General features: G+C 35.8%; 92 protein-coding genes and 3 tRNA genes (1 of these 95 running past the window's edge). 39 read left to right on the forward strand and 56 right to left on the reverse strand.

What is annotated here, in order from left to right; all coding sequences use genetic code 11:
• The 4 genes from QWY86_RS12165 to QWY86_RS12180 all read right to left on the reverse strand — a co-directional run.
• A protein-coding gene (locus tag QWY86_RS12165) for an ABC transporter ATP-binding protein (protein ID WP_290242499.1) crosses the window boundary here: on the reverse strand, positions 1–120 show its 5' portion. It extends 1,632 nt beyond the left edge of the window; the window shows 120 of its 1,752 coding nt (coding positions 1–120); it begins with the start codon at positions 118–120; its stop codon lies beyond the left edge, outside the window.
• A 105-nt stretch (positions 121–225) separates the two neighbouring features.
• Positions 226–3,411 carry a TonB-dependent receptor gene (locus QWY86_RS12170; protein WP_290242501.1) on the reverse strand — a complete coding sequence of 1,062 codons (3,186 nt, stop codon included), beginning with the start codon at positions 3,409–3,411 and terminating at the stop codon, positions 226–228.
• A 411-nt stretch (positions 3,412–3,822) separates the two neighbouring features.
• Positions 3,823–5,142, reverse strand: coding sequence for an amidohydrolase family protein (locus QWY86_RS12175; protein ID WP_290242502.1), 1,320 nt, complete (start codon positions 5,140–5,142; stop codon positions 3,823–3,825).
• The gene (locus QWY86_RS12180; RefSeq protein ID WP_290242504.1) at positions 5,132–8,155 is read right to left on the reverse strand and encodes an amidohydrolase family protein; all 3,024 of its coding nucleotides are present in this window, start codon (positions 8,153–8,155) and stop codon (positions 5,132–5,134) included. Before QWY86_RS12180 ends, QWY86_RS12175 begins: the two co-directional genes overlap by 11 nt.
• A 114-nt stretch (positions 8,156–8,269) precedes the next feature.
• Between QWY86_RS12180 and QWY86_RS12185 the strand changes: the two genes are divergently transcribed.
• From QWY86_RS12185 to QWY86_RS12225, 9 genes are all read left to right on the forward strand, one after another.
• Positions 8,270–8,743, forward strand: coding sequence for a cytochrome B (locus QWY86_RS12185; RefSeq protein ID WP_290242506.1), 474 nt, complete (start codon positions 8,270–8,272; stop codon positions 8,741–8,743).
• Positions 8,744–9,052: 309 nt separating this feature from the next.
• Complete coding sequence (locus tag QWY86_RS12190) at positions 9,053–10,450, forward strand: anthranilate synthase component I family protein (RefSeq protein WP_290242508.1); 1,398 nt, start codon at positions 9,053–9,055, stop codon at positions 10,448–10,450.
• A 111-nt stretch (positions 10,451–10,561) separates the two neighbouring features.
• Positions 10,562–11,164, forward strand: a complete 603-nt coding sequence (locus tag QWY86_RS12195) for an anthranilate synthase component II (protein WP_290242510.1) — start codon at positions 10,562–10,564, stop codon at positions 11,162–11,164.
• 78 nt (positions 11,165–11,242) lie between these two features.
• Positions 11,243–12,025, forward strand: coding sequence for an indole-3-glycerol phosphate synthase TrpC (gene trpC, locus QWY86_RS12200; RefSeq protein ID WP_290242512.1), 783 nt, complete (start codon positions 11,243–11,245; stop codon positions 12,023–12,025).
• A gap of 248 nt (positions 12,026–12,273) precedes the next feature.
• The gene (hflX, locus tag QWY86_RS12205; RefSeq protein ID WP_290242515.1) at positions 12,274–13,464 is read left to right on the forward strand and encodes a GTPase HflX; all 1,191 of its coding nucleotides are present in this window, start codon (positions 12,274–12,276) and stop codon (positions 13,462–13,464) included.
• Positions 13,465–13,553: 89 nt separating this feature from the next.
• Entirely contained in the window at positions 13,554–13,931 is a 378-nt protein-coding gene (gene rbfA / locus QWY86_RS12210; RefSeq protein WP_290242517.1) for a 30S ribosome-binding factor RbfA, read from the forward strand.
• Between the two features lie 7 nt (positions 13,932–13,938).
• Positions 13,939–14,631, forward strand: a complete 693-nt coding sequence (locus tag QWY86_RS12215; protein WP_290242520.1) for a peptidoglycan DD-metalloendopeptidase family protein — start codon at positions 13,939–13,941, stop codon at positions 14,629–14,631.
• Positions 14,632–14,911: 280 nt separating this feature from the next.
• On the forward strand, positions 14,912–15,565 hold the full coding sequence (locus tag QWY86_RS12220; RefSeq protein ID WP_290242522.1) for an energy transducer TonB: 654 nt from the start codon (positions 14,912–14,914) through the stop codon (positions 15,563–15,565).
• Positions 15,565–15,954, forward strand: coding sequence for a hypothetical protein (locus tag QWY86_RS12225; protein ID WP_290242524.1), 390 nt, complete (start codon positions 15,565–15,567; stop codon positions 15,952–15,954). The genes QWY86_RS12220 and QWY86_RS12225 overlap by 1 nt, the downstream gene beginning before the upstream one ends.
• A 48-nt stretch (positions 15,955–16,002) precedes the next feature.
• On the opposite strand, the gene QWY86_RS12230 is transcribed toward QWY86_RS12225, so the two are convergent.
• The gene (locus tag QWY86_RS12230) at positions 16,003–16,857 is read right to left on the reverse strand and encodes a diacylglycerol/lipid kinase family protein (RefSeq protein ID WP_290242526.1); all 855 of its coding nucleotides are present in this window, start codon (positions 16,855–16,857) and stop codon (positions 16,003–16,005) included.
• Between the two features lie 59 nt (positions 16,858–16,916).
• On the opposite strand from QWY86_RS12230, the gene QWY86_RS12235 reads away from it, so the two are divergent.
• Positions 16,917–17,891 carry an App1 family protein phosphatidate phosphatase gene (locus QWY86_RS12235; RefSeq protein WP_290242529.1) on the forward strand — a complete coding sequence of 325 codons (975 nt, stop codon included), beginning with the start codon at positions 16,917–16,919 and terminating at the stop codon, positions 17,889–17,891.
• Between the two features lie 127 nt (positions 17,892–18,018).
• On the opposite strand, the gene QWY86_RS12240 is transcribed toward QWY86_RS12235, so the two are convergent.
• Positions 18,019–18,387 carry a YccF domain-containing protein gene (locus tag QWY86_RS12240; RefSeq protein WP_290242531.1) on the reverse strand — a complete coding sequence of 123 codons (369 nt, stop codon included), beginning with the start codon at positions 18,385–18,387 and terminating at the stop codon, positions 18,019–18,021.
• Positions 18,388–18,554: 167 nt separating this feature from the next.
• On the opposite strand from QWY86_RS12240, the gene QWY86_RS12245 reads away from it, so the two are divergent.
• The gene (locus tag QWY86_RS12245; protein WP_290242533.1) at positions 18,555–18,908 is read left to right on the forward strand and encodes a hypothetical protein; all 354 of its coding nucleotides are present in this window, start codon (positions 18,555–18,557) and stop codon (positions 18,906–18,908) included.
• 253 nt (positions 18,909–19,161) lie between these two features.
• Here the strand turns inward: QWY86_RS12245 and QWY86_RS12250 are convergent, their stop codons facing one another.
• Positions 19,162–20,361, reverse strand: a complete 1,200-nt coding sequence (locus QWY86_RS12250; protein ID WP_290242535.1) for a DUF1501 domain-containing protein — start codon at positions 20,359–20,361, stop codon at positions 19,162–19,164.
• Positions 20,362–20,371: 10 nt separating this feature from the next.
• Positions 20,372–21,814, reverse strand: coding sequence for a DUF1800 domain-containing protein (locus QWY86_RS12255; protein WP_290242537.1), 1,443 nt, complete (start codon positions 21,812–21,814; stop codon positions 20,372–20,374).
• Positions 21,815–21,888: 74 nt separating this feature from the next.
• On the opposite strand from QWY86_RS12255, the gene aat reads away from it, so the two are divergent.
• The gene (aat, locus tag QWY86_RS12260) at positions 21,889–22,521 is read left to right on the forward strand and encodes a leucyl/phenylalanyl-tRNA--protein transferase (RefSeq protein WP_290242539.1); all 633 of its coding nucleotides are present in this window, start codon (positions 21,889–21,891) and stop codon (positions 22,519–22,521) included.
• Between the two features lie 56 nt (positions 22,522–22,577).
• Here aat and QWY86_RS12265 read toward each other — a convergent pair whose 3' ends face one another.
• From QWY86_RS12265 to dapF, 7 genes are all read right to left on the reverse strand, one after another.
• Positions 22,578–23,360: a 3-keto-disaccharide hydrolase gene (locus QWY86_RS12265; RefSeq protein WP_290242540.1), complete on the reverse strand. Its 783-nt coding sequence runs from the start codon at positions 23,358–23,360 to the stop codon at positions 22,578–22,580.
• A gap of 64 nt (positions 23,361–23,424) precedes the next feature.
• On the reverse strand, positions 23,425–23,742 hold the full coding sequence (locus QWY86_RS12270; RefSeq protein WP_290242542.1) for a YgaP family membrane protein: 318 nt from the start codon (positions 23,740–23,742) through the stop codon (positions 23,425–23,427).
• Between the two features lie 160 nt (positions 23,743–23,902).
• On the reverse strand, positions 23,903–26,794 hold the full coding sequence (locus QWY86_RS12275; RefSeq protein ID WP_290242545.1) for a DEAD/DEAH box helicase: 2,892 nt from the start codon (positions 26,792–26,794) through the stop codon (positions 23,903–23,905).
• A gap of 248 nt (positions 26,795–27,042) precedes the next feature.
• Entirely contained in the window at positions 27,043–28,443 is a 1,401-nt protein-coding gene (locus tag QWY86_RS12280) for an efflux transporter outer membrane subunit (protein WP_290242546.1), read from the reverse strand.
• A gap of 14 nt (positions 28,444–28,457) precedes the next feature.
• The gene (locus QWY86_RS12285) at positions 28,458–31,637 is read right to left on the reverse strand and encodes an efflux RND transporter permease subunit (protein WP_290242548.1); all 3,180 of its coding nucleotides are present in this window, start codon (positions 31,635–31,637) and stop codon (positions 28,458–28,460) included.
• A 27-nt stretch (positions 31,638–31,664) separates the two neighbouring features.
• Positions 31,665–32,834, reverse strand: coding sequence for an efflux RND transporter periplasmic adaptor subunit (locus QWY86_RS12290; RefSeq protein ID WP_290242550.1), 1,170 nt, complete (start codon positions 32,832–32,834; stop codon positions 31,665–31,667).
• A 386-nt stretch (positions 32,835–33,220) separates the two neighbouring features.
• A complete protein-coding gene (gene dapF, locus QWY86_RS12295; protein WP_290242552.1) occupies positions 33,221–34,003 on the reverse strand; it encodes a diaminopimelate epimerase in 783 nt (260 codons plus the stop codon).
• A 379-nt stretch (positions 34,004–34,382) separates the two neighbouring features.
• On the opposite strand from dapF, the gene QWY86_RS12300 reads away from it, so the two are divergent.
• Positions 34,383–35,933: a trypsin-like peptidase domain-containing protein gene (locus tag QWY86_RS12300; RefSeq protein WP_290242553.1), complete on the forward strand. Its 1,551-nt coding sequence runs from the start codon at positions 34,383–34,385 to the stop codon at positions 35,931–35,933.
• Between the two features lie 56 nt (positions 35,934–35,989).
• Here QWY86_RS12300 and QWY86_RS12305 read toward each other — a convergent pair whose 3' ends face one another.
• A complete protein-coding gene (locus QWY86_RS12305) occupies positions 35,990–36,334 on the reverse strand; it encodes a four-helix bundle copper-binding protein (RefSeq protein WP_290242555.1) in 345 nt (114 codons plus the stop codon).
• 602 nt (positions 36,335–36,936) lie between these two features.
• On the opposite strand from QWY86_RS12305, the gene QWY86_RS12310 reads away from it, so the two are divergent.
• Positions 36,937–37,446, forward strand: coding sequence for a hypothetical protein (locus QWY86_RS12310; RefSeq protein ID WP_290242556.1), 510 nt, complete (start codon positions 36,937–36,939; stop codon positions 37,444–37,446).
• A 304-nt stretch (positions 37,447–37,750) separates the two neighbouring features.
• Positions 37,751–37,942: a cold-shock protein gene (locus QWY86_RS12315; RefSeq protein WP_231458916.1), complete on the forward strand. Its 192-nt coding sequence runs from the start codon at positions 37,751–37,753 to the stop codon at positions 37,940–37,942.
• Positions 37,943–38,012: 70 nt separating this feature from the next.
• Here the strand turns inward: QWY86_RS12315 and QWY86_RS12320 are convergent, their stop codons facing one another.
• Positions 38,013–39,137, reverse strand: a complete 1,125-nt coding sequence (locus QWY86_RS12320) for a TlpA family protein disulfide reductase (protein WP_290242560.1) — start codon at positions 39,135–39,137, stop codon at positions 38,013–38,015.
• 225 nt (positions 39,138–39,362) lie between these two features.
• On the opposite strand from QWY86_RS12320, the gene QWY86_RS12325 reads away from it, so the two are divergent.
• The 3 genes from QWY86_RS12325 (at position 39,363) to QWY86_RS12335 (ending at position 42,898) form a co-directional block, all read left to right on the forward strand.
• A complete protein-coding gene (locus tag QWY86_RS12325) occupies positions 39,363–40,031 on the forward strand; it encodes a succinate dehydrogenase cytochrome b subunit (RefSeq protein ID WP_290242562.1) in 669 nt (222 codons plus the stop codon).
• 30 nt (positions 40,032–40,061) lie between these two features.
• Positions 40,062–42,041, forward strand: a complete 1,980-nt coding sequence (locus tag QWY86_RS12330) for a fumarate reductase/succinate dehydrogenase flavoprotein subunit (RefSeq protein WP_290242564.1) — start codon at positions 40,062–40,064, stop codon at positions 42,039–42,041.
• A gap of 86 nt (positions 42,042–42,127) precedes the next feature.
• Entirely contained in the window at positions 42,128–42,898 is a 771-nt protein-coding gene (locus tag QWY86_RS12335; RefSeq protein WP_290242566.1) for a succinate dehydrogenase/fumarate reductase iron-sulfur subunit, read from the forward strand.
• A gap of 426 nt (positions 42,899–43,324) precedes the next feature.
• Here the strand turns inward: QWY86_RS12335 and QWY86_RS12340 are convergent, their stop codons facing one another.
• From QWY86_RS12340 to QWY86_RS12390, 11 genes are all read right to left on the reverse strand, one after another.
• The gene (locus tag QWY86_RS12340) at positions 43,325–44,014 is read right to left on the reverse strand and encodes a TonB-dependent receptor plug domain-containing protein (RefSeq protein ID WP_290242568.1); all 690 of its coding nucleotides are present in this window, start codon (positions 44,012–44,014) and stop codon (positions 43,325–43,327) included.
• 29 nt (positions 44,015–44,043) lie between these two features.
• Positions 44,044–45,990, reverse strand: a complete 1,947-nt coding sequence (locus QWY86_RS12345; RefSeq protein ID WP_290242570.1) for a M56 family metallopeptidase protein — start codon at positions 45,988–45,990, stop codon at positions 44,044–44,046.
• A complete protein-coding gene (locus QWY86_RS12350) occupies positions 45,987–46,364 on the reverse strand; it encodes a BlaI/MecI/CopY family transcriptional regulator (RefSeq protein ID WP_231458923.1) in 378 nt (125 codons plus the stop codon). Before QWY86_RS12350 ends, QWY86_RS12345 begins: the two co-directional genes overlap by 4 nt.
• Before the next feature lie 97 nt (positions 46,365–46,461).
• On the reverse strand, positions 46,462–47,103 hold the full coding sequence (locus tag QWY86_RS12355) for a response regulator (RefSeq protein WP_290242573.1): 642 nt from the start codon (positions 47,101–47,103) through the stop codon (positions 46,462–46,464).
• A 4-nt stretch (positions 47,104–47,107) separates the two neighbouring features.
• A complete protein-coding gene (locus QWY86_RS12360; protein ID WP_290242575.1) occupies positions 47,108–47,818 on the reverse strand; it encodes a sensor histidine kinase in 711 nt (236 codons plus the stop codon).
• A 47-nt stretch (positions 47,819–47,865) separates the two neighbouring features.
• A complete protein-coding gene (locus QWY86_RS12365; RefSeq protein WP_290242577.1) occupies positions 47,866–48,522 on the reverse strand; it encodes a hypothetical protein in 657 nt (218 codons plus the stop codon).
• A gap of 13 nt (positions 48,523–48,535) precedes the next feature.
• Positions 48,536–49,006: a hypothetical protein gene (locus tag QWY86_RS12370; protein ID WP_290242579.1), complete on the reverse strand. Its 471-nt coding sequence runs from the start codon at positions 49,004–49,006 to the stop codon at positions 48,536–48,538.
• Between the two features lie 371 nt (positions 49,007–49,377).
• The gene (locus QWY86_RS12375) at positions 49,378–50,970 is read right to left on the reverse strand and encodes a M28 family metallopeptidase (protein WP_290242580.1); all 1,593 of its coding nucleotides are present in this window, start codon (positions 50,968–50,970) and stop codon (positions 49,378–49,380) included.
• Between the two features lie 323 nt (positions 50,971–51,293).
• Positions 51,294–52,091 carry an ABC transporter permease gene (locus QWY86_RS12380; RefSeq protein ID WP_290242582.1) on the reverse strand — a complete coding sequence of 266 codons (798 nt, stop codon included), beginning with the start codon at positions 52,089–52,091 and terminating at the stop codon, positions 51,294–51,296.
• Position 52,092: 1 nt separating this feature from the next.
• Positions 52,093–53,001, reverse strand: a complete 909-nt coding sequence (locus QWY86_RS12385) for an ABC transporter ATP-binding protein (RefSeq protein WP_290242584.1) — start codon at positions 52,999–53,001, stop codon at positions 52,093–52,095.
• Positions 53,002–53,003: 2 nt separating this feature from the next.
• Positions 53,004–53,261, reverse strand: a complete 258-nt coding sequence (locus QWY86_RS12390; RefSeq protein ID WP_290242586.1) for a hypothetical protein — start codon at positions 53,259–53,261, stop codon at positions 53,004–53,006.
• Between the two features lie 246 nt (positions 53,262–53,507).
• On the opposite strand from QWY86_RS12390, the gene QWY86_RS12395 reads away from it, so the two are divergent.
• A complete protein-coding gene (locus QWY86_RS12395; RefSeq protein WP_290242588.1) occupies positions 53,508–54,533 on the forward strand; it encodes a sensor histidine kinase in 1,026 nt (341 codons plus the stop codon).
• Positions 54,534–54,584: 51 nt separating this feature from the next.
• Positions 54,585–55,334: a LytR/AlgR family response regulator transcription factor gene (locus QWY86_RS12400; protein WP_290242590.1), complete on the forward strand. Its 750-nt coding sequence runs from the start codon at positions 54,585–54,587 to the stop codon at positions 55,332–55,334.
• Between the two features lie 99 nt (positions 55,335–55,433).
• Here the strand turns inward: QWY86_RS12400 and QWY86_RS12405 are convergent, their stop codons facing one another.
• From QWY86_RS12405 to QWY86_RS12415, 3 genes are all read right to left on the reverse strand, one after another.
• The gene (locus QWY86_RS12405) at positions 55,434–56,180 is read right to left on the reverse strand and encodes a lysophospholipid acyltransferase family protein (RefSeq protein ID WP_290242591.1); all 747 of its coding nucleotides are present in this window, start codon (positions 56,178–56,180) and stop codon (positions 55,434–55,436) included.
• 51 nt (positions 56,181–56,231) lie between these two features.
• Positions 56,232–56,786, reverse strand: a complete 555-nt coding sequence (locus QWY86_RS12410; protein WP_290242593.1) for an NUDIX domain-containing protein — start codon at positions 56,784–56,786, stop codon at positions 56,232–56,234.
• An 80-nt stretch (positions 56,787–56,866) separates the two neighbouring features.
• A complete protein-coding gene (locus QWY86_RS12415) occupies positions 56,867–59,359 on the reverse strand; it encodes a TonB-dependent receptor domain-containing protein (RefSeq protein ID WP_290242595.1) in 2,493 nt (830 codons plus the stop codon).
• Between the two features lie 209 nt (positions 59,360–59,568).
• On the opposite strand from QWY86_RS12415, the gene QWY86_RS12420 reads away from it, so the two are divergent.
• Positions 59,569–60,504, forward strand: a complete 936-nt coding sequence (locus QWY86_RS12420; protein WP_290242596.1) for an NAD(P)-dependent oxidoreductase — start codon at positions 59,569–59,571, stop codon at positions 60,502–60,504.
• Here the strand turns inward: QWY86_RS12420 and QWY86_RS12425 are convergent.
• Positions 60,494–60,916 carry a DUF6157 family protein gene (locus QWY86_RS12425; protein WP_290242597.1) on the reverse strand — a complete coding sequence of 141 codons (423 nt, stop codon included), beginning with the start codon at positions 60,914–60,916 and terminating at the stop codon, positions 60,494–60,496. The genes QWY86_RS12420 and QWY86_RS12425 overlap by 11 nt on opposite strands.
• Before the next feature lie 148 nt (positions 60,917–61,064).
• On the opposite strand from QWY86_RS12425, the gene QWY86_RS12430 reads away from it, so the two are divergent.
• From QWY86_RS12430 to QWY86_RS12440, 3 genes are all read left to right on the forward strand, one after another.
• Positions 61,065–61,541 (forward strand): OsmC family protein, encoded by a 477-nt coding sequence (locus QWY86_RS12430; protein WP_290242600.1) that lies wholly within the window; start codon positions 61,065–61,067, stop codon positions 61,539–61,541.
• Between the two features lie 185 nt (positions 61,542–61,726).
• Positions 61,727–62,200, forward strand: coding sequence for a transcription elongation factor GreA (greA, locus tag QWY86_RS12435; RefSeq protein ID WP_047798983.1), 474 nt, complete (start codon positions 61,727–61,729; stop codon positions 62,198–62,200).
• Positions 62,201–62,274: 74 nt separating this feature from the next.
• On the forward strand, positions 62,275–62,673 hold the full coding sequence (locus QWY86_RS12440) for an HIT family protein (RefSeq protein ID WP_435406636.1): 399 nt from the start codon (positions 62,275–62,277) through the stop codon (positions 62,671–62,673).
• A gap of 4 nt (positions 62,674–62,677) precedes the next feature.
• Here the strand turns inward: QWY86_RS12440 and QWY86_RS12445 are convergent, their stop codons facing one another.
• From QWY86_RS12445 to QWY86_RS12465, 5 genes are all read right to left on the reverse strand, one after another.
• On the reverse strand, positions 62,678–63,568 hold the full coding sequence (locus QWY86_RS12445) for a pirin family protein (protein WP_290242607.1): 891 nt from the start codon (positions 63,566–63,568) through the stop codon (positions 62,678–62,680).
• Between the two features lie 99 nt (positions 63,569–63,667).
• Entirely contained in the window at positions 63,668–64,768 is a 1,101-nt protein-coding gene (locus QWY86_RS12450) for an NADH:flavin oxidoreductase (RefSeq protein ID WP_290242609.1), read from the reverse strand.
• A gap of 13 nt (positions 64,769–64,781) precedes the next feature.
• Entirely contained in the window at positions 64,782–65,084 is a 303-nt protein-coding gene (locus tag QWY86_RS12455; RefSeq protein WP_290242612.1) for an ArsR/SmtB family transcription factor, read from the reverse strand.
• Positions 65,085–65,337: 253 nt separating this feature from the next.
• Positions 65,338–65,766, reverse strand: a complete 429-nt coding sequence (locus QWY86_RS12460) for a hypothetical protein (RefSeq protein WP_290242614.1) — start codon at positions 65,764–65,766, stop codon at positions 65,338–65,340.
• Between the two features lie 83 nt (positions 65,767–65,849).
• Positions 65,850–66,053 (reverse strand): hypothetical protein, encoded by a 204-nt coding sequence (locus QWY86_RS12465; RefSeq protein ID WP_290242616.1) that lies wholly within the window; start codon positions 66,051–66,053, stop codon positions 65,850–65,852.
• 113 nt (positions 66,054–66,166) lie between these two features.
• Between QWY86_RS12465 and QWY86_RS12470 the strand changes: the two genes are divergently transcribed.
• On the forward strand, positions 66,167–66,463 hold the full coding sequence (locus QWY86_RS12470; RefSeq protein WP_290242618.1) for a Dabb family protein: 297 nt from the start codon (positions 66,167–66,169) through the stop codon (positions 66,461–66,463).
• A gap of 816 nt (positions 66,464–67,279) precedes the next feature.
• On the opposite strand, the gene QWY86_RS12475 is transcribed toward QWY86_RS12470, so the two are convergent.
• The 3 genes from QWY86_RS12475 to QWY86_RS12485 all read right to left on the reverse strand — a co-directional run bounded on the left by QWY86_RS12475 (position 67,280) and on the right by QWY86_RS12485 (position 70,985).
• On the reverse strand, positions 67,280–67,504 hold the full coding sequence (locus QWY86_RS12475; protein ID WP_290242621.1) for a CDGSH iron-sulfur domain-containing protein: 225 nt from the start codon (positions 67,502–67,504) through the stop codon (positions 67,280–67,282).
• A gap of 98 nt (positions 67,505–67,602) precedes the next feature.
• Entirely contained in the window at positions 67,603–68,190 is a 588-nt protein-coding gene (locus QWY86_RS12480) for a GIN domain-containing protein (RefSeq protein ID WP_290242623.1), read from the reverse strand.
• Between the two features lie 284 nt (positions 68,191–68,474).
• The gene (locus tag QWY86_RS12485; protein ID WP_290242625.1) at positions 68,475–70,985 is read right to left on the reverse strand and encodes a zinc-dependent metalloprotease; all 2,511 of its coding nucleotides are present in this window, start codon (positions 70,983–70,985) and stop codon (positions 68,475–68,477) included.
• A 419-nt stretch (positions 70,986–71,404) separates the two neighbouring features.
• Between QWY86_RS12485 and QWY86_RS12490 the strand changes: the two genes are divergently transcribed.
• Positions 71,405–71,477, forward strand: a tRNA-Lys gene (locus tag QWY86_RS12490).
• A 248-nt stretch (positions 71,478–71,725) separates the two neighbouring features.
• On the forward strand, positions 71,726–72,184 hold the full coding sequence (locus QWY86_RS12495) for a hypothetical protein (RefSeq protein ID WP_290242627.1): 459 nt from the start codon (positions 71,726–71,728) through the stop codon (positions 72,182–72,184).
• A gap of 60 nt (positions 72,185–72,244) precedes the next feature.
• Here the strand turns inward: QWY86_RS12495 and QWY86_RS12500 are convergent, their stop codons facing one another.
• On the reverse strand, positions 72,245–73,348 hold the full coding sequence (locus tag QWY86_RS12500; protein WP_290242629.1) for a Gfo/Idh/MocA family protein: 1,104 nt from the start codon (positions 73,346–73,348) through the stop codon (positions 72,245–72,247).
• Positions 73,349–73,592: 244 nt separating this feature from the next.
• On the opposite strand from QWY86_RS12500, the gene treF reads away from it, so the two are divergent.
• Positions 73,593–75,185, forward strand: coding sequence for an alpha,alpha-trehalase TreF (gene treF / locus QWY86_RS12505; RefSeq protein WP_290242631.1), 1,593 nt, complete (start codon positions 73,593–73,595; stop codon positions 75,183–75,185).
• Positions 75,186–75,253: 68 nt separating this feature from the next.
• On the opposite strand, the gene QWY86_RS12510 is transcribed toward treF, so the two are convergent.
• The 7 genes from QWY86_RS12510 to QWY86_RS12540 all read right to left on the reverse strand — a co-directional run bounded on the left by QWY86_RS12510 (position 75,254) and on the right by QWY86_RS12540 (position 87,228).
• Positions 75,254–77,293: a kojibiose hydrolase gene (locus tag QWY86_RS12510; protein WP_290242633.1), complete on the reverse strand. Its 2,040-nt coding sequence runs from the start codon at positions 77,291–77,293 to the stop codon at positions 75,254–75,256.
• 68 nt (positions 77,294–77,361) lie between these two features.
• Positions 77,362–78,870 carry a RagB/SusD family nutrient uptake outer membrane protein gene (locus QWY86_RS12515; RefSeq protein ID WP_290242636.1) on the reverse strand — a complete coding sequence of 503 codons (1,509 nt, stop codon included), beginning with the start codon at positions 78,868–78,870 and terminating at the stop codon, positions 77,362–77,364.
• Between the two features lie 17 nt (positions 78,871–78,887).
• Positions 78,888–81,911 carry a SusC/RagA family TonB-linked outer membrane protein gene (locus QWY86_RS12520; protein WP_290242638.1) on the reverse strand — a complete coding sequence of 1,008 codons (3,024 nt, stop codon included), beginning with the start codon at positions 81,909–81,911 and terminating at the stop codon, positions 78,888–78,890.
• A 118-nt stretch (positions 81,912–82,029) separates the two neighbouring features.
• On the reverse strand, positions 82,030–82,941 hold the full coding sequence (locus tag QWY86_RS12525; protein WP_290242640.1) for a carbohydrate kinase family protein: 912 nt from the start codon (positions 82,939–82,941) through the stop codon (positions 82,030–82,032).
• 6 nt (positions 82,942–82,947) lie between these two features.
• Positions 82,948–84,132: a glycoside hydrolase 100 family protein gene (locus QWY86_RS12530; RefSeq protein ID WP_290242642.1), complete on the reverse strand. Its 1,185-nt coding sequence runs from the start codon at positions 84,130–84,132 to the stop codon at positions 82,948–82,950.
• Entirely contained in the window at positions 84,132–85,481 is a 1,350-nt protein-coding gene (locus QWY86_RS12535; protein WP_290242644.1) for an MFS transporter, read from the reverse strand. The genes QWY86_RS12530 and QWY86_RS12535 overlap by 1 nt, the downstream gene beginning before the upstream one ends.
• Position 85,482: 1 nt before the next feature.
• Positions 85,483–87,228 (reverse strand): glycoside hydrolase family 13 protein, encoded by a 1,746-nt coding sequence (locus tag QWY86_RS12540; RefSeq protein ID WP_290242646.1) that lies wholly within the window; start codon positions 87,226–87,228, stop codon positions 85,483–85,485.
• A 256-nt stretch (positions 87,229–87,484) separates the two neighbouring features.
• Between QWY86_RS12540 and QWY86_RS12545 the strand changes: the two genes are divergently transcribed.
• Positions 87,485–88,483 carry a LacI family DNA-binding transcriptional regulator gene (locus QWY86_RS12545; RefSeq protein ID WP_290242648.1) on the forward strand — a complete coding sequence of 333 codons (999 nt, stop codon included), beginning with the start codon at positions 87,485–87,487 and terminating at the stop codon, positions 88,481–88,483.
• 242 nt (positions 88,484–88,725) lie between these two features.
• Here the strand turns inward: QWY86_RS12545 and QWY86_RS12550 are convergent, their stop codons facing one another.
• The gene (locus QWY86_RS12550; protein ID WP_290242650.1) at positions 88,726–90,834 is read right to left on the reverse strand and encodes an ATP-binding protein; all 2,109 of its coding nucleotides are present in this window, start codon (positions 90,832–90,834) and stop codon (positions 88,726–88,728) included.
• A gap of 229 nt (positions 90,835–91,063) precedes the next feature.
• On the opposite strand from QWY86_RS12550, the gene QWY86_RS12555 reads away from it, so the two are divergent.
• The 8 genes from QWY86_RS12555 (at position 91,064) to QWY86_RS12590 (ending at position 102,315) form a co-directional block, all read left to right on the forward strand.
• Entirely contained in the window at positions 91,064–93,475 is a 2,412-nt protein-coding gene (locus tag QWY86_RS12555; protein WP_290242652.1) for a hypothetical protein, read from the forward strand.
• 143 nt (positions 93,476–93,618) lie between these two features.
• Positions 93,619–94,866 (forward strand): efflux RND transporter periplasmic adaptor subunit, encoded by a 1,248-nt coding sequence (locus tag QWY86_RS12560; protein ID WP_290242653.1) that lies wholly within the window; start codon positions 93,619–93,621, stop codon positions 94,864–94,866.
• Between the two features lies 1 nt (position 94,867).
• A complete protein-coding gene (locus QWY86_RS12565; protein ID WP_290242656.1) occupies positions 94,868–96,322 on the forward strand; it encodes a TolC family protein in 1,455 nt (484 codons plus the stop codon).
• A gap of 246 nt (positions 96,323–96,568) precedes the next feature.
• On the forward strand, positions 96,569–97,234 hold the full coding sequence (locus tag QWY86_RS12570) for an ABC transporter ATP-binding protein (RefSeq protein WP_290242659.1): 666 nt from the start codon (positions 96,569–96,571) through the stop codon (positions 97,232–97,234).
• Between the two features lie 9 nt (positions 97,235–97,243).
• Positions 97,244–98,473 (forward strand): ABC transporter permease, encoded by a 1,230-nt coding sequence (locus QWY86_RS12575; protein ID WP_290242661.1) that lies wholly within the window; start codon positions 97,244–97,246, stop codon positions 98,471–98,473.
• Positions 98,474–98,494: 21 nt separating this feature from the next.
• Positions 98,495–99,670 (forward strand): ABC transporter permease, encoded by a 1,176-nt coding sequence (locus tag QWY86_RS12580; RefSeq protein WP_290242663.1) that lies wholly within the window; start codon positions 98,495–98,497, stop codon positions 99,668–99,670.
• A gap of 19 nt (positions 99,671–99,689) precedes the next feature.
• A complete protein-coding gene (locus QWY86_RS12585; RefSeq protein WP_290242665.1) occupies positions 99,690–101,063 on the forward strand; it encodes a sigma-54-dependent transcriptional regulator in 1,374 nt (457 codons plus the stop codon).
• A complete protein-coding gene (locus QWY86_RS12590) occupies positions 101,047–102,315 on the forward strand; it encodes a sensor histidine kinase (RefSeq protein WP_290242668.1) in 1,269 nt (422 codons plus the stop codon). The genes QWY86_RS12585 and QWY86_RS12590 overlap by 17 nt, the downstream gene beginning before the upstream one ends.
• Positions 102,316–102,340: 25 nt before the next feature.
• Here QWY86_RS12590 and QWY86_RS12595 read toward each other — a convergent pair whose 3' ends face one another.
• The 7 genes from QWY86_RS12595 to QWY86_RS12625 all read right to left on the reverse strand — a co-directional run bounded on the left by QWY86_RS12595 (position 102,341) and on the right by QWY86_RS12625 (position 106,335).
• A complete protein-coding gene (locus QWY86_RS12595) occupies positions 102,341–102,730 on the reverse strand; it encodes a DUF1398 domain-containing protein (protein WP_290242670.1) in 390 nt (129 codons plus the stop codon).
• 402 nt (positions 102,731–103,132) lie between these two features.
• Positions 103,133–103,525: a restriction endonuclease gene (locus QWY86_RS12600; RefSeq protein ID WP_353958919.1), complete on the reverse strand. Its 393-nt coding sequence runs from the start codon at positions 103,523–103,525 to the stop codon at positions 103,133–103,135.
• A complete protein-coding gene (locus QWY86_RS12605) occupies positions 103,483–103,863 on the reverse strand; it encodes a hypothetical protein (protein WP_290242674.1) in 381 nt (126 codons plus the stop codon). The genes QWY86_RS12600 and QWY86_RS12605 overlap by 43 nt, the downstream gene beginning before the upstream one ends.
• A 773-nt stretch (positions 103,864–104,636) precedes the next feature.
• On the reverse strand, positions 104,637–105,533 hold the full coding sequence (locus tag QWY86_RS12610; protein WP_290242675.1) for a site-specific integrase: 897 nt from the start codon (positions 105,531–105,533) through the stop codon (positions 104,637–104,639).
• Positions 105,533–105,859 (reverse strand): Arm DNA-binding domain-containing protein, encoded by a 327-nt coding sequence (locus QWY86_RS12615; RefSeq protein ID WP_290242678.1) that lies wholly within the window; start codon positions 105,857–105,859, stop codon positions 105,533–105,535. The genes QWY86_RS12610 and QWY86_RS12615 overlap by 1 nt, the downstream gene beginning before the upstream one ends.
• A 248-nt stretch (positions 105,860–106,107) precedes the next feature.
• Positions 106,108–106,179: transfer RNA gene (locus tag QWY86_RS12620), tRNA-Glu, on the reverse strand.
• Positions 106,180–106,259: 80 nt separating this feature from the next.
• Positions 106,260–106,335, reverse strand: a tRNA-Met gene (locus QWY86_RS12625).
• A gap of 185 nt (positions 106,336–106,520) precedes the next feature.
• On the opposite strand from QWY86_RS12625, the gene era reads away from it, so the two are divergent.
• Both era and der read left to right on the forward strand, forming a co-directional pair.
• Positions 106,521–107,417, forward strand: a complete 897-nt coding sequence (era, locus tag QWY86_RS12630; protein ID WP_290242679.1) for a GTPase Era — start codon at positions 106,521–106,523, stop codon at positions 107,415–107,417.
• Between the two features lie 129 nt (positions 107,418–107,546).
• Entirely contained in the window at positions 107,547–108,848 is a 1,302-nt protein-coding gene (der, locus tag QWY86_RS12635; RefSeq protein WP_290242680.1) for a ribosome biogenesis GTPase Der, read from the forward strand.
• Positions 108,849–109,375: the final 527 nt, after the last annotated feature.

Raw genomic sequence — 109,375 nt, forward strand, 5'->3', positions numbered from 1 at the left:
TAAAATGCGCCCGGTTATATATGGATCGAGTAGCGAAAAGCCAATATTTATACCCGCCAATAACAGCGCCAAAGCCACTATCCATTTATGGCTTTTTAGGTAGTTAAGTAATAATCCCATTAAAGTTTTGTTGTTTGTAAGTGCAAACATAAAAAAAGGGAACGGATAAAAATCCATTCCCTTTTTTTATGACTTTTTGGAAAGATACACCGTATCTTTCTGTGACTAAAAGCCGTATCTCAAACCAATTTGTGCTTGCCAAGGATTACCCGTTGGAATTACAATACCAGTATTATTTAAGCGGTAGTTGTAGTTTGAGGTTGCAGCATCAAAACCAGTAACCGCGTAAAGTGCTTGTGTACCTAAATTTTCTGATGTACCCCATGTTTTCTTAAATAAGTTGGCTACGTTAAACAAATCACCTGAAATTTCAATACTTTGTTTTTTTCTTGAACCAAACTTAAACTCATAAGCTAATCTTAAATCGAAAGTACCATAAAAGCCATTTATACCACCATTACGTTGTGCAAATGTACCTTCGTATTTGGTGATGTAATCTTTTAAACTTTGACTTGCATCGCCATTGGCCAATAAAGTTTGTAAAGCAGTTCTAAGCGCCGCGGGTACGTTGCTATTTGTAGGACTAAAGATGTAAGCCAAATCGTTTGTGGCAACAAAATCGCCGTTTGTGTTTCCTCCAGATAATAAACTATATCTGGTGCCACCAATACCTGAGTAGCGAATACCGGCTTTAATGCCATAAAATGATGGCAATGTTCCATAAACAACAACCTTGTTTCTAAATTGGCCGTTAGAATAAGTCATGTTGTTTAAGTTTCTAGGGTCATCAACCACAGGTAAGGATAAAGTTGCCGAATTGGCTACGTTACCGTTAAATGAAGTATTATCTTTAGCATCGTTCCAGGTAAAACTTGCCGAAATTTCGCCATCTTTAAAGTATTTCCAGGTAGCATCTACAACCACGGCAAATTGATTAACTTTTCCTTTGCTGTTTAATTCTAATACCCTACCAAACGCATTCGTTAAACGGCCTCTTTTCCAGTCTGTAACTCCGTTACTCGCAATAATGCTATTTGCTGGTACATATACTCCTCTGTTTCCTTCGTTTGATAAGGTAAAGAAAGGATTTGCCACCATGTTTCTATCCACATACATATAGTTATTGCGTGCTAATGTTGCATAACCTGTAATGCCAATACGGATTTTATCATTTATTAACTTGTTGTATGATAAGTTGGCTTTATAAACTACAGGCATTTTAGCATCGTCAGCGTATGTATTAATGGTTGGAATTTGTAGTGCTGCTAAAGTCGGCGCTGTTGCGCTTCCATTTCTGTAACCAATAAAGTTAGGCGTTGGTACACCTGTACCCGTTACGTCAACCGTTGCAAAATGCTTACCATCAAATGTTAGGTTATTAATGGTCATGTAGTTATTAATGTCAGAACCAAAAATACCTGCACCTAAGCGAACATAGTCGGTATGTTTTTCATTAACGTCCCAATTAAACTGAATACGTGGTTGAATTAAAAATTGTTTTAACTTATGGTCTGTTCTCACACCAATCGCATCAAATAATTGTTGGTTAAGTGGCGAAGTTGGATACTTACTAAAGTCTAAACGTAAACCTCCGGTAAAGTCTAAACCTTTACCCAATTTAGTTTGCATTTGACCATAAACTGCTGTATTCCATAAATTACCAATAACAGTTGGGTCATCAACTAAAGGTACTTCTCTGTAGTAGCTGATAGGAATTAAATTATTAAAATTCTGTAAAGCAGTTTGCCTGTTTCCTGCTGCAACCGTACCTGAGGTGTTAAATGTAAAACGACCGTTTACTTCACTACCATACAATGATTTTGCATGGGTGTACATAATGTCTACCCCGAAAGTATATTTGATTTTATCTGTATTGTAGTAAAAATTATCTACCAATTGGAAAACATTATTGGTAAAACCCTCTTGGCCAAAACGGTGTCCGCCGATTTGAACTGCAGTAGCTAATGTTGCTCCGGTAGTAGGAGATATAGATTCTAAGTTAGAAACTACAGCTCTTGGTATTGCAAAGCCTAACTCATCATTCTGAGTACTGGCCTGGTAAGTGTACAAATGCTGCAATTTTAATTCATTGGTAACTTTGCTGCTAATGGTTGAACGTAAGGTAGCCAATAAGCTATTATCAACGTTTTTATCATTACCATAACTTTCATAGAAGTTGATAGCCGTATTATCTGCTAATCCTAACGGATTTCTATCGTTGGTATAGTTATCTCTAACGGTTAATAAATTCTTGTCATTAATTTGCCAATCTAAACGAAGAAATCCGGCATCTGTTCCTCTTTTTTTTGCGAAAGAACCAAACTGTTGTGTATTAGCCACACCATATTTACTTCTTGCAACAGCTAAGAAATCGTTTAAAGTATTATTTGTAATATTAAAGCGAGCTACATCAGCATCAGAGTTAATATCTGCAATAATTAATGGGCGAGAATCTCTTTGATGATCCCAAGCGGCGAAATAATGCAATTTATCTTTAATTATAGGGCCACCCAAGCTAAAACCATACTGATAAGTTGAAAAATCATTTACTCTAGGATTTCCTCTGATGTCATATTTACTTGCCAAAAAATCAGCACGATTATAAGCAAAAGCACTTCCTGTAACTTCATTTGTACCCGATTTGGTTACCGCACTAATGGTTCCACCACCAGAACGACCTAAGCTCACATCATACTGATTGGTTACAACTTTAAATTCTCGCACGCTTTCTATTGAGATTGAGTATGGTGCGCCACTACGACTGGTTGTGCTACCTGCTGATGTAGGGTTTTTAGCCGTCATACCATCAATGGTAAAATTAGTAGATGAGCCTAACTGACCAGAAATACCACCCGGTCCTGCTAATGGAGATAAATCCGTTAAACTAGAAAAGTTACGACCATTTACCGGTAAAATATTCATCGTTTTTGATGAAATTTCTGTTGATGCGCCAAATTGTTGTACCTTATTTCTTAACGAAGAACCATTGATTTCAACATCGCCAAGGTTTTGAGCTGATTCTTGCATGTTGATGGGTACCACAACCGCATCTCCTTGGTTTAGCATAAAACCGGCTCTGTTTTGCTCCGCGTAACCAATATAAATTGCTTTTATGGTATAAGGGCCACCCAGAGGAAGTTCTTTAAATGTGTATTCTCCCTGTGCGTTTGATGATGTTCGGGTTGTAAAACCTGTCGAATTGTTTTTAACTTGAACAGAAACACCAGGAATTGGCTGTTTTTTTTCATCGGTAACCTTACCGGAAATTGAGGCTTGCGTGGTTTGTGCTTTTAGGGAATTTGAAACACAGAAACACAACAATAATACTGCTAAGAGTAAATTTTTGACCATGATTAATTTTTTGTGATTTTATGGTGCAAAGTTGATGTTGTTGTGTTAACTGAAATTAGATTTAGGATTAAGAAATGGTTTAAGAATTATGTAAAAAACTGTTTAATGTTAAAATAAAATCACCAAGCTTTCTTAGTTAATACTTAGGTCGGGAGAATTAATCTTCATATTAAACTGATAACGTGTTTACAATATGGTCGGGCTTAATACGCATTTAGCTCGGGGTTGGTTCGGACTTGTGACAATTCGGCCCGAACAAAGTCCGAATTAAATTCAAATTAAATTGGAATTAATAGTTAAACTGCTTACCTGCAAGGAACTATAAAAGGCTTTAGATTTGTTGGCTAGTAATTAAACAAAAAAACGGTCAGTAAATTAATACTGACCGTTTCTTGTTAAGCTTATGTTAGCTTATTTCTTTTCAGCTTCGTACTTATCGCTGAATTTTTTATCAAGCTGTTTGTGCAAATTATCCAGGTTAATATCTCTGCCCTGGATAAAAGCCTGCTCTACTTTATTAGTGCGCATATCTAGTGCATCACCAGCAGAGATAAAGAAAGTTGCATCTTTTCCGGTTTCGATACTGCCTGTTATTTTATCTATACCCATAACTTTTGCTGCATTTAAGGTTATGGTTGATAAAGCTTTTTCTTTATCTAAACCCCAAGCCGTAACCGTACCTGCCATAAACGGCAAGTTGCGTTGTTGCCAGTAACCATCGATACTTAACACTACATTTAAGCCTGCGTTAGCCAAAACTGCAGCGTTTTTATAAGGCATGTTCACATCATCATCGTTATTGTTTGGTAAAGCATGAGGCTGTTTAACTACAACAGAAATGTTGTTATCCTTTAAGAAATCGATAATTAAGTAAGCTTCATCAGCACCAGTAATTACAGGTGTAATTCCGAATTTTTTAGCAAAATTTACTGCCGCAACAATGTCCTTTTGACTTTCAGCCGCGATAAATAATTTCTCTTTTCCAGCGAAAACTGGTTTCATCGCATCGAAGCGGGTGTTAATCACTTCGGGTTTACCCATTTCCGAGTAAGCTTTTGCTTCTGCAAAGAAAGATGTTAACTGATTGATAGCAGCCTGCGTACGCTCGTTCAACATTTCAGGAGAAACTTGCGGGCGACCGAAACCACCAAATCCACCGCGGAAACGAGGGGTAACTGGCCAGGTCATGTGCATGGCATCATCTTTTTTAATGGCTGCATCTTCCCAATTCCAGGCGTCTAATTGTACCACAGATGAACTTCCAGAAACTGTTCCACCTTGTGGCGTTGGTTGTGCCATTAAAATACCATTACTGCGTAAAGTTGCCGGAACTTTCGAATCGGTATTATAAGCTACGATAGAACGGATGTGCGAGTTGTAGTCGCCGATTTCCTGATAATCTAAAGTTGCTTTTATAGATTCAGTTTCTGCCAAACCTAAATTAGTCGTTGATGCAATTAGTCCTGGATAAATGTGTTTTCCAGAAGCATTAATACGAATTACATCATCTACAGGCGCTTGTCCGCTTGCAGAAACCGATACAATTTTTCCATTGCTGAAAACGATTGTTCCGTTTTCGATTAACGTACCGTTGCCAACATGGATTGTTGCGCCTGTAATGGCAATGGTTTTGGTTTGTTTTTTTGCTGGTGATATGTTTGCCTGAGCAAAGCACATCAGGCTGGATGCCGATAAAGCCAGACTTAATAAATACTTTATATTAGTGTGCATGTTCTGTTTCGTTTAAATCTGCTGAATAATCTCCTAAAGTTTCGCAATTGTAAAGGCGTGGAGCAGGTCCGAACGGACGTTGAGTACGACCGCCAGTGTTTTTGCTTTCCAGCATCTTTTGAATTAAACGAGCTTTTTCTCCTTGTTGTGTTTTGATAACCTGTGCATCTTTTTCCAAATCCCAGTAAGCCACGCCATCAACAAAAGTTTTCTCTGCTTTTGCATAAATAGATAAAGGATTTGCCGACCAGATAACCACATCCGCATCTTTACCAGGTTTTAAACTTCCAACTTTATCATCTATGTGAAGCATACGAGCCGGGTTTAAAGTCACAAATTTTAAGGCATCTTCTTCCGGAACGTTACCATAAAGTACCGATTTTCCAGCTTCCTGGTTCAAGTGACGAGCCATTTCAGCATCATCAGAGTTAAAAGCCGTTCTTACACCAACATTGTGCATAATCTTTCCGTTGTAAGGAATGGCTTCTGCAACCTCGTTTTTGTAAGCCCACCAATCAGAGAAAGTTGAAGCTGCAATACCGTGTGCTTTCATTTTATCAGCTACTTTGTAACCTTCTAAAATGTGTGTAAATGTATTGATTTTGAAACCTAAACTATCTGCAACATGAATTAGCATGTTGATTTCACTTTGTACGTAAGAGTGACAAGTAATGAAACGTTTATTGTTTAAAATCTCAACAATTGCATCTAATTCTAAATCGCGGCGAACATTGCTGCCTTTTACCGCTCTTGCTTTTTCGTACTCTTTTGCACGGGTAAACTCATCAACAAATGTTTGCTCAACACCCATACGCGTTACCGGGAAACGTGCGCCAGTACCGAAATTACTTTGCTTAACGTTTTCGCCCAAGGCAAATTTGATGAAACCATCAGCACCTGCAAATTTTAATTCTTCTGGTGATTTACCCCAACGAAGTTTAATTAATTGAGATTGACCACCGATTGGATTTGCAGAACCATGTAGAATTTGAGAAGTGGTCACACCGCCAGCCAACTGGCGATAAATGTTTACATCTTCAGAATTGATAATATCAGCAATACGAACTTCTGCCGAAACAGATTGCGCACCTTCGTTAATACCGCCGCTACCTGCAATATGTGAGTGTTCATCAATAATACCAGCGGTTACGTGTTTGCCAGTACCATCAATAACTTTTGCGCTTCCGGCAGATAAACCTTTACCAACAGCCTTAATTTTGCCGTTTTCTAAAAGTACATCAGCATTTTGCAAAATGCCTTCCTTTTCGTTTGTCCAAACGGTAGCATTTTTAATTAAAACACTTTCCTGTTTTGGTATTTCAGTATTTCCGAATGCCCCGAAAGGATAAAGCAAAGTACCTACAGCTAAGGTTGGTTTTGGTTCATCACGTTTAGGTGTTTCTTTTGCCGCTTCTTTATACGTTGCGGTAAATTTTCCGAACGTTCCATCAGGTAGCGCTACTTCGCCTTTAAAAGTTAAAGGATTAGCAGAAGTTAAGTAACCACTTAAGCGTACATCACCTTTAGGGTTTTTCTTTAAATTGAAGTTGATGCTTGCCCAATCGCCATTTCTGGTAAAAGTTGCTGTGGTTTTAACACTATCCACACCAGTTCTTTCAATCGCTGCAGTTGAGCCACCGGCAGTTCCGGTAATCTTTAATATTAATGCACCGGCAATACCATCAACATTAAGGTTATAAGTACCGCGTACATCAGAAACATCCATCTTATTTACAATGAAACGTTTTCCCTGAACCCAGTTCTCGAAAATGATATTTTCTTTTTTGAATAAATTATCTGATGAAATCAGGAAGTTGGCTACTTTGCCTTTTTCTAAAGAACCTACTTTATCATTAATGCCTAAGAGTGATGCAGGGATTTCAGTTACAGAAGCTAAAGCCTGTTTTTCTGTTAATCCATTATCAATCGCCGTGCGGATGTTCGTCCAGAAATCACGCGTGTTGTCCAATCCGAATGAAGTTAATGCAAACTTAACGCCAGCTTTTTCCAAGGCAGCAGGGTTGGTTGGAGCCATTTCCCAGGCTTTCATCTGCGTTAAAGTAATGTTTCTCGCTTCAGCTGGGTCTTCAACATCATAAGCCTTAGGGAACGCTAAAGGAATAATTAAGCTTGCGCCTGTTGCTTTAACTTCTGCAATTCTTTGGTATTCATCACCAGTAGATTTAATGATGAATTGCTTGCCAAATTCTTTCCCGATTTTATCGGCACGCAGCACATTTGCCCAGCCATCAACCTCAAAAATTTGAGGCATTGCCTGTTGTTTGCTAAATTCCTCTAACGAGATATTATATTCATCTTTTTGTTTGCCATACCATTGCGCATCATAATAAGTTTGGCGAAGCAAAGCGATAGAACCCATTAAAGATGTTGGGTAATCATTTGATGAAGTGCCTTTATTGAAAGAATAGTTGGCTGCGGTTTGGTCTTTCAGGTAAACGTTGTTATCTGCACCATCGTTTAAGGTTACAGCAGCCGAAACACCACGGGCAATACCATCGCGGCTAATCGAGTTAACGCTACCAAAACCAGCTTTACGTAAGTCATCAGCTTTTTTACTATCAACGGTAAAGATGTTTTTTACATAAGTTTCAGGTCTGATGGATTCGTTCCAACCGTATGCACCTTTTTTTGTCGATACAAAAATAGATTGGCGCTGACCACCAAAACCACGAACCTGGGTAGCGGCATCTGGTGTACCGTAGTTTGTAAAAGCATCAATAAGTGATGGGTAGAGAAATTTACCTTTCAAATCTACAATCACATAACCTTTCGGAACTGCTAAACCGGCACCAACCGCTTCAATAGTTTGTCCTTTAATTAGTAATGTAGCGTTTGATAAAGTTTTTGTGGCATTTACTACAATGGTTGCATTGGTAAAGGCAAACATACCTGGTCTTGTATCATAAGAACCATTAACAGGATAGGTGGTTTGCTGTGCAAACAGAATTGTAGAGGAAAATACCAGCGCTAAGGCAAGTAAAATTTTCTTCATAATATGTTTAGGGGGTTTATTTTGTTTAAAACTAATATAAATTAGCGTCGAAATTGCTTATTAACCTATTTTTTACAATTAATAGCTATTTTTGAGGGTTATAAAATCACAATCATGAACGAAATCTTAAAAAATGCCCATTCAGGCTGGCGCTATGTAGTTTTAACTTTATTAATTGTTGCTGTTATTAAAGCTTTATCTGGTTGGTTCGGTAATAAATCGTATACCGAAGGAGACAGAAAACTAAATGTATTTACCTTAATTAGCGCACACATGCAGTTGTTAATAGGCTTAATTCTTTACTTTTCCGAAGGATGGTATGCCATGAGCAGCAAAGGCGCACCTGCGGTTCGTTATTTTAAAATGGAACACATCAGTATGATGATTGTAGCGATAATTTTAATTACAGTTGGTAATGCAAAATCTAAAAAAGTTGTAGAAGCAGTTGCCAAGCATCGTACAATTGCTGTATTTTTCGGTTTGGCGTTACTTATAATTATAGGTTCTATATTTATGATGACTAAAAGCGTTCCAGGAAGATCGTTTTTCGGTATTTCGGGTATGCTTATTAAAATCGGAGTTGTTTAAACTATTTTTATAAATATTTCCATTTTTCAAAATTCTTTATATTTTTGCTGTACATGATTAAAAATACACATACATGGCTTTGGCAAGGTAATTCAAAACAGAATTGCGCCGGCTGCGTATGATGAAAATATTCAATCATCCTAAATCTTAAAAAGAACCATTAAAGCCCGGCGTAGAACCACACGCCGGGCTTTTTATTTGTAAATAAAACTCCGTCATTGCGAGGTACGAAGCAATCTAAATTAAAGCAGATTGTTTCCCAATCGAAAGATTGCTTCGTGCCTTGCAATGACGACAACAGATAATTAAATGTTTAAAATAAATACACAATACAAAAAAATGCTTGCTGATACCACTACCCCGGTAAGTATTTATCTTCGCCTTCGCGATGTTTACCCTAACAGCATTTTATTAGAAAGTTCTGATTACCACAGTCGTGAAAATTCGATGAGTTTTGTTTGTGCTGAGCCAGTTGCCGGAATTATTTTAAAAGGCAGTCGATTGGAAACTTATTTTCCTGACGGAACGGTAGAATTTAAAGAAACTAAAAACTTAACAGAAGAAATTACAGCCTTTAAGGATAAATTTAAGGAAACCGAGATTCCGGAAATTAAATTTATTACCAGCGGTTTATTTGGCTATTTTACCTGGAACGCCGTACAGCATTTCGAGGATATTAAATTCAGTTCTGAAACCCCCGATGGTGAGGAAATTCCTGAAATGCAGTACCATTTGTATCGCTACATTATTGCAATCGACCATTTTAAAAATGAAATCACTTTGTTTAGAAATTCATTTGAAGGAGAGGAAGAAAGTGGTTTGGAAAAAATGGAATATTTAATTCAGAATAAAAATTATCCTGAGTATAAATTTCAAACTAAAGGTGAAGAGAAATCAAACCTTACCGACCAAGGCTTTATTGAACTGGTAGAAAAGCTTCAAAAGCATATTTATCGTGGAGATGTTTTCCAGATTGTACCATCCAGAGCATTTAAACAAGCTTTTACTGGCGATGAGTTCAATGTTTACCGTTGCTTGCGTTCTATCAACCCATCGCCGTATCTGTTTTACTTTGATTATGGCGATTTCAAGCTTTTTGGTTCATCGCCAGAGGCACAAATCACCATAAAAAATAATGCAGCTAATATTTTCCCAATTGCGGGCACTTTTAAACGTAGTGGAAATGATGAGGAAGATGCAGAACAAGCCAGAAAGCTTGAACAAGACCCGAAAGAAAGTGCAGAGCATGTAATGCTGGTTGATTTAGCCCGAAACGATTTGAGCAGGCATTGCAACAGAGTTGAGGTAAAATCGTTTAAAGAAGTACAATATTATTCTCATTTAATTCACCTGGTAAGTAAAGTTAGCGGCCATTTACAAGAAAACGTAAGTGCCTTTAAGGTTGTTGCCGATACGTATCCAGCCGGAACGCTAAGTGGTGCACCCAAATATAAGGCCATGCAGTTAATTGATGAAAACGAAAAGTTAGGAAGAAATTTCTATGCAGGGGCAATCGGTTTTATGGGCTTTAATGAAGATTTTAACCATGCCATTATGATTAGGACCTTTATGAGCAAAAATAACGAATTGCATTATCGTGCAGGTGCAGGCATAGTTGCCGATTCGGTGCCTGAAACCGAAATGCAGGAGGTAAACAATAAAATTGCTGCGCTTAGAAAAGCGGTTGAAATGGCAAGGGATATTTAAAACCCTCAACCCCTAAAGGGGGGCTTTATCCAAATAATGAAAGTGTTATCAATATGGATAGCCTGAGGTAATTAACTATATATACTAATTCGTATTTTATAAATTGAAGAAATGAATAGCAATAATATTTCCCCTTCAGGGGGCAAGGGGGTGGTTCTGGTAATTGATAATTACGATAGTTTCACCTATAACCTAGTGCATTTAATTAATGAGGTTGGCTACGAAGCAGAAGTGTGGCGTAATGATAAATTTGAGCTCGCTGATGTAGAAAAATACGATAAAATTCTTTTATCACCAGGCCCAGGAATACCTGAGGAAGCGGGTTTATTACTTGATGTGATTAAAACCTATGCACCAACGAAAAGCATTTTTGGAGTATGTTTGGGGCAGCAGGCCATTGCCGAAGTTTTTGGTGGTACACTTTTAAACTTAGGCCGACCTATGCATGGTATTGCAACTCCGGTAACTGTTGTAGATGGCGATGAATCGTTGTTTTGGGAGTGCCCGCAAACCATTAATGTAGGTAGATACCACAGTTGGGTAGTTAGTAAAGAGAACTTTCCTGACTGTTTAAAAATTACCGCTAGAGACCATAAAAGTGAAATTATGGCTTTAAGACATGAAACACTTGATGTTCGAGGTGTGCAGTTTCATCCGGAAAGTGTGCTGACAGAGTACGGTAAACAGATGATGGAGAATTGGTTGACGAATTAAAAAATACGTCATTGCGAGGTACGAAGCAATCTCATTAATAGATTGCTTCGTACCTCGCAATGACGACAGCTTATAAAAATGAATATTTTAGATAAAATTGTTTTACGTAAAAAAGAAGAAGTAGCAGATGCCAAGCAATTGGTTTCAATTGCTGATTTAGAAAGTTCAACTTACTTTAACAGAAAGCCATATTCTTTCAAAGAATTTCTTTTAGCAGATGACAGAAATGGAATCATTGCAGAATTTAAGCGTCGTTCACCATCTAAAGGCTTAATTAACGGAATTTCTGATGTTGCAGAAGTTACGAAAGCGTATAACGATGCTGGTGCATCTGCACTTTCTGTTTTAACAGATATAGATTTTTTTGGCGGTAAAACCGATGATATTCTGGCCGCAAGGGCAGCTAATAATATTCCTGTTTTAAGGAAGGATTTTATAATTGATGAATACCAGATTCTGGAAGCGAAGGCTTGGGGTGCAGATATTATTCTTTTAATTGCTGCCATTTTAACGCCGCAACAAATTAGTGATTATGGCAAATTTGCTCAAAACCTTGGTTTGAATGTGTTATTAGAGGTTCATGATTTAGCAGAGTTGGAGAGAAGTATTTGTCCGAATTTAGATGCGATTGGTGTTAATAATAGAAATTTAGCAGATTTTACGGTGAGCATTCAAACCTCTTTTGATTTGGTGAATAAAATCCCGAATGAGTTTATGAAAATTTCGGAAAGTGCAATCAGCAATCCGGAAACGATAAAGGAGCTTAAAAGCGCAGGTTTTAATGGGTTTTTAATTGGTGAAAATTTTATGAAAACCGATAATCCGGGTTTGGCGATTAAAGATTTTGTGGCGCAGATATAAGTGCGTAATGTTTTGCCATGGAAACACAGAAACCACGGAATTTTTTCAGTTTATTCGTCATTGCGAGTTACGAAGCAATCTCGCCCCATAGATTGCTTCCCCAAAGTATCGGAACAAACTTTGCATCGCAATGACGGCTGGTCTTTTACATTCGAGTTTCACTTTCGAACGCTTTAAAAACTTTTATTACAACTACGTGGTTTCTAATTGAAATCAACTTTTGCAAATTTTGTATCTTTGCTACATTAATGGGAAAACAGAAATTTTATGATACTGCGATAAAGCAGGAACGGGTCATTTTAGTTGGGGTGGTTACACCTGGCGAAAAAGAAGAGCAAACGAAGGAATATTTGGATGAGCTTGCTTTTTTGGTTGATACTGCCGGTGGGAAAGTAGAGAAAGTTTTTACGCAAAAAATGCTGAAGCCAGAGCGTGCTACTTTTGTTGGTACGGGTAAGCTTGAGGAAATTAAGGCGTATGTAAAATCAGAAGAGATTGATACAGTGGTTTTTGATGATGAATTATCGCCATCGCAATTGCGTAATATTGATAGGGAATTAGGGGTAAAGGTTTTAGATAGAAGTAATTTAATCTTAGATATTTTTGCCAACAGAGCGCAAACTGCACAGGCTAAAACGCAGGTAGAATTGGCACAATTACAATACGTGCTGCCCCGTTTAACGGGTATGTGGACGCACTTAGAGCGTCAAAAAGGGGGTATTGGTATGCGAGGTCCGGGTGAAACGCAGATTGAGAGTGATAGAAGGATTATTTTAACTAAAATCTCTTTACTGAAAGAACGTTTAAGAAACATTGATAAACAAAATGAAACGCAGCGTAAAAATCGCGGTCAGTTAATTCGTGTAGCACTTGTAGGTTATACCAACGTTGGTAAATCAACCATCATGAATATGCTTTCGAAATCGGAAGTATTTGCAGAAAATAAGCTTTTCGCTACACTTGATACGACGGTTAGAAAAGTAGTTATTGAAAATCTTCCTTTTCTTTTATCAGATACGGTTGGTTTTATCCGTAAACTTCCTCACCATTTGGTAGAATGTTTTAAATCTACTTTAGATGAAGTTCGTGAAGCCGATTTACTGGTTCATGTGGTTGATGTTTCGCATCCAAACTTTGAAGACCAAATTAATACCGTTAATGAAACTTTGAAAGATATCGGTGCAATTGATAAAGACATGATTTTGGTTTTTAATAAAATTGATGCCTATGTTTCTCCAGAAGTTGATGATGAAGATGACGATGGAAAATTAACGCTTGATGAATTTAAACGTAGCTGGATGAGCCATGATAAAATTCCGGTTTTGTTTATTTCGGCAACTGAAAAAGAAAACATAGAAGAGTTTAAAACATTATTATACGATAAGGTAAAAGCAGCGCATGTTGCAAGATATCCTTACGATAGTAATTTGTTATATTAGATTAATTAAACTTTCATTGAGAGGTACGAAGCAATCTTTTAACAAATTAGATTGCTTCGTACCTCGCAATGACGATAGATAAAAACATTATGGAAAGTAAACGTCAGCAAAAATTTGCAGGAGTGCTACAAGTAGAGTTAGCACAGGTTTTTCAGCGTGAGGGTGCTGCATTTTTGCCAAATACATTGGTAACCATTACGCGAGTTCGCGTTTCGCCAGATTTGGCCGTTGCAAAAGTTTATTTAAGCTTTTTTAATACCAATAACACAACACTTTCAATCAATACGGTTAATGCCCATGCCGGCGAAATCAGGTATAAATTGGGTTCAAGAATCCGCCATCAGGTTAGGGTTGTGCCAGAACTTACTTTCTTTGTTGATGATACAAACGAATATGTTGAGCGAATGGATCATCTTTTCGATAAGATAGCAAAAGAACCAAGGCAACCAGACGAAGAAACTGAATAGTTTTCTAATGCAAACTTTCGAAGAAGTTATTTTAGCCAATAAATCTGCAATAGGAAAAGTAATTGATTTCAACAAGGAAACTGATGCGCTTTTACCGCTCGATTTTACTGCAGCAAATACATCACTAACAGGTGAAATTTTAGCTGATACGGATTTGTTTTCAGACTGGATAAATCAACAGCTTAAAGATAAGAATGCAACATATGGCATTGGTGGTTATGATGAACATAGAACGATTTACACCAGAAGCGTACATTTTGATGCGGGTGAAGAACCCAGGCGATTGCACTTAGGTGTAGATATATGGGCGCCAGCTTTTACCCCGATTTATAATTTTTATGATGCAAGGGTGCACAGCTTTGCCAACAATAATAATTTCGGCGATTATGGCGCTACAATAATCTTAACTTATCAAATCGATGGCTTTGAGTTTCATGTTTTGTATGGGCATTTAAGTCTGGCTTCGTTACATGGTTTAGAGGAAGGACAAATTATCCCGAAAGGAAAAGCTTTTGCAACTTTAGGCATTAAAGAAGAGAACGGTTTCTGGCCACCACATTTACATTTTCAAATTATAGAAAATATGAACGGTTTAAAGGGCGATTATCCAGGTGTGTGCAAGTTTTCTGAACGTGAAAAATATCTGGCTAATTGCCCAAATCCGAATTTGATTTTGAAGTGTAGCTTAATAATAGATTAAATTTTATTTTGTCTTGGCCAGACGGGCTCTTTTCTTTTGGCAGCGAAAGAAACAAAACTGTCGGCTTAAAATTTTTCTATTAAAGTCAGTAATAAGGGGTTGATACTGCTTCCCGAAAAATTTGTTAGGCCGATCTAAGTGAAACGGAGCTGCATTCGGAAGGCTTAATTAAACGTAAATAGTTTATTTCAAATATTTGATGTTATTGTTTTTAGGTGGCTTAAAATATCTTCATGAGTAAGCTTTTTAGTCTTTTAGCTTTTTTACGTAAATTAGATTGATGAAGAAGTTGATTATTCTATGTTTTCTGTTCAGCAATATCTTTGCCTCGGCTCAGGTACAGTTTAAAAGCGGGCCTTCGGGTTTTGCCACTTTCTTAAAAAACAATACCATTTACCCAGCTTTCTCCAAACAAAATTGTATACAAGGCAGTGTGAGCATCAGCTTCAAATTGGATCAAAACGGTAAAGTTTATTCTTCAAAAATTACAAAAGGTATCATCTCAGAATTGGATAATGAAGCCCTGAGGTTGGTTCGTTTAAGTAGCGGAAAATGGCAAGTTCCAAAAGGTTATGATACAACGGTTTCTGTTGTCGTTCCTGTAAACTTTAAGTTATCTGGCTATGGTTGCGAAAGGAAATCGAGTAACGAAATAAAGGCTTCTATTAATGCTTATTTAGCTGAGGAGGGATTAACTAATGCAGTTATTAATTTTTATAAAAATAGAGATGCGGCCAAACCTGGACAAGAAAGTCAGATTTTGGCGATAAAATCTCAGTTGGGCATAGATGATGACTATTTCGATTCGTTAATAACTACAGGGTTAAAGAAAATAAAACAAGGAGATAAACAGGGTGCTTGTGAAGATTTTACAATGGTTAAAAATCTAGGCAGCGATAAAGCAGATGGTTATCTCACAAAATATTGCAAATAATGCGTTTAACGGTTAGAATTTTTGCTCTTTTAGATATTATTAGTATTTGTTTATTGGCCCAACCTTTTTGGCAAATTATTACACATTTCAACGAAATTCCTGAAGAAACTCTATCTCAAATTAGGGTTATATTAACCTTACCGATGTTCCTGTTGCTGTTTGTTTCTGCCATTGGGTTAACTATGTATCGTAAGTTTGGTTTTATCGCTTATTACATTCAATTCCCGATACGGCTTGTAATCTGGGTTTTTTCAATAGGATTTGTTACACTTTTGCCAGAGTTATTAAACCTTAAAGAACTTTGGTTTGATGTCTTTTTTAAACTCTGCTTTATCGCAGAATTTTTTAGACTTTACTTTACGATTAAAATTCATCGGGAGGAATTTTAGGTTAATACAATTTAAACTGCTTAAGCCAGATTAAGCCTGATGAAAATTCTAAACAATTACAGAAATTGCTGCAGGTAAAATTGAAGCTTCAACAGCATTTACTTTTCCAATGTATTCCCCATCAACCTGAAAATGCGCTTTATGCTTTGATGATATTTTGACATTTGAGGTTTGAAATACTTCTATTTTTTTTGGATTAAACGGAAGTTTGGTAAACCATATTTTTAAGATTTCTAAATACGAATAATCTTTTACAACAATTATCTCGAACAGTTCATCATCCAGTTTACCATCGGGATTAATTTTAAGTCCTGTTCCGTACATAGTTGCATTGGCAATAGCCACCATTGCAGCTTTAGATTTTACTTTTTCGCCTTTTAGCTCAAGCTCTACATCCATCCTTTTGTGATTCCATAGCGCATGCCAGGTTGCTTTTGCATACCCCCACATTCCGCGTTCCTGCAAACTATCAAATCTTTTTACCAGATAAGCATTAAAACCTAAATCAGATAAGTGGATGCAGATTTCATTATTCAATTTAATAACGTGGATTTTCTTTGCTTCCCCATTTTCTACAACTTGCAAAGCTTCCTCAATTTCTGTTGGAATCCCCAATTCTTTAGCCATTCCGTTCGCCGAGCCCGCCGGAATAATTCCAATAGGCGTATCAGAATTCAGCAGGCATTCGGCAACTAGTTTTAATGTACCATCGCCTCCAACAGCAATAACTTTATCTGCTTCTGATTGCTTAATTTTTGATTTTATTTTATCTATTGAACAATCTTCAGGCAGTTCAAATAAATCAATATCTGTATTTTTTCCTTTAAAATAGACCGAAATAACTTCTTTTAAGTCGATATCGTGACTACCTGAACCAGGGTTAATAATGAATAATAATTTCATGAATGCCAGCTTATTGTGCTGCATTAAAACAACTAAACGTAAAGTCTGTTTTAAAATAGATGAATAAATCGGCGAGTGTAAAAATATATCATGGCTATGGTCATACGCAAAATTTAGTGGTATATGGGCATGTTTTTAAACGCAAGGCAAAAAGCAACCAGATTTACAGCAATAACTTATTTGTTAACATTGCTCATCTGCTTAAACTTTTCATTTTAAAGCCCTATCCATTTGTTAAAATTCGACTTCAATTTTTCGATCAAACCATTTATAATAAAACAGAAGCCGATGGTTTTTTTAAGTTCGAGTGGAAAGCTACCAGGGATATTGATGCTGGTTGGCATTATGTAAAAGTTGAAGCCTTGGGCGATGATAATGCCGTTATCTGTAGTGGTGAGGGTAAAGTTTATGTGCCGCACATCACGCAATATGCATTTATTTCTGATGTTGATGATACCGTAATGGTTTCTCATTCGGCAACTATTGGCAGGCGGTTGCGGGAGCTTTTTATTAAAAATCCTCGCACCAGAAAAACTTTTCCCGACGCAGCGAGTCATTACCAGCAACTGGCTTTATCGCATACAAGAAGTGAGCAGCCAAATCCTTTTTTCTATGTGAGCAGTAGTGAATGGAATTTGTACGATTATTTATCAGAAACATTCAGATTTAATAAATTACCCAACGGTGCTTTCTTGCTTAATACTTTAAAAAGATGGAAAGATTTGGTGCGTACAGGCAAAACCGGGCATGAAGGTAAACTACTGAGGGTCATGCGCATTCTGGATGCCTTCCCAAATCAAAAATTTGTGTTTTTTGGCGATAACTCTCAGCAAGATCCAACAATTTATACTTCAATTGCCGAGAAATATCCAGAGAATATCAAGGCGATATACATTCGTAATATCAGGCCGGAAAAGGAAACTGAAACCTTGACTTTGCTTGCCAAACTGGTCCCATATCAAATTCAGACTTGCCTTTTCAATAGCAGTTCAGAAGCGATTGAACACTCTAAAAAGATAGGGTTAATAAAATAGACTTTGGAGCGCAACTGCAGTGTTAATCGCTTGCGATAGTCCCGCTTTCCTTTTCGCCATGAAAAATGGCTTCAATATAATCGGGGCTAATTAATTAGATTCATCGCATTTGGCAATAAGCAATTCGTTAAGAAATCGATTTACCGAAAGGCGTAAAAGCTAAGTTCATTAACTTAAAATGCTGCCGCCCGAACGGAATGCCAACAATGGTAATGCAAAGCAAAATACCGAAGAACAAGTGTGTTAGTGCTATCCAAAAGCCACCGCAAAATATCCAGATTAAATTCATAATGGTTGATAAGCAACCTGTATTTGAAGAAGTATCGGTAATTTTTATGCCAAAGGGCGCCAAGCCAACTATTGCAAATTTGAAGCATTGAATGCCAAATGGAATGCCCACAATCGTTAAGCACAATATTAATCCACCAATAATATATTCGAAAAAGATGAAGATACCGCCGAAAATAATCCAGATAATATTGCCTATAAAATTCATTGTATATTAGTTTTTATTTATTTAGACTGCATTTTTTTCGGCAGCATACTTTCCAATTCCGTCATTGGTTATTTTAAGATAATACAAATACAATTTTGTTACAGATGGCATGAAACAGCGCAACATAATTTCTTTATTTTAGGATACACACAAAATGAAACCTTATTATGAAAAAAATTATCCTCCTGGCGACAGCTGTCGCCTGCTTTGCGCTACCCGGTGCAAAGGCCCAAACTGTTAATGGCGTTCGACTAAGTGAAATTCATGCTGATTTTATTGAAATTAAAGGTTCTGGTAGGCCATTTTCAGATAAAACCCTAATCTCAATAGAATATGGTCAGGTTGTTCAAGATTATAACAGCGTGGTTGTAAAAGATGATTCTGGCAAGCGTATGGAATTTAATTCAACTATCGATTTTTTAAACAAATTCAAAAACTACGGCTATGAGCTTTTTCGGGTGTATTCAGAGCAAGCTGGAAAAGATTCGAGCAGACCTGTTTATCTAATGAAAAGGAAATAACGATTTGGCTTTTAAGTACATTGTTTCTTCGTTTTACTTAAGTTAAATAAACCTGATAGCAATGAAAACGCCAACAATTTTTTCTATTGTTGGCGTTGTAATGTATAGCAGGGCTGCTGCAACCGATTAACCACAGTTTTTGCTTTCCAAAATCTAAAATCTACATGTTTTTCGTCATTGCGAGGCACGAAGCAATCTGATACGCTTGAGATTGCTTCGTGCCTCGCAATGACGATTTTAACCAATGAATATTCTATATAAAATCCAAAGTGTTAAACTTTTTATTTAAAATATCTGCATTGTTTACATCCAGCCATTTATCTAAAATAGTACCATAAACCTGACGGAAATCTAACTGGTATTTTAAATCTCCGGTATCTAAATCGCCAAGATTTGGAGCGCTATTAAAAATTCCTTGTTTTTTTAACCGGCCACCAAAAATGAACATATTATTTGCAGTGCCGTGGTCGGTTCCATTACTTGCATTTTGCTCAACGCGACGGCCAAATTCAGAGAAAGTAACAACTAATGTATCATCTAATTTGTTATTATTTTTTAAATCTTTCAGAAATGCAGCCATGCCTTCGCTATATTGCTTTAGTAAGTTTCCTTGTTGATTTAGTTGATTTACATGTGTATCAAATCCACTCAAAGAAACATAATAAACCCTGGTTTTTAATCCTGAAGAAATAAATTTGGAAACCGTTTTTAGCTGATTTGCAAAACCAGATTGCGGATAAGTTGCGGTGTTTTTATAAACCTTTGAAGTGTTTTGAATGTAACTGGCCGACGAAGATGTTTCAATCATGGTTTTGTACAAGTAACCTAAATTATCCTCATCTAAATGCTCCTTATCGTTTTGCAACATGGCTTTAAAAAAAGGGTCGTTTGTGTTGCGAAATAAGGCAGCAGGGTCTTTTAAAGCAATTCCCTTTTTAGTCATGCCTTTCATTGCCAGTGAAAGTGAATCATCAACTTCAATGGCCGTGTAAGGAAATTTGCAAGTTTGGCAATTGCTGTCCAGGTATCTTCCAATCCATCCGGTAGATAAGAATTGATTGCTGTCGCTTCCGGTTTGCCAAATATCCATTGAACGGAAATGCGAACGATCTGGATTTGGATAGCCAACATCGTTGATAATCGTCATCCAGCCCTGGTCGTGAATTTCTTGCAACGCTGCCATGTTTGGGTTTAAACCCTGCATGTCATTAAGCTTAATTACATCTTCAGGTTTAATAGCAATGCTTTTCCGCTTTTGATAGTAAACATCATTTCCAAAAGGTACAACGGTATTTAAACCATCATTTCCACCAGAAAGCTGTACTACTACGAGGTTCTTGTACAAACTTAATTCATCCAGCGCCATTGCTTCAAGCGGTTTCATAAAAGCCGGCACAAAAAGCGAACCTGCGGCAACAAAACCAGAATTTCTTAAAAAATTTCTCCTGTTCATATCTTTAAGTTTAACAAAGTTGATATTCGGGCATGCTCGTCAATTCTACTGAAGTGCTTCTCAAGCCTTTATTATCACTTATCATTGTAGTAATTTTGTTATTTAGCTTTGGCTGAAGTAAAAATTCTGCCAATTCAACTGGCGTTGTTCCCTTCGGAATGGATTCTAAAAACTTAGGCCAATCTGCTTTTGCATCAACATAAGATTTTGGTTTCGCCTTTGTGTTTGCAATTATGGTTGCCGTACGGCTTTGCGCAATTACAGCCTCATCCTCAGGGTCGGCTTTTCCACTAAAATCTATCTCGCCATCATTTAATACTAATGATGGAATGCGCATCCTCAACATTAAAGATGAGCTATCAATCCAGCTTTGTCCACCCGGCCATCCTGCAACATTTGGTGGGTTAAATAAATATTGCCCTAAACTGCTTTGCAATTGAATTAAAACCTGCGGTTTATTATAGGTTACATAAAACTCCCTGCTTAAACCTACTAAAAATTCAGCAGGCGATTTTATTTTAGTGCCCACATTTTCAGGGCTATGAAACCAATCTGCAGTAAACATTTTTTTCATCATTGCCGAAATATCATATCCCGATTTGAAAAATGTATCCGCTAAATCTTTAATATGTGCTTCATTCGGCACATCATTTACAAAAAACTTATAAATTTTTTGAGAGACGAATAAAGCTGTTTGAGGTTTCTCCAGAATAATATCGATGATGTTTTCGCCATCGAAGTTTCCGGTTTTGCCGAAAAAAGTTTTTGGTTGTGCATCATGTAAGTTTTGCCTAAAAACAAATGAGCCGTCTTTATCATACATCCAACCGGTAAAAGAACGGGCAGATTCTTTAATGTCTTGTTCAGTGTAGTTGCCGCGGCCTAATGTAAAAAGTTCCATTAACTCGCGGGCGAAATTCTCGTTAGGTTTGCCTTTTCTGTTTTGCTGGTTATTTAAATACTGTAACATTGCAGGCGATTTTGAAACTTCTACCAAAAGTGTTTTAAAACTACCTAAACCATTTGCCCTCTGGATATTATTAAGTTGTTGTGCAAACATTGGGTTATTGCTTCTGCAAGCAAAATGCCCATGCCAAAAAAGCGTCATTTTCTCGCGAAGTGGCGTAGAAGTGTTAATCATTTTTTCTACCCAGGCAATATTCAAATCACGGCTTCGCTCATTTTGCATTCTAACAATTTCCTGGCGTTGCTTCTTTTCCTCGTCAGTTAAATCTTTTTTAGCGTATAAACCGGCCTGCATAAGCATTTTTTGTTTCGATGCAGATGTATCGATAAGTGTAATTTCATCTTGCTCCTTGGGTGTTTTAAGCAGATTATCCACTACTTTCTCATAACTTTTTCTACTGAGTTTTTGCAAATCTCGGTACGAAATTCCAAAACCTGCACGGCTGTAAAGATGCTTTACTTTAGAGAAATTATCTTTCGGGCTCATAATCAAAATTTTAATGTATGACTTAATTAAAACGTAGTGGTTTAATCATTGTTTTCTTTGTTTAATTTAGTCCAATGTTTTTTCAATTGCTAGATAATGATTGCAACTTCCCTAATCCGGCGCTTGCAGAAGAGGATGGATTGCTTGCAGTTGGTGGCGATTTGAGTTTGGAAAGATTGCTGATTGCCTATTCAAATGGAATTTTTCCATGGTTTAGCGAAGGCGATCCCATACTTTGGTATTCGCCGCATCAACGGTGTGTAATTTATCCTGAAAAGATAACAGTGAGTAAAAGTATGCTCAAAGTTTTTAGGGATAAAACTTTCGAAATAACTTTAAATAAAGCTTTTGATGAAGTAATAAAAAACTGTGCATTAACACCACGAATAGGGCAGGATGGAACCTGGATTACCAACGAAATGCAGGCAGCTTATATAGATTTGCATCAAAAAGGATTTGCCCACAGCGTAGAAGTTTGGCAAAGCGGTAAACTTGTTGGCGGGCTTTACGGCGTGAAAATTAACCGTGTTTTTTGTGGCGAAAGTATGTTTAGCCACGTTAGCAATGCATCAAAGGCGGCACTAATTTTTTTGAGTAAAACGGATATCAATCTAATTGATTGTCAGTTGCCAACCGACCATTTAATGAGTTTGGGAGCTGAAATGATTGAACGAGAAATTTATTTAGAAGCACTTCACAAAGCATAAAAAAACCTGCAAGGTTAAATTTGCAGGTTTTCTAAAGTATTGGTTTTTATAATGTCTTACAACTCCCTTACCCAAATATTCCTAAAGCTTATCGCCGGACTAGGGTCGCCATGATCTTGCAATTTAATAGATGATGGGCCATGCTTTTTGTATTGCGGCGCACCTATGTATCTGGTTTCTCCTTTTAAAACAAAACCATTTTGTAATAAAACACCATTTAAAAATAGCGTAACGCTGGCTGGTTTTAGTAAACTTCCATCTTCATTAAAACGTGGGGCATTCCAAATAATATCGTAATACTGCCATTCGCCTGGTTTTTTGTTGGCATTAGCCAAAGGCACACCTTGTTTGTAAACGCTACCTGTTTGTCCGTTAACGTAAGTTTTATTGTTGTATGCATCCATAATCTGGATTTCATAACCATCATCACCGCCTCCGGTTGAAGCTAAAAATACACCGCTATTTCCCCTTGCTTGTCCTTCGCCAGAAATATTTGCCGGAATTTTCCATTCCATGTGCAATTGATAATCGGTGAATTTTTTATTGGTTTCAATGTTTCCGGTGCCTTTTTTTACAGTAAAAAATCCATCATCAATTGTCCATGCAGCAGGTTTCGATGAATCTTTAACCGAATGCCATGCATCAAGATTTCTGCCATTAAATAAAACAATCGCATCATTTGGAGCATCTTGTGGTAAATTCCCTGGTATAACTGTTTTCGGTACAGGTTCCCAAACTTCTGTAGTTTTCGGATCTTTAGAAGGATCTACCTTTTTATCCTGAGCCATAGCATTTACTGCAAAAAATGCAGGAATAAATAATAGTGCGTACTTTTTCATATATGTGGTTTAACTCTTAAAGTTAACCAGTTTATTAAGAAATGAAAATTTAGTATTCAATTTATTACTTCAAATCGTCAGTAATGTAAGTTTCCGTTACAAAAATCTCATCTGGCACAATCTCTTCTTGCTTTTGTGCTGTAAAATCTCGCATGGGGCAATAACCTGTAACGCCTCTGTAAAGTAACGATGCGCCAACAGCAACTCCTGTTAAACCAATTATCGGGTGTGAGAACAAGCCTGTTAAACCCTTATAAAGTAAGTATGTTCCGGCTGCGCCAGATAACCAACGTTCTGATTTGCTTACATTTTCATAAAGCTCTGGATATTTCCATGCTTCTTTTATATTGTTTATCGTGGTATTTAAATCTTCGTTTATCATGATTATAGAAATTAAATTCAACTATATAACAAGCTAAAACGGATTGAGTTTTAATTTCTTGCCACGGAAAAACGAAGAACACGGAATTTTATCAGAAGTAGGAATAATAGAAATCCTGAAAAAACACTTTTCCGTGTCTTCTGTGTTTCCGTGGCAAATACTAATTTAAAATATCCCGAATATCTTCTTTACTTAAAGATTTAAAGAAACTTTCTTCGGTGGTAATTAAAGCGTTGGCAAGAGATTTTTTACGGTTTTGTAAAGCCAGTATTTTTTCCTCAACGGTGTCTTTAGCAATAAATTTATAAATAAATACTTTCTTATCTTGACCAATCCGATGGGTACGGTCGATGGCTTGTTGCTCTACAGCGGGGTTCCACCAAGGGTCTAAAATAAATACATAATCGGCCTGTGTTAGGTTTAAACCAACACCACCGGCTTTTATCGAAATTAAGAAAACCTTTAAATCGCTATTTTGCTGAAACTCGGCAACAATTTCTCCGCGGTTTCGCGTTGCACCATCCAAATATGCAAAAGGAATTTGCTCTTTCTCAAAATGTTTTTTGAAAATATCTAGGTGTTTTACGAATTGCGAAAACACTAAAACCTTGTGCCCACCTTTTAAAACATTATCAAGCGTGTGGATTACGTTTTCAAATTTTCCCGAATCAGAATCGTATTCACCATCAATCATCACGGGGTGGTTTGCCAGCTGACGTAACGCCGTTAATCCTTGTAAAAGCTGCACTTGCTTTTGAGCAAAAGTACCATCATCCATGCTTTGCAACAAATCATTTCGGTAAGCAGATTTTGTTTTTTCATAATAAGCCGCTTGGTCTTCGCTCATGTCGCAGTAAATAATCTGCTCTGTTTTTGGTGGCAACTCTGCAGCAACTTGTTCTTTTGTTCTGCGTAGCACAAAAGGTTTTATAATGGATTGAAGTTTTCGGGCCTTTTCCTCGTCTTTTTTCTTTTCAATCGCCTGAACATATTCTTCGTAAAAGAAAGCTTGCGTACCCAATAAACCTGGGTTTAAAAAGGTTAATTGCGACCATAAATCGCCAACAGAGTTTTCTACTGGCGTACCACTTAAAATTAATTTATGTCTCGATTTTAAGCTTCGTACAGATTTAAATGATTTTGATGATGGGTTTTTTATGTTTTGGCTTTCATCCAGGATGATGTAATTGAAATAGAAATTTTTTAAATCGTCTACATCAACACGGGTGATGCCGTAAGTGGTAATGATAATATCGTAATTGGCGAAATTGGCCACATCTTTATTTCTGCCAGTGCCAGTATGTGCTAATATTTTTAATTTTGGAGTGAATTTTTTTGCTTCAGTTAACCAGTTGTAAATTAATGAAGTAGGCATGATGATTAAAGATGTTGTATGCGTTGATGCCAGTTGATCATCCTCTTTTACCTTTTGCAGCATCGCCAAAGTTTGAATGGTTTTACCCAAACCCATATCATCAGCAAGGCAACCTCCAAAATTATATTCACGAAGAAAGCTGAACCAATTATAACCCGCTTTTTGGTAATCGCGTAAACTGCCTTTAAAGTTTACCGGCATTTGGGTATCTGCAATATCTTCAAAATCTGATAAACGCTGAAGTTTGCGTTCCAAAGTAACGTTGGCCAAACTATCTTCGGCTAAATCATTGATTAAACCGATATGATGTTTCTTGAGCTTCAAATTTTTACCCGCTTCGGCGAGGCTAAACAAACTTCCGTATTGTGTAAACCACTTATCGGGTATGATGGCAACTTCTCCATCAGGCAAAATAAATTCTCTTCGTTTATGCAGAATATGTTGTTTTAAGGAGAGAAACGGGATTTGATATTTCCCGAACCACACCACTGCATTTATATCGAACCAGTCATTTCCTTCCTTAATTTCGAGGTCTATTTTACTGGCGCCAAAAACAAAACGTTTCTGCCCGGTGGCTTGCTCTATTTCGAAGCCAGCCTCGGTTAACATTTCTATGTGTTCATTTATCCAGTTTATGGCTGCATAACTTGGGTTTTCATCTTCTGCTGCAACTTCTAAATTGCTAAACAATGCACTCGCTTTTTTTAAGCCAAGAGATAATAGTAAGTTCAGTTGTTTTTTCTCCCAATCGGCAGAGCGCTTAATGCGATGAAAAATGTAGTTATCTTCCAACTTCTCCAATCTGACGGTAACTTTATGAGCGTTCTCCAAAGGGAAAATGTATTCGCCGTATTTAAAATAAAGTTGGATTTGCGATATCCCACCATCAACATACAAAACCTTTAATACCGGAATGGCTTCAAATTGCTCTGTTCTGATTTCAAAACCTTCGGCATAAACGTGATGTTTTTCTATTAACGGTGCAACAAATTTTTCAAAATAAGTAGCCTCTGTTGCCTTTGGGATGGCAATAAAACGCTTATTTAGAAATGGCTGAAGTTTTTTGCCTTCAATATCCTGGTCGAAGAAATACAAAACATCATTCAATAATAACCAGGCCGGTTTATTGCTGATGATTTGCGCTTCCTTGAACATAAATTCGATACGCAGATTTTGGTATTTTATGGTCGGAAAATAACGTGTTTCCGTATCGTTTCTACGAAAGTGAAAAAGAATTGAAGCCGGTTCTTTAGCAAGTTCAATTTTACGTTCTACCGGCCAGCCGTCCTTATCCATCACATAAAGCTCATCTTTAACTTTCAAAAGCTCCAACGCTTCGGCCAGTTTTTTCTCAATTTTAGGCCGAACGCCCTCGTAAAACTTACTGTCGAAAACTTTGGTAAAAAACTCTGTTGGTCTGATTAGTTTTTTGTAGTGTTTTTTGATAAGGGAGTCTTGCTCAATATCATCTAAAATCTTAATCAGTTTATAATCGATTTCGCTCAAACAAGCTTTAAATTCATCAGCCGTATGCGTAAAAATTCTTTGATAGGTAAAAGAAAAATCGCCTTGCGGATTTAGCTGAACAACATGAGGTTCAATTAAATAGCCTAAATACTCATGTTTGCACAAAGAGTAAACAATTTTGCAGGATTTAGAACTATCTACGCGTAACATTGATGGGTATGAAAATTTTTTAAAGTTATGCCCTTTAAAAAACTTTAAACTTACAATATTTTGGGTTTACATCAAAAGAACGACACAGTTTTACCTAAAAAATTATTCTGTAAAGGTTTGGTTGTTTAAATATGAAATTGACTGTACCTAGTCTTTAAGATTCCTATTTTCATGGGAATGACGAAAGATTGTAAAGCAATAAAGGCATCCTAAAATTAGAATGCCTTTATTTTATTGTTATATGTTTATTACTTCCAGCCGCCGCCTAAAGCACGATACAGATTAACAACCGATTGCAACTTCTGCAATTTATCGTTTATACCGTTAAGTTGTGCGGTAAGTAAACTTTGCTCTGAAGTTAAAACATCAGTATAATTTGTTGCAGAACTGTAGCGTAATAATTCTTTAGTAAAATCTACTGCCTTAGTTAACGATGCAATTTGTTTAGCCCGGGTTTCTTCTTTTTCTGTAGCAGTTTGATAAGCATACAAAGCATTAGAAACTTCTTGTCCGCCAGTTAAAAGAGATTGCTGGAAAGTATAAAAAGCCTGTTGTTGAGTTGCTTGTGCAGTTCTTAAACGAGCCTTATTTTGTCCACGGGCAAAAATTGGCTGTGTTAAACCCCCAACAATATTGTAGAATATCGAGTTATCGAAAAAGTTTTTTAACTGCAAGGTTGATAATCCACCTGCAGCGGTTAAGGTTAGTGACGGGTAAAAAAATGTTTTTGCGACGTTCGTATTTTCAAATGCTGCTCTAAAACCAAATTCGGCAGCAATAACATCCGGACGGTTTTTTAAAAGCTGAGCCGAAACACCAGTTTCTAAATTTGTGTAAGGGATTTGCTGGTCTAAAGTTGTTCTACCAATCGTTCCAGGAGCTTGTGCAAGTACAACACTTAATGCGTTTTCCGCCTCTTTAATGCTTCTTTTCAAATCTGGAAGCGTAACCTGCGCCGCATATAAATTTGCCTCACTTTGCACAACTGCTGCGCCATTTACCACTGCACCTTCCTTAAGGCTTTTCATCGTTTCAACATCCTTTGTTCTAATTTCTATGGTTTGTTGAGTGATTTGTAATTGTTTATCTAAAGCGAGTAAAGTATAATAGCTATTTGCAATTGTTGCAATTAACTGTGTTTGAACCGCTCTTTTAGCTGCGTCGCTTTGCAAAAGTGTTGCATAGGCCGAACGTTTTGCACTGCTTAGTTTGCCCCAAATATCAGCTTCCCAAGCTGTACTTAATTGCGCACGATAGGTTTGCGTTTCTAAATTAATATTTATCCCTGGAGGAAAGTTTAATGATGATAATGATTGCTTTGCATCTGTTACAGATACATCTGCCTGTAAACTCGGCAAAAACGCAGCTCTACTTTGTTGTAAGGTTGCTTCTGAAAGTTTAATACGCTCAATAGCCTGTTTTAAATCCAGGTTTTCGTTTATACCTTTTTGAATTAAAGATTGTAAAGTGGTGTCGGAGAAAAGATTTTTCCAAGGCAAATCAGCCATGGTTGTACTATCAGTTGTATTATTGTCGCGGTATAATCCTTCATTTTTAACCTGTGGCCTTTCGTATTTTTTAGTAACGCAGGCACCCAGGGTAAGTATTCCAAAACCGATTAAAACCGAATATTTATATCTGAATTTCATGATTTGTCTTAAAATTAATGTTTGCTGTTACTAGTCGCCAATTCGTATTCTTCTTCGGTTTGTTCTTGTTCTATACCTTCATTGAATGGCGACTTGTTACTTATTTTTTCCTGCAAACTCTGGAAAATTATAAACAATGCCGGGATAACGAAAATGCCAAACAAAGTACCAATTAACATACCACCAACTGCACCTGTACCAATTGAAGTATTACCCGAAGCACCAACACCAGTTGAAAGCATTAGTGGTAATAAGCCTAAAATAAAGGCAAATGAAGTCATTAAAATTGGACGTAAACGAGCCGTTGCACCGTCAATTGCGGCATTAACAATGCTCATGCCTTTTTTCCGTCTATCAACAGCATATTCTATAATTAAAATTGCATTCTTCGCCAATAAACCTACAAGCATAATTAATGTAATCTGTGTATAAATGTTATTGTCAACACCGAATATCTTATCGAATACGAATACGCCTGCTAAACCTACCGGAAGCGAAATTAAAACCGCTAAGGGTAAAATATAACTTTCGTATTGTGCGGCTAACAAGAAATAAACGAAGATTACACAAAGCAGGAAGATAAAAATCGTTTGACTTCCGCTATTCATTTCCTCACGGGATAAACCTGAGAATTCGTAACCATATCCTGCTGGCAATTGCTCTGCTGCAACTTCTTGAACTGCCTTAAGCGCATCACCAGAACTGAAGCCAGCATTTGGATTTCCGGTAACAGAGATGGACGTAAACAAGTTGAAACGTGAAATGGCTTGCGGTCCGTAAACTTTATCTAAGGTGATAAACTCAGAAATCGGTGCCATTGTGCCCGATGAATTACGCACATAAATACTCGTTAAACTTTCCTGGTTTGCTCTGTATTTGGCATCAGCCTGAAACATTACCCTAAATTGTTTACCAAATTTATTAAAGTTTGATGCATAAACACCTCCGTAATAACCTTGCATAACCCCTAAAACATCACTCACTGTTAAACCTGCTTGTTTAACCTTTGCCACATTTACCGTAATTTGATATTGTGGGAAATTAGGGTTAAACGAAGTTGAAGCATATTGAATTTCAGGACGTTTGGCAAGTGCCGCTAAAAATGAATTTCCTACTTCATTAAACTTCTTGATGTCGCCACCAGTTTTATCTTGTAGTTGAAATTCAAAACCACCACTTGTACCAAAACCCTGAATGGTTGGTGGCGCAAAGAATATGATTTTAGCGCCTTTTATTGAAGCGGTTTTCGCGAAAAGCTCTCCTATAATTGCTTTAACATCTCTTTTACGCTCGTTCCATGGTGTTAATCTTGAAATTACCATACCATAAGAACTACCAGAACCACTAATCATACTTCTCCCAACAACCCTTAAAGAGCTTTTTATTTCCGGAATCTTATGCACAATACTATCAATTTCTGAAATGATAACATTTGTTTCTTCTTGTGAAGTTCCGGCAGGTAATGAAATATCAGACATGATAGTTCCCAAATCCTCATTCGGAACGAAACCTTTTGGCGTGGTATTCATTGTCCATACCAATAAAATGGTGAAGAAAGCAATGCCCAAACCCACTATCCATTTTTTTCTTGAAAGGAAACTAACTGATTTTTTGTATTTCCCGGTTACAGCATCGAATGAAGTGTTAAAAGCCGCATAAAATCTTTGTAAAAAGTTTTTAGGCTTTTCGTGGTCGTCTTTATGAGGTTTAAGAAAAATTGCACACAATGCCGGACTCAATGTTAAGGCATTGATTGCCGAGAGGATAATGGAAATCGCCAGTGTTAAACCAAACTGCTTGTAAAATACACCAGATGAACCTTGGATAAAACTCACCGGGATAAATACAGCAGCCATTACAAGCGTTATCGATATAATCGCTCCGCTAATGTCGTCCATGGCATCAACAGTAGCTTTTTTGGCATTGGTGTATCCTTCATCAAGCTTAGCGTGTACAGCTTCTACAACTACAATGGCATCATCCACAACGATACCAATGGCGAGGACTAGTGCAAATAAAGTTAATAAGTTGATGGTAAAGCCAAATAGACTCAGGAAGAAGAATGTACCGATAATGGCTACCGGAACACTAATTGCCGGAATCAACGTTGAGCGGAAATCTTGAAGGAAGATAAATACAACTAAGAAAACCAAAATAAAGGCTTCAATTAAAGTATGAATTACCTTTTCAATTGATGCATCAAGGAAGTCGTTTACGTTAACTAATGTTGTATAATGAATCCCTTTTGGAAAAGATTTTTGTGCCTCATTTAACGTATTAATTGAGTTTTCAATAACTTCCTTTGCGTTTGAACCAGCTGTTTGGTTAATCGCAATACCCAAAGCTGGTTTGCCATTAAACCTTACCGAACTGGCATAACTCTGTGCACCAAGTTCGATTCTGGCAACATCTTTTAAGCGAAGAATTTGTCCGTTTGCATTGCTTCTAATGATGATGTTACTGAATTGAGCCTCATCTTTTAAACGTCCGGTGTATTTTAACGTGTATTGAAATGCCTGGTCGCCTTGCTCTCCAAACTGACCTGGAGCCGCCTCAATATTTTGCTCGGCTAAAGCAACGTTTACATCGTTCGGAACCAAACCATAAGTTGCCATAACATCTGGTTTTAACCAAATACGCATGGTATAATCTAAAGTTCCGAAAGCACTTGCATCACCTACACCGTTAATACGTTTAATTTGTGGAATGATGTTAATGTTTGCATAGTTCTGTAAAAACTTCTGGTCATAAGAATCACTTTCGCTATAAACAGCAAAAATTAACACGTTACTTGCTTGTCTTTTCGCTGTAATTACACCAGAACGTGTAACCTCGGCAGGTAGTAAACTTGTTGCTCTGGCAACCCTATTTTGTACGTTAACCGCTGCTAAATCGGGATTTGTTCCCAATTTAAAGTTAATGGTAATGGTTGCTGTGCCATCGTTACTCGCAGTAGACGTCATGTATGTCATGTCCTCCACACCATTAATTTGTTCTTCTAGCGGAACAACAACACTATTCATCACCACATCGGCATTTGCACCTTGGTAAGAGGTAGAAACTTGAACCGTTGGTGGTGCAATTTCAGGATATTGTGATACTGGTAGCGTTACTAAACCTAATACCCCAAGTATTACAATAATGATGGAAATTACCGTTGATAAAACGGGCCTTTCTATAAATTTCTTAAACATAATTTTTTCTTAATGATCTACAGGGGCTTATTTTTTTAGTTCAGCATAAACCGAATCTGAACTTTTCTCTTCAGGTTTAATTTTTGTACCATCCTTTAACGATTGGAAACCTTCCAAAACAACTTTATCGCCAGCTTTTAAGCCTTTTGTAACCACATAAAATTTGCCTTTTGTTAAATCCATAATTTCAATCTCTGTGCTGATGGTTTTGGCAGAATCGCCCAAAACGTATACAAACTTTTTCCCTTGTAAATCGATTGTAGATTTCTGAGGGATTAAAATTGCATTTTCAACCTTTTGCGGGATTCTAACCGATGCACTCGCACCATTTTTAAGTAAAGAAGATGGATTTGGAAAGGTAGCTCTTAAGCTAGCAGAACCTGTTTGCGTATTAATCTGTCCGTTAATTGATTCTATTTTACCATTTTGTGCATAAACATTACCATCTGCAAGTACCAAACTTACCGGTGGGATGTTTTTCATTTGCTGCGCAAGTGTGCTGCCTTTATATTTTTTTGAGAAATCTAAGAGTTGCTTTTCATTAAGTGCGAAATAAGCATAAACTTTAGAAATGTTCGAAACTGTAGTTAATGGTTCGGTACTGGTGCCGCTTACTAAACTTCCATTCCTGAAAGGAATACTACCAACCACACCATCAACAGGACTTGTAATTGATGTATAGCCTAAATTAACCCTTGCATTTGCTAATGCTGCTTTCGCTTGCGCCAATGCAGCTTTTCTGCTTTGAAGTGTAAGTTCGGCTGCTTGTAAATCATATTTACTGATAATGTCTTTTTCAACCAATGGTCTGGTTTTATTTACCTGCAATTCTGCTGCATGAACATCAGCCTCGGCACTGCTTATTGCTGCTTTAGCCGTTCTAACCTCTTGCTCATATTGCGGTGCCATTATCGTAAATAGTAATTGACCTTTTTTAACAACTGCACCTTCATCAACCAATATTTTTTGAATAAATCCATCAACTTTTGGTCTGATATCTATATTCTGAATTCCTTCGATTGTTGCTGGATAATCTGAATCTAATTCTGTCGACTGTGCATTAACTGTAAATACAGGGTAGGCTTGTGGACCAGCAGCTGCTGCGGCCGCTGCTTTTTTTGTTTCATCATTATTTCCGCATGATGCTAAAAGCATGGCGATACCTATACTAAAAACGAGAGTTGTTACTTTTCTCATGGATTTATTCTGTGTGTTTAAATTTAATTTCCGGAGGATTAAAAGCGCAATGATAGCGTTGCTTTTATTTTCGCGATTAATGACCAAAAATAGAGCCTAAAAAAAACAAAATCTGTCCAAGTTCTGTCATTTAATCAATCGATTGATTTAATTTCGATTCGTAAAAGCATTATCAGGGTGTTAAATAGCTGTTTTGTAGGGTTTTAATTATTTTATTTTGGCTGAAATTGCTGTGTAAATAAATTGCGACAGATGTTAAATGCTGTTAATTTGACTTGTAATTGCGCATTATTTTAGTACAAATGTTCACAAATTCAGGCAGTTTTAGTTTAATTATAGTGTTAAAAATACACACTTGAAAAATTTAAGATAAAAATTTCATTAGTTTAGTCAATAATACCCTCAAAAACCAATTTTGCAGGGCCACATAAAAATACATTTGTGAATGTTGTGCCATCGTAATCAAATTCAATTTTTATATCGCCACCCAAAACTTTAATATCGGTTTTAATATGCCCATTAAGATTTTTATGTTTTGCTACCGCCATTGCTACTGCGGTTACCCCTGTGCCACATGCATAGGTTTCATCCTCAACGCCACGTTCATAAGTACGAACAAATAAATGGTCTCCTTTATCTTCAACAAAATTTACGTTGATGCCTTTTGCGTTATACGTTTCGTTATAACGGATATTTTTTCCGTTAGTAAAAACATCAAAATCCTTTAAATCATTTTGAAAAGCAACGTAGTGAGGAGAACCTGTATTTAAAACATATGCATTGCCATCATTTGTGATGGTGTTAACATCAATCATCTGTAAATCTACCCATTCGCCATTTTCTGAAATTCTGGCATAATGTGGTCCATCAACTGCCAAAAAAGTTGTTTCTCTATCAATAAGACCAAGTTGTTTTGCAAAGGCAACTATACATCGGCCTCCATTGCCACACATACTGCCCAATTTTCCATCGGCATTAAAATAATGCATTTCGAAATCATAGTGCTCATGCTTGGTCACGAACATTAAACCATCAGCTCCAACACCAAATCTTCTGTTACAAAGTTCTTCAATTTGCTTGTTGTCAATATCCCTTAATGGAGCCATAGTATGGTCAATTAAAATAAAATCGTTTCCTGCACCTTGATATTTGTAAAAATTAATTTTCATTGATGTTATGGTTTTTATGGCAGTTTGGCTTAATATGAGTTTGTAACTTTGTCAGTTTAATTCATAAAAGCTTCATTTTTTAATGCAATATTTGAGTTGCAAATGTAGTATATGGCATGTTAATTTTGATTTAACATTTTTTAACACGCAACCAAGTGCTTTTGTTATGCAAATATCGTTTATATGGTATTAAATTTGAATAAACTTACAAAAGAAAATTTGAGCAGATAAAAACTGCCAGAGCAATCTGCTTAAATCAAATTGCAAAGCTCTCGCAAAAAAATAAATAATTAACACAAGTGATTATAAGTTTACCAAACAATTAGCTAGCAATTTGGCTTATAATTTAATTGTGGGGATAAAAAACAATTTTTAACACATGAAAAAAATATTAGGAATTACAGTGTTAGCCGCATTTATAGGTGGTGCGGCAGCAATTGGGGGTTACAAGCTTTTCGAGCGTAGCCAAATTGGTGGGACAATTTCTGAAAAACAAAATTTGTACTTCGCCAATAACCCGTTAAAAGTATCATCAGCAGGTGCTGCCGATTTTACGGAGGCAGCAGCGGCAGTTGCGCCTGGAGTTGTTCACATTAAAACAACATATACTTCATCAAGCAAGGGGCAGAGTGGAGGCTCATCGCCATTTGATATGTTCGAAGATTTCTTCGGTGGAGGTGGTCGTCAAATGCAGCGTCAGCCTAAAGCAGCTTCGGGTTCGGGCGTAATTATTAGTCAGGATGGTTACATTGTAACGAACAACCACGTTGTAGAAAATGCTGATAAAGTAGAGGTTGTATTAACTGATAGACGTAAAGTAGAAGCAAAAGTAATCGGCCGCGACCCAAATACAGATTTAGCATTAATTAAAGTAAACGCAACTGGTTTGCCTGTTGTTAAAATGGGTAACTCTGATAATGTACAAGTTGGTGAGTGGGTTTTAGCCGTAGGTTTCCCGCTCGATTTACAAACTACTGTTACCGCAGGTATTGTAAGTGCTAAAAATAGAAGTATTGGTATCATCGGTCGTGAGCAACAAGGTGGTGGCATTACTGAAGAAGAGTATAGAGAATATCAACGTACAGGTAAAAGACCAGAGCGTCCGGCTAATACAAGTATAGAATCATTTATTCAAACAGATGCGGCAATTAACCCTGGAAACAGCGGTGGTGCATTAGTAAATTCAAATGGCGAATTGGTTGGTATTAATGCTGCAATTGCTTCACAAAGCGGATATAACCAAGGTTATGGTTTTGCTATCCCGGTAAACTTAGCCCGTAAGATTGTTGATGACTTTATGAAATATGGCTCGGTTAAACGCGGTTATATTGGTGTTAATTTCGTGCCTTTGAGTGCAGAAAATCCATCTGATATAAAAACCAATGAAATTAGTGGTTTGTATGTAAACGATGTTGTTGCAGGTGGCGGCGCTGCTGCAGCAGGTATTAAATCTGGAGATATTATCAAAAAAGTTGATGGTCTGGTAATTAATGACTCACCGGATTTACAGGAAAGAATTGGTCGTTTAAACCCTGGTGATAAAGTTAAATTATCGGTTTTAAGAGATGGCTCTTTGAAAGATATTAGTGTTACCTTAAAAGGTGAATCTAGTGTTGGCCTAAATTCAAACACAGCTGCAACAAAAGCGGTTGAAGTTTCGAAACTGGGTGCAACATTTGCTCCGGCTACACAAGCACAGAAATCGCAACTTAAAATTAATAGCGGTGTTGTGGTAACTTCGGTAACCAGCGGAAAGGCCTTTGATAATATTGGCGTTGAAAAGGGGTTAATTATTACTAAAGTTAACGGACAAGCAGTTAATAATGTAACGGATGTTCAGAAAGCTTTACCTCAAACTAGAAACGGTATGATTTACATGTCTGGTGTGAGTGAGCAAGGAACGTTTAATTTTAGTTTCCCGGCTCAATAAAATAAAGTGATTTATAAAAAAGGTCCCGATGAAAATCGGGACCTTTTTTTGTATAACTAATCTTGTTTAATGGGCTCATGGTTTGCGTGGCATGCTTCTGCACATTCTTCGCAAGCGGCGGCACATTGGCGGCAATGTTCGTGGTCGTGTTTGCCACATTCGGCAGCACAAAGTCTGCAAATTTCTTCGCAGAGTAATAAATATTGCTTGGCAATAGCAGAATCTCTTTGCAATAATCTTGCTGCTTGTGTACAAATGTCGGCACAATCTCTGTCTAGTCTGATGCAATCTATCATCATATTTAAGTCTTCTTCTTTTAAGCAGGATGATGCGCAATGTTCGCAGGCTAATGCACAATCTAGTAAAGCTTGTATCAATTTGTGGTTATTTCGGGTTTCCATACGGCATAAGATTTGGTTAAAAAATGTTGTACATAATTAACCGCTCTAAAATTAAAGTGTTTTAATAAAGTGAAATGTATTTAGCGCTTTGTATTTTTTGTTTTTTTGCGAAGGCCAATTTACCTAAGCCCGATGGCAGCGAACATCCCGAATTTCTCGGGATAAAGCGGAGAGCGGGACTTTCGGCAGCCATGATCGCAGCAATTGTTTTTCTAATTTTAAAAATGTTTAAAGAATTCATTTGAAGAGCATATTCATTGCTCATCGGTTACAGCAGTCCCGCCAATATTTCAAGTCCTCAACCTCGTACCTCGGTTTCCGGGCTTTACATTTATGTCGGGTCTAATTTACTTAGGTCAACCTATAAAATTTAAACATTAGCGAACGATGCCTAATGCGCAAAATCTGCTTTCTGCAAACAATTTATTTTATTGAAGTGAAGCGATTTGATGTAATTCCTCGTTTTATAGTAAAAGCATTTATATTAAATCGATACACAGCGTTTAGTTTAGCGGTTTAACGATTGATTAGAAGTGTTACCGATACTTTATTATTTAAAAATCTAAATATTTCATATTTGATTTAGTAAAAAACAGAATATTATGGCTTTAGCTTACATCAACCTCAGCGCTACACAATATTTTAATTTCATGTGCAAAACGGATTTTGAGCGTCGGATATTTCACGATACTTATGAAGAATTTCAGAAAAAATCTAAAATATACAATCCCGATAATAGTTTGCACACTTTTGCACAGATGGAAAATGCAAGCGAAAAGGCGAAGTTATTGCATCAGAAATTACATTATTCAGCGATGAACACTATTGCTTCGCTTAATAATAAAATGCCGATTTTGAATGATGAAGCCGGAAAATCTATTTTATTTGATTTAGCTGATTTGAAAATCTTTGCTTCTGATTTGAAAAATAAGGCCGGGCATGTGGTATCGATTACTTACACCAGTTCAAAATTATTATTACACGAAATTGTTGGCGATATGCTTATCGTAAGCTACGATTTTCGGGACGATTTTAATGAAACCTTTATGGTGAGGATGACAAATGATTTGGTAATTAAGTACGAGAAAAATAAAGTACTTGTTTACGATTAATGCCCGCGTTATAATAAACAGCCTGTAAATATTTAAATCTTAAGATGCAATGTCAAAATCCCAAAATTAATTTTATATACAACTACGGTTTTTAGGCAGAAAAGTAGAAAAGAAAAGGTATTTTGACTGTGCTTTAGTAATAAAATCTGGCTATAAATCGAGCACAGATGAGCTAAATAGTTCTATAAACAGCACTTAACAGCCAATAAGCCAATACTTTTGCAATTAATTCACTTTTAAAAAAATATAAAATTGATTTATAGGTATTTAACCATACCTTTATGGCAAATTAAAATACAATATAATGCAACAAGGAACAGTAAAATTTTTTAATGAAACTAAAGGTTTCGGATTTATTATCCCAGCAAATGGCGATGCCGAAATTTTTGTTCATGCTTCAGGCTTAATCGACAACGTTCGTGAGAACGATTCTGTAACTTACGAAGTTGAAGAAGGTAGAAAAGGCTTAAACGCGGTAAATGTTAAAGTAGCTTAAGAAAACTCGAATACATAAATCGTAAAAAGTCCCGATGCAAATCGGGACTTTTTTTTTGGGTTACATTTTATCAGCTTTGCTGTTTTAAAAACCTTTCTATATCTTTTTCTAGAAAATCAATACTTAAATCATCACTCAATAAAATTTTCCCTCTTTTATCCAATAGCATAAAATATGGCACTTTATAATCTCCAATGTTTTTAGCGTTTGGAGATTTTGCCCCTTTCAAATCAGAAAATTGCGGCCAGGTCAATTTATCATCTCTGATTACATTAACCCACCAATTTCTTTTATTATCTAAAGAAACTCCAATAAATTCTACGCCCTGGTTTTTGTATTTATCATATAGGCTTCTCAGTTGTTTGTTGTTTTCTCTACAGCGATGGTTATATGAGGTCCAAACAAATACAAGGTTTAGCTTCTTAAAAATTTCCTTACTAAAAGTTTTTCCGTCCGGAGTTTCGCCAGCAATACGCTCAAATGTATTCCCAGGCTTCATTTTGTTAATTAATGTAATTTCCTCTAATAACTTTTTTCCTGCTTTACTATTCTGTTGCTCCTGATCCAAATAATTAAATATTTTTCCAAATTGAACGCTGTTCAAATCTGTTACACCTAATTGGTCGAGTAAAAATATTGTGTTTGAAGATTTTGGATGTTTCTTTGCGAAAGCCTCGATAGCCGATAGATTTAAAGTTTTATCCCTTTCCAATAAATCTGCTAGCACATCAACTCTTTCATTAATATTAATCAAGTTAGCTTCATCAACAGACTTCTGTGCAATTCTTAAACTGTCTTTTATTGGTTTGTTTAGGCTGTTTTTTATTGCATAGAAATTAGTAAAATCATTCGTTTCTTTATTGCGAGTTTCTTTAAAAGGATATTTTGATTTATCATTTCCATCAAGTATCAAATCATATTTGCCACTTTCTAAATAGAACCAATAGTTTCTTTCATCCATCATTCCATTTTCAATTTTGAGTTCGGCAAATCCTTCCTTAGGTAAATTAACCTGAAATGTTTGTTCATTCTCTTTTATGTTCTCAACTTTTAGTGTTTCCCAATTTTGAGCTGAAATAATACTTACTGTTGCGTTTTTGGAAAAATTTTTGGCAGTTAAAGTAAACACAGCCGGGCCATTGTTGCAAGAGTAGAAAAGAATTGCTGTTAAAAGCGTGAGTAGGATTTTTTTCATGAAAGAATAATTTTACTAACGCAATATAACGAAAAGCTTAGTTGATATTTGGAATTTTATAAATATTTTTCTAGGCTGCTAAAAGAGGTATTTAAATCGTAAAATTACGAATTGCTTTTAGAATGTTTCTAAATAAATGTTTTATCGTTGTTTTGTCATATTCGTTTATAAATTGAACTCATAATTAAATACTTTTGCACAAGTATTATAAATAAAAATAATCTAATGAGTAGTTTAAGTAAAGCTTTTACATCATCTATAGGTAGAAAGTTTGTAATGGGGCTAACGGGGCTTTTCTTGGTTTCGTTCCTTGTTGTTCACGTATCTATAAATGCGCTAATTTTTGTAAATGACGGTGGAGAAACCTTCAATGTTGTTGCCAATTTTATGAGTCACAACATCGTAATCCGCATTATGGAAGTAGGATTGTTCGCCGGAATTATCTTGCACATTATTCAAGCGATAATTCTTACTGCACAAAATAATGCGGCAAGGCCAGAAAAATATGCTTACAATAAGCCACAAGCCAATAGCAAGTGGTATTCTCGTAGCATGGGTTTATTGGGTACACTAATTTTAATGTTCTTGGTTCTACACCTTTACCATTTTTGGTGGCCAACAAAAGTTGCTGTTTTCTCGCATGAGGAACACAATACTTTTCATGGTATTGTAGCTATTTTCCAAGAGCTTTGGGTAGTTGTAATTTACGTATTAGGCGTAATATCTTTAGGTTATCATTTGTTGCATGGTTTTCAATCGTCTTTTCAAACGATGGGCTGGAACCACAAAAAATGGACACCAGTTGTAAAAACAGTAGGTGTATGGTTTTCGATTATCGTACCTATCATTTTTGCATTAATGCCAATTTCAATCTATTTAGGTTGGATTAGCTAAACCGAAACGTTTAATTAAAAGATTAAGTAAATGTCGAAATTAAATTCAAACATCCCTGCGGGCGAATTAACCCAAAAGTGGACAAAATATAAATCTTCTGTGCCGTTGGTTAATCCATCGAACAAAAGAAGCTTAGAAGTAATTGTAGTGGGTTCTGGTTTAGCGGGTGCGTCTGCAGCGGCTACATTAGCAGAAATGGGCTACAAAGTAAAATGTTTTTGTTTTCAGGATTCACCTCGTAGAGCACACTCAATTGCTGCTCAGGGTGGTATCAATGCTGCAAAAAACTATCAAAATGATGGTGATAGTACTTACCGTTTGTTTTACGATACCATCAAAGGTGGTGATTATAGAGCACGCGAAGCTAACGTACATCGTTTAGCTGAGGTTAGTGCAAACATCATCGACCAATGTGTCGCTCAAGGTGTGCCTTTGGCTCGCGAATACGGTGGTTTGTTAGATAACCGTTCTTTCGGTGGTACACAAGTACAACGTACATTTTACGCAGCTGGACAAACTGGTCAGCAGTTATTGTTAGGGGCTTACTCTGCTTTAGAGCGCCAAGTGGGCATGGGTAAAGTACAAATGTACACCCGTCACGAAATGCTTGATGTTGTTGTGATTGATGGTAAAGCTCGTGGTATTATCGCTCGTAACTTAATTACTGGCGAGTTAGAACGTCACTTCGGTCATGCGGTGGTTTTAGGTACTGGTGGTTACGGAAACGTATTCTACTTATCTACCAATGCAATGGGAAGTAACGTTACAGCAGCTTGGAAAGTACACAAAAAAGGAGCTTTCTTCGCAAATCCTTGCTATACACAAATTCACCCTACTTGTATCCCAGTTTCTGGCGATCACCAATCAAAATTAACTTTGATGTCAGAGTCGTTACGTAACGATGGGCGTATTTGGGTGCCTAAAAAGAAAGATGATACTCGTAAAGCTTCTGATATTCCTGAGGATGAAAGAGATTACTATTTAGAGCGTCGTTACCCTGCTTTTGGTAACTTGGTACCTCGTGACGTAGCATCTCGTGCCGCTAAAGAGCGTTGCGATGCTGGTTACGGCGTAGGTACTTCTAAATTAGCAGTATATCTAGATTTCAAAGCAAATACAGAACGTTATGGTCGTATCGAAGCCTCAAAAGCTGGTAACCATAATCCTGACAAAGAAACTTGCATGCGCTTGGGAACTGCCGTAATTAAAGAAAAGTACGGTAACTTGTTCGACATGTATGCGCAAATCACAGGCGAAAATCCTTATGAAACGCCAATGCGTATTTACCCTGCGGTACACTATACCATGGGTGGTGTTTGGGTTGATTATGATTTAATGACAACTATTCCAGGTTTGTATTGTACTGGTGAAGCTAACTTCTCAGACCACGGTGCTAACCGTTTAGGTGCTTCGGCATTAATGCAAGGTTTGGCTGATGGATATTTTGTATTGCCATATACAATTGGTTCTTACTTATCTAAAGAATTAGCAACTAAACCAATTCCTCTAGACCATCCAGCTTTTGTGGAAGCAGAAAACGAGGTAAAAGCTACTATCGATAAGTTTTTAAGTATAAACGGAACTAAATCTGTAGATCATTTCCACAAAAGATTAGGCCACATTATGTGGGAAAAATGTGGTATGGCTCGTAACAGAGAAGGTTTAACACAGGCTATACAAGAAATTCAAGATTTACGTAGAGAATTTTGGGCTGATGTTAAAGTGCCAGGTTCGGCAGATGAATTTAACCCTGAATTAGAAAAAGCACATCGCGTTGCGGATTTTATTGAATTAGGAGAATTGATGTGTAAAGATGCCCTAAACAGAGAAGAAAGCTGTGGCGGTCACTTTAGAGAGGAACACCAAACTGAAGAAGGCGAAGCAAAACGCGACGACGAAAACTACGCATACGTAGCAGCTTGGGAATACAAGGGTGTAAGTGAATTCGAATTACATAAAGAAGAATTGATTTACGAAAATATTAAGGTAGCACAAAGAAATTATAAATAGTAGCAAGAGATGAGTATCAAGTATCAAGAGTTGAATGAAAATCTTGATGCTCGATACTTGTTACTCGATACTTAAATCTGAACAAGATGAGTACAGGAAATATGAATTTAACGCTACAAGTTTGGCGTCAAAAAAACAGCAAATCAGCAGGGAAACTGGTTGATTATAAGCTTTCTGAAATTTCTCCAGACATGTCTTTCTTAGAGATGTTTGACGTTTTAAACGAACAATTAATTACTAAAGGTGAAGAACCAGTTGTATTTGACCACGATTGTAGAGAGGGAATTTGCGGTATGTGTTCAATGTTCATTAACGGGCAACCACACGGACCAAAAGATTTAGTAACAACTTGTCAGTTACACATGCGTTCTTTTAAAGATGGCGATACTATTGTTGTAGAGCCTTGGAGAGCAAAAGCATTTCCGGTAATTAAAGATTTAGCTGTAGATCGTTCTGCTTTTGATCGTATTATCGCGTCGGGAGGTTTCGTATCGGTTAATACTGGTAATGCACAAGATGCAAACAACTTGCCAATTCCAAAAGCTAAAGCTGATGCTGCTTTTGAGGCTGCTGCTTGTATTGGTTGTGGTGCTTGTGTTGCTACTTGTAAAAATGCTTCAGCAATGCTTTTTGTTTCAGCAAAGATATCTCAATTGGCTTTATTACCACAAGGTCAGCCAGAGCGTTATCGTCGCGTACAGAGCATGGTTGCGCAAATGGACGAAGAAGGTTTTGGTAACTGTACAAATACTGGTGCTTGCGAAGCTGAGTGTCCAAAAGGTATCTCTTTAGAAAATATCGCTCGAATGAATCGTGATTTTGCATCAGCAAAATTCGTTAGCGAAGAAGAAGTTTAAAATACTGTGCCATTCCATTAAATTGGAATTGTTAAGCCTCCACTTCGTGGGGGCTTTTTTTGTCTTCTTTAAAAAAAAAACGTAAATTTTAAAGAATAATTAAACAAAAGCACTTTTTTGAAATTATAAAATGAAAGATAATTCGATGTAAATAATCGAAAGTAATTTATGTTTTTTCGAAACCATTGGTAAATTAAGCAGACAAATAATAATTCGTAAAATGAGTAAAAAATCTATGTTTGCATATTAATAATCTATTTAAATAAAAATTTTATTTTGTAAAATTTGTATATACATTAAAGATTTTATAAATTTATTGTTCCGAGACAGGAGAGAAAACATAAAAGCCCGACAATTTTTTGCCGGGCTTTGTGTTTCAGAATATTTAGAATATCGTAAAACTTTGCTTGCTAAATTAAATATGTGCTAATTTTTATCGAGCTCTGTTCTTGGATCTTGTTTTTTTAATGGCTTGGTTGTAATTAAAACAACACCATTTGATGCAGACAAACCGTAGTTTTTGATAGCACTGTTATCTTTAACAATAGTAACCGATTGAATTGTAGTAGGATCTAAAAACTCTATAGATCCGTTTTCGATTTTTGTTCCGTCTACAATATAAAGTGGCTGATTTATTTTATTTGTAGATTTAAGACCTTTAATATTTATAGTACTATTGCCGGTGTTAAAAGTTGTTGAAGAACTGTCTATTTCTTTTCTGGAACCAATTGCTAAATCAGATATTTTATTTGTGCCATATTTAATGCCTAAGGCATTAAGCTTAGCCAGTTGTTCAATATTGCTTGCAGAATTTTTACCTGCTTTAGTTGTAATCAAAACACACCCACCTTTGGCTTCAATACCAAATATTTTTATTGCATCATCACTTTTTAGTACATGAATTTCACTTATCTCATTTGGGTTGATACTATTGACAAAATCTATATTAAATTGTTTAATTCCATCTACAGTATAAATTATCGGTTGAGCAGAATTAAAGCTCTTTATTTTTATACCTATATTCTCAACACTTGAAGAATCGCTTTTTACCTGACTAAATGCACTTGTGTATGCAATTGTTGCGGTAAGTGTGATTAAAAAGAATATTTTTTTCATCTTAGTTGATTTAGCTATTCATTAATCGATTAGTTTGAAGAGATTTTATTATCAGCTGATTTGAATGAATTATTCTTATCAACTTTTGATGTAATTAATATAACGCCGTTCACACCTTTTGTTCCGTAGAGCATTGTGGCGGCTTCATCTCTTAATACGGATATCGATTCTATGCTTTCGGTTCTTATAAATTTCAGCGCATCTTTACCTTGTGTAACGCCATCTAATACAACTAAAGGACTATTGGCGCTGCTATTTAAATTTTGTATGCCTTTAAAAGATACTCTTGTACTTTCTGGTGATGCTGATTTTAATTTTGGTGAACTATCTAGCGTGAAATTTATGAACAAATTATACTTAACCCTTACTGGTTTCCCATTTTGAATACCTGGAATCCAATTTGGAGATTGATTTAATACCCTTGCTGCTTCGTCATTTGTACTTTCACTTAATCCTTTTACAATTTTTATATCCGTAAGCTTTCCATTTTTCTCTACTGTAAAGGATAAATGTACTTTGCCTTGCACATTGTTAGCTTGAGCATCTTCAGGATATTTAATGCTTTTACTTAAGTAATCATAGAAATTTTTCATACCTCCATGATATTCAGGTTGCTTTTCTATTGATACAAAATCATAAACCTTTTCTGTTTTTTCAACTTCCTCTTCTTTCTTTTCGCCCACATAGCCTATAATTTGAAGCGAGGATATTTCTTTGTAACCATCGATGTTTTGAGATTGTTCTTCGGAGTTTAATTGAGATTGACCTAAATTGAAGGATACTTTAAAAGCATAATTTCCATCTTTAACATTCTTAAAGTTTTTGTAGGCCAAAATGTTTTTCATCACTTCTTCATCACAACCTTCACCTAAATCTTGCTTCGAGCCTAAGTCGGTTATTTTGCCATTTTTAACCGTAAACATAATGTGAGTAGTACCTTCCAAAGCTTTTTGTTGTGCATTTTGGGGATACTTAATGTTCTTGCTTAAAAAGGAATAGAAATCTTCCCAATTATTTGTAATGGGAGCATGTTTGGCAACAGTTTTAGTTTTTTCAGGGGTAACTATTTTCAGGGGCTTAATCACCAATTCTTCAACTAAATCTATTGGCTTATCTAATGGGATTTGTTCTGCAAAAGAAAGTAGGTTTTCGTTTTTACGAATTGTAGCTGAAGAGAATACAATAGATATTGCAAATAGCGGAATAAAAATTCCATACTTAACGACAGCAGTTTTCTTCGAACGCTCTTTATGAAGCATGTAAATACGTTTCTTAACAAGCGATTTTTCGAAAAAATTACTGGTTAAAGTACTTTGATTTATACCAAAAGATTTACTCAAAATAAGCATTGCATACTCCGTCTTATCTCCTTGATAATTCGCTGCGTGCTCATCAGCTAAAAATTCGTGTATGTTTTTAATGCTTTTTTTGTAAAAATAAATTACCGGATTTAACCAGGTAAGTATCCCTACAACTTCGAAAAATAAAACATCTAAACTATGCCATTGTTTTATATGAGCCTCTTCGTGGCTATCAATAACATCGCGGTTTGGTAAAGAAATATCTATAATTTTCTTACCGAAGAACGAAAACGCCGAACCTTGTTTAACGTTCTTTAAAAGCCTTTTAACAAATAGCAGGTTAATTATTAATCTAAACAGAAAGAATAAAATGCCTGCACAATAAATGCTAACCACTAAGTTTGCCCAGTTAAATCCCTCTTGCGCATCAGCAACAATTGTTGCTTTTTCCAAAACTGCATCCCACTTAACGGTAGTGTAAACTTGTTGAGCGGCTTTTTGTACTGTTAACCATTCTAAACGTATAAATGGTATAAGTAAAGATAAAAAGCCTGCAGCAACCAAATAAATTCGGTTTAAGGTGAAGTAGGTTTCCTTGTCTAATAATAATTTATAAAATCCGTAAAATACGATTAGGTACAAGTTTACCTGCAAAAGGTAATGGGCGAAACTCATTTTGGTTTGTGTTTAATCTTATTAATCATTTTAAGAATTTCATCCACATCACTTAAATCTAACTTCTCCTCTTTTACAAAGAACGAAAACATACTTTCTACAGAGTTTTCAAAATAATTACCAAGTAATTTCTCTGTTGCGTGGCGTTTATATTCTTCTTTGCTAATTAAGGGGTGGTATTGGTGTGCTTTGCCAAAGGCTTCATGCCCTATAAAACCTTTAGTTTCTAAAATTCTGATTATTGTTGAAACTGTATTGTAAGCAGGTTTTGGAATGGGTAACTCATCGATTACCTCTTTAACAAATGCTTTTTCCAACTGCCATAAAACTTGCATTATTTGCTCTTCGGCCTTGGTTAAATCTTTAATATCCATTTTATTTTTTGATTATAGGAATGAGTAAAAATTTTACTCGTTATATTAAAGATAGAACTAATTGATTAGTTGCGCAAATTTTTACCCTTAATAATTCCTATATTTTTATCAAATCGTTTTTGATACCATAAACTACAAGTCCGGTTCGGGTTTTGATATTTAGCTTGGCAAAGAGGGATTCTCTATAGTTATCTACAGTTCTTGGGCTAATGTTCATTAGATCTGCTATTTCCTTGTAAGTGAGCTCTGTACTGCAATACTGTAAAAATGTTAGCTCTTTTTCTGTAATTATTGGTTTCGGATCTTCCTTTTTAAGTGAGAATAATAACCTACCAGATACCATTTCGTTAATGAAAAATCCTTTTTCAATTATTGCTTTTATCGCAATTACCAAATCAGATGGGGTAGAGCCTTTTAAAATATAACCCCCGGCTCCGGCTTTTAGCATTTCAATAATTGCTTTTTCTTCTTCATGCATGCTTAAGGCTAAGACTTTTACATCAGGATATTCTTCCTTTATAAACCTGGTTGCTGCATATCCATCCATTACAGGCATGTTAATATCCATTAGCACCAACTGTACATCTTTGTGCTGTTTTATCTGCGTTTGCATATCTACACCGTTTGTAGCCTGAAATACAACGTTTATTTCATCAAATTCAGATAAAAGATTTGCCAAACCTTGACGGAAAAGTGTGTGGTCATCGACTATCGCTATGTAGAATGTAGTTGTGGTCATAATATTATGGATATGGAATTTCTATAAAAATTGATGTGCCTTTTTCTGAAGCTGAAATTACATCTATTTTACCATTTATCATTTCAACCCGTTTTTGTATTGAATTTAAACCTAAACCGCCTTTGCGTTTTCTGGCTTCTTGGTAATCAAATCCAACGCCATTTTCTTTTATAGTTAATAAAAGTAAATCATTTTTTAAGCCGGTATCTATCTGAATTGTACTTGCTTGCGCATGTTTGATAATGTTATTTATTATCTCTTGCAGTAATCTCAAGATGATTAAATCCTTATCTGGAGAAGTTGTGCTTACATGAAGTAAATCGTTTGTAACTTGAAGTGTGTAGCCCTCAACTTTGCGTAGCCAACTTATTTCTTGCTCAATTGCGTTCCCAATTCCAGATTCAACAATTTGTTCTCCATGTAAAATTTTAGCTAATTCCCGTATTTCTTTTATTGATTTGCTTACCAGCGATAATGAATTGGATATCTTTTCACTGGCTTTTTGATTATCAGTAATTTGAATGGAATTAAGCGTTAAAGTTGTTAAGCTTAATAGTTGCCCAATATTGTCATGTAGTTCGGTTGCAATGGTTTGCATCGTTTGGTCCTGAACTTCTATATGGGTTTTTAATATTTCTGCCTCAAATTTTTGACGCATATTTTCTTTCTCCACAAAGTGTTTTTTTTTGTGGCGATTATAAGATCTGATGTACATCAATAAGAATATTGGCATCAAAAGAAAAACTAATGATGCAAATAAAATTATGGACATATTGTCCGTTGACGTGCTCTGCATATAAATGAATAAGACCAAAAGCCATATAATAATATGTTTAAGGTGGTATAAATGATGTGTCGAGTATTGTATTTGCCTAAAAACTTTTGCTGAATTACATCATTAAAAAAGTTGGCTAAAGTGCCTCCAAAATAAAAAATTATTGCCCCGCCAACCCACCAAAATGCCGGGTGAAATTTGAGGTCAATATATTTCTCGTCTTTTAGCAGCAAATAAAAATACAGTAGACCATAAATTACAAAAACTACAGACATAATGCTAACAGTTATCGAATTGTAATCTCTTACAATATCATGTGTTAAGGTAAATCCAATATATATTGCCATAATAAATATATATATAGGTACAATAAGTTTTTTTATGTCTCTGAACTCTTTTAGAAAATAGTAAAATGCATAAGTTATATAAGTAAGCTCAATTATTGTATAAATATTATATACAACAATATTACTATGGTATAATCTTCCGATGTACTTTGCAAATAGTTCTGTTGATAAAACAATAACCATATAACCTAAGGTGATAATTTTCCAAAATGGACTTTTGTCTCTAATTAAAAATATTAGAGCCAATGCTGCGCAAATAGATATGATAATCGAACCAATGGAAAATAAACTTAACATTTTATTATATTAATTATGGTTTCATAAGTTCGCTGCCATCATCACACACCGATGGGCATAAATCTAATCTATTTTCAGGGTCCGTTGGATTTGGACCTCCATCATCACAAATTGGTTCTTGCTCTACACTTTTATCTATGAAATAATCGGTTCTAGGCTTACCATCAATAACTTTTGTAACTACAATAAGTATGGTATTCATGTCACAATAGGTATCTGGAACCTTATCGCCATATTGTAATTTGTTAATAGAATCGATAATTTCCTTTGTATATCTCGCAAAGTAGATGCGAGCGCCATCGCCTTCAAATTCGGCTACTTTTTCTGCTAATTTTTTAATCTGCACAGCTGGAAGCCACGCTGCTTCGGTAAATGTTCCTTCATCTGCTTTTTGACTTTCTCTAAATGCAGCTGTCATTTTTTTTGCAATAGAAACTGGGATGGTGTTGTTCAAGCCATCTTTTTCAAGTTGGATTTTGGTCATAATTTGTTTGGATGTTAATTTATAAAATTCGGTATTTCTACGTAATATGCTTACCGTAAATTTAGCCTATGCCATACCGTAAAAACACCCTCTAAAAAAGGGTGTTTAATGCTACAATTGTTTATAGAGTAGCACTTAATTTTGGGTATAGCAAAAGAAAAAATCACTTAGCGATTGAGTAAATATAAATCAAAACTTGAATATTAATAAAATCGCTTAAAGATATTAACTGCTCTAAATAACGTTGGCACTTGTAATATAAAACTTGGTCAATCTCTCAAATTTTTAGTTATAGTTAGGATTTATGAAAAACAATCCCGAAAAAAAGGCCCCCGAAAATGGTGGGCCTTTTTTTGTAGTTTATAATTTTATTAATTTCTTGATGGTGCGGTTGTACCTGTTGATGTTGTAGCAGGAGTAGCAGGTAATGCTTTTCTTGGGATTTGTGCATCGCGTTGTGAGGTATTGTAAACAAAAGATGCAATAATAGTTGCCGATTGTTTCAAGTCATCTTCTACAAGTCTGTCGTAGGTATCCATATTACTGTGGTGCGTACGTGTGTTGTAATCTGCTGGGTCTTGAATAAATTGAAACCCTGGAATGCCAACTGCATCAAAAGCTTGGTGATCTGTTCCGCCAGTGTTGCTTACCGTTACTGTTGTAGCACCTAAATCATTAAATGGTGCTAACCAGTTTTTAAAGATTGGCCCGGCTGCTTCATTACCTTGCAAATAAATACCACGGATTTTTCCTGTACCATTATCTAAATTGTAATAGGCTGAGATTTTTTTCTGGTCTGGTGTTAAAACCATCGTTTTTGGGTCACCGAAATGCTTTGCAACATAACCTCTTGAGCCAAATAAGCCTTGTTCTTCTGAACTCCATAAAGCAATGCGGATGGTGCGTTTTGGTTTAAAATCGATGGCTTTTAAAATACGTACAGCTTCCATCATTACGGCAGAACCAGCAGCGTTATCTGTTGCACCTGTTGCTGCATGCCATGAGTCGAAGTGGCCACCAATCATGACCAATTCTTCTTTCAATTTTTTATCTGTACCTGGGATTTCTGCTATGACATTATAACCTTGTGGGTCTTGAGTATAAAAAGAAGTTTTGATGTCTGCTTCGATTTCTACTGGTTTTCCGGCACGTAAAAGGCGTAAAATGTGTAAATAATCTTCAGCTGCAACTTCTAATTCTGGAGATACTGGTTTAGCATCTAAAGCATATGATGCGCCGTTACTGGTGAAAAAGGTTCCTTGTCCGCCGCGAGCATAAGTTAAAATTAAACCAACTTTTTCATCAACAAGCATGCTGCTGATGGCTGCTCTGACTTCTCTCATTTTCATCATTTGAGCCATCATGTTATTTGTTGCACCAGGGCGTTGACCTCTGTTTCCTGCCGGAGTTGGTTTCGCATCTGCCATTTTTGCCAATGTACTATCTGCATAGCGTACAAAATCAGGGCGAGTGCCGCTTTGAAGTGGGTTTCCAGAATCCATCATCACGATTTTACCTGCTAACTTGCCTTTATACTTAGCTAAATCGGATACGCTATCTGCTTTTATTAATACAACTTCTGATTTTATTGGTCCGTTTGTTCCTGGAGTCCACGCTTTTGGCGATGCGATTATTGCATGGTAGAATGGTAATGTTGTAGCTGCATAATATTTATCGATTTGCCAACCCTTACCGAACGTTCCCCACGATTCTAGCTTTGCGTTTTTCAAACCCCAGTCTGTAAGTTGTTTAATTGCCCATTCTTGTGCTTTTTTTAAGCCAGGCGAGTTTGATAAACGTGGTCCGCTTACATCTGTTAGGTTAAAGGCAATATCCATTACCTTTGAATTATCTAGTCCTTCTTTTCGTATTTTTTGCACCATTGCCGGGTCGGGTGTATCTTGTGCAAAAAGAGATAGGCATAAGCTTAAAGCCAATGCCGTAGCAGTAAATCTTTTAATCATTTTAATAAAGTTAGGTTGGTTATTAGCCTTAAAAATACGCTTAAGATAACTTATTAGGCTTATTTACAATGAGATTTTTACATCGTAACTAAGTTGCATTTAGCAGTTTTCTTTTATTCGGATGCTTGCAAAACCGAGTTTAGTTAAAAGGCTTAAGTAAAATAAACCTTATTGAAACGAAAAGCCCGCAATCCCCGTTTTAAGCAGGGATATTATTTTATTATAGATTGCTTAAATTATTGCACTGGTTTTTTAGGGTGCGTACTTGTAGTGCAAAGAAGGACTAACTTTAATTGAAATGTTGGTATTGCTTTTCAAAACAATTATTTTATACTTTTTTTAGATACAACGAAATAGCCAATAACAAAAAATATTGCTGCGAAAATTACGCTGGTGTAGATTTCCCGAGTAAAAACTTCGAACGCTAATGGGTCGCCGCCTTTTTTAACCTTCGTTATTTGCAGTGCAAGTGCCGGTAAACTGTAAGGAATTAAGTAAGCATAAGTCCAGTTTAGGCTTGCAGTTACGATGCCCATAATTGTACCAACAAAACCTACGCCCATTGGCTTTAAAAAATCTGACCAGATAAGGCTTAATATAAATTGTAGTGATAGTATGCCTAATGATGAAAGGAAGAGTTTTGCGTAAGAGTTGAAAAGAAATGTTGTTGGATTGTACTGATTGAAAGTGTATTTTGGGATAAGTGCTTGTAATATATAGCCGAAGCCTTGCGTTAAACCTGCAAAAAGTAAAAGGCAGATAAAGATGAGCAACACTGCGAACAAATATTTAGCTGCATAAATAGAAAATTTGTTTAAGGGTTGCGCAAAAAGTGTTTTCCAGGTATCGTTTTTATGTTCGATGTTGTTTACTGAAAACGCCATGAAAATTACATAAAATGGCATGATTAGAAACCCCATTACGTTAAGTGTTGCGCTACTATACCTTGCCCAAAGCATTACACCGTTTAACTTGAAAGCTAAAACTTTATCGGCATTGGAGTAAAAACCAAATGATACCAAAGTGCAGATGATTACCGGAAGCAATATTGCTGCCCAAAATGCCAGTGTTTTTCTTGATTTGTAAAATTCGGAGATTAATGAAATGTATAGAGAACGCATATTAGTTAGCTTTGGTAATGTCTATAAATAAATTTTCTAAATCTTTTCTTTGTTTGTAAAGTGAAGAAACCATAAATCCGTTTTGCACCAAAAGCATATTTATTTGTGCGCTTTCTTCGTTATTTTTGAAAGGAATAATGAGTTTTTTATGGTCGGTTTCTGAAACTTCATAACCTGATTTAATTAAAAGGGCAGATGCTTTTGTTGTATCGTTAACTTCTACTTCTAACATTGGTTTGCTAAGCTGATGAAGTTCATCAATTGTGCCCTGAAATAATAATTGCCCTTTGTTTATTATGCCAACATGTGTTGCGGTACGTTCAATTTCTGCAAGTAAATGGCTAGAAACTAATATGGTTTTATGATGTTTTGTGGCCAGTTCAATCATTAAGTTTCTAACTTCGATAATACCATTCGGGTCTAAGCCGTTTGTTGGTTCATCAAGTAATAAAAGTTCAGGATCAGAAACTAAAGCCAAAGCAATTCCAAGTCTTTGTTTCATGCCCAATGAGTATTTCGATGCTTTTTTATTAGCCGCGTCAGTTAAGCCAACCAGCGCCAGCATTTCTGCAGACTTACTTTTGTTAATGCCAAGTAAAATGCAACGATTAGCCAGGTTTTCTTTACCTGTTAAATGCCCATAAATTGCAGGTTGTTCTACTAATGCGCCAACGCGTTTGAGTGTTGCAATTCTATTTCGGTTAATTTCTTTACCAAAAATAAAAACCTGATCGGCTGGAGACTGAAGCAGGTTTAAGAGTATTTTTATTGTAGTGGTTTTACCAGCACCGTTTGGTCCGAGGAAGCCATAAATGCTACCTTTTGGTACTTGTAAAGATAAATCTTTAACAATGTTTTGGTTGCCAAATTTAAAATTTAGGCCAACAGTTTCTATTGCGAAAGCGCTCATCTCTATTTGAAAATAGCGGTAGCTTGTTTTACAATTGAACCCGAAGTTTTAGCCGGTTTAACAACTATTTCTTCTGCACTGTTTTGATTTGTATTTATGGTAAGTGTAAATACCATCATCATAAAAACTGGTAATAATAAAAGTAAAAATGGCGATGTGTTGGCTAACTTTTTCATAATAGTTTTATTTATAGTTGTGTTAATGAAATCATTATCGGTAATTAATGTATTATTTACTTTGTTTGCAGATGATGATTTCATAATTGTTTCGTTTTGATAGTTCAAAGAAACAGAAGAAAAACAGGGTGCTAAAATCTATTATACCAAGCGTTAAAGATTATAGATGAACAGGTGATTTTGGCGTTTGTCGATAAATTTTGCCTGATGGGCCGTTGGTAGAAAAAAAATGCCAGTTGGTAGATTGTGTAGTTAATTACAAGTTTCTTTATTTATTTTGGTTGCACAATAAATAGTGAGTCAGTATGGCTCGCGTTTTTGCAATAATTTATGAAAGAAAGTAAAGGTCCTGTTATATTGCATTCCATTTTTTGGGCAATTTTAGTAATTGGTGCTATCGTAATTATGTTATCCAATAACAGCAATGTAACCTTAAAAAGAGAACTTATATCATTTGGTTTGTTTGGGTTACTGAATGTTTCGATGTTCTATATTAACTATATTTTTTTAATACCAGAGCTGATAAAAAAACGGAAAAAATATTGGATTTACTTACTGATATTTTTTTTAAGTATAGGTATTGTTGCTTTTATCAAAACACTTATTGCAGTTTTGAATCCAGCTGATATGATGGTTGTCAGAGGTCAGAAAAATGATTTTAATCTGAATGAATATTTTGTTCTTAAATGTTTTGTAGGCGGCTTCTTCCTCATTTCAAGCTGTATTATAAAATTTGTAATCGATTGGTTTGCTACTGAACGTATTCAACGCAATCTTGAAAGCGAACGTAGGGAGATGGAACTTCAGTTTTTGAAATCGCAGTTAAATCCGCATTTTCTTTTTAATTCATTAAATAATATCTATTCTTTGGCTTATCAAAAATCAGATAAAACGGCTGATGCAATAATGAAATTATCGGAAATTATGCGCTACATGATTTACGAAAGCAATACCCCAACTGTAGCTTTGAGTAAGGAAGTTGATTATCTTAAAAATTATATCGAATTACAAAAGATTAGGTTTAAAGATGGTGCCTTTATCGAAATGACTTTAAATGGCGAAATTGATGATCAGAAAATTGTTCCATTGATGTTGATTTCTTTTGTAGAAAACGCCTTTAAACATGGTGTAGTTACTGATGTGAATGAACCAGTAAAAATTGATATTATCGCCAACCAAAAGATTTTGCATTTTAGTGTAATTAACAAGAAAAACAACCAAAATAAAGATGCGCAAGGTGGCGTGGGTTTGCCAAATGTTGAGCGTAGATTACAACTTATTTATCCAGATAGATATAAATTAAATGTTGTAAATTCGCCTACACACTACACTTGTGAACTAATGATTGATATATAAAAATGGAGTAATTTATTTATCGAACCGTTACCAAAAAAACTACTGCCTAAAATGAACTTAAACTGTATTATTGTTGATGATGAACCACTAGCACTCGATATTTTAGAGGATTATATTTCAAAGGTTCCATTTTTAACGCTTGCTAAAAGATGTGAAAATCCAATCGAAGCTTTACAAATTGTGCAGGCAGGAGGCATTGATTTAGTTTTTCTGGATATCCAGATGCCAGAACTTACGGGCATACAGTTTTTAAAAATAGCAGGGAATAAGTGCCACTTTATTTTAACCACAGCTTATCCACAATACGCATTGGAAAGTTACGATTTAAACGTTTCTGACTATCTACTGAAACCAATCGCATTTGATCGTTTTTATAAAGCGGTAGAAAAAGTTCATAACCAAGTTAAGCCTGCAGAAGTTGCACCACCACAAATTCAGCCTTTAATAACACCTGCTCCATTTTCTGGTTCTCCAAACCCAGTGCAAGATTTTATTTTTGTTAAAACTGAACATAAAATTCAAAAAATATACCTTCACGATATTTTATTCATTGAAGGCTTAAAAGATTATATTTCAATTTTCACAAAAGAGGAGCGCATTATTACGCTTCAAAGCATGAAGAAAATGGAGGAGGCTTTACCTGATAGTCAGTTTATTCGGGTGCATAAATCGTACATCGTAGCCATAGATAAAATTGAAAGCATCGAGCGAAGCAGAATTACCATCAATAAAAAAATCATTCCGGTAGGAGATACTTATAGAGATGAATTTTTTAAAGTAATTGGGAATAAAAATATTTAAAGGATGTAAGATGTTGGAGGGAATATGGATGATGATTGTGTAGAATAATTGTTTGTTTTAACGAATAACGAATAACCAATTTGCTGATTAACCAAAAAACTAAGCAACAATTTCCTGTTTTAATACTTTTCTGATTTCGGTTTCTATTTCTAAAGTAATTTCGTTTGCAGTTTTTTCTCCAGGTTCAATGGGTCTTAAAACTGTCCATTTTAATGCGTTTCCAATAGTTAGTGGGAACATACCAAAGCGAACAATTTTCCAAGAATTTTCTATTGAAACAGGTACGACCAAAGCATTCGGCACAACTTTTAATAACGTTGCAACACCACCAAATTGAAAGGTTTTTAAGTGCCCATCTTTAGATCGGGTTCCTTCAGGAAAAATTACTGTACTCCAATTATTGTCCTTCATTCTGCGACCTAATTTGATAATTTCTGAAATCGCTTGTTTGTTGTCTTTCCTGTCGATGTTTGCCCCACCGCCCAAACGTAAATTTATAGAAATTGATGGAATGCCTTTGGTAAGTTCAATTTTTGAAATAAACTTAGCATGGTATTTTCTTAAAAACCAGATTAACGATGGAATGTCGTACATGCTCTGGTGGTTTGCGGCGAAAATTATTGGCCTATCGGTTGGCAGATTATGAATGTTTTTAAAGCTTATAGAATTGAAAAGAAAGATTTGGCAATAAGTTAAAAAGAAGTTTAAAACATCAACCGATAATTTATGTGCTTTATAACCCCCAATTTTAAAGCAAAGCCATTGAATTGGATGGAAGATACAAAGGCTTAAGCCAAAAAAAAGATAAAAAATTGGTGTGAGTAGATAGCCAAAAAGTTTGCTCATCGGGTATTAAAATTTTAGCAAAGATAAAATTAGATTTTATACAAATCAAGATTATAACTCTCCAGTTAAAATCATCAGCTTAGCCTTTAAAATTGCTGCCACACTCATCGAATCGGTTATTTCTCCATTTAAAACCATTTGATAAGCTTCTTCAAATGGCAGTTTGTTCACTACCAATTGTTCAGTTTCGTCGGGCATTGCAATGCCTTGAATTAAACCTGTTGCAATATAAATAATACTAAGCTCGTTACTAACCGAATTTGAGAGATGCATCCTTTGGATTTCCTTCCAGTTTTTAGCACTCATTCCGGTTTCTTCCAATAATTCACGTCTTGCACTTTCTAGCGGTTCTTCACCAAGCGGACCACCTCCTTCTGGAATTTCCCAGCTGTAAGCTTTTAATGGATAGCGATATTGCCCAACCAGCCAGGTGTTATGGTTTTCATCCAACGGTAAAATGCCAATGGCTAAATTTTTGAAACGAACTTCGCCATAGATTCCTTTTCCACCAGTTGGGTTAATAACCTGGTGTTCGGTTACGCTAATCCAATTATTATCGTACTTTAACTCGCTCTGTAATGTTTGCCAGGGATTGATTTCTTCCATAGCGCAAGATATAAAATGTGCAGCTTTAATTACATAAAAAAGGCGTTCCGAATATCGAAACGCCTTTAGTTCAGTTTTATTTAGAAAGAGCCTTCATCAGGTCTGTTATCCTGCTGATCGTCTTTTTTAGTTTTCTTAGTGTTGTTAAATAGAGTTTTTCCGAAACGATAAGAGAAGGTTAAATTTCCCATTGTGCCTTGCATACGGCGTTGGAATTCGATAAACGTAAAGTTATCATCTGTTGTCATACTCCATCTTCTGGTGTTAAATACATCTCTGATATTTAAGCTTAAAGATGCTTTCTTGTTAGGGAAATCGTATTTCGCACCACCATCAATTCCGTACATCGCATTACGTTTACCTTGCGCCATTACTTCTGCTGCACGGTAGTCTCCACGAAGTTGGAACGATAAATTTTTAATTGCAGAAATATTTGCAGTTAAATTGGCATTCCAGCTAAAGCCGCTTCTATCCTCAATGCCGTATCTAATATCACCTTGAATTTCTTGTTGATAAAGGTTTACATTACTCGTAAAATTTAATGCTTTAATTAAATCGAAACGACCAATTAATTCTAAACCGCTATTTTGCTGGCGGGTTAAGTTTTGTGGTGTCGTAGTGATAATTCCACTTGCATCAGGCACACTTCTTACCCTTTGAATTACATCATTGGTTTGGCGGAAATATAAACTCCCCGTAAAGGTTACTTTTTTCCAGTATTTGTTATAACCTAACTCAAATGAGTGAACATCTTCTGGTAATAAATTAGGGTTACCAGCTCTATAGTTCAATGGGTCAGAAACATCTAAGAACGGGTTAGTATCCCACGGACGAGGACGATTAACACGACGTGTATAGCTAACCTGAACTTGCTGCTCATTCTTTAACTTTTGCGATACAAATACGCTTGGATATAACCTTTTGTAATGGATGTTACCTTCGCTATTGGTTAGTAGATTTCCATTGTAACCTTCTAAATAAGTATCTAAACGAGCATCCTCAGCCCTTAAGCCTAATTGGTAACCAAAATCTTTAATTTGATTTTGATAGTTTAAGTATAAAGCGTGAACTTGGTCTTTACTGTTAAAGTTATTTATCAGTTTATTATTTCTAACATAAATGTTTGTATTGGTTAAAATAGAATCTGCATTCTGACTATTATCGCCTAAACGAATTTGACTACGGTAACCAGCCTCAATTTTTCCGGCTTTACCAACAGGTAAGGTATAGTCGGTTTGGATATTGTAATTCGTGTTATCACCAGTATTAAAAATTCTCTGTAAACTGGGGTTAATATTCACCGCTGAACCATTTATGTTGGTAAATGTTGTGCTAAAATCTTGATCATTGTTGTTCGTACCAGAAGAGTAACCAAAGTTAAATGTTAGCTCTTCTTTCGGTTTTTTAAACTTTTGCGAGTAATCTAAATTTACATCATAACTATTCCCGCTTCCAACATTATTATTAAGCCTGTTGCTTAATAAAATAGGGTTTGAAGTTCTTCCTAATTGTCTAATTTCAACGTATTCATTTCTATCATTTTCTCTGGCGTTAAAACCTCCTGATAAACTAATTACACTTTTTGGTGCTAGATAGTAATCTAATCCGGCTTTAACGTTATGTCCCTTATCTAAAGAGTTCGATGTTGTATTTTGATTAGCAAATGCAGTAGAACCAGTGCTCTGTTTGTAAATTATATCCTGAAAGCCACCACCTAAACGATTGCCATAGCGATAACTGTAATTGCCATAAAGATTAACTTTGCTATTTTGAAAACTAAGATTGGTGTTTCCATTATAGTTATCGCGGTTACCGGCACTTACAGCAACCGAGCCATTAAAACCAAGTTTGGTGTTTTTCTTTAAAACAATGTTGATGATACCAGCCTGGCCTTCAGCATCGTATTTGGAAGAAGGATTGGTAATCAATTCAACACTTTCTATAGAACTTGCAGGGATAGAAGCTAAAATTTGCGCCACGTTACCACCAGCAATTAAAGATGGTTTTCCATCTATTAAAACACGTACACCAGATGATCCACGCAAGCTCACATTGCCATCAATATCTGTTTGTACCGATGGTACGTTAGCCAATAAATCTGTCGCAGAACCACCTTCACTAACTAAACTTTGATCAACAGAAAATACTTTTTTATCGATACCCATTTGCATGGCTGCTTTTTGTGCAGTCACTGTAACATCCTTTAAAACCGTTCCGGCTGCGGCATTCATTTTAATATCGCCAAAATTTAAGGTTCCCGTAGCATCTGTAATGGCTATGTTATCTCTAACCATACTTTGATAACCCACAAAACTTACTCTAAATGTGTAGGTTCCATTCGGCAAATCTGGCATTGTGAATTTACCATCAATATCTGTTTGTGCTAATTTTGCGTTGGTATTGGTTGCTTTATTAACCAAAACAGCTGTAGCAAATGCTATCGGCTCTTGTGTTTTAGCATCTTTTAATACACCGATGATTTTGGCTTTACCGCCAGTTTGTGCAAATAAGCTAAAGGAAATGCAGAGTAAAAAAAGGGTGATTTTTATCGCTTTGAAATGTAAAAGTCTCATTAAATTTTAAAAGTTTTTATTAGTTTTCTAAAAGAGTGACAAAGAAACGGCAAGGAAGTTTAATATGAGTGCAGTAACTATTTTATTACAGCCATTTTCGGGTAATATTTTTGTGGTTTATCATCAGCACATTATTTATTGCTAATACTTATTGGTTTTTACTTAGAATCTCATCAATCAAATAAGTAAAACGTTACTTTTGCTATATCATGAGTAAAAAAATATTAATTGTTGATGATTTGCATCCGGCATTTAAAGAACAAGCTGTAAAATTGGGTTATCAAGTTGATGATGAGCCATTAATTTCACGAGCAGAAACTTTAGCAAAAATTAAAGATTATGATGGAATTGCTGTGCGTACGAAGTTTAGAATCGATACTGAAATTTTCGCGGCAGCAACTCATTTGAAATTTGTTGCCCGTGCCGGTGCAGGTTTAGATAATATTGATGATAAAATTGCTTTCGAACGAAATATTAAACTAATAAACGCACCAGAAGGTAATTGCGATGCAGTTGGCGAACATGCTATTGGCTTGCTTTTATCTCTAATGAATAATTTTAGACGAGCCGATGTTGAAATTAGAAATGGTATTTGGGATAGGGAAGGCAATCGTGGCTACGAATTAAAGGGCAAAAAAGTAGGTATTATTGGCTACGGATTTATGGGGCAAAGTTTTGCCAAAAAGCTGGCTGGTTTTGAGGTTGATGTAATGGCTTATGATAAGTATAAAACGGGTTTTTCTGATGCCTTTGCCCGCGAAGTAAGTATGGAAGAAATTGTAAAACATGCTGATGTTTTGAGTTTGCACATTCCTTTAACTGCCGAAACGAAACTAATGGTGGATGATGAATATTTTTTCCATTTCAAAAAACCTATGTTTTTTATAAATACAGCTCGTGGTGAGATTGCAAAGGTTTCAGCAATATTGAATGCAATTAATAGTGGGAAAATTTTAGGTGCTGGTTTAGATGTTTTGGAAACTGAGAAGTTCCCATCTCTTGGCGAACAAAATTGGTACAACGATTTAAAGAACAATGAAAAGGTTATTTTAACACCACATGTTGGCGGCTGGACTTTCGATTCTTACCGTAAAATATCTGAAGTGTTGGCAGAAAAATTAACCGAAATCGATGCTACTTTTTAGCCGAACGCATGGCCTTTACTTTTTTGACATCAGGGTTGGTTAAAAATTGGTGATACTTTTCCGTTTCAACTCCGTAAAGGGCAATTTTACCATCCATATCTGAGTGTAAACCAAAGCCATATTTTTTTGTTAGGGGAGATGCTCTTAAGCAAGCCTGACCTTTCGAAAAAAACTTTGTTCTTTCTGCATTTTGCTCTGTTTTTGCAATATCATTCCTTTCGGCGTACACGCAAAATAAAACATCATCAGAAGTGAATTTATACGGGTTTTTAGAAATCAGTTCAAATTGCATTTCTGCTACAGTTTTACCCTTACCTTTTGATTTGGGTATAATGGCAGCCTCGGCTTTACTATCACCAGCAATTTCTATAAAAGTGTTGTAATAATTGGTTGTGTGTATTTTATCGCCCATAAATTAGGTGCTTTATGATTTCCTAAGCTATTAAATTACGGTTTTTGATACGCTTTAAAAAACATTTTTGCTATCCATTTATTTATTCTCTGTATTAATCAATCTTAATTGCTTAAATTGGTTTTACAAATTCTAACTTAATTATATCATGCCGAATGAACATTTATACTCTACAACTGTAACGTGGACTGGCAACAAAGGCTCAGGTACAATGGATTATCGTTCGTACGATCGCGATTATCTTATTTCAGTAAATGGCAAAGCCGATATTTCTGGTTCTTCAGACTCCGCTTTTCTAGGTGATAAATCAAAACATAATCCTGAAGATTTATTGTTGGCCTCAATTTCGAGTTGCCATATGCTTTGGTATTTACATTTATGCTCGAAAAATGAAATCGTAGTTATCGATTATAAAGATAAAGCGGTTGGTACAATGGAAGAATCGGCAGATGGTGGTGGGAAATTCAAAGAAGTAACGCTTAACCCAACTGTACTAATTGCTGATAAAGCACATTTAGAACTGGCAGAAACCTTGCATAAAGAAGCAAATAAGATGTGTTTCATTGCAAATTCCCTAAATTTTCCGGTTAAGCACATTGCCGAAACCAAAGCAGAAAACAGTTAAATTTTATCAAAAATGTTTTAGCAGATGTCTGTTAAAACTGTCAAAACTTTAAAATCGTAATGAATTATTTGCTTTTGTAATTTAAGCATTTTATCTTCGTTATAATTGAAACAAGACTATGTAGCAAAACCAACTACATAGTCTTGTTTGTTTTTTATAGGCTTTATAACAAAATTAATTGAGCAATGACAGAGGTAACGTATTACACACAAGAAGGTTTAGATAAGTTAAAAGAGGAAGTTCATTATCTAACTACTACGGGCCGTCAGCTAATATCAAAAGCAATTGCTGAGGCTAGAGATAAAGGTGATTTATCTGAGAATGCAGAATATGATGCAGCTAAGGAAGCGCAAGGCTTACACGAAGCAAAAATATCAAAACTAAAAAATACCTTGGCTAATGCCCGCCTTATTGATGAGTCTAAATTAGATTTGTCAAAAGTTTTGGCCTTATCTATCGTTAAAATAAAAAACGTAAAAAACGGTGCAACAATGACTTATCAGTTGGTTGCAGAGAGTGAAGCGGATTTAAAAACCGGAAAAATCTCGGTTAAATCTCCAATTGCACAAGGCTTGCTTGGTAAATCTGTTGGCGAGTTTGCCGAAATAGAAGTGCCGGCTGGTAAAATGCAATTCGAAGTATTAGAAATCTCTAGATAAACAAAAGCAACATTTATGGGTTATAAGTTGTGAGATTGTTCCATTAACTTATAACTCATAACCACAACCAAATTATGACCATCTTTTCAAAAATCATTTCAGGAGAAATTAGTGCACATGTTGTTGCAGAAACAGTTGATTATTTAGCTTTTCTAGATATTCAGCCATTAACAGCAGGCCATGTTTTGGTAATTCCTAAAATTGAAACGGATTACATTTTTGATATGGATGAAGATTTGTATGTTGGCATGTGGATGTTCGCAAAAATCGTTGCCAAAGGTGTAAAGGAAGCCTTTCCTTGTAAAAAAGTTGGCGTATCCGTTATCGGTTTAGAAGTTCCACACGCACATATTCATTTAATCCCGATGAATAATGTTAGTGATATGAACTTTAGTAAAGAAAAACTTAAGCCAACTGATGAAGAGCTTGCCGATGCTGCTCAAAAAATTAGAGAAGCTTTACTTCAAGTATAAAAAACTACTTTTTTAAAAATTTGCTCTGTTCTGGCAATGGTACAAAGTCTGTTTCGCCCGGAACAGGCCTATAACTTTGATTTATCCATTTCGTTTTAGCTTCTTCTATTAACTGTTTATCAGTCGCTACAAAATTCCAGTACATAAAGCGTTCTTCAGGAAAAGGTTCTCCACCAAAAATATAAACGGTTGTATTTTCGTTCATTGTAAATTCGCAAAGCGATGCATCGTTAGCAATTAAAATGTTTTTTGGCTCGAAAACATTGCCTTCACTTTCCACAGAGCCTTGTAAAATATAAAGCGCACTTTCTCCAAATAAATCATTTCCAATATTTACCTTTTGTCTTGATAAACTTTTTATCTCAATAAAATATAGAGGGCTGTAAACGGGAACCGGCGATTTATATCCAAAGGCTTCTCCGGCAATCAATTTAAATCGTAAATCTCCTTGTTCCCAATGGGGAATATCTTGCTCTTCAACGTGAAAAAACTCGGGTTCCATTTGCTCAAGTGCCTTTGGTAATGCTACCCAAATTTGTAGACCGTGGAGCATTTTATCCGTATTTCTTAAATGCTCTGGTGTTCTCTCAGAATGAACTATTCCACTTCCCGATGTCATCCAGTTCACTTGCCCAGGTTTAATTACAACATTACTGCCTAAGCTATCGCGATGCGTAATTTCTCCTTCAAATAAAAAGGTTAGTGTAGATAAACCAATGTGTGGATGTGGCGGAACATCCAGATTCTCCTGGTCACTCATCGCCGCTGGCCCCATGTGGTCGATAAAGGAAAATGGCCCAACCATTCTTTTTTCGCGAAATGGAAGCAATCTGCCAACCATAAAGTTGCCAATGTTTGCCGGGCGTTCTTCAATTATCAATTTAATGTTCGACATGGGATAGGTTTTTTACGATGTGAATTTAGTTAAAACATACAATATCCAAAACAAAAAAAGACATCCCTAAGGATGCCTTCTCCACTTTGAAAGGAAAAATTATACCAATTCAGCTAAAGCTTCTTTGCTGAAACCTTTAAGCTCTTTAGTTTTGTTGTTTTTAATTTTCTCAACCCAATTCGCATCAGCTAATAACGGGCGACCAACCGCAACTAAGTCAAAATCGCCCCTGTCCATTCTGCGTACCAATTCATCAAGCGAACTTGGCTGCGAACTTTGTCCGGCAAAAGCACCAAAGAAATCGCCATCCAAACCAACGGAGCCAACTGTAATTGTGGTTTTTCCGGTTAATTTTTTAGCCCAACCAGCGAAGTTTAAATCGGAACCTTCAAACTCAGGCTCCCAGAAACGGCGTTGTGAACAATGGAAAATATCAATTCCGGCTTCAGCAAGTGGCGCTAGCCATTGCTCCATTTCATTTTCATTTTTAGCAAGTTTGAAATCGTAAGCAGATGGTTTAAATTGAGATAAGCGAATAATTAATGCGAAATCTTCTCCAACTCTTTTACGAATTTCCTTAATTACTTCAACACCAAAACGAGTGCGTTCTGCCAGGGTTTTACCACCGTAAATATCAGTGCGGTTGTTTGTAGCATCCCAGAAAAACTGGTCAATTAAATACTGGTGTGCGCCATGAATTTCAACGGTGTCAAAACCTAAAGCTTTTGCATCAGCAGCGGCCTGTCCAAATGCAGCAATTGTATCGGCTATAGCAGCATCTGTCATTGCAACACCGTTTTCAAAACCCGGGCTATTAAAACTCGATGGTCCTTCAAATGGTGTACTTGGCAACCAGCCAGAAGCGTGGTTTGCATGAATGCCTTGATGCCAAATTTGTGGTCCCATTTGTCCGCCGTTTGAATGAACATCACTAATTACTTTTTGCCAACCAGCTAAAGCAATATCTCCATAAAAATGTGGAATATTAGGGTCGGCAGAAGATGATGGGCGGTTAATAACTGTGCCTTCTGATAGAATTAAACCAACTTCTCCAGCTGCTCTTTTTGCATAGTAAGAAGCAACGTCTGCTGTTGGAATACCATCTGGCGAGAAGGATCTCGTCATTGGTGCCATTACAATCCTATTTTTAATATTTAAAGTTTTAAGGCTAAACGGCCTGAATAAACTATCTGTATTCATGATATTTTAATTTTTAAAGTTCTGTATTAATGATTTTTGCTAGTTCATCAAAACCTTCTTTATTTCGCTTGTAATAAGTCCATTGGCCAATTCGGGTTGCGCAAACCAAATCTGCTCTTTGCAAAATGGATAAATATTCGGAAATCGTACTTTGAGATAAACCGGCTTTATTTTGAATCTGACCAACACAAACGCCAATGTTTTCTAAATCTGCATGGGGTTGTTCGTTAAAATGTTTAGCAGGCTCTTTTAACCAGTTTAAAATTTGTAAACGGGTTTTATTAGAAAGGGCCTTAAATATTTCTACTTGATCCATAATGCAAATGTATATCGGTTTTTCCCGATATATCTATATTATTATTTAAGATTACAAATTGATTAGATTGGGTTGTTTTTAGAATGACAAATATTGCCAGTGAAGAAATTCTATCTTCTTATTTGAGGAGAGGGGTAGATTTAAATAAAAAAAACGGGGATAAATCATACCGACCTATCCCCGTCATCTAAATTAACGCTCTCAGATATATAAACAACAAAACTATCTGTTTATTGTCTTCTAAGTAAAATATTTATTTTTTAGTAGTCGTTTTTTTAGCAGCAACCTTAGTTGTTTTAGCTTCGGCAGACTTCGCCTCTCTAACTGTTGCTACTTTTTTCTTTGGTTCTGCCTTGATCTTTTCAGCGACTGGCTTCTCCGTAACCTTTTTTGTTTTTTCAACCACCGGTAATTTCTCAATTATTTCAGCAACTTTTGGTTCATCTTTTTGCTGTAAATATGTTGCTAAAATTTGTTTTAAATAAACTTCAGGTTTCGGCATATTTATAATTGTACCTGGTTCTTTATCTTGAGATTGTTTGATATAAGCCGACTTAATTTTGCCCCAATCTTTAGAATAAAGCTTGATAAACATTTCTACAAATTGCTCATCAGTATATTTTTTAGTTAGCCTACCAAGCACCGCCTGTATCTTTTCTTCTTTTTTGTGTAATACCGCCATCGATTTTATTTTTACAAAGATAACCTAAAATTATCATTATAAATCAATAGCGCTCAATAACGATAATTGTTGTTAGCCAGGAATTATTTTTTCCATTTTTTCTTCATTTTTTTATAGGCTTTCTTGCCTACTTTCGATTTCTTTTTTGAGCGAGAAATGCCCTTCTTTTTTCTGGCGTTTATATTATTTACTAGTGAATTTTTAACACCCAGCTTATTTTTTTTCTTAGAACCCTTGCTTTTTTTTGCATTCTTGTTTTTTTTCTTTTTCTCTTTTTTATTTGCCATAATCTTTCAATTTTTCCATTTTAGAACAAATTTCTTGCTGGGAAAGTTTGTATATTTTTTCTCCTATTTTATGCATTCACAAACGTCCTAATGATTATATTCGCAAAAAAAAAATGATAGCACACCACGTATTATTCTGGCTTAAAACTAACACCACGGTCGAGCAAAAAGATGCCTTTAAAAATGGCTTACAAACGTTAAAAAATATTGAGGTTGTTAAAACCTTCCATATCGGTACTCCTGCTTCGATAGAGCGGGCTGTAGTTGATACTACTTACACGTTCAGTTTAGTCTTATTTTTTGAAGACCTTGCAGCCCACGATGTTTATCAGGTTCATTCAATTCATAAAGCATTCTTAGATGAAGTTAGAGAATTGTTTGAAAAGGTAATTATTTATGATGCCGCATAACGTTATATAGCGCTTTTTTAAGGCGCTTTACGGTTTTCAATTCTTTATACAAATGCTGTCGATCCAAAGCAGCATCACGTAATATGCGTTCGCGTTACGCTCTCTATAGATTGTCACTTGCCACTTGCTTATAGTGGCTTCAATCAATTATGACTTTAAATATTACTGATTAGGTTTCATTCGTAAAGCTATAATTTTCAACGAGTTTACTTAATTAATTTGAGGTAATTTTCTCTGCATAATTTTTTAAAAAAATTCTTTTTTTGAGTATTTCGATAGATTTTTGAGAAAATTTTTCTACGCTTTTCGCCTGATTTTCCCCAGTCTCAATGAATTATTATAGGATTTTAAAATCGAAATTCAACATTTTTAGAAGCAATAGTAATTTCGCAAACAGCTACGTTGAGTTGCAAAATAAATGTTAACTTTCAGAACAATGCCAGGTGGAACATTTAAAAGCAAAAAGAGCAAATATTCACGATTTACGTAATCTGATAGCGGCATAGTATCCGCTTCAACATTAATGCAGATGTATGGAAAGCGTTCTGAAAGTGATAAGAATTATTATTTCTCATAGAAGAATCTGGGGAAAGTGCGTCTATTTGGTTAGTACAATTCTAAATTGTGAAACTGGGCTTCGGCTTGCTAAAGAACAAAGTGATTTATATTCAATTTTAGATGCCTGCACTTACGGTTGAAGGATTTGGTATTAAAATAATAAGTCAATTGGAATTCCCTTCTTCGTTGCCTTATCTTTAAAGGCATTCTGTAAATAATATTATAATCGTAAAAGCATCCATTTGGATGCTTTTACGATTATACCTTTCTCGGAGGAAGATCGAAGGCTATGGCTTCATGTTCGAAATGACCATTGTGGGCACCATCACAGAATGGTTTGTTTTTTGATAATCCGCATCTGCATATAGAAAGTACAGTTCTACCTTGTAGGCCGTATTGATTACCACTTCTATCAACGATTTCAAAATCGCCTTCTATTTTCACAGAACCGTTATTGTTTATTGTAAGTTTTGTTTTAGACATATTATGTTTTGTAAGTTGTAAAGCTAAAACATTACAGGTTGTAGTTTAGAATTTGATTTTAATTTAGAAACAGTCTGTTTCTTTACAGGAGTTTAATTCTATTTATTATTGCTTGATAATAATGTTGCACCGGCTTTAAAGCCAGGATTAGGTTTTTGAATAATAAAATCATTAAATCTCAGTTTTGGGCTCCCTTCTGTTATTAAAGTATGAGTGCCTGACTTGCCACGAATGGTGAGGAATGATTGGTCTGAAACAAGGGTGTACAAGTCTTGTGTATTTATGTCCAAATCAACAGTTGCATTTCTCTCAACAAAAACTTGTAGTAGCTTAAAATTCAGTCTGCTATCACTCATAATTACACAATTATCCTTTGCCTCAATTCTATATACATTATCAACATATAAAATCAGTTTTGCTTTTAAAAAAGAATTTGTTCCAGAAATGCTGAGCTTTTTGCCTTCTAATATTACGTTTACACGGCCTTCGTTATTTTCATCATACAGTATACCAACCTGTGGCCTCGGAATTAATAAAACATCAACATTTCCACTCACAACAATTCTGTTAAAGTCTTTAATTTTATTACCTCCAATAGATTGATGCTGTGCCTTGCTGTCTTTCTGAATCGTTGTAGTAAGAATTATTATAATAACCAGGGTTTTTAATTTTAAAAGTGTTTTCATTTTGGTTTGTTTAATTGTATTTATGTTTTTCTGTGTTAAGATTATACTTAACAACTATACAATTGCGAACCACATGCCAAACGATTATTATTTATTTAACTATTTGTAAAACATTGACTTATAATTTTTAAGAATGTTCGTTTTCGAACACTCAATGTGCAAGATTGAACATTTAGAGTTTTATTTTTTATTGATGTTTAAAAGCAATACGGTTATGCTAACGCAGCTAAAAACCCTCAATAATTTATAGTTTATTGAGGGTTTAATCGGATGATCATTTCAGCCTATTTAATGTTATCGATGAATTCAAATCCGCCCATACCAATTGGTGCACCTGGAGGCATTACCTGTGCAGGTGATGGCTGAAATTTAGCTGGTGATTCTTCAAATTCCTTTATTTGTGAAAGCCCATATAGCAAATTTGCTTTTTGTTTTTGTTGAGCATTGATAAGCTTGTCACTCATCCAGTTTTTTAATTCAGTAATTTCTAATAAGGCTTCTCCGCGAACACTTTCGGCAGCACGGGTATTCGCAGCCAACTGAAGTAAGTATTTTAAAGTAAGATTATTAACCATAATCTGTAATTGCCCTTTATAGCCTACTACAGGTTCTGCTTTCCATGTTTTTGCAATCAGTTTTTCAACCACTGCTATTAAACCCGGTTGCTCTGAATCTCTTGAATTATATTCTACCAGGCGTGAAGCACGTTCAGGATTTAATAACGAAGATATAGTTTCATTTGCTGCAGCTTCTGCTGTGGCAATTGGATCAAATGTTGGGCCTGTGTAGCCGCTAAAAGTTTCTGCCGATGCAGGATAACCTGATGGACGCGGCGGAATTTTCTGAATCAGGCTTTCTGGTAATGCCAAAGCATCCGGGCTAATTGTGGACATTAAAGCATCGAATGCACTCCATTGATGCGCCGGATCAACCATTTTTGTTGGTTTTTGTCCATCGTTTTTAATGGCATGTGTAAAGTAAAGTCCGCCGATGGATTTTGCTACCGCTTCAATTTCGTAGCGATGCAACAGATAAATCGGAACCAAAACTTCCTCTAAGGTAGACATTGGTGCATCCTTAACAATTGCTTTTTCAGAGAAACTATCCAAAACTTTTCTTCTAATTTTCATCAGGCGATTAAGCTCTGCTATAGGATTTTCTCCATCTTCCCATTGATTAGCTGCAGGGTGAGTATATCCACCAATATCCGGGATATACTGGAAGCCTTGCTTTAACGTTTCGTTCATAATTTTATCCAACTCGGCGTTTTCATCTGCTCCTTTCGGAAAATCACTATAGCCCCATATAATTGCTCGTTTATCCCAACTGCCAATCCCTTTTGCATAAGCGTCTGATAAATCAATGCTACCATCTGATTTTTGTTTAATTCTTGGAAATGGATAATCCATTACTGAAGCCCTCTCTTTCGGACTGGCTGCAAAATTATGATTCAAGCCTAATGTATGTCCAATTTCATGTGCAGATAACTGTCTGATTCTGGCCAAAGCCATCTCTTCCATTTGCTTGCTAACTGGTTTTCCATCCGTGTAAGGTTGCAGCAAACCCTCGGCAATTAAATAATCTTGGCGGTGACGGTCAGAGCCTAAAGTAACAACGCCTTTAATAATTTCTCCTGTACGTGGATCGCTGTAGGATGAACCATAAGAGAACGCCCTCGGACTTCCAGCTCTGGTTATCCAATTAACAACGTTATACCGAATATCCATCGGGTCTGCACCTTCTGGTAATTCTTTAACTTGGAAAGCATTTTTAAAGCCTGCCGCTTCAAAAGCTTCGTTCCAAAATGCGCCACCTTCTATTAAAGCCTTTTTGATCGGAGCCGGTGCACCTCTGTCAATGTAATAAACAATAGGTTTTACAGCTTCGCTAACTTTCGCGTTTGGGTCTTTTTTTTCTAAACGGTGCCTTCTTGTAAAGCGCTTTACCAACGATTCGTTCATTGGAGCAGAAAAATCAGTATAACTAAATAATTGATAGCTTGAACGTGGGTCGAATTTGCGCTGATTAAAACCTGCTTCTGGTAATTCTACAAAAGATTGATGCATCCTAACTGTAACGGCATTGGCATCCGGAGCAATATTGCCTCTGCCACTTGGTGCGCCACCAGTTAAGGTTATCATAGCTTCAAATTCCGTATTTTTGGGGAAGTTACGGGTGTTGGGTAAGTAAACGGCCGAACGGCTTTCATCTATTCTATATGTACCACCACCAGTAGCTGCACCCCTTCCCCCTGCACCACCAGAAGAGGCCGGTGCGCCAATAATACCACCAATGTTTTGGCTATCTCGGATAATAAAAGGTGTTAAATCAATTAATACTTTATCACCCTCAGTAGCTACAGGAGCAAAACCCCATATTACTGATTTTGCAAAAGAACCTTCAATAGTCTTAATTTCATCAGGATTGTTATTACCCGCCCGGTAAGCAAGATTAGGCTCTAACAGAAATACCTTCGGACCGACCCTTATAAAACGGGCAACATTCGTTGATGCACCTCCACGTTCTGCATTTCTACCAGCGCCATCAGTTAAAGAATTAAAGTAGAGAAAGTCTTTGTCAAATTGATTAATCTCCAATAACAGTTTGCCAGTCTTTTCATCATAATAAAAATTAAAATACCCTTCCTGTTTTTTAAAGTCTTTCGTAAACGAGGCAATATTAGTAGCTGGGGCAGTTAACTGTTGCTTTGTATTGCCAGGATTGTTTTGTGCCATTACGGCGGTTAGTGAATATACAGATGCAATTAAGGCTAGAAAGTAAAATTTTCTGGTCATAAAATAAAAAAAAATGATTTGGTTTAAAAGATTGGTTGGAGGTGGTTGCTAAATATGCTGCAGTGCCAAACAAATATAATTTAAAGTACGATTAAGCATTCATTTGCTAAGTAACTTTTTAATTGCGCTTACGAATATTATACTTTAAGATAAAAACCTATAGTACAGGTGTTTTTGAGTTTTTATATGATCTCTTTGCCATCGCTAGGCCTAACTGAAAAAGATGAAATTGCGTCCTTTCTATGATTTTGTTTTTGAGTTTTGCTATGTATTTTATTTACTATGACATCAATGTTTGGTTAAATTACAATTTTAAGTTTTTGATTTGCAGCAGGTTTAATGTGGGCTTAATATTTATTTAAAATAAATTTTGCACAAATGGTTATAATCTCTATATTTGCACCTCCTTAAACAGGAGCGATTCCGTAGCTCAGCTGGTAGAGCATTACACTTTTAATGTAGTGGTCCTGGGTTCGAATCCCAGCGGGATCACGAAAAGCCTTTAACGAAAGTTGAAGGCTTTTTTGTTTTGTTAGCTCCCAATATCCTATTTCGAGGGAATAATATAATCAGATTCTACTATGTATTTAAATTGCACCTCTAATTAATCATTATAGGATTTGCAAACGCATTAATTATATTACTATATTGTTCTTCAGCTTAATATGTAGAAACTTTGCCTTAATTCAAAGGAAGTATAACTATTATGACGAACAAAAAATGAATCTTATATACTTTTTTTGATTACCTCTTTCCTGTGTTTATTTAACAATGCGAGAGGACAAGTTATAGACAATAAGGTAATTGGCAATCTTCTTACTAAGAATGTTGCAACAGGTAGAAAAGTAGATCCAAAAAAAATCTTCATTTTCTCAATCTTCTTATCCGTAAATAACCAAGGTAAGATTGACTCTGTTTTTTTCTCAAAAATTCGTGAACCTTGGATATTGGAAAATGAAATCAGAACCAAGCCAATTTTGTCTTATTTTTTAAAGAAAGAACCATTTACCTTTAAACAACACAAGAATTCAATAATTATTTTTCCTGTATTACTACGTGATTATGAAGAGATTCAGGCCACTTATCTATCTGAACTTGCGCTTGATTTTTCATCTTTGTTTGATGTCGGAGATACCTTTAGAAAACGACAGGTTATTATAAGTAAACCGTATACCGTCCGTTACACTATAGATTATTAAACTTCTAATAGGGTTTCTTTAAATTCAAAACAAGAAACTAATTTGCAAATGTCTGCTTCACTATCTAATCATCACCTTCTTACCCGTTTTTGCTGAAGCTTTAGCAGCCTCTAAAATCTTTACTACAATTAAATTATTTTCTAAAGAAGATAAATCATTAAGTGGCTTAATTTCATTTTTTAATACAGCTGCCAAATAACCTAAACTACTGGCATAAGTAGGGCTCAAAGGTTTAGCTCTATATACCTTATAATCGGCTTTGCCGTTTTCCTTTAATCTTAAATTATTTTCATTAACGGCCTGGATGTAGCCTTTATCCCCAAATACTTCCATGTCTTTAATACTAAAAGGCCAGTTCCACGAAGCCTCGATTATTCCTGTAGCGTTGGCATATTCGAGCAGAATTGTAGCATCATCATCAACATCAGGATAGGTTTGCGGTTTAATTTGATGTGTAATTGCTGAAACTGATATTGGGGCTTTACCATCCATCAGCCAAGTCATGAGATTTGCTCCATAACAACCAAAATCTACTAATGCACCGGCACCATTCTTTTTAGGATCGGTTAACCAACTTAAAAACTCCTTACTTACGCCAATCTCTTTTGGGCCCTGGTGACCATCGTGAACAATTATTTTCCTAACATCACCGAGTAAATTTTGTGTTTTAATATTCAAAAAAGCTTCCTGATTACTTGGATACCAAGTTGTTTCGTAGTTGGTTAGTAAATGAATATTGTGTTGTTTTGCCAATTGCGCCATTCTTTCGGCATGTTTAACCGATATGGCCAAGGGCTTTTCTACCATAACAGAAATGCCCAGGGGGGCAGCAGCTTCTACTACAGCTAAGTGATCGCTAATTGCATTATAAGCCAATACCGCATCAGGTTTCCTTTTTTGTAAAAGAGAAGGCAAATCATTGTAAAATATGCTATCTGCAAGCTGATAACGCTTTTTAAATCGCTGCACCAACTCTGGATTACTTTCTGCAATGCCAATAATGTTAACTTCTCCTTTTTTATAGCTGTTCATAATCAGGTAAATGTGATCATGATTTAATCCGGCCACTGCAACATTAAGCTTAGTTTGTGCCATAGCTATTGAAGCTATTGAGATAATGATGAGTAGGGTAAATACAAATTTTAATGTATATCGATGGCTCATAGTTAAACGATTTAGACTGCTTGGATAATTAATTTTCAATGTAGAAATTTAATTTTAAGGATTTTTCAAATGTGTAAAAATATTACAATTTAAGTTTATAATCTCCAGGCTAAATAGCAGCAGTTTTAGCGCCAAAAAACTCTTCTTTTCTAAAAAAACTTTATTATAACTTTTGTTAGAATTTGAATAAAAGCTGAAAGTTTACCCCTAAAATTGATTAAATTTATTTAACTAAATATATATTATGAGCCAGGAAAAAAAACATTCAATTTTAAATCATCCATATTTTAAATTAATAATTTTCGTAATTTTTCTAATTACCTCTATTCAGGCAATCGCTCAGAAAGAACTAAGTCCAAAACAAATCTATCCAGGATTATTTGAAAAGGTTCAGCTGGAAAAAATTTACCCTGATGGAAAGTCTTTTGTAGATGCAATTCCTAAAATGAAACCTGCTGAAATTGTGGTCGCTTATCGAAAGCAAAAGGACTTAAAGTCGTTTGATTTAAAGAAGTTTGTTAATGAACACTTTTATTTACCTGTAAATCACAATGCTATTTATCAATCAAATATTAGTGCTGGTATCGAAAAACATTTAGATACATTGTGGACGGTTCTAAAAAGAAATCCGGATACGGTTTCTAAATTCCAAACCTCCTTACTTCCGTTGCCAAAGCCTTACATAGTGCCAGGTGGTCGCTTCAGAGAAATTTATTACTGGGATTCTTACTTCACCATGTTGGGCTTGCAAAAGGCAGGTAAAATTCAAACCATGAAGGATATGATTGATAATTTCGCCTATTTGATAAACAAATATGGTTTTATCCCAAATGGAAACAGAAGTTACTACTTAACCCGTTCTCAACCACCATTTTTTGCAGCAATGGTACAATTATTAACTGAAAATAATAGCGATGTTAAGTTAAGCGATTATAAAGATGTACTGGAGAAAGAATACAATTTTTGGATGAAGGGTGCTGCAGAATTAAAAAGGGGAGAAGCGATTAATCATTCGGTTAAATTAGCGGATGGAACTGTTTTAAATCGCTATTATGATGCGGGCGACCAACCCAGAGAAGAATCGTACCGCGAAGATTTTGAAGCAGCGAAATTAACTAAACAGCAACCGGCAGTTTTTTTACGTAACGTACGTTCTGCAGCAGAATCTGGTTGGGATTTCAGCAGCCGTTGGTTTGCAGATGGAAAGAGCTTTAGCAAAATTATTACAACTGATTTATTGCCTGTTGACCTAAATACACTAATATATAATCTGGAAATTGCAATATCGGAAGCAAATAAGCAATCTGGAAATCACTCAAAATCACTTTTGTTTAGCGCAAGAGCGCAAACGCGTAAAATGGCAATTTTAAAATATTTTTGGAACGCAAGGCTGAATTTCTTTACCGATTACAATTGGAAAAGTAAATCGTTATCAAACCAGTTAACCTTGGCAGCATCTTTTCCACTTTACTTTAAATTGGCAACACCAGCTCAGGCAAAATCTGTTTCAGAGCGAATTGAAAATAATTTTTTAAAAACAGGCGGGTTAATTACCACATTAACGCCAACAAAGGAGCAATGGGATTCGCCAAATGCATGGGCACCGTTGCAGTACATCAGTATTCAAGGTTTACATAATTATGGTTTTGATAATTTGGCAGATAAAATCACTACACGGTGGATAAATCAAAATATAGCTGTTTTTAAAGAAACAGGAAAGTTAATGGAAAAGTACAATGTGATAGAAACTAAAGGCGAGGGTGGTGGAGGTGAATATCCGCTGCAAGATGGTTTTGGCTGGACGAATGGTGTACTTTTAAAACTAATGAAGAAGTAGTTATTCTATCAAATCTTTAAATTTAATGGCTTGCAAATCGTTGATGAATTGCAAGCAATTAAATTATATTAATTCTTATTTATAACCGAAAAGGTTTTCTTATCTACACCTACACCTGTAATTTTTATTGATTTCCATTTTGATGGTAAAACCGATGGAATTTGAATAATTCCTTTATTTGTAATATCCAAACCTCCAAAACCCATAAGCACGCTTTGTAAAACACCACCTGCTCCAGTTGCAAAATAAGGATTGGTGCCACCTTTAGTTTCTGCAATAACCCTAAATGGCGGGTTTAAGTTGGGTTGGTAAGCTTCATTAAAATATTTATAGGCTTTCGCACCATTATCCGTTCTTGCATAAAGTAAAGCAAAAATAGCATGCGTCATGGCTGGTGTACCTTCATCAGGAACCCGGGTTTCGTAATAGGCTAAATCCTTTAAGATTTGATTTTTATCTGTGATGGTTTTTAGCGGATATGCAAGCAAATTAACATCACCCTGTTTTATGCCTTCACCTTTATAAGTTGCATGTTCTTTAGTTACGCCATCTGGAAATTTCAAAATTGGAATATTATTTTCTACCAAAGTCCAATCTTTATTTTGCGGCAAGCCTAAAACGGCTGCGGCCAGATTTGCATTCTTTAGGTTTAATTTGGCTGCCGCATTTGTGAATGCGTTGTTATCTACGTTTTCAGCCCACTCATCAGCCGCAACAACATTTTTTATATCAAATTGATTTGGACCATTTCTTTCCACTCGACTTGCCCAAAATTCGGCGGTTTGAGATAGAATTGGCCAGCCTTTTTCTTTAAGCCAAACTTTATCTTGAGTTACGCAATAATAATTCCAGGCGGCTAATGCTACATCTGCCGAAATATGATGCTCAAAAGGTCCGCTTAAAGCCCATACAGGTGTTTCTTCAACACCAGAATCTGCACTTTCCCAAGGATACATTGCGCCTTTAAAACCATGCGAAAAAGCATTTTTTCTTGCAGGCTCTAGTCGTTCAAATCTATATTCGATTAAAGATTTTGCAATTTCGGGATGCAAAACCAGCAAAGCTGGAAACATCCAGATGTCTGTATCCCAGAAAACATGACCATTATACCCTAAACCTGATAATCCCATTGGAGAAAGAGAATATGAAGTTCCTGCACGGGAAAATGAGGTTAGGTGATATAACATGCTGTGTACATCTTGTTGCGCTTGCAGATCGCCTTCTATCAGAATATCAGATTTCCAAAGTTCATCCCAAGCCGAATTGTGAAATTTTACTAACCTATCATGCCCTTCTAATTTGGCAAAAATTGTCATGCGTTCGGCTTCATTTAGTGGGTCGGCGTGTTGTGCAGAACTTATTGTACTTCCAACAACCGAATATGTATAGCTTTCACCAGCTTTTAAGGTTTTATTAAACTTCATTAAATGGCTATTATTATCCCACATTTCGTGGATAATTTTAGGCTCGCTACCATGCTGTTCATTAAACAAAAAACTGTTTGAGGCACATAGTTGTAATTTGCCTGTAGGGCTTTTTGCTGTTGATGTTAATAAGCTTAAGGTAACATGCGGTCTATCAATTTCATTGTAATAATTCTCTACATCACGAAGTGCATCTGGTGTTTCCATAATGCTTGCTGCGGATAATTTTAAATCTTCCTTAGCGGTTATGGTTACATCCATTAGAACCGAAAAAGGCAATTGCCTTAAAGCGTAATAGGTGTATTTAATGCTTGCTTTGCTGCCGTAATTAAGTTGCGTTGTAAAAGAAGCATGTTGCATATCGAGTTCTTGCTGCAAATCTTGGGTGTTTTGGCCATCAAGCCTTTTTCCATCAATTTCAATATACATGTTAAGTAAATTGAATCCGTTTAAGAAGTTACTTACGCGTCCACGACCATAGGTATCATATGCACCTGCTAAAACAACATTTTTTACCTTGAAAGGCTGTGGAGCAGAAACTATGCCTATAATTCCGTTTGCAACAGTAACACCATAGTAATTATTGGGATCGATTTTATCTGCTTTGATTTTCCAGGGATGTTGAGCTTTTAAGGTTAAGCTAAAAAAAAGCGGCATTAATAACAGTAGCGTGAATTTTCTCATAATTGGATTACACTAAAAAACTAAGCCTGAAATAATCAGGCTTAGTTTTGTTTAATATTTGGATTATTCTAGTAACCAGGATTTTGAATTAAGTTTGCATTACCAAGCTGATTATCAGGAATCGGGAAAACAAGGTATTTTGCTTCGCTTGCTGGTTTTTCTTGCCACGCTGCAAGGTATTTTCCGAAGCGGATTAAATCTTGTCTTCTAAAACTTTCCCAATACAATTCACGTCCACGCTCATCTAACAAAATATCTAATGTTAAGCTTGTTAATGTTGATGCACCTCTAACTGTTCTTAAAGAATTTACCAATGTTAACGCCTGAGCAGTTAATGATGTTCTCAACTGTGCTTCTGCCTTCATCAATAAAACATCAGAATAGCGGAAATAAACCCAATCATTTTCTGGTTTTCTAGAACCTGCATTTGCGTAATCAACAGGATATTTAATTACGCGTATACCTGCAACTTCAAGGTGATTAGGATCGCGTTCGATAATTGAAACCTCAGGTGTAAAAGCCAATGGGTTTCCTTTTCTATCTTTTAAAGCAACACCATTCTGATCAAACTGCTGACCTACAAGAAAGCCAACTCTAATACCCGAAACATTGGTTTGACCAACATAACTTCCACCTCTTCTGGTATCTGTAGCTTCAAATTTGCCATAGAAGTTGGAAAGTGATGAAAATCCATTGTAGCCATTAGGATTTTGATTATAATGGGTTGTACATTTCCATTGTCCATCCAAATCACTACCATTTGCACCGCCAATATTTTGCGCAGTGAAAATGTTTTCTTTAGATAAAACATCATTTGTTGGCGCAAAATTATCGAAATAGTTAGGTTGCAATATGTATCCCCCTGTTGCAATTTCATCTGCAAGGGCAATTACTCTAGCCATATCTGCAGCATCAAAAGTTGGCGCTGTACGATTTAAGAAAGCACCCTTATTTAAGTAAACTTTCATCAAAAGGGTTTTTGCGGCATTTTTATTTGCCACATTAGCCGGGCCAGTTGGCAAATCCGGTATAACAGCATTTAGCTCACTTATCAAATAAGCAATTTCATCAGCTGCGTTTCTTACGCGTGAAGGTTTGGTAACATCCTCTCCCGGATCTCTGTACGGAACTTGTCCCCATCCATCTAAAATTGAAAACTGAGCAAAAGCACGTAAAAACCTGGCCTGAGCAGCCTGTGCAGGTGTTGGACTGGCGCCCAAAACGCTCGTTGCCACATAAGAAATACTATTTAAATCTCTGAAAACATCAGAAATTCTGGAATGATCTGGTGCCCATTTGTGTAGGTGCAAAGAACGCCATGCGCCGTTATCATCCCAATCACCCGCACGGGTTGGAACAATAATTTCATCAGATGTTACCTCTTGTAATGCCGACCAGTTCCATGGTGCCTGATAAGGACCTATCATGGCTGCATAAGATGCGCTTAATAAGCTTGAAACATTACCTCCGCTCACGCCGGCACTACTCACCTGTCCATTCAGGTTTTCATCTAACTTGGTACAACCCGCAAAACTTAGGGCAACCACTGTAAAACCGATAATATATTTATTTTTCATATCTGTATTTTTAAAAATTAAAGAGAAAAATTAACTCCGAAATTGAATGTTCTGGCAGTTGGATAAGCTGTATAATCTATACCTGCCGATGGAACACCACTTACACTTTTATTTACGTTAACTTCTGGATCGAAACCGGTATAATTTGTTATTACAAAAAGGTTTTGACCATTAACAAAAATGTTAAGTGCTTTTATTGATTTTCCGATGTTACCAAAATTATAGTTTAAAGTTGCGTTTGCCAGTTTTACATAATCACCTTTCTCAATATATCTTGATGATGCTGCAATTGGATTTGCCAATGATTCTGCCACAGGTAAACTTACAAGTGCTGAAGAAATATTTCTGGTACCTAAATTAGAAATAGCCAATACAGAGTTTGCAGTATTGTTGTATATGCTCTGGCCAAATGCGCCATTAAAGTTTGCTGTAAATGATAGTTTTTTGTATCTGAAATTGGTACTTAAACCCATAATAACTTTAGGATTAGGATTACCTACGTAATAATTGGTAAAACCATCATCTGTATATAAAGAAAATCCATTAGCATCTAAGCCATTATATTGTCTGGTAACCATAGCAAATAATGGTAAACCATTTTGAATAACCTCAGTTGTAACACCACTTAATCCCTGTCCGTTTAATGAGCCTGTTTTAATAATACCGCTAATGTTTTGAACTGTATTTTTAATAAAAGTTGCATTACCACCTAAAGACCAAGAGATGTTATCAGTTTCTACAATGTTTCCATTTAAGGTTAGCTCTAAACCTTTGTTAATAATTTGTCCTGGTAAATTTACCCATGTTGGTACATTTCCACCAACTGCTGGTACAAATGAAATTTGTGGAAATAACAAATCGTTAGTTTCTTTGTGGAAATAATCAATAGAGCCAGTAAATCTGTTTTTCATAAAGGCAAAATCAACCCCAACGTTAGTTTGTACATCCGATTGCCATTTTAAGTTTGGATTTGCATTATTAATCGCGACTAAGGTTGGAGCTCCATTTGAGTTCCCAAAATCATAGCGTTGTTGTGCCGAACCCGATGGAAAATCCTGATTACCTGTTTTACCGTAACCAACCCTTAGTTTTAACTGGTCAATCCATTCTGTATTAGCCATGAATGCTTCTTTTTTCACATCCCAAGCTGCCGCGAAAGAAGGGAAGTAACCATAACGGTTAGATTTACCAAATTTCGTAGAACCATCTGCTCTAAAAGTTGCCGTTAAAATGTATCGATTATCATAGTTAAAAATCGCTCTTGCAAAATAAGATTGTAACTCTGTTGTTGGGTTGTTAAAGGCAGAGAATGTACGGTTTGCAGGAGCTGTAGTTTGAAATGCGTCGGTGTAATCTGCAGCTATTTCTCCAAAACCTGTTGCCGTATTTGTTGTTCCTTTATTTATAAAATTCGAATATTCGTAACCGATAATTGCATTTAAGTTTAATTTAGTTGCGATTTCCTTATTAAAATTTAAGGTATTGGTAAACTGCTGCGTAATTAATTCGCTATTTGAGTAGCTGGCATATCCACCTAAGAAAGTTCCTGATGGCTGAATACCCTGTAAATTTAAAATGCTTCTTGTTGATGCCCTTCTGATGCCTGTACTGTAATTAACACTGGCAAGCATACGATATTCTAACCAAGGTGTAATTTTATAATATGGAGATACACTTCCTAATATTGTAGATACTTTTGCTTTATCGCTATTTGCAGCTAAAGCAGCTAAAGGATTAATGGTTGTAGATCCGTAATCGATAAACAAGCTGCCGTCGGGATTGTAAAATGATTGCGTTGGATTCCATGACAAAGCCTGACTGATTAAACTTCCTGTAAAACCTGCATCAGTTGTAATTGGCGCTATACTTTCTAAGTATTGATTGCTAATCATATTAACATCTAAACCCAGTTTTTTACTTTCCAGAAATTTGAAATTCCCATTGAAACCAGCACTATACTTTTTAAAATCAGTGGATTTAACAATACCTTGCTGATCTTGGTAACCTAATGAAGCACGGAATGTATTGCCGTTAGCGCCACCACTTATGCCAACCGAATAGTTTTGATTGTAAGCGGTCCTAGTAATGGCATCAAGTGCATCTACACTTGTTCCAAAATTTCCATTAGCAAGATTGTATTTTGCTAACGCCGCACGGTATTCATCACCAGATAAAACGTCTACTCTTCTGGCAATATTACTCACACCAGCTGAAGCACTGAAATCGATTTTTGTATCGCCGGATTTACCACGTTTAGTTGTAATTAAAACCACACCATACGCTGCACGAGAACCGTAAATTGCAGTAGCAGAGGCATCTTTTAATATTTCCATCGATTCGATATCAGCCGGATTAATAAAGTTTAATGGGTTTCCATCTGGTGCGGTACCAATACCTGCACTTGTAGATGGTCTGGCTGATCGTCCGTCTAGCGCTACTCCATCCACAACATAAAGTGGCTGCCCTGTACCAGTGATGGCAGAGTTACCTCTTATCCTTACGGTTGATGCACCACCTGGTTGTCCGCTATTGTTAATCATTTGCACACCCGCAACTTTACCCTGAATTAATTGGTCAGGTGCGTTAAGTGGTCCTTTGTTAAAATCCTTCGCCGATACAGTAGTTGCAGCTCCGGTTAAATCACTTTTTCTTACAGAAGCATATCCAACTACAACTACTGCATCGAGGTTATTTAATGATGCTAAAGTTATGTTGAGTATTGCTTGATTGTTAATGCTTACTGTTTGTGTTTCGAAACCTACAAAACTTACAGTAAGTCTAGATGTTGGACTAGGTGCTGTTATTTGATATTTACCTTCAGCATCACTTTGTGTTCTGGTATTTGTACCTGCAACTTGTATTGTTGCTCCTGCTAAGGGTGCTTTATCACTATCGTAAATTACACCTTTAACAACTGTTTGTGCATAAGTTAGTGTGCTTAAAAAGACCATAAAGAAACTTAAAAACGTAAGTTTCTTGAGTACACGCAATTTCTGCTTCTTTGGTGAGCCAGAGCAATTGCTTGGTAGAGTCATGTTCATAATAGATTTATTTAATTGGTTAGAAAATTTAGTTTTTTGTGTCGATTTTATATTGGTAAATCTTAAGGTGGATAATATTTCATACTTTGTTTTTTAGTTTATGTTAATGATAGATTATTTATGGTTTATACAAGGCGCTAACTTTTTCAATTTTAAGTTTCGCGGTTTTAAGTGCTTCGTTAATACTTTCTTCTGCTGATTTTTCATTTATAAATGCTGCTAAAAAGCCTGCCCAAAATGCATCACCTGCGCCAGTAACACTCGCTATAAGCGATACAGGTATAGCTGACTTATGTTTCCAGCTATCATTTTTCTCTTTAAACCATACACCGTTTTTTCCGCAGGTAAGGCAGATAATTTGTGTATTCAAACTATCCAACCAAGCAATTGATTGTTCTATAGTCAAGGTTTCGCCGGTAAAACGTTCCAAATCGTCAATACTGATTTTTAACATTGGATTTAGTTGGATTATCTTTTTAAATACATCTTTACCATCTTCATCCTGCCAAATGGATGGTGCAAAATTCCAATCAACTGAAATAGATTTACCCATTTGTGCTGCTTTTGTAAGTGCATCTAAAATATTACTGCGGGCAGGTTCTTTACTCAAAGCAAATGCAGTTGTATGGATTATAATTGCAGGCTCTAATAACGAATTATCGATTCTCTTAATGGCTAAATCAGCATTTCGATAAGGAATAAAATCTGGTGTTTGTTCATTCTTGCCAACTAATACTATACTAGTTTGCCGATTAGCAGAACGGTTGATGTGCTTGTAATCTACACCAGCCGATTTAAGCTCGTTAATTAAAAATGTACCTAAATTATCATTTCCAACTGTTGCCACTAATTCAGATTTTACACCGAGCCAACTTAAATTAGCGCATAAATTTGCCGAACTTCCGCCTTGATTTGCTGAAAATTGTGTTGGACAAGCAAGTGAAGTAATATTATTATCAGAAATAATATCCACAAGCAATTCCCCTACAACTAAAATTCTTTTCTCAGAAACATTTTTTGTCAAACTCATTATCGCTTAAAAATTAAAAATTTTATAAAAATTATTATTTGCCAATGCTTGCTCCCCAATTATTGCTCCGGCTGCACTCCATGTGCAATTGGGTATTCCACATGGATTCTGCATGGTGCCATGCAAGCATTCATTAAATAAATCATCTTTCATATTCGATTGATGGATATTAGCCAACAAAGCTTTTGCAAAATCATTTTCTCCCTGAACATTTAAGGCAGCCACAAGCCAACCATTCCATACAGGCCACAAACCCCCATTGTGAAAGTAACCTGGTTTATTTCGGAAACCGTATGCGTGATTGTTTTTTAATTCTTGCATATCGGCATCATTATCCTCTACAGTTGGGTAAAATGACGGTAACATGGATTGGTTATTTTGATATAGATTTTTAATGTATTTAAGAACAGATTTGTTTTGTTCATCGCTACCCAAACCAAGTAAAAAGCCAAACGTATTTGCCTGTAAATCGAAATATTTGTAAATTCTTGAGGGATTAAAGCCCATCAACCAAAAATCATTTGAGGCTTCTTCCAACTGGTGATTTAGATTGGTAGCAAATAGATTTTGCTTTCCTTCATTTTTCCAATAATTAAGCTTAACGGATTCGCTAATCTGTAAGGATTTATCTCTCCATTTTTTATTATCAGATACTTGGAAAGCTAGCTTTAGCGCCCAAATGCGTAACAGCTGGTCAAATAAAATGTAGCCATGCTGTATGTATTCATCTGCCCAATCTCCACTTTGTGGTACATAAATCAAATTTTTACCATTAAACTCCCAGCTTTCTAATACAGCAAAACATTTATCAACCTCACTGCTATATTTATTCCAAAGACTATCATCTTTTGTTAAGATTGTATAACTGGCTAAACCAATTACCGCCCATGATGGATTATCAGCTCTTCCAGATGTTCCACCATAACTAACGGAGCCCTCAATTTGTGAAACATTTGATGGCATAAAACCAATTTTATGCTGATTGTTGAACAGCGTTTCTAAAGTTGCTTTTGCCGTTTTTACCAACGTTTCATCTTCACTCAATAATGCTGCAATTGATGTAATTACACCATCTCTGGTCCATATACGTTTATAATTATCCTGTTCTTGCACGGCAGCAACAAATCCATAGGGAGTTGATGCCTCATGCAAAAGGTTTAAAGCAAGTTTATATGGTTTTGAATTTATCATTATAAAGTATCAGAAGTATTTTTTCTTTTGATTAATAAAACCATAACACCTGCAATCGTAATTAATATTCCTGCAAATAGAATTGCATTTTCAGGCCTGTGCCCTAAAACGTACTTGTATATGTACTTAAATGTTATGGTTTCTAAAAGCATCGGCATTACAATAAACATATTCAATATCCCCATAAAAATTCCTGTTTTTGCTTTTGGAATACTCCCCGCAAGCATTGCATATGGTGTTCCCATCATACTGGCCCAGGCAACGCCCAAACCAATTATCGGAATAAATAGTAGTAGAGGATTGTGAATCATTGGAAGGCAAATCAAACATAAACCGCCAAACAGCAAGCTTACTAAGTGTACTTTTTGAGCAGTTATTTTTCGTGCAAAAAAAGCAAGTGGAAATGCCACAATAAACGTTACTACATTGTAGCCTCCGTTTACCGTACCTGTAAGTAACTGTGCAGAAGCAAAACCATCTGATGAGGCATCGGTAGTGTTATAAATAGTTTTAGCGAGGCAAAGGGTAATAAACTGCCAATAAATAAACATAGCGTACCAATTAAATAGGTAAACTATGCCTAATTTTTTCATGGTTAATGGCATAACCTTAAAGGCTTCTGCAATATCTTTAAAAATCATTTTTACACCACCAGGTTCGGCTTTAATTTTTTCTATTTCCTGGTTTGATAGAGGTGTTTCTTTTGTGGTAAAACAACTGTACATAATTGAACCGATGGAAACCACCCCGCCGATAAAAAATGCAGCATAAGTGGTATAAGGAATGTTGTTTCCACTTCTGGCCTGAATGCTAATTAAGCCCGCTGCAATCAGAATTCCAGGTGTAAGATTTGCCAATGTAATTCCAAGACCTGTGAAAAAACTTTGAGTTAAAAAACCAAGAGCATGCTGATCCGATGGGAGTTTATCACTCACAAAAGCCCGGTAAGGTTCCATCGTTATATTATTGCCAGCATCTAAAATCCATAGAATTCCAGCCGCCATCCAAATAGAACTGCTATATGGCATTGCAAAAAGGCAGATGCTACAGATTATTGCACCAACTAAAAAAAATGGCCTTCTTCTTCCAAACTTACTCGTAGTTTTATCGCTCATTGCGCCAACAATTGGTTGGATGATTAACCCAGTCATTGGTCCTGCTAAATTTAACAGTGGAATTTGATCAGCATTTGCACCCAGGTAAGAATAAATCGGTGTCATGTTGGTTTGCTGTAAGCCAAAACTGTATTGTATGCCGAAGAAGCCAAGATTCATGGCGATGATTGAACCGAAGTTTAATTTTACAGCTGATGCAAAATTATCAGCTTTCTCTGCTTGAGCAAGTATCATATTACAGCTGATTAATTTTAAAAACTACCGATTGCCAAGGTTTTAGACTTATGATATTATCCTTTATTGATGCATATCCGTTATAATTATTGATGAGCAATTTCGCTGCGGAAGTATTAATTTGCTTATCAATAGTATAAGTCAAAGCTTTTGTTGAAAAATTTAGTAAAACCAATACCTGTTCCTCAGTATCCATTCTTGTATAGCAGTAAACATCAGGATTCTCGATATCGAAAATTTTATAAGCTCCGTAAACCAATACAGGCATCGATTTTCTAAGTGCAACTATCTTTTTAAAATAAGAAAGCTCGCTAGCAGGATTTTTTTCTTCGGCAGCAACATTTACCATTTTATAATTTGGGTTTACTTTTATCCAGGGTTTGCCTGTGGTAAAACCAGCATTTAACGATGCATCCCATTGAAATGGTGTACGAGTATTATCTCTTGAGATAAATTTTTGTTTATCCATAAAAGCCTGCACATCCTCACCTTTGGCTTTAATACTTTTATATGCGTTAATTGTTGCAATGTCACGGTAATCATCAATGTTATTAAATTTAATGTTCGACATGCCCAGTTCATCACCATTAAAATAAAATGGAGTGCCACGCATCGTCATGATAAGAGTTGTTAATAATTTTGAAGAATAGCTTCTAAACTGAGGACTATCATTTCCATACTTGCTTACCATCCTTGGAACATCATGGTTGGCCAGAAATATGGCTAGCCAGCCTTTATCAGCAAATGAGTAATCCCATTTGGTAAAAGCTTTCTTTAAATCGGTAAGTTTATAACCTTTGGGATCGTTCCCGATATCCATTATTTCAAAATGATAGGCCATATTTAACTCATTTCTGTCCTCGTCAACCAAAGAATGTGCATCTTCCAAGGTACTACCTGCGCCTTCTGCAACAGTCATAACATTATATTTACTGATTACGGTTTTATTCATCTCCTTTAAATAATTATGGAGATTAGGACCCATTCCGTAATATTTTATAATGTCTTTTTCGTAACCATCGGGATATTTATTCCATGTAGTATCTTTTGAAACATATTGAAAAGCATCCATTCTTAATCCGTCGATGCCTTTATCTAGCCAAAATTTCATCATGTCATAAACTTCAGTCCGAAGCTTTTCATTTTCCCAATTCAAATCGGGTTGCTTTTGAGAGAAATAGTGTAAATAATAAGATTTTGTAGTTGCATCATATTTCCAGGCATCATTATTCACATCAAAGAAACTGTATCTGGGCGTGGGTTTACCCTTTTCTTCTGGCCACCAATGGTAATAATTTCTGTAAGGATTTGTGCGTGAAGATTTTGCCTGCTTAAACCATTCATGTTCATCGCTACTGTGGTTAAGCACCATATCTAAAATCAATTTTATTTTGCGTTCATGTAATCCGGCAAGTAGCTCATCAAAATCTTTCATGGTGCCAAACTCTTTCATGATATTCCTGTAGTCACTTATATCATAACCATTATCATCATTTGGAGAAGAAAAAATAGGATTTAGCCAAACGGCATCTATGCCAAGGTTTTTTAAGTAATCAAGTTTAGAGATTATTCCTTTGATATCTCCAACACCATCCCCATCGCTGTCTTTAAAGCTGCGTGGATATAGTTGATAAACAACAGCCTCTTTCCACCATGCCCTTTTATTACCATTGGAAACTTGCTGCGCAAAGCATATAGAAACAAAAAAGATTAGAGATGTAATCGTTAAGACAATAGATTTTCTCATATTTCTATCTAATAAAAGTTTCCCAAATCAGAAAACTTAAGTTCTGTAGTCGTTTGTATTTGGCTATCCAATATGAAATATTCTACTTTGCTAAATTGAAATTCAGCTATGTGTAACAAATTGGTTTCATGAAGATAAGATTATAAGTAATTGAAAAATACATAAATTATAAAATTATCACCGCAAACGTTTGCGGAAACATTTGCGAAAATGTTTGCTGTTGAAAACTTATATTTGGTTAACCAAATATAAAATCATGAAACAGAATGCTACATTAAAAAAGATTGCTGAGCAGTTAAGTGTAAGTATATCTACCGTATCTCGGGCATTAAAAAACCATCCCGATATATCTCAGGATACCAAAAAAAAAATTAACGAGCTTGCAGAATTATTAGAATACGACCCAAATCCGTATGCTGTAAATTTGCGTACCCACAGTAGCAAGGAATTTGCGGTTGTGGTGCCAAGCTTATCTAATTTCTTTTATCATTCTTTTATAAGCGCAATTGAAGAAGAAGCCAGAGTTTATGGTTATTCGGTAATTATTTATCGCTCATCGAACGACGCGGAGATTGAGCAGCAAATTTTAAAAAATTGTAGGCACAAAAGAGTGTCAGGAATTTTTATCGCCATTACCTCTGAAACAAAAGATATAGAACCTTTTTTAAAATTGGATGTTCATGGTATCCCGGTTATTTTTTTCGATAAAGTTCCGCAATATGAATCTTGTAATAAAATCTGTGTGGGTGATGAGCATGCGGCAACCATAGCTGCAGAAGAAATTTTAAAGAAGGGCATTGTAAATGTTGTTGGTATTTTTGGAGATAAAAATATGTCAATTACTAAAGCAAGGTTACATAAATTTACCTCGGTGCTTTTAAAGGATGATGCTAAAATCAATCTGAAAACAGTTCACGCCGGAAGTTCTGAAGAAGCCGAACAGGTTACACTTTCTATATTAGCTGATTTTAAAGGTAAACGATTTGCCGTTTTTTGTATGAGCGATGAAATTTTAGCCGGTTCAATGAAAGCTATACAACGGATGGGCTTGCAGGTGCCTCATGATTTAGGCGTAATTGCAATAAGCGATGGCATGATTCCTTTGCTTTTTTATCCTGAAATTACCTACGCAGAAACTAGTGGCTATAATTTAGGCAAACTTGCATTCGGCCGAATGATGCGCTGCATAGCCGGAAGTTCTTTTGCTCAAACTATTATTGATGAATCGAAGCTGGTTGTTGGAGGCTCGATTTAGTGGTATTTAGCAGTTATAAACTACAACTATTTTATTTCGCATGTGTTCCTAAGCAGTTTTCTGGTTTCCTTGTTAATCAGGTTACCAAAATAGTTTGCAGATAAATGCATTTCATCAGCACAATATACAAAGTATGGGCGTATTTAACTTGTAGTTACGGTCAGGGAAAAAGGAGAACCAAAGGGCTGTGTTGTAACAGATGAACAATATTTGAAATGGTTTCTTTAAAATTAACTAAGAGTTTAGTTACGCGGAAGGGTAAACCAAAAGCTGCTACCTACACCAACTGTGCTATTTACTCCAATTTCACCACCATGTCTCTTTATAATTTCTGAAGAAATGTATAAGCCTAACCCTAAACCGGAATAAGTTTTACTTTTATTATTGACCCTGTAATATCGCTCAAAAAGAAATGGCTGTACCTCTGGGTCAATCCCATCGCCTGTATCTTTAACAGTTACTTTTATTTTATCATCATAACTATCTACAATCAGGTAGATGTTCTTAGAATTTGGTGCGTATTTTACAGCATTGTTTACAAAATTTACTACAACCTGGTCAATTCTGTGCTCATCAGCATATATTTTTGCCTCTAAATCTCCCTGAACAATAAGCTTGTGTTTTCCTGCGATTCGAACGTGATTACAACAAACATTCAGCATTTCTGAAACCGTAAATATTTCCTTTGTAAGCTGTAACTGTCCATCACTAACTCTGTTAATATTAAGAAGGTCATCAACCAGGGTATTTAGCTTTTCCATGCTTTTTGCCGATTGATCTATTAACCTCGGAATCATTTCGTGGTTAGGCTTATTTTTTAGTTTTGATAATAACTGAATACTTGCTTTTAAACTGGTTATTGGTGTCTTCAGCTCATGACTTGCAATACTTAAGAAATCGTCTTTCTGGCGTTCGTAATTTTTCCTTTTAGTAATGTCTACTGTTACGCCATTAATACTGGCAGGGTTTCCCTCGGCATCATAATCCGGAAGTCCGGAAGCATTAATCCAATGAAGCGTGTTATCTGGCCATTTAATTAAATACTCAGCATGATAAGCTGTTTTCGTTTTTATAGCCTCTTCTACTTTCTGCTGTATCTGTTCTCGGTATTCGGGCAAAATTGCATTCATTAAATCTTCAAAATCAAACCTTTCATTTGCTTGTAAACCAAAGTTCTTTTTACATTGTTCAGAGCACGACATTTTTCCAGTTGAAATATCTAAACTGTAAGAGCCAAGCTCGCCTGCATGTAAAGCAATTTGTAGCTGATTATTAACGCTTTCTAATTCAATTTTTCTTACAATCCTATCCGTAACATCGTTCGCAATAACTATAATTGCACTGGTTTCGCCAGCTTCATTTTTAATGGGTTCGTAAACAAAATCAAAAAAATACTCTTTTAACTCACCATTATAGCTAATTTTAACCGCGGCACTTTCTCCAATATAAGTTTTACCCGAAGTGAATACATTAGCAAGAAGATCTAAATAGGGTTGCCCTTTTAATTCCGGTAGTGCTTCTTCGAGCGGTTTATTAATCACTTTTTTACTTTTGCCCCATACTTTTAAAATCATATCATTGGCAACTTCGATTATTAATTCGCTGCCACTAAGAATACCAAACGCCACGGGTGCCTTGTTAATAAATGATTTAAACCTTAGTTCGCTATCTCTTAAACTTCTGTTTAGTAAAACAGTCATGTCGTAAGAGTGGATTAGATTCTCATTCGCGGAGTTTAATTCTTCATTAATTGATGCAAGCTCTTCAACTGATTCTTTAAGTTCTAATTGCGTTGCTTTTAAAACATCATTTGCCAACTCAAACTTTTCAATTGTATCTAATGACGATAGCCTGAGCTCTATCTGATCCATAGCCGTTTTGGCTAATCCTTCTAAAATTATTCTATCAGATTCACTAAAGTGCCGAACTTTTTTATCAATAATACAAAGCGTACCAATTAAGAAACCATCATGTGTTATCAAAGGTGCTCCGGCGTAAAATCTTAAACCAAAATCGCCCACAACATTTGGGTTAGCCATTAAGCAAGGCTCTTTAAAGGCATCTTCAAATACGGTAACTTTTTTATCAAGCACTGCAAGTGCACAAAGACTTTTACCCCTGTTGGCCTCCTTTGCCTTTCCCATTCCAATATTGGCCTTGAAAAATACCGATTCCGCATCAACAAGTGACAAAAGAGAAATTGGTACATTAAAAATTTGAGTTGCTAGCTTTGCAATTCCATCAAAACTATCTTCAGATGGTGTATCCACAATTCTGTAACGATGCAAGGCTTTGAGGCGAGCGGCATCATTATCTGGTATAATGTTGATGCCGAAGGTGTTTTCAATCATAAAAAATCTCACAAAAGGGATTGTAAATATACATTATGTTCGCATGATTTGAAATGCAGCTTTACAACCAGAATTATTAATAAGCAGACATAATTTCTTTGCTCTAAAAGAACTATTTTAATTTAAAATCTAGAGATGTATTGTAACAATAAAACTATGAATTTAGTTTCTCGATGATGATTCGCGATATTACAATTGTTTGATTTTTAATCTGATATAGCCCTGCTCAATGAAAAAAATTATATTACTCAATTTATTGCTTCATTGTTGTTTGTTGTCATGGTCGCAAGGCGAATTAAATCAATTTCGTAAAATTAAACCGACTGCTTTTTTATTTCTGCATCACGACAAAGGGATTTATACCAATAACGAGAAAATTTGGTTTAGCGCTTATCTGCTCAATACTCCAAATTCGGTAAGCGAGCATGAGGTTTTAAATGTTGCGCTAATAAATGAGTTAACTAAAAAAGTTGATCTCTCCCAAAAATTTAACATATCTAATGGTTTAAGCTCTGGCTTTGTATGGTTGCCAGATTCTATTCCTCCGGGAAATTATCAGATATTGGCTTATACCAATGTTTTAAATGCACAAGAACTACCAGTTGCGCAATTTACTTCATCTGTTAAAGTGCTAAATATTAGTCAGCCAACTTTTACTAGTAAACTTACTTTATTAGATTCTGTAGTAAAAAATGGAGGCATCCGAACTGTGATCGATGTAAGCGGCTTAGATGCAAATCGAAAAGCAACCATTGTCGTAAATTATCAAGTCGGGGAGCATTTTTCAAAATCTATTAAACTGGATAAAAAACAAGTAACAATAACTATTCCCGAAGATTTGCTTAAAAATCGGGCTACCTTATTGCTTAATGTAAATGTTGATGGAGAAGTGCAATATCATTCAAAGGCATTACCAGAAATCGAGAAGCAAAAAATAGATGTAAAGTTTTATCCCGAAGGTGGCGAAATGGTTGCGGGTTTGCAATCGCGTGTAGGTTGGGAAGCTAAAACTACTGATGGGCGACCGCTCGCTTTAAAGGGAATGTTGATGAAAAATAACGAAGCGCAAAATGAAATATTTACAAACGCTTATGGGATGGGTTCTTTTACAATCCATCCGCAAGCTGGCGAAAGCTATAGTGTAAATTTATACACTGGTACTTATGTGTCAGAAAATTCAAACGTCAAACTTCCCTCTGTTTCAAATGCTACTGATATAACAATTAGTCTTCCCAAAGCACTCGTTAATGATAGTTTACGGTTTATTCTATCTTCAAAAATGGCAAAGCCGATTCAAATTGTGCTTCATAATGATTTAGGCGATTATGTTTTATTAAATGGAAAATCAAATGAATCCGCAAGAATTTTTAACATCTCACTTCTTGCGCTTCCTAAAGGGATAACAACTTTAACCATTCTTGATGATGCTGGAAAACCTTTAGCTGAAAGGCTATTTTTTGCGCATTATAATCAGCAGGAATTATATTCAAAAATTGAAATTGAAAAAAGTAATTATGCAAAAAGAGATTCAATACGGATAAAACTAAAGTTAGCCGATAATGGTGGCAAGGCCGCATCTGGAATTGTTTCTGTAGCTGTGGTGCAGCGCAACCGAATTAGTATTAAGACAGCCAATATTGAGGACTATTTTTACCTGCATAATAATTTAAAAAACCTACCTGCAAATCCTTCGGCCAATAATATGTTGGATAAAAATTATCTTGAAGATGTTTTGTTGATAAAAGGTTGGAGAAGATATACTCGTGAGGAATTGATTGCGTATAATCAGGATTCCATTTTCAAATCTCATTATCCATTAATGATGGGAGCAATTACGAGTGGTAAAAAAACATTAAAAAAAGCTGTTGATTTAGTTTCCTTTGGAGGGATAAATACCGGAATTATAACTACTAATACAGATGGTTCTTTTGAATTGAGCAATGATAATTTACTCGTGGAACAGAATAAGAATATCTATTATCGATTGGGGTTGGAAAAAAATGGATACGATATTAAAGTAAATGATGCCTTCATCCCAATTACAAATATATTGGCAAAAAATTTAAAACGTTCTATATTCGAGAGCCTAAGTAACAATCAGGAAAACTCAATATTAAAAAACCTTCAAAATGTAATTTCTTTAAAAGATGTGGAGATAACCGTAAAGCAAAGTGGTATGTACGGTACTAAGGGTGAACCTGGCGCAAACGAATGTGGAGATTATGTAAATGGTCAACACCCTTTGGCTTGGCTAAATTATGAAGGTACTCCACTTTCCGATAGGCAAAAACCGATAAAAAACAGACCTTACTTGAAACATATTCAATTAGATGGAGCGTGGTTTAGAGTAGAAAGGGTTTATTACACAGGCTGCTTAACCGAAAATGAAAAAAAGGGAATTGCTATAAAAGGAATCAATAGTGGTAAAGAATATTATATGGCTATTGAAGATGATGGTGGCTTACAGTACCATTCAACATTGTACTGGCAATCCGGATTGGTGACAGATGCTTCAGGAGAAATTCCCATTAATTTCAAGGCAGGAGATATCGCTGATGATTTTTCAATCATCGTTCAGGGCATCAGCAATAAAGGATTGGTGAATATGAAAGAAACTTTTAAAATTATCGATAAACCTTAAATTTTATTTCCCATTAAAATGCCCGATATAAAACACAATGTTCGATATCGGGCATTTTCTGTTTATGGATATTTTTTAAGCGCTTGATTTTCAGTACTTTAATTATGGCATTTTGCTTGTAAAGACTTGTTTAAAATATTTAAATGGACAAGCTCATTGAAGAAGAAGTTTTAGCGAAGAAAAAGAAGAAAACTTACTTTATAATTTTTACAATTCTAGTTGTGCTTATCGCAGTTGTTTGGTTGATAAGATTTTATTTTAAGCCTGCCTTAACCGATGCTGATATCACCACCGCAAAAGTTGAAGTTGGCATTATTGAAAATACAATTAACGCAATTGGCGAAGTGCTTCCTGAATTTGAAGAAGTGATAACCAGTCCAATAAATGCATCTATACAAAACGTTTTAATGGATGCCGGTAATCAGGTTAAAAAAGGGCAATCTATTTTAACGCTCGACAAATCTGTTACCGAAGATGAGTTTGGAAAGCTTCAGTTTCAAATGGAATCTAAAGAAAATGAAATCCGAAAACTGAAGCTTGATTTGGAGAAGAGTTTTTTCGATATAAAATCAAGCAACAGCATAAAACAATTACGCATCAGCAATTTAAAGGATGCTGTCTCTTCGGCAAAACGTTTGCTAAAGGCCGGTGGTGGTACACAAGAGGATGTAGAACGGGCAGAACTTGATTTGAAAGTAGCCAATTTGGAAAAACTTCAATTGGAGAATGAAATTAAAAGTAAACAGCAAACCATGAAAATTGAAATCAGAGAGGCTGAAATTGCTTTAGCTATTCAGCGCAATGATTTAAACGGTTTGAAACGTAAACTTGATTTAGCTAATTTAACGGCAACCCGGCAAGGCGTAATTACTTGGGTAAATAAAAATATTGGTACAAGCGTACAAGCGGGCGAAGCATTGGTAAGAATTGCTGATTTGAGTGGATTTAAAATAGCTGGAAGCATATCTGATAATCTGCTCGATAAAATACATCAAAATATGACGGCCGTAATCCGCATCGGCGACGAACAGTTACGTGGAACCATTACTAATATTTCTCCATCGGTAAGTAATTCTATTGTTTCATTTGATATTCAGCTGAATCAAAAAGATAGTAAGATTTTACGTCCCAATCAAAAAGTTGATGTTTTTCTGGTAACCGCAACCCGAAACGGGATTTTGCGTGTTGCAAACGGACCAGCTTTTAATGGTTCAAATCTTCAGGAAATTTTTGTTTTAAACAATGGTGTCGCAGTGCGCAGAACCGTTAAAACTGGTCTGAGTAATTTCGACTTCGTTGAAATTAAAAGCGGTTTAAAAGCGGGCGATGAAATCATCACTTCGGATATGAGCGATTTTAAAACTGTAAAAACCGTAACCCTAAGTAATTAAAATGATGAAAGAAATTTTACTTACAGGTTTATTAATTGGGTTTAGCAATTCTACTTTCGCGGCAACGGATACCCTAAAATTAACCTTGCCACAAGTTGTAGAAATGGCAAAGTCAAATTCTATATCTTCAAAACAGGCTGCCACAGTAAAAGAAACCAAATATTGGGAATGGCGTACCTTTAAATCTAACTATCAGCCGCAACTGTCTTTAGAAGGTGTTCTACCCGGATATACCAAAATCTACAGTCAGGTGCAACAGCCAAACGGAACCATACTTTTTCAACCGGTGCATTACGATAATTCGTCGCTTACTTTAAATTTTAGCCAAAGTATTGCCGCAACTGGTGGAACAATTTTCGGAACTACCCAACTTCAGCGTTTTACTGATTTTGATAGAGATAATGTGCTTTACAACGGTATCCCTTATGGTTTGGGGTATACACAACCACTTTTACAATTTAATAGTTTAAAGTGGGATAAGAAGATTGAACCTTTGAAGTACAACGAAAGCAAGCAAACCTTTATCGAAACACAGGAAAAAATCTCCATTACCGTTACCGAATACTTTTTCGATTTATTATTGGCGCAGGTAAACTTAAATATAGCCGAATTAAATTTTACCAATACCAAACGTATTCTCGGCATAGCCGATACTAAGTTCGAACTGGGGAAAATATCCAAAAACGAAATTCTTCAACTTCAGTTAGAAGTTTTAAATGCACAAAAAGCGGTTGGAACAGCTAAAAGAGATGTTGAGATTGCTACCTTAAATCTTCGTAGTTATACTGGCATAGAAGGCGATAACCGCATCAAACTCGAAATGCCTGCTGTTGTGGCGCAAATGTCGGTTGTGGCAGAAAAAGTATTGGCGCAGGCTTTCGAGAACCGTTCTGATGCGATTGGTTTTATTCGCCGGTTGGCAGAAGCAAAGAGGGATGTTGCCAAAGCCAAGGGCGAAAATGGTTTAAAAGCAACGCTTAGGGCAAACTTGGGCTTTTCAAATGCGGGTATAAATGCCTTCGATGTTTATCGTAACCCCAGGAGTCAGCAATCAGTAGAGTTGCAATTATCTATCCCGGTGATGGATTGGGGACGTTCTAAATCCAGAACCAAGACGGCATTGGCTAATGAACAGTTTACAACTTATGCAGTAGAGCAAGATAAACAGATTTTTGAACAGCAAATTATTACGCAGGTAACCCTTTTTAATATGATGAAGGAGCAAATTAAATTAACAGATGCTGCAGAAGATATTGCTGCCGAAAAGTATAAAATCGCAAGTGAGCGTTACGTTTTAGGAAACCTGAGCATAACCGATTTAAGTATTGCTTTTCAAGAAAACGACCGGGCAAAAAGAGATTATGTTTCTTCGCTCCGCGATTTTTGGGGCGCTTATTACCAGCTTCGCTATTTATCGTTATACGATTTTGAGAAGAATGCTAAAATTACCTATTAAAAAATAAAAATAGAGAACAGAGCCTGTGGTGCACCACTAAAGGCTAAAATTAGTTTAATTGTTAAGATTCTTTTCAGCTGCTCTGGTTCTCTAATTTTAAATTTACAATTACCAAATCGCAATTTACAATGACGAATAAACAATTTTCAAAATTCAATAAGCAATAACCAGTTTACAAATGAACTAATGACTAATGAACTATAATCCATTTTCCATCTTACATAAATCCATTTTACATAAAATATTATGATACGCTTACAAAATATTGAAAAGGTTTACAGAACCGATACTGTTGAAACACTGGCAATTAATAGCATTAGCCTGGATATTGCAAAAGGCGAATTTTTGTCCATCATGGGTCCATCTGGTTGTGGCAAAAGTACCTTGCTAAATATCATGGGCTTACTAGATGAGCCATCCAAAGGTAATATCACTATCGATAGTCAAGATATCAGTCGTTTTTCAGATAAAAAACTGGCTAATTTTAGAAATGAAAAGCTCGGTTTTATTTTCCAGAGTTACCATTTAATTAACGATTTACAAGTGCTTGATAATGTAGAACTACCATTGTTATACAGAACTTCATCTGCCAAAGAAAGAAAAGAACTTGCAACTGCAGCATTGGAAAAAGTAGGGTTAAGCAATCGCTTAAAACATTTTCCAAGCCAGCTTTCTGGCGGGCAAAGGCAGCGTGTTGCAATTGCGAGGGCAATAGTTGGGCAACCGCAAATTATTTTAGCTGATGAGCCAACCGGAAATTTAGATAGTGCAATGGGTAACGAAATTATGGATATTCTTATCAACCTGAATAAAAATGAAGGCACAACTATTATAATGGTTACACATGATGAAAGTATGGCACAGAAAACCCACAGGTTGGTGCGTCTTTTCGATGGTTCACAAGTTCAATAAAATTCAGTTATGCTAAAGAATTATTTCAAAATCGCCATAGCTGTATTAAAGAGGAGAAAATTTTTCACTTTCATCAGCTTATTTGGCATCAGCTTTACGCTAACCATTTTAATGGTGGCAACGGCACTGGCCGATAAAATGTTTAGTCCAGATTATCCAGACGATAAACAAAATCGATCGCTCTATGTAGAAAGGATTGAAATTAAAAATACAAAAGAAGGTTGGATTAATATGAGTAATCTATCGTTTTATTTTTTTGAGCAATATGTTTCAAAATTAAAAACGGTTTACAAAATGGCGATTTCATCTGGAGAGAAATCGTCAAACGCTTATGTTAACAATAAAAAATTAGTTATAGGTTATAAATACACTAATGCCGATTACTGGAATGTATTAAATTATAAATTTTTGGAGGGTAAACCGTATGGTGATAAGGAGATTAAAAGTGCAGAACGTGTTGCTGTAATCTCGAAGGAAACAAAGGAGGCTTATTTTGGAGATGCAAAGTCGGTTATCGGACAATACATCTCTGCTGATAATATTAATTATCGGGTTATTGGTGTTGTAGAAAATGTTCCAGGTTCGGTAAGAAACTTTACTGGCGATATGTACTTGCCTTACACGCTTTCCAGAGATATTAAAGATACAGGGTTAATGGGGCAATGTAATGCAGTGTTACTAGGGCGCAATGAGGATGATTTGCCAAAAATGAAAAAGGAATTTGCTCAAATGGTAAAAAAATTGCCAATTCCACCGGAGTTTGATAAAATTTATTGCAATGCAGATGAATATATAATTAGTATAACCCGAAGGATGGGTGGAAATTCTACCGATAGCGGGGTTACCAGAGTGATTACTATCGGTGGCGTATTTGTATTGCTTTTCTTGCTACTGCCCACAATCAATTTGGTTAATATTAACATCACCAGAATTATGGAGCGTTCGTCAGAAATTGGTGTTCGTAAGGCTTTTGGCGCTTCATCCAAAACGCTGGTTTATCAATTTATTGTCGAAAATTTAATACTAACCTTTATTGGAGGCCTTATCGGCATACTTCTCTCCATACTGGTTATTTATTTAATTAATGATTCCAATTACATATCCAATTTTAACCTCTCCATGAATTTAAAAGTATTGTTTTTAAGTCTGATAACTTGCTTTTTATTTGGGTTAATTTCTGGAGTTTACCCAGCCTGGAGAATGTCCAAATTAAATATTGTTAAAGCGTTAAAGGCCTAAATCGCCAAAAAAAGATACTGTATGTTTAAGCATCTATTTAAATTAATATGGAACAAGAGGGCGCAAAACTTTCTTTTTCTATCCGAAATTCTGATTTCATTTCTGGTTGTGTTTGCTGTTTTTTCTTACATAACTTATTACTATCAGAATTACTCCAAGCCATTGGGTTTTGATTATAACAGGGTTTGGGCAATTGCTTATAGCGGTGAGCAATTGTCTAAAAATCCCGATACCTTAACTACCTTTTATGCCAATCTGGAAAAAAACTTAAAATCCATGCCTGAGATTAAGGAGGTTAGTTTTTCACACTCCAATTTTCCATACTCATCTAGCTTTATGAGCAGAGCATTAAAATATGGAAAGAAAGACTATAATATGATTAGTCATTACGTGGTTTCCAATAATTATAACAAAGTTTGGAATGTAGAATTGGTAGATGGCAGATGGTTTTTGCCTGAAGATTTGGTTGGTAAGCACAAAGCCATCATCATTAACGAATCGCTTAGCAAAGAAATGTTCGGCAAAGAAAAAGGTATTGGTAAAGTAGTTGGTGATGATAAGGAAAAGTTAAAAATTATAGGGGTAATAAATGATTTTAAATCGGATGGAGATTTCGCCCCAATGAATAACATTATGTTTAATCAGTTGGATACTGGTTATTTAAAATGGACAAGTACCGTTTTGATAAAAGTACGTGAAACCGCTGATGCTAACTTTGAAAGCAAATTGTATAAATTTATGACGAATACTACTCGTAGTGCTGTCGAAATTCAGCATGTTGATGAAATGCGGGCCGCCAAAAATAGAACGACCTTAATACCAATATTTCTCTTTATAGTTGTTGCAGGTTTCCTGATTATTAATGTTGCGCTTGGTTTATTTGGTGTTTTGTGGTACAACATTAATAAGCGTAAAGGTGAAATTGGTTTGCGTAGGGCAATTGGTGCAAGTGGCTCAGCTGTTTCTTCGCAAATGGTTATGGAATCTATAATCCTTACTACTATTTCCCTGATAATTGGTTGTTTCTTTGCCGTTCAATTTCCGCTTTTAAATGTTTTTAATATTCCTGCTGGTGTGTATGTTATTGCTATAATAATTGCCATTGTATTTATTTACGCCCTGGTTTTTGCATGTTCTTTGTATCCGAGTAAGCAGGCTGCGGCAATTCATCCTGCCATTGCCCTGCATGAAGACTAAATAGCTTAACTTCGCAAATATGATTTTAGTTGTTGATGATGACATTGCGGTAAGAACTTCTATTTCGCTTTTATTAAAGGGCGCCGGGAAAGAAGTTTTTACCGCTGATAATTCGGTTCAGGCTTTTGAAATGGTTAAAACCAAAAAGCCTCATTTGATTATTTTAGATCTTAATTTTTCTATTGATACCTCTGGTAAAGAGGGGATGAACCTGCTTAAACAAATTAGAGCAATCGATACCAAAGTGGCTATTGTTTTAATTACCGGATGGGCAAGTATAGAGCTGGCCGTTGAAGGTATGAAACTTGGTGCCAATGATTTTATAAACAAACCATGGAGCAACGATTATATGTTGCAAACTGTAGAAACCTTGTTACAGCTAAATGGTAAACCAACTGTTTCACAAGGCAGAAAATCATTAACCAAAAAATACAATTTTTCACAGATAATCGGTGAGGATGCTGGCTTAATAAGCATTTTGGAAACCGTTGGAAGAGTTGCGGGTACTAATGCTTCGGTTTTAATTACCGGAGAAAGCGGTACAGGTAAAGAATTAATCGCCGAAGCCATTCATGAAAACAGTACTCGCTCTGCAAAACCCTTTGTTAAAGTAAATTTAGGCGGAATATCGTCTTCATTATTTGAAAGTGAAATGTTTGGTCATGTTCGAGGAGCTTTTACTGATGCCCGTTTTGATAGAACCGGGCGTTTTGAAATGGCAAATAAAGGCACGATTTTCTTAGATGAAATTGGAGATTTAGAGGCATCAAGCCAGGTAAAACTTTTAAGGGTTTTGCAAGATAGAACTTACGAAGTTTTAGGTAGCAGCCGAACCAAAACTGTTGATGCCCGTGTAGTTTGTGCAACAAATAAAAACCTGAATGAGTTGGTTTCTTCTGGTTTGTTTAGAGAAGATTTATTATATAGAATTAATCTGATAACCATACATTTACCAGCACTTAGAGAACGCCCTACTGACATTCCGCTATTGGTAAATTTCTTTATTAGCAATATGAAAGAGCTGTACGATCGCCCAGATTTACAGGTTTCTCCTGCAGCCATGCGGTGGTTACAGCAGTTATCCTTGCCTGGAAATATCCGCCAGTTAAAAAATCTGGTAGAACGTACGGTTTTAATCAGTAGTAAAAATGAATTGGATATAGATGATTTTCAATCTCAACTTAATTTATCCCCTCAAAAAAACGATAAGGTAAAATTACCAGGCGTTGGCACCATGACTTTAGACCAGATGGAAGCGGAAATGGTTAAACAAGCAATGAATTTCCATAAAAACAGAATTACAAAGGCTGCGGCTTCTTTAGGTATTACCAGAAATGCACTTTATCGCCGTTTAGAAAAACATCAAATTCCTTTTAATGAAACTGAAGACTAAGTACATTCTTTTCGTGGTCATTCTGCATCTAATCTGTCTAGTGCTGAGTTATTTTATTTTCCAAAAAGAAAAATTAGTTTTTATGCTTGCAGAAGTTGCAATATTAATTTCTGTAGTGATTTCCATTAATTTATATAAGCAATTAATTAGCCCATTGGGTTATCTTAAGCAAGGTATTACTGCCATAAAGGATAAAGATTTTAATGTTAAATTTTTAGCAACCGGTAAAAAAGAAGTAGATGAATTGGTTGATGTTTATAATAAAATGATTGACGAATTAAGGGCCGAAAGAACAAGGCAGGAAGAGCAACATTTTTTTCTCGAAAAGCTCATTCAAACTTCTCCGACAGGAATTATCACGCTCGATTTTGATAAGCAAATAAAACAGATTAATCCGAAAGCTATTGAAATTTTAAATGCCAATCCTGATTTGCTTGATGCGCAAATTCATCATATAAAAACCGGAACATCAAAAATGATTCGTGTAGATGGTTTAAAGCGTTATAAAGTTCAAAAATCTAAATTTATTGATAGGGGTTTCGAGCGGATTTTTATTATGATGGAAGAGGTTACCGCAGAGATTTTTGCTGCCGAAAAAGGGGTTTATGATAAAGTTATCAGGATGATGGCGCATGAAGTAAACAATACGATTGGTCCTGTAAATTCAATTATTAATACTGCATTAGCACAGCAAAGTTTATGGGTAAATGATGAAGAACAAATGCTAAAAAAAGCCATGAAGGTTGCTGTTGAAAGAAATCAGAACCTTAATGTTTTTATGAGGAACTTTGCCGATTTGGTTAAGTTACCACCTGCAAATTGTAAGCAAGTAAATCTGGTTGCTTTATTATTTTCCATTACTGAACTTTTGCATTTTACAACAAATGAGAGAAGTATCAGCTTTGAATTTGACCTCCCTGATGAACCATTTTTCATAAATGCAGATGCAGAGCAAATGGAACAGGCATTAATAAATATTGTTAAAAATGCTATTGAGGCTATCGGAAGCAATGGTATAATTAAAATTTATATTGATTTTAAAGATTATAGCCTAACCATTACGAATTCTGGAAATGGCATATCTCCAGAAAACGAAGAGAAGCTTTTTAGCCCCTTTTTTACCACAAAAAAAGATGGGCAAGGCATTGGCCTTACCCTTGTTAGAGAAATTCTATTAAACCACAATTATGGGTTCAGGCTAAAAACCTATGGAATTGACGATACCAGATTTGAAATAAAATTCAGGAATTAATTTTTCTGATAGGTAAATCAATATATTATTCTGGTACATTTTCAACTAAAACTTCACGACCAGCTTTATCGTAGTAAGTGCAGGTCATTTTATCAAGACATACAAACCATTTTTCAATTCCTGTTTCAGCGCAACTTTTACAGAATGTGTAATAATCCGTTTGCCCTTGTTGATGGCTCTTTAAATAAATAACAAATTTATCTTTGTTAAGCACATCGGTTATTTCGAGGTTATCGTATTTTGGTAAAGATGTAGTATTAAATTCATCATTACCAAAATACTGCGTATGACTATCTTCTACCCAGGTTTCAAAGGCCTTAACACCTAATTTTTTAATTTCTTGAATATATGAAGGAAAATCAGCTCCTGACTTTACTTTAGTATGTGCGTTTTGAATTTGTTCTACTGTAAACATATTTGTTATATAATTTTATTAATGAATTCTTATTGTAAATAAATCATTCTTGTAAGCATACTTATAACCTTTAAAAGAAAATATGCTTCCTCGCAGGCCTCTGCTTATTGTAAAAGGGATGGTGCTGTAAATTAAATACCAGGCTCTGCAATTTGCTGGGATGTGCAAATTTAAGTTAGAGGCCTTGTTTCAAGCTAAATATTCACGAAACTATAGTCATAATATTTTGTGAATATAAAGAGTTGTCTGAATTTTTGACTTATTAAATTATTAGTCAAAATTTTTGATTCTATAAGTTATGCCTTTATTATTATCATCTAAGGGAAAATGAGATTATTTTATACTCGGCAGAATTCATTACGATCTTACCGATATTGGCCAATAATTCAGGTGATCAGATCTTTATGGCGTAGAAAGAGGCTGTTTATCTATTATTGCGCTGCTAATCTTCGCTTTAAAATATTGGGCAAGATCTTTTTCATTATTCATTATATCTACAAACTCGCTCAGGTCTGTAAGCACCAATATAGCCTTTCCGGTTAAAGCTTCTTTAGCAGCAATAATACCGGAGTCAGTGTAGCCAGATGCAGAAATAAAAATTCCTTTCGCACTGGTTCTATGATATATCCTACCCACGTGGGCGAATATGTCGTCAGGCCCGATTTTATCTTTTTTCCACTTCATTTCTACAAGGTAGATCTGGTTGTCTATTTCTACCACCCCGTCTATCTGCTCAATGATGTCAGCTCGGTCTAGAATTCTACTTTTAAATGGTCTGAATTTTGGGAAGTGCACACAGCAACCAGTCCTTTTGCTTTGTAAACATCATTTTCCCAGCAATTAGAAAATGATTCAAATTCCACGACTCTCCTTAACAACTCTCTCCTGGAACATATATAAGCATCGTTCTTTTCATTGAGCCTGGTGATCATTATTCTGCATATTTCATACTTATTAATGCTGTCTTTATCCATGTCTAACCTATTGGACAAATCGCTGTACATACTTTCTGCAACACCTGCACCCCTGAAAAATAATAATACTGCCTTCTTTGATCTGCATAACAGAGGGATCGTTTCGATCAATAATTCGAATAGTTCAGGTGGATAATGAAATGAATCGGTTTGTTCCATACAGCGTTAATAAATTAAGAGCGACTAAAATAAGTAATTATGATAATCTTATCCTAAACATACAGGGTAAAATTAAATATTCAAATAGCAAATTGTAATCGGTTTTGGCCGTTTCCCTACGAGACCGGGGCTTTCCGCTATATCTTTCTTTCAGAAGGATGCCGCTTCAATCCCACTAACGGTTTTTATTGATTGCCCGACAAGCCACGCTTTTCCTCCTGTTTCTGTCCCTTCACCGCATGCCCTTTCTTTTCGATTACTAACAGTTACTGCTGATTGCCATAAGTACTGATTATTCTTTTGGCTGACATTTTTTTTAAAGCAGGCGGGGAAAAGTACAGCTAAGGTAGTGTCCCCCTGAGCCCAGATAAAGGCAATACTTGATACTATGATGCAACAAGCTATTTGGGCATCCGTCAAGGAAATACAATAAGGCTAAGATGGAAAGGACCGGTATTTACCAATTCCTTTAGCGAAGGGAATATATCGATGGACATTAGAGGGGCTTGCTTTAATAATTTTGTTACTAAAATACAACAGATATTTACGAATATAACCTAAATGACTTACGTTTTTGGGGTTAGTCAATTTGGAAAGAAATAAAATATGAAAAGATTAAGGAGTAAAAATTCGAGGAAGAATAAAGAAAGCACACTGAAAGTATCTATGAGCCTAAGCTTCAATAAATCCGTCCAAACCTTCAACTAGCTATAATAAAATGTTAAAAGTCGCAAAAATGTATGCAGCTTTTAACATTCATTTCGAAAGCTAAATTAAAGTTTAGTAATACTGAACTGGTGTTTAAGCTTCCCCATGTCATGGCTAACCTTGATATCAAGAACTTTTGCATAATGCTGAGTAGTTTTTAAGGCAGTATGTCCGAGTATTTTGCTCACTGTTTCGATTGGAACCCCATTAGAAAGAGTTATTGTTGTTGCAAATGTATGCCTAGCCAGGTGAAATGTTAAATGTTTATCTATGCCACAAACATCCGCGATCTCTTTTAAGTAAGCGTTCATTTTCTGGTTGCTTAGTACTGGTAATACCAAACCTCTATTTTCGCATTCAGGATTGTCCTTATAACGATTTAATATTTCAAGAGCTTTGGGTAAGATTGGTATATGGGATGATGTACCAGTTTTTTTTCTCTTAGTAAATATCCATTTTTCGCCATCTACCCCTAGAGCAATTTCAGAACGTTTTAGTTTGTTAACATCGGCATAGGATAACCCTGTAAAGCAACAAAAAATGAAAACATCCTTAACTTGTTGTAGCCTTCCTATGGTAAATTCTTTAGCTATAATCTTATCGACTTCCTCTTGGGTTAAATAGGTGCGTGCTTTGGCTTTAGCTGTGGATTTATAGGCGATGAAGGGAGCCTGTTTTAACCAACCATTTACCAAACAATGGTTGACAATCTTTTTTAGGTGTTTGATATATTTCGCAGCAGAAACATCGCTACACTTACGATCTGCCCTTAAATAATGTTCAAAATTTTGGATAAAGGCATAATTCAATTCACTAATCTGGATATCATCTTGAGTATACTGTTTTCGAAGGAAATCTGTCAAATGTTTTTCAGAAGTAATGTAGCCTTTTAATGTATTGGCTTCAAAGCCGTTCCCGATTAATTCTTTTATCCTCGAATTATGTTCTGCAAATAACCTCATTAGGTATTTGCTTTTTGTGATTTGCCAGTAAACTGCGCCAGCAAACTCGCTGCTGTAACCTTTATCCCATCGTCGAGTAAAACCTGATGAGCTATTCTCATCTTGCTTTGCAGGCTATCAAGATAGCAGTTTAGGGTTCTGGCATCTTCCTTGGGGCCAATGGCACGCCCTGCCGAATTATTCCATTTTTCGCATTCGCATTCTCGGCCAACTGACATTTCTGCACGTTTACCATTAACTGTAATGCGCATATAAATGGCCCTTGGGCCTCCTTTGTAGACTTTTTGCTTTCTTAGATAATAAAGCAGATGGAAATTACCTTTCATAATAACTTACTTAGAGTGAAACAAAAGTAAGGCAGCAGCTTTTCCGCATCAAGATGTTTAATGGCTGAACATGTTGGTGTTCAGTTTGTTATTTGAGATTCGGTGCGTAGTATTTTCTATTTTAGATACGCACCGAAATACACACTTTTTTGTTGCGATTTGATGCATATTATAGGTTTTTGATATCAATAAAAAACCCTGCAAATGTTTGATTTGCAGGGTTTTGACATCATTTGACATTGATTTTGTAGCCCGTAGGGGAATCGAACCCCTGTTTCCAGAATGAAAATCTGGCGTCCTAACCCCTAGACGAACGGGCCATTTTCAAGTCTAAAGTTGAAAGTTTATATTGTAAGTTAAATCGAACTTACAACTTTTCACTTAAAACTTACCACTTTATTGGTAGCGGGGACACGACTCGAACGTGCGACCTTCGGGTTATGAGCCCGACGAGCTACCAACTGCTCCACCCCGCACTATATATGGGTTTTTAAGTTTGGTTTGAGCCCTTACGAGCGTACTCCCGAAACTTCGGGACTCCACCCCGCACTATATACAACTCGTTTCTGTTTGAATTAAATCCTTAACTCTGTTTCCGAATTGGAATGCAAAGATATAATTCGTTTCTTTGTACTGCAAATTTTTTTTAAAAAATATTTTAATGGCACATAAGGCAGGTTTTGTTAGTATAATAGGTAAACCAAATGTTGGTAAATCAACCCTAATGAATGTGCTTGTTGGCGAGCGACTTAGCATTATAACACCTAAGGCACAAACCACAAGACATCGTATTTTAGGTATTGTAAATGAAGAAGAATATCAGATTGTTTTTTCTGATACACCTGGTATTATTAAGCCAAAATACAGTTTGCAAGAGAGCATGATGAGCTTTGTAAACGGTTCTTTAACCGATGCCGATGTACTTTTGTTTGTAACAGATATTAACGAAGCGCATGATGAAGACGATGTTTTAGAAAAAATTCTAAATCGTAACATACCAACCATTGTTTTAATAAATAAAATAGATAAAGCCCTGCAAGAGCAGGTTGATGAAAAAATTGCTTATTGGCAGGAGAAGTTAAATCCTGTCGCTATTTATGCAATTTCAGCTTTGCATAATCACAATGTTGATGGCTTATTAGAGCGTGTTCTCGAAATGTTGCCAGAGCATCCGGCATATTACGACAAAGAAGATTTAACAGATCGCTCAGAGCGTTTCTTTATTTCCGAAATTATTAGAGAGAAAATTTTTCTAAACTACCAGAAAGAAATTCCTTACAGTACCGAAGTTATTGTGAAGAGTTTTAAGGATGAAGAAATGAAGAACGGTAAAGGTGCCATGGTTCGAATTACTGCAGAAATAGTAGTAGAACGCGATTCGCAAAAAAATATCTTAATCGGAACAGGTGGCAGTATGCTTAAGAAAGTTGGAACTGAGGCCCGTATCGAAGCTGAGAAATTCCTGGATACAAAAGTATTTCTAGAACTGTTTGTTAAAGTAATTCCAGATTGGAGAAGTAAAAAGAATTACTTAAAGAGCTTTGGTTACGATAATTAAGCGTACCTTTGCAGCCCGAAATAAGTCGGTTAGTTGTTGATAGTCAAATGGCTATTGATAAAAATTTTAGACATGTTTACTTTTGTAATGATACAATTTACAATCGTAAATCTACAATCGTAAATACAAATGAGTAATATTATCGCCATAGTAGGCAGGCCAAACGTAGGAAAAAGTACACTTTTTAACCGATTAACTGAAAGTCGTAAGGCTATTGTTGATGATATGAGTGGAGTAACCCGCGACAGACATTATGGCGTTGGCGAATGGACCGACAGACAATTTACTGTAATTGATACCGGTGGTTACGTTGCAAACTCTGAAGACGTTTACGAGGCGGCCATCCGTGAGCAGGTAATGATTGCCATTGAAGAAGCCAGTGTGCTTATTTTCATGGTTGATGTTACGACAGGTATTACCGATTTAGATGATGATATTGCTCAAGTATTGCGTAGAAGCAACAAACCGGTTTTTGTTTGCGCTAACAAAGTAGATAATACTGCTTTATATAATGAAGTTCACACCTTTTACGGTTTTGGTTTAGGTGAGGTTTATCCACTTTCATCAATGACAGGTTCTGGAACTGGAGAATTATTGGATGAAGTAATCAAAAACTTCGAAGATGTTCCTGAAGAGGAAAATCAATTGCCTAAAATTACCATTGCTGGTCGCCCGAATGTTGGTAAATCTTCTTTGGTAAATGCATTAATTGGTAAGGAGCGTAATATTGTAACCGCAAATGCAGGTACTACCCGCGATTCAATTAAAATTCATTACAACCAATTCGGTCATGAATTTATGTTAATTGATACAGCCGGATTGCGGAAAAAAACAAAGGTTAAAGAAAATCTGGAGTTCTATTCGGTAATGCGTACCATTAAAGCTTTAGAAGAGGCTGATGTAGTGGTATTAATGATTGATGCGCAAGAAGGTATCGAAAGTCAGGACATTAATATTTTCCACCTTGCCGAAAAGAATAAAAAAGGTTTGGTTATTTTGGTAAACAAGTGGGATTTAATTGAAAAGAACACTAAAACCATGAAGGTTTTTGAAGATGAAATTAGAGAGCGCATTAAACCTTTTACCGATGTGCCAATTATTTTCACTTCAGTTTTGAATAAGCAACGTATTTTTAAAGCTATTGAAGCAGCTTTAGATGTTTACAAAAACCGTAGTAAGAAAATCCCAACATCAAAATTGAATGATGTAATGTTGCCATTAATCGAGGCTTTCCCGCCACCGGCCCTAAAAGGTAAGCACATTAAAATTAAATACATCACTCAAATTAACGGAACGTCGCCAATGTTTGCGTTCTTCTGTAATTTGCCGCAGTATATTAAAGATCCGTACAAACGGTTTATTGAGAATAAATTAAGAGAGCACTTTGATTTTTCTGGTGTTCCCATTCAAATTTATTTTAGACAGAAGTAGAAAAAAGTTGAAAGTTCAAGGTTTAAAGTTGAAACTGTAGACTAAAAGTATAATTAGAAAAGCAGGGTTTGCATTCCATCGGAGAAAGCAGCCCTGCTTTTTGTTTCAATCTTTTTTTAGGTTCTGTCGTTTTCAGGTTAGAGGAATCTGTTTCATCGTTTGCTGTGGCAACATATTAAGGTCTTCTGCAAGCAAAAAAGTATTTCCACGGCAATCAGGTTTAATTATTATGGTTTTGCTCTGTAGAACTTGGCTAGTGTTTAGCGATTTAACCACCCCTTGCCCCTCCTAAATTAGGAGGGGAGTAGTAATAATTAGGGCAAATTTCTGCATTTAACTTATTGCCGTGGTTTAAACCCAAACTTAAATAATCCCACTAATCTTAGTTTGGCAATGTCCAGCTTCCCTCCTTATTTTCAAGAAGGGGTTGGGGCAATGTCATTAACTTAAGGCTCATATCGCTCTTTTGTAGTTGGTCCATGTTTGATATTTTCCTTTGGTTCTTTTACTTTTTACGATTCGCAAGA

The sequence above is a fragment of the Pedobacter aquatilis genome, from assembly GCF_030409415.1.
In the GTDB taxonomy this organism is placed as follows: domain Bacteria; phylum Bacteroidota; class Bacteroidia; order Sphingobacteriales; family Sphingobacteriaceae; genus Pedobacter; species Pedobacter aquatilis.

Excerpts from the sequence above, each read along its gene's own strand:
- QWY86_RS12170 (WP_290242501.1), bottom strand. The coding sequence starts at position 3,411 with ATGGTCAAAAATTTACTCTTAGCAGTATTATTGTTGTGTTTCTGTGTT.
- QWY86_RS12175 (WP_290242502.1), bottom strand. The coding sequence starts at position 5,142 with ATGCACACTAATATAAAGTATTTATTAAGTCTGGCTTTATCGGCATCC.
- QWY86_RS12180 (WP_290242504.1), bottom strand. The coding sequence starts at position 8,155 with ATGAAGAAAATTTTACTTGCCTTAGCGCTGGTATTTTCCTCTACAATT.
- QWY86_RS12185 (WP_290242506.1), top strand. The coding sequence starts at position 8,270 with ATGAACGAAATCTTAAAAAATGCCCATTCAGGCTGGCGCTATGTAGTT.
- QWY86_RS12190 (WP_290242508.1), top strand. The coding sequence starts at position 9,053 with ATGTTTAAAATAAATACACAATACAAAAAAATGCTTGCTGATACCACT.
- QWY86_RS12195 (WP_290242510.1), top strand. The coding sequence starts at position 10,562 with ATGAATAGCAATAATATTTCCCCTTCAGGGGGCAAGGGGGTGGTTCTG.
- trpC (WP_290242512.1), top strand. The coding sequence starts at position 11,243 with ATGAATATTTTAGATAAAATTGTTTTACGTAAAAAAGAAGAAGTAGCA.
- hflX (WP_290242515.1), top strand. The coding sequence starts at position 12,274 with ATGGGAAAACAGAAATTTTATGATACTGCGATAAAGCAGGAACGGGTC.
- rbfA (WP_290242517.1), top strand. The coding sequence starts at position 13,554 with ATGGAAAGTAAACGTCAGCAAAAATTTGCAGGAGTGCTACAAGTAGAG.
- QWY86_RS12215 (WP_290242520.1), top strand. The coding sequence starts at position 13,939 with ATGCAAACTTTCGAAGAAGTTATTTTAGCCAATAAATCTGCAATAGGA.
- QWY86_RS12220 (WP_290242522.1), top strand. The coding sequence starts at position 14,912 with ATGAAGAAGTTGATTATTCTATGTTTTCTGTTCAGCAATATCTTTGCC.
- QWY86_RS12225 (WP_290242524.1), top strand. The coding sequence starts at position 15,565 with ATGCGTTTAACGGTTAGAATTTTTGCTCTTTTAGATATTATTAGTATT.
- QWY86_RS12230 (WP_290242526.1), bottom strand. The coding sequence starts at position 16,857 with ATGAAATTATTATTCATTATTAACCCTGGTTCAGGTAGTCACGATATC.
- QWY86_RS12235 (WP_290242529.1), top strand. The coding sequence starts at position 16,917 with ATGAATAAATCGGCGAGTGTAAAAATATATCATGGCTATGGTCATACG.
- QWY86_RS12240 (WP_290242531.1), bottom strand. The coding sequence starts at position 18,387 with ATGAATTTTATAGGCAATATTATCTGGATTATTTTCGGCGGTATCTTC.
- QWY86_RS12245 (WP_290242533.1), top strand. The coding sequence starts at position 18,555 with ATGAAAAAAATTATCCTCCTGGCGACAGCTGTCGCCTGCTTTGCGCTA.
- QWY86_RS12250 (WP_290242535.1), bottom strand. The coding sequence starts at position 20,361 with ATGAACAGGAGAAATTTTTTAAGAAATTCTGGTTTTGTTGCCGCAGGT.
- QWY86_RS12255 (WP_290242537.1), bottom strand. The coding sequence starts at position 21,814 with ATGAGCCCGAAAGATAATTTCTCTAAAGTAAAGCATCTTTACAGCCGT.
- aat (WP_290242539.1), top strand. The coding sequence starts at position 21,889 with ATGTTTTTTCAATTGCTAGATAATGATTGCAACTTCCCTAATCCGGCG.
- QWY86_RS12265 (WP_290242540.1), bottom strand. The coding sequence starts at position 23,360 with ATGAAAAAGTACGCACTATTATTTATTCCTGCATTTTTTGCAGTAAAT.
- QWY86_RS12270 (WP_290242542.1), bottom strand. The coding sequence starts at position 23,742 with ATGATAAACGAAGATTTAAATACCACGATAAACAATATAAAAGAAGCA.
- QWY86_RS12275 (WP_290242545.1), bottom strand. The coding sequence starts at position 26,794 with ATGTTACGCGTAGATAGTTCTAAATCCTGCAAAATTGTTTACTCTTTG.
- QWY86_RS12280 (WP_290242546.1), bottom strand. The coding sequence starts at position 28,443 with ATGAAATTCAGATATAAATATTCGGTTTTAATCGGTTTTGGAATACTT.
- QWY86_RS12285 (WP_290242548.1), bottom strand. The coding sequence starts at position 31,637 with ATGTTTAAGAAATTTATAGAAAGGCCCGTTTTATCAACGGTAATTTCC.
- QWY86_RS12290 (WP_290242550.1), bottom strand. The coding sequence starts at position 32,834 with ATGAGAAAAGTAACAACTCTCGTTTTTAGTATAGGTATCGCCATGCTT.
- dapF (WP_290242552.1), bottom strand. The coding sequence starts at position 34,003 with ATGAAAATTAATTTTTACAAATATCAAGGTGCAGGAAACGATTTTATT.
- QWY86_RS12300 (WP_290242553.1), top strand. The coding sequence starts at position 34,383 with ATGAAAAAAATATTAGGAATTACAGTGTTAGCCGCATTTATAGGTGGT.
- QWY86_RS12305 (WP_290242555.1), bottom strand. The coding sequence starts at position 36,334 with ATGGAAACCCGAAATAACCACAAATTGATACAAGCTTTACTAGATTGT.
- QWY86_RS12310 (WP_290242556.1), top strand. The coding sequence starts at position 36,937 with ATGGCTTTAGCTTACATCAACCTCAGCGCTACACAATATTTTAATTTC.
- QWY86_RS12315 (WP_231458916.1), top strand. The coding sequence starts at position 37,751 with ATGCAACAAGGAACAGTAAAATTTTTTAATGAAACTAAAGGTTTCGGA.
- QWY86_RS12320 (WP_290242560.1), bottom strand. The coding sequence starts at position 39,137 with ATGAAAAAAATCCTACTCACGCTTTTAACAGCAATTCTTTTCTACTCT.
- QWY86_RS12325 (WP_290242562.1), top strand. The coding sequence starts at position 39,363 with ATGAGTAGTTTAAGTAAAGCTTTTACATCATCTATAGGTAGAAAGTTT.
- QWY86_RS12330 (WP_290242564.1), top strand. The coding sequence starts at position 40,062 with ATGTCGAAATTAAATTCAAACATCCCTGCGGGCGAATTAACCCAAAAG.
- QWY86_RS12335 (WP_290242566.1), top strand. The coding sequence starts at position 42,128 with ATGAGTACAGGAAATATGAATTTAACGCTACAAGTTTGGCGTCAAAAA.
- QWY86_RS12340 (WP_290242568.1), bottom strand. The coding sequence starts at position 44,014 with ATGAAAAAAATATTCTTTTTAATCACACTTACCGCAACAATTGCATAC.
- QWY86_RS12345 (WP_290242570.1), bottom strand. The coding sequence starts at position 45,990 with ATGAGTTTCGCCCATTACCTTTTGCAGGTAAACTTGTACCTAATCGTA.
- QWY86_RS12350 (WP_231458923.1), bottom strand. The coding sequence starts at position 46,364 with ATGGATATTAAAGATTTAACCAAGGCCGAAGAGCAAATAATGCAAGTT.
- QWY86_RS12355 (WP_290242573.1), bottom strand. The coding sequence starts at position 47,103 with ATGACCACAACTACATTCTACATAGCGATAGTCGATGACCACACACTT.
- QWY86_RS12360 (WP_290242575.1), bottom strand. The coding sequence starts at position 47,818 with ATGTACATCAGATCTTATAATCGCCACAAAAAAAAACACTTTGTGGAG.
- QWY86_RS12365 (WP_290242577.1), bottom strand. The coding sequence starts at position 48,522 with ATGTTAAGTTTATTTTCCATTGGTTCGATTATCATATCTATTTGCGCA.
- QWY86_RS12370 (WP_290242579.1), bottom strand. The coding sequence starts at position 49,006 with ATGACCAAAATCCAACTTGAAAAAGATGGCTTGAACAACACCATCCCA.
- QWY86_RS12375 (WP_290242580.1), bottom strand. The coding sequence starts at position 50,970 with ATGATTAAAAGATTTACTGCTACGGCATTGGCTTTAAGCTTATGCCTA.
- QWY86_RS12380 (WP_290242582.1), bottom strand. The coding sequence starts at position 52,091 with ATGCGTTCTCTATACATTTCATTAATCTCCGAATTTTACAAATCAAGA.
- QWY86_RS12385 (WP_290242584.1), bottom strand. The coding sequence starts at position 53,001 with ATGAGCGCTTTCGCAATAGAAACTGTTGGCCTAAATTTTAAATTTGGC.
- QWY86_RS12390 (WP_290242586.1), bottom strand. The coding sequence starts at position 53,261 with ATGAAATCATCATCTGCAAACAAAGTAAATAATACATTAATTACCGAT.
- QWY86_RS12395 (WP_290242588.1), top strand. The coding sequence starts at position 53,508 with ATGAAAGAAAGTAAAGGTCCTGTTATATTGCATTCCATTTTTTGGGCA.
- QWY86_RS12400 (WP_290242590.1), top strand. The coding sequence starts at position 54,585 with ATGAACTTAAACTGTATTATTGTTGATGATGAACCACTAGCACTCGAT.
- QWY86_RS12405 (WP_290242591.1), bottom strand. The coding sequence starts at position 56,180 with ATGAGCAAACTTTTTGGCTATCTACTCACACCAATTTTTTATCTTTTT.
- QWY86_RS12410 (WP_290242593.1), bottom strand. The coding sequence starts at position 56,786 with ATGGAAGAAATCAATCCCTGGCAAACATTACAGAGCGAGTTAAAGTAC.
- QWY86_RS12415 (WP_290242595.1), bottom strand. The coding sequence starts at position 59,359 with ATGAGACTTTTACATTTCAAAGCGATAAAAATCACCCTTTTTTTACTC.
- QWY86_RS12420 (WP_290242596.1), top strand. The coding sequence starts at position 59,569 with ATGAGTAAAAAAATATTAATTGTTGATGATTTGCATCCGGCATTTAAA.
- QWY86_RS12425 (WP_290242597.1), bottom strand. The coding sequence starts at position 60,916 with ATGGGCGATAAAATACACACAACCAATTATTACAACACTTTTATAGAA.
- QWY86_RS12430 (WP_290242600.1), top strand. The coding sequence starts at position 61,065 with ATGCCGAATGAACATTTATACTCTACAACTGTAACGTGGACTGGCAAC.
- greA (WP_047798983.1), top strand. The coding sequence starts at position 61,727 with ATGACAGAGGTAACGTATTACACACAAGAAGGTTTAGATAAGTTAAAA.
- QWY86_RS12440 (WP_435406636.1), top strand. The coding sequence starts at position 62,275 with ATGACCATCTTTTCAAAAATCATTTCAGGAGAAATTAGTGCACATGTT.
- QWY86_RS12445 (WP_290242607.1), bottom strand. The coding sequence starts at position 63,568 with ATGTCGAACATTAAATTGATAATTGAAGAACGCCCGGCAAACATTGGC.
- QWY86_RS12450 (WP_290242609.1), bottom strand. The coding sequence starts at position 64,768 with ATGAATACAGATAGTTTATTCAGGCCGTTTAGCCTTAAAACTTTAAAT.
- QWY86_RS12455 (WP_290242612.1), bottom strand. The coding sequence starts at position 65,084 with ATGGATCAAGTAGAAATATTTAAGGCCCTTTCTAATAAAACCCGTTTA.
- QWY86_RS12460 (WP_290242614.1), bottom strand. The coding sequence starts at position 65,766 with ATGGCGGTATTACACAAAAAAGAAGAAAAGATACAGGCGGTGCTTGGT.
- QWY86_RS12465 (WP_290242616.1), bottom strand. The coding sequence starts at position 66,053 with ATGGCAAATAAAAAAGAGAAAAAGAAAAAAAACAAGAATGCAAAAAAA.
- QWY86_RS12470 (WP_290242618.1), top strand. The coding sequence starts at position 66,167 with ATGATAGCACACCACGTATTATTCTGGCTTAAAACTAACACCACGGTC.
- QWY86_RS12475 (WP_290242621.1), bottom strand. The coding sequence starts at position 67,504 with ATGTCTAAAACAAAACTTACAATAAACAATAACGGTTCTGTGAAAATA.
- QWY86_RS12480 (WP_290242623.1), bottom strand. The coding sequence starts at position 68,190 with ATGAAAACACTTTTAAAATTAAAAACCCTGGTTATTATAATAATTCTT.
- QWY86_RS12485 (WP_290242625.1), bottom strand. The coding sequence starts at position 70,985 with ATGACCAGAAAATTTTACTTTCTAGCCTTAATTGCATCTGTATATTCA.
- QWY86_RS12500 (WP_290242629.1), bottom strand. The coding sequence starts at position 73,348 with ATGAGCCATCGATATACATTAAAATTTGTATTTACCCTACTCATCATT.
- treF (WP_290242631.1), top strand. The coding sequence starts at position 73,593 with ATGAGCCAGGAAAAAAAACATTCAATTTTAAATCATCCATATTTTAAA.
- QWY86_RS12510 (WP_290242633.1), bottom strand. The coding sequence starts at position 77,293 with ATGAGAAAATTCACGCTACTGTTATTAATGCCGCTTTTTTTTAGCTTA.
- QWY86_RS12515 (WP_290242636.1), bottom strand. The coding sequence starts at position 78,870 with ATGAAAAATAAATATATTATCGGTTTTACAGTGGTTGCCCTAAGTTTT.
- QWY86_RS12520 (WP_290242638.1), bottom strand. The coding sequence starts at position 81,911 with ATGAACATGACTCTACCAAGCAATTGCTCTGGCTCACCAAAGAAGCAG.
- QWY86_RS12525 (WP_290242640.1), bottom strand. The coding sequence starts at position 82,941 with ATGAGTTTGACAAAAAATGTTTCTGAGAAAAGAATTTTAGTTGTAGGG.
- QWY86_RS12530 (WP_290242642.1), bottom strand. The coding sequence starts at position 84,132 with ATGATAAATTCAAAACCATATAAACTTGCTTTAAACCTTTTGCATGAG.
- QWY86_RS12535 (WP_290242644.1), bottom strand. The coding sequence starts at position 85,481 with ATGATACTTGCTCAAGCAGAGAAAGCTGATAATTTTGCATCAGCTGTA.
- QWY86_RS12540 (WP_290242646.1), bottom strand. The coding sequence starts at position 87,228 with ATGAGAAAATCTATTGTCTTAACGATTACATCTCTAATCTTTTTTGTT.
- QWY86_RS12545 (WP_290242648.1), top strand. The coding sequence starts at position 87,485 with ATGAAACAGAATGCTACATTAAAAAAGATTGCTGAGCAGTTAAGTGTA.
- QWY86_RS12550 (WP_290242650.1), bottom strand. The coding sequence starts at position 90,834 with ATGATTGAAAACACCTTCGGCATCAACATTATACCAGATAATGATGCC.
- QWY86_RS12555 (WP_290242652.1), top strand. The coding sequence starts at position 91,064 with ATGAAAAAAATTATATTACTCAATTTATTGCTTCATTGTTGTTTGTTG.
- QWY86_RS12560 (WP_290242653.1), top strand. The coding sequence starts at position 93,619 with ATGGACAAGCTCATTGAAGAAGAAGTTTTAGCGAAGAAAAAGAAGAAA.
- QWY86_RS12565 (WP_290242656.1), top strand. The coding sequence starts at position 94,868 with ATGATGAAAGAAATTTTACTTACAGGTTTATTAATTGGGTTTAGCAAT.
- QWY86_RS12570 (WP_290242659.1), top strand. The coding sequence starts at position 96,569 with ATGATACGCTTACAAAATATTGAAAAGGTTTACAGAACCGATACTGTT.
- QWY86_RS12575 (WP_290242661.1), top strand. The coding sequence starts at position 97,244 with ATGCTAAAGAATTATTTCAAAATCGCCATAGCTGTATTAAAGAGGAGA.
- QWY86_RS12580 (WP_290242663.1), top strand. The coding sequence starts at position 98,495 with ATGTTTAAGCATCTATTTAAATTAATATGGAACAAGAGGGCGCAAAAC.
- QWY86_RS12585 (WP_290242665.1), top strand. The coding sequence starts at position 99,690 with ATGATTTTAGTTGTTGATGATGACATTGCGGTAAGAACTTCTATTTCG.
- QWY86_RS12590 (WP_290242668.1), top strand. The coding sequence starts at position 101,047 with ATGAAACTGAAGACTAAGTACATTCTTTTCGTGGTCATTCTGCATCTA.
- QWY86_RS12595 (WP_290242670.1), bottom strand. The coding sequence starts at position 102,730 with ATGTTTACAGTAGAACAAATTCAAAACGCACATACTAAAGTAAAGTCA.
- QWY86_RS12605 (WP_290242674.1), bottom strand. The coding sequence starts at position 103,863 with ATGGAACAAACCGATTCATTTCATTATCCACCTGAACTATTCGAATTA.
- QWY86_RS12610 (WP_290242675.1), bottom strand. The coding sequence starts at position 105,533 with ATGAGGTTATTTGCAGAACATAATTCGAGGATAAAAGAATTAATCGGG.
- QWY86_RS12615 (WP_290242678.1), bottom strand. The coding sequence starts at position 105,859 with ATGAAAGGTAATTTCCATCTGCTTTATTATCTAAGAAAGCAAAAAGTC.
- era (WP_290242679.1), top strand. The coding sequence starts at position 106,521 with ATGGCACATAAGGCAGGTTTTGTTAGTATAATAGGTAAACCAAATGTT.
- der (WP_290242680.1), top strand. The coding sequence starts at position 107,547 with ATGAGTAATATTATCGCCATAGTAGGCAGGCCAAACGTAGGAAAAAGT.